The sequence below is a fragment of the Sulfuriflexus mobilis genome, assembly GCF_003967195.1.
GTDB lineage: Bacteria > Pseudomonadota > Gammaproteobacteria > AKS1 > AKS1 > Sulfuriflexus > Sulfuriflexus mobilis.
Window position 1 is genome coordinate 2,001,377 of record NZ_AP018725.1, and the last position, 115,343, is coordinate 2,116,719.

General features: G+C 53.0%; 94 protein-coding genes and 1 tRNA gene (2 of these 95 running past the window's edge). 26 read left to right on the forward strand and 69 right to left on the reverse strand.

Annotated features, from left to right (window positions below):
• The 7 genes in view from EL386_RS09825 to EL386_RS09855 are tightly spaced (at most 51 nt apart) and all read left to right on the forward strand, a layout consistent with a single transcriptional unit that may run on beyond the window.
• Nucleotides 1-144, forward strand: partial view of a chemotaxis protein CheW gene (locus EL386_RS09825; protein ID WP_126455754.1) — the final stretch only. Its footprint begins 555 nt before the window's first position; the window shows 144 of its 699 coding nt (coding positions 556-699); its start codon lies off the left edge, out of view; the stop codon is at nt 142-144.
• A 35-nt stretch (nt 145-179) separates the two neighbouring features.
• Nucleotides 180-2,768 (forward strand): hybrid sensor histidine kinase/response regulator, encoded by a 2,589-nt coding sequence (locus EL386_RS09830; protein WP_232020281.1) that lies wholly within the window; start codon nt 180-182, stop codon nt 2,766-2,768.
• Complete coding sequence (gene cheB, locus EL386_RS09835; RefSeq protein ID WP_126455758.1) at nt 2,765-3,814, forward strand: chemotaxis-specific protein-glutamate methyltransferase CheB; 1,050 nt, start codon at nt 2,765-2,767, stop codon at nt 3,812-3,814. The genes EL386_RS09830 and cheB overlap by 4 nt, the downstream gene beginning before the upstream one ends.
• A complete protein-coding gene (locus EL386_RS09840) occupies nt 3,811-4,797 on the forward strand; it encodes a diguanylate cyclase (protein WP_126455760.1) in 987 nt (328 codons plus the stop codon). The genes cheB and EL386_RS09840 overlap by 4 nt, the downstream gene beginning before the upstream one ends.
• Nucleotides 4,798-4,848: 51 nt before the next feature.
• Nucleotides 4,849-5,172, forward strand: a complete 324-nt coding sequence (fdxA, locus tag EL386_RS09845) for a ferredoxin FdxA (RefSeq protein ID WP_126455762.1) — start codon at nt 4,849-4,851, stop codon at nt 5,170-5,172.
• Between the two features lie 30 nt (nt 5,173-5,202).
• Nucleotides 5,203-8,139, forward strand: coding sequence for a PD-(D/E)XK nuclease family protein (locus EL386_RS09850; protein ID WP_126455764.1), 2,937 nt, complete (start codon nt 5,203-5,205; stop codon nt 8,137-8,139).
• Nucleotides 8,136-11,546, forward strand: coding sequence for a UvrD-helicase domain-containing protein (locus tag EL386_RS09855; protein ID WP_126455766.1), 3,411 nt, complete (start codon nt 8,136-8,138; stop codon nt 11,544-11,546). The genes EL386_RS09850 and EL386_RS09855 overlap by 4 nt, the downstream gene beginning before the upstream one ends.
• A gap of 23 nt (nt 11,547-11,569) precedes the next feature.
• Here the strand turns inward: EL386_RS09855 and EL386_RS09860 are convergent, their stop codons facing one another.
• From EL386_RS09860 to EL386_RS09905, 10 genes are all read right to left on the reverse strand, one after another.
• Nucleotides 11,570-12,295, reverse strand: a complete 726-nt coding sequence (locus EL386_RS09860; RefSeq protein ID WP_126455768.1) for a DsbC family protein — start codon at nt 12,293-12,295, stop codon at nt 11,570-11,572.
• Nucleotides 12,296-12,297: 2 nt separating this feature from the next.
• A complete protein-coding gene (locus EL386_RS09865) occupies nt 12,298-12,780 on the reverse strand; it encodes a YajQ family cyclic di-GMP-binding protein (RefSeq protein WP_126455770.1) in 483 nt (160 codons plus the stop codon).
• A gap of 60 nt (nt 12,781-12,840) precedes the next feature.
• The gene (gene xerD, locus EL386_RS09870; protein WP_197722052.1) at nt 12,841-13,749 is read right to left on the reverse strand and encodes a site-specific tyrosine recombinase XerD; all 909 of its coding nucleotides are present in this window, start codon (nt 13,747-13,749) and stop codon (nt 12,841-12,843) included.
• 126 nt (nt 13,750-13,875) lie between these two features.
• Nucleotides 13,876-15,627, reverse strand: coding sequence for a tetratricopeptide repeat protein (locus EL386_RS09875; protein ID WP_126455772.1), 1,752 nt, complete (start codon nt 15,625-15,627; stop codon nt 13,876-13,878).
• 97 nt (nt 15,628-15,724) lie between these two features.
• Nucleotides 15,725-16,069: a 50S ribosomal protein L19 gene (gene rplS, locus EL386_RS09880; protein WP_126455774.1), complete on the reverse strand. Its 345-nt coding sequence runs from the start codon at nt 16,067-16,069 to the stop codon at nt 15,725-15,727.
• Nucleotides 16,070-16,106: 37 nt separating this feature from the next.
• On the reverse strand, nt 16,107-16,859 hold the full coding sequence (gene trmD / locus EL386_RS09885) for a tRNA (guanosine(37)-N1)-methyltransferase TrmD (protein ID WP_126455776.1): 753 nt from the start codon (nt 16,857-16,859) through the stop codon (nt 16,107-16,109).
• 9 nt (nt 16,860-16,868) lie between these two features.
• Complete coding sequence (gene rimM / locus EL386_RS09890; protein WP_126455778.1) at nt 16,869-17,393, reverse strand: ribosome maturation factor RimM; 525 nt, start codon at nt 17,391-17,393, stop codon at nt 16,869-16,871.
• A 57-nt stretch (nt 17,394-17,450) separates the two neighbouring features.
• Nucleotides 17,451-17,699 (reverse strand): 30S ribosomal protein S16, encoded by a 249-nt coding sequence (rpsP, locus tag EL386_RS09895; protein WP_126455779.1) that lies wholly within the window; start codon nt 17,697-17,699, stop codon nt 17,451-17,453.
• 171 nt (nt 17,700-17,870) lie between these two features.
• The gene (gene ffh, locus EL386_RS09900; protein WP_126455782.1) at nt 17,871-19,226 is read right to left on the reverse strand and encodes a signal recognition particle protein; all 1,356 of its coding nucleotides are present in this window, start codon (nt 19,224-19,226) and stop codon (nt 17,871-17,873) included.
• A 67-nt stretch (nt 19,227-19,293) separates the two neighbouring features.
• Nucleotides 19,294-20,058 (reverse strand): 3',5'-cyclic-nucleotide phosphodiesterase, encoded by a 765-nt coding sequence (locus EL386_RS09905; RefSeq protein ID WP_126455784.1) that lies wholly within the window; start codon nt 20,056-20,058, stop codon nt 19,294-19,296.
• A gap of 240 nt (nt 20,059-20,298) precedes the next feature.
• Here EL386_RS09905 and EL386_RS09910 point away from each other — a divergent pair, with 240 nt between their 5' ends.
• The 8 genes from EL386_RS09910 (at nt 20,299) to EL386_RS09945 (ending at nt 26,437) form a co-directional block, all read left to right on the forward strand.
• The gene (locus EL386_RS09910) at nt 20,299-21,105 is read left to right on the forward strand and encodes a cytochrome C assembly family protein (protein ID WP_126455786.1); all 807 of its coding nucleotides are present in this window, start codon (nt 20,299-20,301) and stop codon (nt 21,103-21,105) included.
• Between the two features lie 60 nt (nt 21,106-21,165).
• Nucleotides 21,166-22,455 (forward strand): HlyC/CorC family transporter, encoded by a 1,290-nt coding sequence (locus EL386_RS09915; protein ID WP_126455788.1) that lies wholly within the window; start codon nt 21,166-21,168, stop codon nt 22,453-22,455.
• An 84-nt stretch (nt 22,456-22,539) separates the two neighbouring features.
• Nucleotides 22,540-23,190, forward strand: a complete 651-nt coding sequence (locus EL386_RS09920; RefSeq protein WP_172597697.1) for an FHA domain-containing protein — start codon at nt 22,540-22,542, stop codon at nt 23,188-23,190.
• 25 nt (nt 23,191-23,215) lie between these two features.
• Nucleotides 23,216-23,590, forward strand: coding sequence for a PilZ domain-containing protein (locus tag EL386_RS09925; protein ID WP_126455792.1), 375 nt, complete (start codon nt 23,216-23,218; stop codon nt 23,588-23,590).
• A 396-nt stretch (nt 23,591-23,986) separates the two neighbouring features.
• Complete coding sequence (locus EL386_RS09930) at nt 23,987-24,475, forward strand: DUF4395 domain-containing protein (protein ID WP_126455800.1); 489 nt, start codon at nt 23,987-23,989, stop codon at nt 24,473-24,475.
• A 334-nt stretch (nt 24,476-24,809) separates the two neighbouring features.
• Complete coding sequence (locus EL386_RS09935; protein WP_172597698.1) at nt 24,810-25,340, forward strand: DUF4395 domain-containing protein; 531 nt, start codon at nt 24,810-24,812, stop codon at nt 25,338-25,340.
• A gap of 21 nt (nt 25,341-25,361) precedes the next feature.
• On the forward strand, nt 25,362-25,772 hold the full coding sequence (locus EL386_RS09940; protein ID WP_126455804.1) for a thioredoxin family protein: 411 nt from the start codon (nt 25,362-25,364) through the stop codon (nt 25,770-25,772).
• Between the two features lie 188 nt (nt 25,773-25,960).
• Complete coding sequence (locus EL386_RS09945; protein WP_126455807.1) at nt 25,961-26,437, forward strand: methyltransferase family protein; 477 nt, start codon at nt 25,961-25,963, stop codon at nt 26,435-26,437.
• 473 nt (nt 26,438-26,910) lie between these two features.
• On the opposite strand, the gene EL386_RS09950 is transcribed toward EL386_RS09945, so the two are convergent.
• The 4 genes from EL386_RS09950 to EL386_RS09965 all read right to left on the reverse strand — a co-directional run bounded on the left by EL386_RS09950 (nt 26,911) and on the right by EL386_RS09965 (nt 30,996).
• Nucleotides 26,911-27,231 (reverse strand): YciI family protein, encoded by a 321-nt coding sequence (locus EL386_RS09950; protein ID WP_126455809.1) that lies wholly within the window; start codon nt 27,229-27,231, stop codon nt 26,911-26,913.
• A gap of 66 nt (nt 27,232-27,297) precedes the next feature.
• A complete protein-coding gene (locus EL386_RS09955; protein WP_126455811.1) occupies nt 27,298-27,921 on the reverse strand; it encodes a hypothetical protein in 624 nt (207 codons plus the stop codon).
• A gap of 92 nt (nt 27,922-28,013) precedes the next feature.
• On the reverse strand, nt 28,014-29,042 hold the full coding sequence (locus tag EL386_RS09960; RefSeq protein ID WP_126457316.1) for a GNAT family N-acetyltransferase: 1,029 nt from the start codon (nt 29,040-29,042) through the stop codon (nt 28,014-28,016).
• Nucleotides 29,043-29,163: 121 nt separating this feature from the next.
• Complete coding sequence (locus EL386_RS09965) at nt 29,164-30,996, reverse strand: SLC13 family permease (RefSeq protein WP_126455813.1); 1,833 nt, start codon at nt 30,994-30,996, stop codon at nt 29,164-29,166.
• A gap of 453 nt (nt 30,997-31,449) precedes the next feature.
• On the opposite strand from EL386_RS09965, the gene EL386_RS09970 reads away from it, so the two are divergent.
• Entirely contained in the window at nt 31,450-32,466 is a 1,017-nt protein-coding gene (locus tag EL386_RS09970) for a hypothetical protein (RefSeq protein ID WP_126455815.1), read from the forward strand.
• 126 nt (nt 32,467-32,592) lie between these two features.
• Here EL386_RS09970 and katG read toward each other — a convergent pair whose 3' ends face one another.
• The 15 genes from katG to rnr all read right to left on the reverse strand — a co-directional run bounded on the left by katG (nt 32,593) and on the right by rnr (nt 49,191).
• Nucleotides 32,593-34,749: a catalase/peroxidase HPI gene (gene katG / locus EL386_RS09975; protein ID WP_126455817.1), complete on the reverse strand. Its 2,157-nt coding sequence runs from the start codon at nt 34,747-34,749 to the stop codon at nt 32,593-32,595.
• Between the two features lie 328 nt (nt 34,750-35,077).
• Nucleotides 35,078-35,629, reverse strand: a complete 552-nt coding sequence (locus EL386_RS09980) for a pyridoxamine 5'-phosphate oxidase family protein (protein ID WP_126455819.1) — start codon at nt 35,627-35,629, stop codon at nt 35,078-35,080.
• A gap of 103 nt (nt 35,630-35,732) precedes the next feature.
• Nucleotides 35,733-36,071, reverse strand: a complete 339-nt coding sequence (locus EL386_RS09985; protein WP_126455821.1) for a SaoD/DsrE family protein — start codon at nt 36,069-36,071, stop codon at nt 35,733-35,735.
• A 224-nt stretch (nt 36,072-36,295) separates the two neighbouring features.
• A complete protein-coding gene (locus EL386_RS09990; RefSeq protein WP_126455823.1) occupies nt 36,296-36,676 on the reverse strand; it encodes a DUF423 domain-containing protein in 381 nt (126 codons plus the stop codon).
• Between the two features lie 250 nt (nt 36,677-36,926).
• Nucleotides 36,927-37,880, reverse strand: a complete 954-nt coding sequence (locus tag EL386_RS09995) for a restriction endonuclease (protein WP_126455825.1) — start codon at nt 37,878-37,880, stop codon at nt 36,927-36,929.
• Between the two features lie 221 nt (nt 37,881-38,101).
• Nucleotides 38,102-38,338: a hypothetical protein gene (locus EL386_RS10000; RefSeq protein WP_126455827.1), complete on the reverse strand. Its 237-nt coding sequence runs from the start codon at nt 38,336-38,338 to the stop codon at nt 38,102-38,104.
• Nucleotides 38,339-38,474: 136 nt separating this feature from the next.
• The gene (locus tag EL386_RS10005; RefSeq protein ID WP_172597699.1) at nt 38,475-40,283 is read right to left on the reverse strand and encodes an ATP-dependent nuclease; all 1,809 of its coding nucleotides are present in this window, start codon (nt 40,281-40,283) and stop codon (nt 38,475-38,477) included.
• Nucleotides 40,283-41,650, reverse strand: coding sequence for a DNA repair protein RadA (radA, locus tag EL386_RS10010; RefSeq protein ID WP_126455829.1), 1,368 nt, complete (start codon nt 41,648-41,650; stop codon nt 40,283-40,285). The genes EL386_RS10005 and radA overlap by 1 nt, the downstream gene beginning before the upstream one ends.
• 6 nt (nt 41,651-41,656) lie before the next feature.
• Nucleotides 41,657-42,727: an alanine racemase gene (gene alr / locus EL386_RS10015; RefSeq protein ID WP_126455831.1), complete on the reverse strand. Its 1,071-nt coding sequence runs from the start codon at nt 42,725-42,727 to the stop codon at nt 41,657-41,659.
• Nucleotides 42,724-44,136, reverse strand: coding sequence for a replicative DNA helicase (gene dnaB, locus EL386_RS10020; protein ID WP_126455833.1), 1,413 nt, complete (start codon nt 44,134-44,136; stop codon nt 42,724-42,726). Before dnaB ends, alr begins: the two co-directional genes overlap by 4 nt.
• A gap of 464 nt (nt 44,137-44,600) precedes the next feature.
• A complete protein-coding gene (rplI, locus tag EL386_RS10025; protein WP_126455835.1) occupies nt 44,601-45,047 on the reverse strand; it encodes a 50S ribosomal protein L9 in 447 nt (148 codons plus the stop codon).
• Between the two features lie 18 nt (nt 45,048-45,065).
• A complete protein-coding gene (gene rpsR / locus EL386_RS10030) occupies nt 45,066-45,290 on the reverse strand; it encodes a 30S ribosomal protein S18 (RefSeq protein ID WP_126455837.1) in 225 nt (74 codons plus the stop codon).
• Between the two features lie 30 nt (nt 45,291-45,320).
• The gene (rpsF, locus tag EL386_RS10035; RefSeq protein WP_126455840.1) at nt 45,321-45,755 is read right to left on the reverse strand and encodes a 30S ribosomal protein S6; all 435 of its coding nucleotides are present in this window, start codon (nt 45,753-45,755) and stop codon (nt 45,321-45,323) included.
• Between the two features lie 281 nt (nt 45,756-46,036).
• The gene (rlmB, locus tag EL386_RS10040) at nt 46,037-46,780 is read right to left on the reverse strand and encodes a 23S rRNA (guanosine(2251)-2'-O)-methyltransferase RlmB (protein WP_126455842.1); all 744 of its coding nucleotides are present in this window, start codon (nt 46,778-46,780) and stop codon (nt 46,037-46,039) included.
• An 11-nt stretch (nt 46,781-46,791) separates the two neighbouring features.
• On the reverse strand, nt 46,792-49,191 hold the full coding sequence (rnr, locus tag EL386_RS10045) for a ribonuclease R (RefSeq protein WP_126455844.1): 2,400 nt from the start codon (nt 49,189-49,191) through the stop codon (nt 46,792-46,794).
• A 108-nt stretch (nt 49,192-49,299) separates the two neighbouring features.
• Here rnr and EL386_RS10050 point away from each other — a divergent pair.
• A tRNA-Leu gene (locus EL386_RS10050) sits at nt 49,300-49,386 on the forward strand.
• A 123-nt stretch (nt 49,387-49,509) separates the two neighbouring features.
• Here EL386_RS10050 and EL386_RS10055 read toward each other — a convergent pair.
• The 6 genes from EL386_RS10055 to EL386_RS10080 all read right to left on the reverse strand — a co-directional run bounded on the left by EL386_RS10055 (nt 49,510) and on the right by EL386_RS10080 (nt 56,888).
• Entirely contained in the window at nt 49,510-50,697 is a 1,188-nt protein-coding gene (locus EL386_RS10055) for a hypothetical protein (protein ID WP_126455846.1), read from the reverse strand.
• A gap of 12 nt (nt 50,698-50,709) precedes the next feature.
• Nucleotides 50,710-51,525 carry an outer membrane lipoprotein-sorting protein gene (locus EL386_RS10060; RefSeq protein WP_126455849.1) on the reverse strand — a complete coding sequence of 272 codons (816 nt, stop codon included), beginning with the start codon at nt 51,523-51,525 and terminating at the stop codon, nt 50,710-50,712.
• Entirely contained in the window at nt 51,494-53,860 is a 2,367-nt protein-coding gene (locus EL386_RS10065) for an efflux RND transporter permease subunit (protein WP_126455851.1), read from the reverse strand. The genes EL386_RS10060 and EL386_RS10065 overlap by 32 nt, the downstream gene beginning before the upstream one ends.
• A 43-nt stretch (nt 53,861-53,903) precedes the next feature.
• Nucleotides 53,904-54,758 carry a class I SAM-dependent methyltransferase gene (locus EL386_RS10070; RefSeq protein ID WP_172597700.1) on the reverse strand — a complete coding sequence of 285 codons (855 nt, stop codon included), beginning with the start codon at nt 54,756-54,758 and terminating at the stop codon, nt 53,904-53,906.
• Nucleotides 54,759-54,771: 13 nt separating this feature from the next.
• On the reverse strand, nt 54,772-55,674 hold the full coding sequence (locus EL386_RS10075) for a sulfurtransferase (RefSeq protein ID WP_126455856.1): 903 nt from the start codon (nt 55,672-55,674) through the stop codon (nt 54,772-54,774).
• 326 nt (nt 55,675-56,000) lie between these two features.
• Nucleotides 56,001-56,888: a LysR family transcriptional regulator gene (locus tag EL386_RS10080; RefSeq protein ID WP_126455858.1), complete on the reverse strand. Its 888-nt coding sequence runs from the start codon at nt 56,886-56,888 to the stop codon at nt 56,001-56,003.
• A 108-nt stretch (nt 56,889-56,996) separates the two neighbouring features.
• Here EL386_RS10080 and EL386_RS10085 point away from each other — a divergent pair, with 108 nt between their 5' ends.
• The gene (locus EL386_RS10085) at nt 56,997-57,509 is read left to right on the forward strand and encodes a hypothetical protein (RefSeq protein ID WP_126455860.1); all 513 of its coding nucleotides are present in this window, start codon (nt 56,997-56,999) and stop codon (nt 57,507-57,509) included.
• 176 nt (nt 57,510-57,685) lie between these two features.
• Here the strand turns inward: EL386_RS10085 and EL386_RS10090 are convergent, their stop codons facing one another.
• The 17 genes from EL386_RS10090 to EL386_RS10175 form a co-directional block, all read right to left on the reverse strand.
• Nucleotides 57,686-58,540, reverse strand: coding sequence for an REP-associated tyrosine transposase (locus EL386_RS10090; RefSeq protein WP_126455863.1), 855 nt, complete (start codon nt 58,538-58,540; stop codon nt 57,686-57,688).
• Between the two features lie 128 nt (nt 58,541-58,668).
• Nucleotides 58,669-59,040, reverse strand: coding sequence for a hypothetical protein (locus tag EL386_RS10095; RefSeq protein WP_126455864.1), 372 nt, complete (start codon nt 59,038-59,040; stop codon nt 58,669-58,671).
• The gene (locus tag EL386_RS10100) at nt 59,040-67,460 is read right to left on the reverse strand and encodes an RHS repeat-associated core domain-containing protein (protein WP_172597701.1); all 8,421 of its coding nucleotides are present in this window, start codon (nt 67,458-67,460) and stop codon (nt 59,040-59,042) included. The genes EL386_RS10095 and EL386_RS10100 overlap by 1 nt, the downstream gene beginning before the upstream one ends.
• 67 nt (nt 67,461-67,527) lie before the next feature.
• Nucleotides 67,528-69,000, reverse strand: a complete 1,473-nt coding sequence (locus EL386_RS10110; protein WP_126455871.1) for a hypothetical protein — start codon at nt 68,998-69,000, stop codon at nt 67,528-67,530.
• 92 nt (nt 69,001-69,092) lie between these two features.
• Entirely contained in the window at nt 69,093-72,095 is a 3,003-nt protein-coding gene (locus EL386_RS10115) for a hypothetical protein (RefSeq protein WP_126455873.1), read from the reverse strand.
• Nucleotides 72,096-72,615: 520 nt separating this feature from the next.
• Nucleotides 72,616-73,932, reverse strand: a complete 1,317-nt coding sequence (locus tag EL386_RS10120) for an adenylosuccinate synthase (RefSeq protein ID WP_126455875.1) — start codon at nt 73,930-73,932, stop codon at nt 72,616-72,618.
• Nucleotides 73,933-73,995: 63 nt separating this feature from the next.
• Nucleotides 73,996-75,177: an ATP phosphoribosyltransferase regulatory subunit gene (locus EL386_RS10125; protein ID WP_126455878.1), complete on the reverse strand. Its 1,182-nt coding sequence runs from the start codon at nt 75,175-75,177 to the stop codon at nt 73,996-73,998.
• Between the two features lie 56 nt (nt 75,178-75,233).
• Entirely contained in the window at nt 75,234-75,419 is a 186-nt protein-coding gene (locus tag EL386_RS10130; RefSeq protein WP_126455880.1) for a DUF2065 domain-containing protein, read from the reverse strand.
• A gap of 112 nt (nt 75,420-75,531) precedes the next feature.
• A complete protein-coding gene (gene hflC, locus EL386_RS10135; protein WP_126455882.1) occupies nt 75,532-76,398 on the reverse strand; it encodes a protease modulator HflC in 867 nt (288 codons plus the stop codon).
• Nucleotides 76,398-77,558 carry an FtsH protease activity modulator HflK gene (gene hflK, locus EL386_RS10140; RefSeq protein ID WP_126455884.1) on the reverse strand — a complete coding sequence of 387 codons (1,161 nt, stop codon included), beginning with the start codon at nt 77,556-77,558 and terminating at the stop codon, nt 76,398-76,400. The genes hflC and hflK overlap by 1 nt, the downstream gene beginning before the upstream one ends.
• A 95-nt stretch (nt 77,559-77,653) precedes the next feature.
• Nucleotides 77,654-78,862 (reverse strand): ribosome rescue GTPase HflX, encoded by a 1,209-nt coding sequence (gene hflX, locus EL386_RS10145; protein ID WP_126455887.1) that lies wholly within the window; start codon nt 78,860-78,862, stop codon nt 77,654-77,656.
• Between the two features lie 65 nt (nt 78,863-78,927).
• Nucleotides 78,928-79,215 (reverse strand): RNA chaperone Hfq, encoded by a 288-nt coding sequence (hfq, locus tag EL386_RS10150; RefSeq protein ID WP_126455889.1) that lies wholly within the window; start codon nt 79,213-79,215, stop codon nt 78,928-78,930.
• A gap of 156 nt (nt 79,216-79,371) precedes the next feature.
• The gene (gene miaA / locus EL386_RS10155) at nt 79,372-80,313 is read right to left on the reverse strand and encodes a tRNA (adenosine(37)-N6)-dimethylallyltransferase MiaA (protein WP_126455891.1); all 942 of its coding nucleotides are present in this window, start codon (nt 80,311-80,313) and stop codon (nt 79,372-79,374) included.
• A 4-nt stretch (nt 80,314-80,317) separates the two neighbouring features.
• The gene (mutL, locus tag EL386_RS10160; protein ID WP_126455893.1) at nt 80,318-81,994 is read right to left on the reverse strand and encodes a DNA mismatch repair endonuclease MutL; all 1,677 of its coding nucleotides are present in this window, start codon (nt 81,992-81,994) and stop codon (nt 80,318-80,320) included.
• 57 nt (nt 81,995-82,051) lie between these two features.
• Entirely contained in the window at nt 82,052-83,359 is a 1,308-nt protein-coding gene (locus EL386_RS10165; RefSeq protein WP_126455895.1) for an N-acetylmuramoyl-L-alanine amidase, read from the reverse strand.
• A gap of 142 nt (nt 83,360-83,501) precedes the next feature.
• Complete coding sequence (gene tsaE, locus EL386_RS10170; protein ID WP_126455897.1) at nt 83,502-83,957, reverse strand: tRNA (adenosine(37)-N6)-threonylcarbamoyltransferase complex ATPase subunit type 1 TsaE; 456 nt, start codon at nt 83,955-83,957, stop codon at nt 83,502-83,504.
• Nucleotides 83,957-85,474 carry an NAD(P)H-hydrate dehydratase gene (locus tag EL386_RS10175; protein ID WP_126455899.1) on the reverse strand — a complete coding sequence of 506 codons (1,518 nt, stop codon included), beginning with the start codon at nt 85,472-85,474 and terminating at the stop codon, nt 83,957-83,959. Before EL386_RS10175 ends, tsaE begins: the two co-directional genes overlap by 1 nt.
• A 53-nt stretch (nt 85,475-85,527) precedes the next feature.
• Here EL386_RS10175 and queG point away from each other — a divergent pair, with 53 nt between their 5' ends.
• The 4 genes from queG (at nt 85,528) to EL386_RS10195 (ending at nt 89,646) form a co-directional block, all read left to right on the forward strand.
• Nucleotides 85,528-86,601, forward strand: a complete 1,074-nt coding sequence (gene queG / locus EL386_RS10180; protein WP_126455902.1) for a tRNA epoxyqueuosine(34) reductase QueG — start codon at nt 85,528-85,530, stop codon at nt 86,599-86,601.
• Between the two features lie 80 nt (nt 86,602-86,681).
• Nucleotides 86,682-87,059: a thioredoxin gene (trxA, locus tag EL386_RS10185; protein ID WP_126455904.1), complete on the forward strand. Its 378-nt coding sequence runs from the start codon at nt 86,682-86,684 to the stop codon at nt 87,057-87,059.
• Nucleotides 87,060-87,627: 568 nt separating this feature from the next.
• The gene (locus EL386_RS10190) at nt 87,628-88,629 is read left to right on the forward strand and encodes a multicopper oxidase domain-containing protein (RefSeq protein ID WP_126455906.1); all 1,002 of its coding nucleotides are present in this window, start codon (nt 87,628-87,630) and stop codon (nt 88,627-88,629) included.
• An 18-nt stretch (nt 88,630-88,647) separates the two neighbouring features.
• Nucleotides 88,648-89,646, forward strand: a complete 999-nt coding sequence (locus EL386_RS10195; protein ID WP_126455908.1) for a multicopper oxidase domain-containing protein — start codon at nt 88,648-88,650, stop codon at nt 89,644-89,646.
• Between the two features lie 68 nt (nt 89,647-89,714).
• Here the strand turns inward: EL386_RS10195 and EL386_RS10200 are convergent, their stop codons facing one another.
• From EL386_RS10200 to EL386_RS10250, 11 genes are all read right to left on the reverse strand, one after another.
• On the reverse strand, nt 89,715-92,108 hold the full coding sequence (locus EL386_RS10200) for a Lon protease family protein (RefSeq protein WP_126455911.1): 2,394 nt from the start codon (nt 92,106-92,108) through the stop codon (nt 89,715-89,717).
• A 59-nt stretch (nt 92,109-92,167) separates the two neighbouring features.
• Complete coding sequence (dnaQ, locus tag EL386_RS10205; protein ID WP_126457318.1) at nt 92,168-92,905, reverse strand: DNA polymerase III subunit epsilon; 738 nt, start codon at nt 92,903-92,905, stop codon at nt 92,168-92,170.
• 99 nt (nt 92,906-93,004) lie between these two features.
• Nucleotides 93,005-94,351, reverse strand: coding sequence for an ATP-binding protein (locus EL386_RS10210; RefSeq protein WP_126455913.1), 1,347 nt, complete (start codon nt 94,349-94,351; stop codon nt 93,005-93,007).
• Nucleotides 94,348-95,007: a response regulator gene (locus EL386_RS10215; protein WP_126455915.1), complete on the reverse strand. Its 660-nt coding sequence runs from the start codon at nt 95,005-95,007 to the stop codon at nt 94,348-94,350. The genes EL386_RS10210 and EL386_RS10215 overlap by 4 nt, the downstream gene beginning before the upstream one ends.
• A 98-nt stretch (nt 95,008-95,105) precedes the next feature.
• Nucleotides 95,106-95,795 carry a tetratricopeptide repeat protein gene (locus EL386_RS10220; RefSeq protein ID WP_197722053.1) on the reverse strand — a complete coding sequence of 230 codons (690 nt, stop codon included), beginning with the start codon at nt 95,793-95,795 and terminating at the stop codon, nt 95,106-95,108.
• 4 nt (nt 95,796-95,799) lie between these two features.
• Nucleotides 95,800-96,576: an SDR family oxidoreductase gene (locus tag EL386_RS10225; RefSeq protein ID WP_126455917.1), complete on the reverse strand. Its 777-nt coding sequence runs from the start codon at nt 96,574-96,576 to the stop codon at nt 95,800-95,802.
• Entirely contained in the window at nt 96,566-97,240 is a 675-nt protein-coding gene (locus EL386_RS10230; protein ID WP_126455919.1) for an iron-containing redox enzyme family protein, read from the reverse strand. Before EL386_RS10230 ends, EL386_RS10225 begins: the two co-directional genes overlap by 11 nt.
• Before the next feature lie 7 nt (nt 97,241-97,247).
• On the reverse strand, nt 97,248-98,699 hold the full coding sequence (locus EL386_RS10235; RefSeq protein WP_126455921.1) for an AMP-binding protein: 1,452 nt from the start codon (nt 98,697-98,699) through the stop codon (nt 97,248-97,250).
• On the reverse strand, nt 98,696-99,415 hold the full coding sequence (locus tag EL386_RS10240; RefSeq protein ID WP_172597702.1) for a thermostable hemolysin: 720 nt from the start codon (nt 99,413-99,415) through the stop codon (nt 98,696-98,698). The genes EL386_RS10235 and EL386_RS10240 overlap by 4 nt, the downstream gene beginning before the upstream one ends.
• A gap of 179 nt (nt 99,416-99,594) precedes the next feature.
• Nucleotides 99,595-100,038, reverse strand: coding sequence for a ribonuclease HI (rnhA, locus tag EL386_RS10245; protein WP_197722054.1), 444 nt, complete (start codon nt 100,036-100,038; stop codon nt 99,595-99,597).
• A complete protein-coding gene (locus EL386_RS10250) occupies nt 100,022-100,795 on the reverse strand; it encodes a class I SAM-dependent methyltransferase (protein WP_126455925.1) in 774 nt (257 codons plus the stop codon). The genes rnhA and EL386_RS10250 overlap by 17 nt, the downstream gene beginning before the upstream one ends.
• Nucleotides 100,796-100,991: 196 nt before the next feature.
• Between EL386_RS10250 and EL386_RS10255 the strand changes: the two genes are divergently transcribed.
• The 4 genes from EL386_RS10255 (at nt 100,992) to EL386_RS10270 (ending at nt 107,108) form a co-directional block, all read left to right on the forward strand.
• A complete protein-coding gene (locus EL386_RS10255; protein WP_197722055.1) occupies nt 100,992-102,644 on the forward strand; it encodes a lytic transglycosylase in 1,653 nt (550 codons plus the stop codon).
• Nucleotides 102,645-102,871: 227 nt separating this feature from the next.
• Nucleotides 102,872-103,531, forward strand: coding sequence for an ABC transporter ATP-binding protein (locus EL386_RS10260; RefSeq protein ID WP_126457322.1), 660 nt, complete (start codon nt 102,872-102,874; stop codon nt 103,529-103,531).
• 8 nt (nt 103,532-103,539) lie between these two features.
• Nucleotides 103,540-105,903 (forward strand): ABC transporter permease, encoded by a 2,364-nt coding sequence (locus EL386_RS10265; protein ID WP_126455927.1) that lies wholly within the window; start codon nt 103,540-103,542, stop codon nt 105,901-105,903.
• Between the two features lie 5 nt (nt 105,904-105,908).
• Nucleotides 105,909-107,108, forward strand: coding sequence for an efflux RND transporter periplasmic adaptor subunit (locus EL386_RS10270; protein ID WP_126455929.1), 1,200 nt, complete (start codon nt 105,909-105,911; stop codon nt 107,106-107,108).
• A gap of 119 nt (nt 107,109-107,227) precedes the next feature.
• Here the strand turns inward: EL386_RS10270 and EL386_RS10275 are convergent, their stop codons facing one another.
• The 6 genes from EL386_RS10275 to EL386_RS10300 form a co-directional block, all read right to left on the reverse strand.
• Nucleotides 107,228-110,722 (reverse strand): PAS domain S-box protein, encoded by a 3,495-nt coding sequence (locus tag EL386_RS10275; protein ID WP_126455931.1) that lies wholly within the window; start codon nt 110,720-110,722, stop codon nt 107,228-107,230.
• Nucleotides 110,723-110,749: 27 nt separating this feature from the next.
• Nucleotides 110,750-111,661 (reverse strand): phosphate/phosphite/phosphonate ABC transporter substrate-binding protein, encoded by a 912-nt coding sequence (locus EL386_RS10280; protein WP_172597703.1) that lies wholly within the window; start codon nt 111,659-111,661, stop codon nt 110,750-110,752.
• A 213-nt stretch (nt 111,662-111,874) separates the two neighbouring features.
• Nucleotides 111,875-112,576 (reverse strand): DUF1722 domain-containing protein, encoded by a 702-nt coding sequence (locus tag EL386_RS10285; RefSeq protein WP_126455936.1) that lies wholly within the window; start codon nt 112,574-112,576, stop codon nt 111,875-111,877.
• 149 nt (nt 112,577-112,725) lie between these two features.
• Entirely contained in the window at nt 112,726-113,103 is a 378-nt protein-coding gene (locus EL386_RS10290) for a hypothetical protein (protein ID WP_126455938.1), read from the reverse strand.
• Nucleotides 113,081-115,093: an ABC transporter ATP-binding protein gene (locus tag EL386_RS10295; protein WP_126455940.1), complete on the reverse strand. Its 2,013-nt coding sequence runs from the start codon at nt 115,091-115,093 to the stop codon at nt 113,081-113,083. Before EL386_RS10295 ends, EL386_RS10290 begins: the two co-directional genes overlap by 23 nt.
• A gap of 163 nt (nt 115,094-115,256) precedes the next feature.
• A protein-coding gene (locus tag EL386_RS10300; protein ID WP_126455942.1) for an ABC transporter permease crosses the window boundary here: on the reverse strand, nt 115,257-115,343 show its 3' end. It continues 1,350 nt past the right edge of the window; the window shows 87 of its 1,437 coding nt (coding positions 1,351-1,437); its start codon lies off the right edge, out of view; it ends in the stop codon at nt 115,257-115,259.

The window sequence follows — 115,343 nt, forward strand, 5'->3', positions numbered from 1 at the left end:
CCTGAAGAACTCAACAAGGCACCAGACACTATAAAAAAGACAAATCTAAGCTTTATAAAAGGCATAATAAAATGGAAGGGGAATAATGTTGGCTGCATTGATGAAACCGCACTGACCAATGAGGTTCTAAGTAACCTAAAATGAGCAACGACAATTACAATCCGTCTGCGGACCCCGTCATGCTCGATTTGTTCAGGCAGGAAGCGAGCATACATACACGAACACTGACAGACGGTCTCTTGAGTCTGGAGCGCTCGGCTGATAATGATGCCATCGAGACCCTGATGCGCGCGGCACACTCGATAAAGGGTGCGGCACGCATGGTTGGCATTGATGCTATTGTGAAAATATCTCACAGTATGGAAGACTATTTTGTCGCCGTACAAAAAGGTGAATTACGCATCACCGGAGAACACATTGACACCCTCCTTCTAGCGGTCGATACCATTGTGGATATTTCCAATAGTAATATCGACAACATCAATGATCCTGGCGTTAATGCGATATGCGACTCGATTAATGTCATCGCAGTCAACACGACACATGACTTAATACCTCCGGAGCAAGAAGGGCCTTCTGCAGTGCAGATGAACAATGGGTTTCATGATCTGTTTAAAACAGATGCCCGCGGATTATATAAAAAAATTCATGGTCTGTTGGGTGACAGGAAAGTTGAGGATATCGATACCCATGTGTTAACAGAAATACATCAGGCCCTGCACATGATAAATGGTGGCGCAAAACTCGCAGGGCAACACATACTCGCCGCACTGGGAAAATCCATTGATCAATATCTTCTGGCCTGTATTGAAGGCCGCAGCAATTTGTCAGAAGAAACATTCAATAGCCTCAAAGACCTGCTTAATACACTCTTGAAATGGATTGAAGAGGGTCAGGACGAAGACCTTTCAAAAGTTGACTCCTCTATACAGAAACTCACTCAAGAAACAGCTAATACAGTTTCCACCAGGAAAACAGCTAAAAAAACCGATCCCCAATCGGCACATCGATCAAACACCCAGCCGTTGCAGCCTGACCATTCAATACGCATCAGCACCCGGAGAATGAACAGATTGGTGGGACTGGCCAGCGAAAATGTCGTTGAGTCGCGCTGGATACGCGCGCATGCGGATGCCATGCTGATATACAAGCGTCGCCAATCTGTCATCATCAGTGCATTCGACGGATTGAGAAATCACCTTGATGAAGCCAATGTTCCTGAGCACATTTATGAGCTATTTAATGACATTCAGCGTCGCAGCAATGATGCCCGTGCCTACCTGAATACCCGCCTGACAGAACTTGAGGAGTTTGATCGTCGTGTTAGCGGGCTTGCAGAACGATTGAATCACGAAGTTCTGCAAACGCGTATGCGCCCATTTTCTGACTGCACGCAGGGTTTCAAGCGCATGGTTCGCGATCTGTCCAGGGATATGGGCAAACGAATTAACTTCCGCATTATTGGTGGCAATACACAAGTTGACCGTGAAATCCTTTCTCGCATTGAGGCCCCCCTCAATCACATCCTGAGAAATGCGATTGACCATGGGATTGAATCCCCACGAGACCGCATTCAAAACGGCAAGGATGAAGTTGCCAGCATCACCATTGAGGCCGCCCACAACATGGGCATGCTCGCCATCAGCATAGAGGACGATGGCAACGGTGTTAATATCGAGGCCCTCAGGGAGAAGATTGTCGAGCGTAGCATGCTCACAGCTGAAATGGCACTCAATCTCAACGACACCGAATTACTCGATTTTCTCTATCTGCCGGGATTTTCAACACGCACTGCGGTGACTGAAATATCAGGGCGCGGCGTCGGTCTCGATGTTGTCCATAACACCATTCAGGAAATGCGCGGCCAAATCCGAACCCGTTCCACCCCTGGCAAAGGTATGCGTATTCAGCTTATGCTGCCTCTCACCCTGTCCGTTATAAGAAGCCTGTTGCTCGAAATCGGTGAACAGGCCTATGCGATGCCACTGGTACGTATTGATTCCATTCATACTCTGCATAGTTCAGAAATTGAAACCATTGATGGAAAGCAGTTTTTCCTGTTAAACAATACGCATATTGGTCTTGTTGATGCCGCCCAGGTCCTCGAAACCCACAGTCAGCCTCACAATACGGAAATCTTTTCTGTCCTCGTTATCGGCGACCGGCAAACATGCTACGGCCTTGTCGTCGATCGTTTTTTAGGTGAGCGTGACCTCGCTGTGCATATCCTTGACCCAAGACTTGGAAAGATTCGCGATATCAGTGCTGCCACCCTGCTTGAAAATGGCTCTCCGGCACTGATTATTGATGCTGATGATATGCTTCGCTCTATTGAGCTGCTGATATCGGGCGAACGCCTGAATAAGATTGAACATGAATATGCGACGACAAACCAACGCAAGGCAATATTGGTAGTAGACGACTCGATCACCGTTCGTGAGGTTGAAAGAAAATTACTTGAGTCACGTGGTTATAAGGTTGATGTGGCAGTCGATGGTATGGATGGCTGGAACACTGTGCAAAATGCACATTATGATCTGGTCATCAGTGACATTGACATGCCACGTATGAATGGTATCGAATTTGTTACCACAATAAAAAATAATTCAACATACAAAGAGTTGCCAGTCATGATCGTTTCATACAAAGATCGACAAGAAGACAGGGACGCCGGCCTGCAAGCAGGTGCTGATTATTACCTGACCAAGGGAAGCTTTCATGATGATAGCCTCATTGAGGCCGTCATTGACCTGATAGGTGAGGCATGACTATGCGTATAGCCATTGTCAATGATAACAAGGGTCACTTGTTAATGCTTTCCAGAATACTGGAAAAGTGTTCGACGCATGAAATCATATGGATTGCCTATGATGGCAGGGAGGCCGTGGAAAAATGCCGACTGGACAAGCCTGATATTATCCTTATGGACCTGGTGATGCCAAAGATGAATGGCGTTATGGCGACACGTGAAATTATGGCACAGAGCCCCTGCGCCATCCTGCTGGTAACGGCCTCAGTCGCTGGCAACGCCTCTCTCATTTTTGAGGCCATGGGTGCCGGCGCACTCGATGTGGTCAAAACACCAATCTTTGGTGACCGTGATGAAGAACGTGATACCGATGCAATTTTGGGGAAAATCAGAATCGTCCAAAACCTCATCGCCCCCGGTAAGCCGCTCCGCAGCGATAACTCTCTTGCTGAAAATAACAATGTCCATGTTGAGACCCGCAAACCCATTTTATGCTTTGGTGCTTCCACCGGCGGTCCTGCTGCCCTTGCCACCATACTTAGTCAGTTGCCAGTGGACTTCCCGATACCTGTTGTCATCATCCAGCACGTTGATGAATATTTTTCAGCAAGTTTTGCCGACTGGTTAAATAAACAATGTCAGTTAACGGTTCAAATCGCACGCCATGGCGATCGACCCGAGGTCGGCAAGGTGCTGATAGCCGGTACAAGTAACCATATGCTCATGGACAGTCAGCAGCGCCTTGTTTATGCCGACTCGAATGAAGAGAGTAATTACAAGCCCTCAGTCAATGTTTTCTTTAACAGTCTGGTCAAACACTGGGATGATTGCATCATTGCCTGTCTGCTTACGGGCATGGGACGTGACGGCGCCACTGGCCTATTGAATATTCGTAACAAAGGTGGCTATACCATCACCCAAAGTAAAGACAGCTGTGCTGTTTACGGTATGCCTAAGGCCGCCGATGATATCGATGCCTCTATGCACTCTATAACACCGGAAGAGATGCCTTCTTTTATCATGGAATTTCTTAACCACAATAAACAGATGGCGGAACGGTTATGACTACAGACAATTCCACAAACAAGTGTGTCGTCTTGCTGGTTGATGATCAGGCCATTATCGCCGAAGGCATACGCCGCATGCTGGAAAACGAGAGTGATATTATTTTCCATTACTGTGACGACCCGACCAGGGCTATCCAGATGGCGACGGATATTGAGGCAACGATCATCCTGCAGGACCTGGTTATGCCGGATATCGATGGTATGACACTGGTGCGATTCTATCGCGCCAACCTCGAAACACGTAATATCCCCATTATTGTCTTGTCCAGTAAAGATGAAGCGCAAATCAAGAGCGACGCCTTCAATAATGGCGCGAATGATTATCTGGTAAAATTGCCCGATAAAATTGAATTACTGGCGCGCATTCGTGCACATTCACGCAGTTACCTGACCCAGCTTGAACGTGATGCCGCATTTCATGCCCTGCGTGAAATGCAAAAGCAACTGGAAGAAACCAACAATGAATTGCAGCGCCTGTCTGCACTCGATGGCCTTACGGGTTTGTCCAATCGGCGCCACTTTGATGAAGAGCTCGGCAAGGAATGGCGACGTGCCCAGCGTGGTGACCTGCCGCTCTCCCTGATCCTTATCGATATTGACTACTTCAAGCTCTATAATGATACTTATGGGCATCTGGCCGGTGATGAATGTCTGCAGGTGGTAGCCAAGGCCCTGCAGGCCAGCATTGTTCGTCCCGCCGATATCATCGCCCGTTATGGCGGTGAAGAGTTTGTCGTTATCCTCCCAGCGACAAAAGCAGAAGGGGCCGTCGTGGTCGCTGAAAACCTGCGCAATAATATCGCCGACCTGACCATTCCCCACAGCGCCTCAAGCACCTCGGAGTATGTCAGTATCAGTCTGGGTATCGCCCAGGCCGATTTTTCCACCATGCAAAACCTTGAGGCCCTCATCGAGGCTGCCGATAAGGGACTTTACGAAGCCAAGAACTCCGGGCGCAACCGTTACCGAATCGCCTCCTGAGCCCTCCACCGGGCTGGTATGCGCGGGGAAAAGCGAATATCATATTAACTTATGACCTTCGTAGTGACTGAAAACTGCATCAAGTGCAAATACACAGACTGTGTAGATGTCTGCCCGGTGGATTGCTTCCACGAAGGCCCGAATTTTCTCGTTATCGACCCCGAAGAATGCATTGACTGCACACTCTGTGAGCCGGAGTGCCCCATCGCCGCTATATTTGCCGAAGACGACCTGCCCGAGGATCAACGGCAATTCATTGCCCTGAATGCAGAACTGTCACTACTGTGGCCCGTCATTGATGAAGTCAAACCGGCGCCGGCAGATGCCGACGAATGGAAGGATAAGCCGAACAAGCTCCAATACCTTGAACGCTAAGCATTTTCCCCTACCAGGAGAGTGCAACTGATGTCGGGCCCGTCTGCTGCCGGCATTACCCTGCTCCCCTATAGCAGTGACCCACTGCAATACCTCTGTGAACAGATTGGCCTGCAGCACAGCCAGGACCTGCCCGACCTCAGCCGACTGCTGGTACTCATCCCCGGTGAACTTGCCAAGCAACGACTCGGCCAGTCGCTGCTTGCAACATCAGAAAAGGCTGCCATGCTGGCACCAAAAATGATGAGCCTCGCGCAGTTTGTTCAAGATTACGGCCACTCCGCACACCCGCGTATTGACTCACATGCCCGCGAGCTGCTCCTCGTCGAGGCCCTGCGTCAGCACCCGGACCTGTATGGCAACAGCAACCCCTGGCTACTGGCTGAAAACCTGTTGCAATTTTTTGATGAACTCAACCACCAGCAATGCACACTGCCTGATAAGTACCCGCAGTTCTCACAAACCCTGCAACAGGGCTACGGCCTCGAGGCACAGCACCGCCAGCAACTGGCGCCGTTGCTTAACCGCGAGGCCGAACTTGTGTATACCCTCTGGCAGGCATGGACTGATCAACTCCAGGCCGAGGGACTCATCGACCCGCATGCCGACTATAGTCAGCGCCTGGCAACATTAGGTCTTCCGACGGACTTTACCCACTGTTATCTGCTCGGCTATAGCCGGCTTAACCCTGCCGAGGCCGCCTGGTTCAGTAGATTGGCGCAGGCCGGCAAGGCCAGCCTGTATCTGCAGGGACAAAACGGTTACCCGCCGGAGGCCTACCACCCGGATGCGGTCATTGCGGATTTGCTTGCACAGTGTCCGGACATAGCCGTCAATAACCTCGAACACAGTCAGGCATACAGTGCCGCCCTTGACGCGGTTTATGCACAACACGGTGCCGCCCTGGCTGAACGCGCGCACAGCACGGCCGAACAGCTGCCTGACAGTCCTATACAGGGACGCCTGCAGCTATTCACTGCGGAGAGTGCCGAACAGCAGGCGCTCGGCATCGAACTCCAGGTTCGCCTCTGGTTGCAGGAGGGCATTGAACACATAGGCATTGTCAGCCAGGACCGTCGCCTGGCCCGCCGCCTGCGCGCCCTACTTGAGCGCGCCGGTATCCTCCTGCAGGACCAGTCCGGCTGGGCGTTGTCGACGACCAGTGCCGCCGCCGTACTCGAACGCTGGCTGGAATGTATCGAGCAGGACTTTGATCACCTGCCCCTGCTCGACCTGCTGAAATCCCCCTTTATGGTCGATGAGGCGGATCGCGAGGCACACTTAAAACTCGTCTATCGTTTTGAACAGGACATTGTCCTGCACGAAAATATCGCCAGTGGTCTGTGGCGTTACCGTCGTCATATCGACGCGCGTTATAAGCGCCTGCCCGAGGACTGGGGCAAGGCCACGAGCGATGCCTTGCAGGCACTCTTCAACCGCCTCGAACAGGCCGCCTCACCGCTACTGGCCCTCATCGGCAAACCCAACCTGCAACCGACCACCTTTATCCACGCCTTGCAGGAAAGCCTGCATCGGCTCGGCCTGTTTGAGACCTTCAGTCACGATGATGCCGGACAACGCCTACTCATCGAGCTCGAGGGCATGACACGGGCACTGGATGGCCGCAAACTGCTCATGCACTGGTCTGAATTGCGCAGCTGGCTGGGCCGCACCCTCGAACGCTATAACTTCTGTCCACAGACACCGGCCAGTCACGTCTCGCTCATGAACATGGATAACGCTGCGCTATCCGATTTCGATGCCTTGATCATTGCCGCCGCCGATCAGGAACACCTGCCGGGCCAGGTCGAGGCCTCGGCCTTTTTCAATGACGGGGTCCGCCAGGCACTCGGGCTCAGCATCAGTACCACGCAGCAGCGACAGCGGTTTTACCAGTTTCGTTGTCTGCTGGAATCTTCACCGCATCTGTTAATCAGTTACCATTCTGATCAGAATGGCGAGAGCCTGTCACCGAGCCCCTGGCTGTCGGCCCTGCAACACTTTCATGAACTGGCATGGGATAACACACTTGAGGCCGACCACATCCAGCAACAACTGGCCGCCGGATACCACGGCTTTCACCAGAGCCCCAAGCTGCCTGCAGTCGAGCCCCTAGCGGCACATCCCCGCACCCCGTGCCCGGCTCAGCTTCTGCCTGCTTCCGTCTCGGCCAGTAGCTACCAACAGCTCATCGACTGTCCTTATCAGTTTTTTGCCGCACGTTGCCTGAAATTAAAGGCCACGGATGAAATCCGTACCGCGCTGGAAAAAAGCGATTATGGCAACCGCATCCATGCCTGCCTGCAGGCCTTCCATAGTCAGGTGAATGGCCTGCCGCCGCCGTTTGCGCAAGACATTCATGCAAACAACCGGCAACAAGCCATAGAACACCTGCAAGCAATCTCCGAGGCCATCTTCGCCCGCGACCTGGAAGATAATTTTCAGCACCGCGGTTGGTTACGGCGCTGGCAACAACTCATACCTTTATATATAGACTGGCAACAACAACGTCAGCAGACCTGGCACTTTTCACAGGCCGAGTATGCCGGCGACAGTCATCTCAATGGTCAGGCCCTGCAGGGTCGGCTGGATCGCCTCGATGTCGCCAATGATGATGCACAGACCTATGCCATTATCGATTACAAGACCGGCTATACACCGCCACAGGCCGAGGTCGATAGCGGCGAGGCCGTGCAACTGCCGTTCTATGCCCTGCTCCTCGGTGAACATATTCAACGTGTCGAATACCTGCTGGTCGACACGGATATCAAAGGCCGCGCCCGGCTCGAGGGCGCGGCGCTCGAAGACCTGCGCACGCGTCAGCAACAACGTCTCGGCGAACTTGTTAAGGCCTTGCAGAGTGGTGCCGAACTGCCGGCCTGGGGCGATGACAAGACCTGCGGCTATTGTACTATGCAGGGTTTGTGTCGGCGCGGCGCCTGGGGCCCTGACGAGGCAACTGTATGAAATCCGCCGTGTTGGCCTGTCAGCCACAACAAAGTACCAGCGTGCATGCCTCAGCCGGTAGTGGCAAGACCTGGCTGCTCGTTTCACGCCTGCTAAGGCTGTTACTGGACGGGACAAAACCGGATGCCGTATTGGCGATTACCTTTACCCGCAAGGCCGCCGCCGAGATGCAGGAGCGCCTGTTATCGCGCCTGTATGAACTGGCCTGCATGGAGGATGCGGACCTCGGTGAGGCCTTGCAACAAATCGGCCTGGCCGCCGAACCGGAACACCTCGAGACCGCCCGGCAACTCTACGAAAAATTACTGCACAATCCGAGACGGCTTAACATCACCACCTTCCATGCCTTCTCGCAACAGATCCTGCGCCGCTTTGCCTTCGAGGCCGATGTGCCGGCCGGTTTTGAACTTATCGACAAGACCCGCCTGCTGGAGACCGAGGCCTGGGATGCCCTCTTCAGGGAGGTCACGGCACAACCCGATAGTGCAGTCGCGCAGGCACTCGACAGGTTGTTTCAGTATTGCGGCGGCATCTATAACACCCGTCAGGCACTCGACAGTTTCCTGCAACACCGTAGCGAATGGTGGGCATTAACCCAGGCACCCCAAGACCCCGACACGGCCAGCCTGGCACTGGCCGAACAACTCGCTATCGACCCGACCTCGCCACCGGATATCGACGCCTGGCTTGGACAACATCGCCAGGCACTTCACGACTACGCCACCCTCACCGGCCAACACAAGACCGCCACTCACAGTAAGCGACAACAGGCACTCTATGGCCTGCTGGAATCCGGGACGGTCGATCGGCAATGGCTGAATAACCTGCAGAAGGAATTTTTCACCGCCAACGGCACACTGCGCGCACTCAAATCTTCCAAGGCATTGGAAAAGAGTCTTGGTGATGCCGGGGTTGAACGTTTGCTGTACCTGCATACTGAACTGGCCGGCGCCATCGAAGGCCTCAATGATCAACTGGCCAGGCAACACACCTTTCATGTTAACCAGGACTGGTTTGCTGCCGGGCAGCATTATCTCGAACACTACCAGCGCATCAAGCAACAACAACGTCTGCTCGATTTTACCGACCTGGAATGGCGAGCCTGCCAGCTGCTGAATGACAGCGGCCATGCCCACTGGGTTCAGTACAAACTCGATCAGCGCATTGACCACTTGCTGGTCGATGAGTTCCAGGACACCAATCCAACCCAGTGGCGTCTGCTGCTACCGTTGCTACAGGAACTGGCCGCCGGTGAGAATGAACGACAACGTTCGGTATTTATCGTCGGTGATGCCAAACAGTCTATTTATGGTTTCCGCCGCGCCGACGCCAGTCTGTTTAGTCATGCCCGCGGCTGGCTGGAAGACAACCTGCAGGCCGCAACAATCCCGCTCGCCATGTCATGGCGCTCGGCACCGGTGATCATGGACTTTGTTAATCACGTCTTTTCAGAGGGCGAGCTTCACCAGCGCCTGGTCGATTTTAGTCCACACGGCACGCACCGTGACAAGCTATGGGGGCGTGTTGAATTTTTACCCGTAATACGCACCGCAGAGCCGGAGCTTGACGCCCTTACACTGGCGCCAACGGCATTACGCAATCCGCTGCTAAGACCACGCGAACTGCCGACGAACAGTCTTTATGAAGACGAGGCGCGCATCATCGCGGAAAAGATTGCCGGACTTGTCGAACAACGAACTCCCATCGAAGACAATGGCAGATACCGCCCGGCAGACTATGGCGATATCATGCTGCTGTTACGCAATCGTACCCATATTGCCAGTTATGAACGCGCCCTGCAGGCCGCCGGCATCCCCTATCAGGGCAGCGAACCGGGTAGCCTGCTGGAGACGGTCGAGGTCCAGGACATGCTGGCCCTGCTCGACACGCTGATCGCCCCGTATAACAACCTGTCCCTGGCACGTGTTCTGCGTTGCCCGTTGTTCGCCTGTAGTGAACAGGACCTGGTGGTCCTGGCTACCAAGGTCAGACAAACACCACAGGCCTGGTTCAGTTGCCTGGCGCAACTCGATGATGGCCATTCGGCGAACCTGCTGGCGGCAAGGGATAAGCTGACAGGCTGGCATGAACAGGCGGGGCATGTCCCCGTGCATGACCTGCTGGACCGTATCTACAGTGAGGCCGACGTGCTGAATCGTTTCCGGGCGGCCTTTCCCACACACCTGCAGGGACGTGTCACCGCCAACCTGATGCGCTTTCTCGAACTCGCCCTCGAGATCGACAGTGGCCGTTACCCGAGCCTGGCACAGTTTCGCGCCCGACTGGCGGTGTTACGCAAACAGGAACGTGATGGTCCCGACCCGGCACCGTCGCTCAATCAGGGCCAACGTGTGCAGATACTGACGATTCACTCCGCCAAGGGGCTCGAGGCACCTATCGTCTTTATCGCCGACACCGCCAGTGTGCCGAGTGACCGTGCCAGTTATCAGGCGCATGTGCACTGGCCCAGTGGTGCGGAACGTCCGCAACATATACGCTTGTTACTCAACAGTGGTCATCGTGACAGCGCCACACGAGCCTTACTTGAGGCGCAGGTCACGCGGGATGCCCGTGAAGAGGCCAACCTCCTCTATGTGGCCATGACCCGTGCACGGCAATTGCTGTATATCTCGGCGGTCGAGCCGGCGAGGAACAAAGACCAGGGCTGGCATGCCCTGATCAGTCTGCAACTGCAACGACTCAGGCTTTTGGACGCAGACGGCGCGTGCCTGCTCGAGAGCCTGCCCAGGCCCGCACTCGATGACATGGCGGAGCACGACGACCATGATGCGACTGACCAGACCCGATATTCAGGCATCACACCGCCGACAGAGATCATCGACTACCCGCTTCGACATAAGTGGATTGCTCCCAGTGAAAGCATTGATCACTCACCGGCCGGCAGTGGTGACGAGCTTCGTCAACTGGCCCGCCTGCGCGGCACCATTATTCACCGTCTGTTCGATGCGCTGACACAGGCCGGCAGCCATGCGGAGGATGTACGTGCCCGCTGTTTCCGGGAGTTCAGTCAGCAGGCTGACATGGCCTTTATTGATAGCTGTTGGCAAGAGGTCATCGGGGTCTTGCGGGCACCGCAACATACTGCCTTGTTTTCGGCACACCACTACCAGCAGGCGTGGAATGAAGTGCCGATACTTTACCAGGATGAGGATTCACAGCAGACGGTCAGTGGTATAATCGACCGGCTTATTCGCTACGATGGACGGCTGTTAATCGTGGATTACAAAACCCGGCGGCTGAACGCGCAGGAACAACCGCAACAACTTGCCCAGTCTTATCGTGCACAGCTGGATTATTATGCACGAGGCATTAAAAAATGCTGGCCGGACCTGGCGGTCGAAGCCGGCATCCTCTTCACGGCCGCTAATCAATTCGTCAAACTCTAACTGAAATCATTTTTCTGCAAATACTATTGGCGAGCCACCTGCTTATTCAGCATCTGTTCAAGTTGCGCGGCCGGAACATAACCGGGCAGGCGTTGCCCGTCTTGTGTGAAGATGGTGGGTGTGCCCGCTACACCCAGCACGGCCGCCGCATCCATATGCTTGCCAACCGGGTTGGGGCATTGTTTGTTCTCAATGGCCTTGCCCGACTTGGCCGCGTCCATTGCCGCATGCCGATCATCGGCACACCAAACGGATACCGCCTTATCAAACGATGCAGACACCCTGCCCGCCCGCGGGTAAAAGGCGTATTTCACCTCGATACCCCTTGAGGTATACGCCTTCATCTCCTGATGCAGGCGACGGCAGTAACCGCAATCGATATCGGTAAACACAGTGATCGAGTATTTCTTCCCCTTGTCGGCCGGGTAAATCAACATCTCTTCACGGCTTATCCCGGCCAGTGCCCCGAGCCTTGCCTCGGCACGTTTCTGTTCGGTCAGGTTGATGTTTTTCTGCAAATCTATAATTTCGCCTTTAATGGCATAGCGACCATCGGCACTCAGATAGATAAAACCATCACCAAAATCCACTTCATAAATACCCTTGATGGGCATGTCACTGATGCTGTATTGGGTTTCACCGGGCATGACCTCGGCCAGGCTCTTACGAATGGCTGCACGGTCATCTGCCGAGACAGGCGTGATCACTGTCATCAACATGGCCAGACTGGTAAACAAGATAAATTTCATACTTAATCTCTAAAGTTATTAAATTGTAGTGGCAGGCCGGTGTCCTTGTCCCGCAACAGGGCCATAACGGCTTGCAGTTCATCACGCTTCTTGCCGGTAACACGCAGCTGCTCACCCTGTATGGCTGCCTGCACCTTGATCTTCGAATCCTTGATCAGCTTAACAATCTTCTTCGCCTGTTCCTTGTCGATGCCATGACGTACGCTGATGACTTGCTTGGCGGATTTCAGGGCCTCCTCGATATCACCCTGGTCCAGACAGGAAATATCGATACCGCGTTTCGATAATTTCTCGTACATGACAGCACGTACCTGCTCTACGCGGAACTTGCTGTCACTCTCCAGCCGCAGTTCCAGGTCATTTTGCACGATCTTCGAGTTAGAACCCTTGAAATCGAATCGGTTCCCTATCTCACGATTGGCCTGATCCACGGCATTTTTCAGTTCATGCTTATCGACTTCAGAAACAATATCAAATGATGGCATTGCAACCTCCGGAAAAATTATTTAGCGCATTATACAGGCAATGTGACATAAATGATGGGACTAGCCGCGCGGGTGGTGTTCGGCATGCAAACTCTTTAAACGCTCACGCGCAACATGGGTATAGATCTGCGTTGTCGACAGATTGCTGTGACCGAGTAATAACTGTACCACACGCAGATCAGCACCGTGATTAATCAGGTGTGTAGCAAAGGCATGGCGCAGGGTATGTGGTGACAGAGGTTTGTTGATACCCGACTTGAGCGCATAACGCCTGAGCAGCTGCCAGAAGGCCTGGCGGGTCATCGGCCCGCCACGACGGGTAGGAAAGATCGCATCCACGGCCCGACCGTTGATGATGTCGACACGGTCATGGCGGATAAATCGCTCCAGCCAGCTCAGCGCCTCCTCACCCAGCGGCACCAGTCGTTCCTTATTTCCCTTGCCGGTGACACGTACGACACCCTGTTGCAGGTTGAGCTGTGAGAGTTCCAGCCCCACCAGTTCACTGACCCGGAGCCCGGTGGCATAGAGTAATTCAAGCATGGTGCGGTCGCGAAAGCCCAGGGCGTCCTCGGCATCCGGCGCATCCAGCAGCCTCTCCACATCCTCTTCGGTCAGTAACTTCGGCAGGGCGCGGGCGATCTTCGGTGCCTCAATGCGGGCACTTGGGTCATCCTGCAAACGGCCTTCACGGATCTGGTACTGGTAGTAACGACGCATACTCGACAACAGCCGTGCCGTTGTCCGGGCATGTGCGCCCTTGGCGGCACGCCCGGCAAGATAGGCCAACAGGTCTTCACGCCGCGCCGACTGCAGGTCGCGGTCATCGGCCTGCAGGGCCTTTGCCAGGCCCTGCAGATCACTGCGGTAGGCACTCAGGGTATTTTCACTCAGATCCCGCTCCATCCACAGGGCATCAATAAAGGCCTCGATCTCGGCCTGCCCGGGCTTAACGTCTTGCATGCTCATGTTCGAGTGGCCAAGGTTTCATCTCAACAAGTTTGCCGCCAGTGGCCCCAGCATAACCACCCAGCCCTGTTTTTACCACGTCCCGTGGCAATGACAGTCTTATGATTGCCGAATAGTCCTGCACCCTTAACCTTTATTGTCGCGCAACCAAAGTTGTTGCAGGCGTCGTTGCAGGACGGCGCGACGCGCCTCATCCTTACTCACATTCAATAACTGCGAATAGATCCTTCGTGCATCACGAATAAGCCCTGCCTCGGTCAGTGCCTCGGCTGCCTGGTAGAGCGCTGATTGTGCCCACAGGTCCGGCAAGTCCTGTCCGGGTACATCGGCTGAACGCAGATAAAGTACGGCCGCCTCGGCATACTGTTGCTGCGCCTTACGTGAATCGGCCATCCAGTAAAGTATCTCTCGCTGTAGTTGTGGATCACCCGTTTGTAACCGCAGTTTTTCAAACAAGCGAAGTGCCTGTTCATGCTCATTGAGCGTCTGCAGGTCGAAGACTACCTGCATAAAACGATCGGTTGCCGCCTTATCAAAGACCGCCTCACCCTTCAATACGGTGGCCAGCACCTCGCTACCACGTTCAACATCACCTGCCATAATAAATACACGGGCGCGACGCATTTCCCATAACAATGGTGCCACGCCCTTCGGCGCCTGCTGCAAGCCCTGTAACAGGCTCGAGGCCAGGCTCACATCGGATTCCGTCAGGGCCTGTTCCAACAGGGTATAACGGGCAATAGGCGGTAGCCTGGCGATATCGGCATAACGCGAGCCTTCAAGGTAGAGACGCCGCATGATTTCAGGACCCGCCTTTTGCTTCTGCAGTGAACGGATCAGTTCCTCATGGGCGCGCAGGCGTGCCGTCTCATCACGGGCAGTCTCACTGAGTAAGGCATAAAACGCCCTTTGCCTTACCGGTTTGGATGCATACTTACTCGCCTGGGCAAACCACTGTTTGTCGTCGCCTATCAACAGTTGTCCACGATTACCCACTGCCTGGGCATGTGCACTATAGGCCTCCCAGAGGGCATCGGCCTGCAATGTGATCAGGCCATCATCGAGTTGACTGGCACGCGTCTCGCTGAAAATATTCTCCAGGGCAACGACACGGCTGCCGGTATCAGATTCGGCAAGGCTGGCCTCGGCAACCGTCGCCCATAAACGCAGACGCACAACCTTATCCAGCCCCTTGGCCTTGATGCGTTTTTTGGCCTGCTTGATGACTGTTGTTGCCGGCAGGCTTGCGCTACGCAGTGCCGCCAGCAGGTACAGGCTTTGCGCCTCGACAGACTTGCTATTCGTCAGAATATCGGCCGCATCCTTGGCGCGACCGGCCTGTAGCAATACCGATGCGCGCAGGGTCTGTGTGGCATTGGCTTCGGCACGGTAGTCCTGGTTATGTCGCAGCATGGCGATGTGTGCGGCATTGGCCTGTTTATCGAGGAGATAACTGCGAATCAACAATTCTCGCCAGTGGATCAGACTAGCTGTTGGCGGAGATATCTCGGCTTGCCAGATCAGCCTGCGTAAAGCCTGTCGCGCCGCCTTGCCATCACCCAGCGCCAGCCATGCCGCCACTTGCTGCGTGGCAAACCAGTTACGCGCTGCGAGCGGGATGTTTTGTTGCTGCGTATCAATACGCTGGATCAAGCTTTGCCAGGCCTCGGTCCTGCTATACAGATCGATACGCAGACGTTCCCAGCGCAGCCAGTCGTCAGCACTTAACTCCGGGCGGGCCTGTTGCCGTTCGATCTTTTGCAGGGCCAATTGACCGGCACCGAGCCCGGCAATAAATTCTGCCTCAGTGAATGGGTCGGTTGCGGCAACCGCGACCAGCGAAGAGAACGACAGGATTAAAAGAATCAGACTACGCATACACAAACACGGCGCCCGAAGGCGCCGTATAAAAAAGGCAAACAATCCTGCAGACCGTGGGCAGCGCTGGCTGACAGCAGTCTGCATAATGCCTGGCTTAGAGCTTTTCCTTGATGCGCGCAGCCTTACCGGTCAGCTCGCGCAGGTAGTACAGCTTGGCCTGACGAACGTCACCGCGACGCTTGATATTGATGCTGTCGATAATCTTGCTGTGTGTCTGGAAGACACGCTCAACACCTTCACCGTTTGAAATCTTGCGCACGGTGAAAGCAGAGTGCAGACCGCGGTTACGCTTGGCGATTACTACACCTTCGTAGGCCTGGATACGCTCACGCTCACCTTCCTTGACCTTAACGTTAACCACTACGGTGTCGCCCGGACCAAATGCAGGCACGTCGTCCTTCATTTGTGCTTTTTCGATCTGTTCGATAATCTTGCTCATGATGTACTCCTGATTAACCCTTTAACCGGTCACCCGATCAATGTTCATTGTGTTCCGTAATAAATTCATCCAGCAATTTTTGCTGCTCTTTCGTTAACTCAACCTGCTCCAGCAAGTCGGGCCGTCTTAACCATGTCCTGCCGAGTGACTGTTTCAACCGCCAGCGCGCAATCGCCGCATGGTCACCACTCAGCAATACCGCCGGCACCGGTCGGCCATCAACGTCTTCCGGCCGCGTATAGTGCGGGTAGTCGAGCAGGCCATTAATAAATGAATCCTGCTCCGCAGAGGCCTCATCACCCAGCGCCCCGGGTAAAGTCCGCACCACTGCGTCGATCATGACCGCTGCGGCCAGTTCACCGCCACTCAGTACGTAGTCACCTATCGACCATTCGTCATCGACTTCGCTTTCAATCACACGCTCATCAATGCCTTCGTAACGTCCGGCGATCAAAACCAGCCGTTCCGTTTGTGCCAGCTCGGCCACACCGGCCTGATCCAGCTTGCGACCCTGTGGTGACAGGTAAATCACCCTGGCCTCACCGTCACAACTCTCGCGCGCCTCATTAATCGCCGCGCGCAGTGGCTCCACCTGCATAACCATTCCGGGGCCACCGCCGTAGGGTCTGTCATCGACCGTACGGTGTTTATCCTCTGCGTGTGCCCGCGGGTCATGCAGACTCAAACCAATAATACCGTTCTTGAGTGCACGTCCGGTCACACCATACTGCGTGACATCACGCAACATCTCCGGGAACAAGGTCACCACCGCAATGTGTTGCAATGACATCCCTGCTTCCTAAAAGTCCGGGTCCCAGTCGACACGCACACGCCTGGCGGCGGTATCGACTTCAACCACAACGTCACCCTGCACAAACGGGATTAAACGTTCCCGCTCACCGGCGACGACGATGACATCGTTGGCACCGGTCTCCATCATGCTTTCAATGTGACCCAGCTCAACACCGTCCAGAGTTTCCACCTGGCAGCCAATCAGGTCTGACCAGTAATACTCGTCTGCAGCGAGGCCGGCCCGTTGCTCAGGCTTAATGGCCACTTCCGTACCCATTAATGCGGCGGCGGCATCCCGATCATCACAACCCTGAAGGTGGACAATAATGCCCTTGCCCTGCTGGCGGCCTTCGACCACTTCCACTGCCTGCCATGCATTGTCCTTGCGGAGATACCATGGCGAATACTTGAGTATGTTGTCACGGGGTTCAGTGTGGGAAAACACCTTGCACCAACCTCGTACACCATAAAGTCCGGATATCTTGCCAACCACGATCATATTCTGCGCCACCTTACTATCCGGTTCGCTCATGACCATGACTCCAGACCCTTCATTGTCACGATACAGCGTGACAACGACAAAACTGATTTAGGCGGCAGCCTGCTGCTTGAGCAACTTGGCAACACGCTCAGAGGTCTGCGCACCGAGCTTGACCCAGTGAGCAACGCGATCGGTATCGATGCGCAGGCTGTCTTCCTTCTCGCTACGCGCAACCGGATTATAAAAACCCAGGCGCTCAAGGTAACGGCCGTCACGACGGTTACGGCTATCGGTGACAACAATGTGATAAAACGGACGCTTCTTGGCGCCGCTGCGTGATAAACGTATAGTGACCATGTGCGGGGTAAACCTCTCGCTGCAAATCGGCTAAAAGTAGCCAAAAAATAAATAACCGGGGGCGACAGTGATCGCCCCCGAAAAATCGCTGCATTTTACGCTAATTTCAGTAAAAAGAAAGACCTGTGCGGGAATTTCATGTCCTTTCCCGCCACGGCTGATCCGCAGGGCCTAGAACGGCATTTTACCCATACCCGGCAGGCCGCGCATAAGTTTTTTCATGCCCCCGCCCTTGCCCATTTTCTTCATCATCTTCTGCATCTGCTTGAATTGTTTGAGTAATTTATTCACATCCTGAACCTGCACACCCGAACCGGCGGCGATACGCTTTTTCCGCGAGCCCTTGATGATGTCCGGTCGCTGGCGTTCACCCGGGGTCATGGAGTCGATAATCGCCCCCAGGCGCAGCATATCGCGGTCATTGACCTGGTCTTTGACGTTGGCTGGCAGGTCGCCCATGCCCGGCAACTTGTCCATGAGACTCGCCATGCCGCCCATATTCTGCATCTGCCGCAGCTGCTCGCGGAAATCGGCGAGGTCAAAACCCTTGCCCTTTTTCAGCTTGTGGGCGAGTTTCTCGGCCTCCTTGTGGTCGACCTTGTGCTGGGCCTCCTCGATGAGGCTGAGCATGTCGCCCATACCGAGGATGCGTGAGGCCACACGCTCGGGGTGAAAGGCCTCCAGGGCGGTGGTTTTCTCGCCGACACCGAGGAATTTGATGGGTTTGCCGGTGATCTCACGCACCGACAGGGCGGCACCGCCGCGGGCGTCACCATCGGCCTTGGTCAGGACCACACCGGTCAGCGGCAGGGCCTCGTTAAAGGCCTGGGCGGTGTTCGCGGCATCCTGGCCGGTCATGCTATCGACCACAAACAGGGTCTCGATGGGATTGATGGCCGCATGTAAGCGCTTGATTTCATCCATCATTTCCGCGTCGACGTGGAGTCGGCCGGCGGTATCGATGATGACAACATCAAAAAACTGTTTTTTCGCCTGCTCGATGGCGCCCTGACCGATAGCGACCGGGTCCTGCTCGGTCGAGCTGGGGAAAAACCCGGCACCGATCTCGGCGGCCAGGGTCTCAAGTTGTTTGATCGCCGCCGGTCGGTAGACGTCGGCACTGGCGACCAGCACTTTTTTCTTCTCGCGCTCGGCGAGGAATCGCGCCAGCTTGGCAACACTGGTGGTCTTACCCGCACCCTGCAGGCCCGCCATGAGGATCACGGCCGGCGGTGTGGTGTGCAGGTTCAGGGCCTCGTTGGCCTCGCCCATGACATGCACCAGCTCCTCGTGCACAATCTTGATCAGGGCCTGGCCCGGGCTCAGGCTTTGCAGGACCTCCTGACCCACCGCGCGCGCCCGGACCTTGTCGATAAAGGCCTTGACCACCGGCAGGGCCACATCGGCCTCGAGCAGGGCCATGCGCACGTCACGCAGGGCCTCTTTAATATTGTCTTCGCTAAGCCGCCCCTGGCCACGCAGGTTTTTCAGGGTCTTGCCTAGTCGTTCGGTAAGGGAATCAAACATGGGGGATTTTTATCTTGCCGCTATATCCGTTGACGAAATAAGGCCTTGTGCCGCCTCGAAACGGGGATTATAACGTAAAGACCTCGCCACCCGACAGGCCTTTCAGCTTGCGGGACGGCATCTGCTCACAACACTCCTGCAGGATGCGCGTCTCTTCACCGGGTTTACGGTGGCTGATGTAGATCTCGGGGTCCAGCTGCAGTTTTTTCATGTCCTCGGCCAACAGGCTGGGGCAATAGTGCTTGGCCATCTTGCTCAGTTCGAGGTTGTGGTCGGCAAAGGCCGCCTCAACGATGAGCAGGTCCAGTTGTCCATGGGCGTTCAGGGCCGCCCAGAGGCTGTCATTCGTGCTGGTGTCACCACTGAAGGCAAAACTGCCGCTCTCGCAAGCCACCCGGTAGGCAACCGCCGGCACAATATGATTAACGGCAATCATCTCGATATCGCGGCCGTGATTCTCCCAGACCTCACCCGGCCGCATGGCCCGATAACTGAGGACGGGCGACTCGGGGCGGGGCAGTTCGGCAAAGTCCGGCCAGACCACCCAGTTAAAGATATAGGACTGCAGGGCCTGCAAGGTGCTTTCCTGACCATGAATAATGACCGGTTCCTTGACCAGGTCAAAAATGGTATCGATCAGCAGCGGGATGAAACAGACGTGGTCGAGGTGTGAATGCGTAACAAAAATATGCCGGATTCGGCCCATTTCTTCCAGGGTCAGGTCACCCAGCCCGGTGCCCGCATCGATGAGGATGTCGTCATCAATCAGCAACGAGGTACTGCGCAAGCCTGCGCCGATACCACCACTACAGCCAAGAATCCGTACTTTCATACTGATCTGATTTACCTGTGTAAATTCTTATTTATTATTGTAGTTAAATAAAGATCAGTCTGCCTTATCTGGCCGCTGATTTCCGTATCCTTGTCACAAAACCCATTATCCCGCCATGCCCCAAGGTTGGGCCATTTCAGGCCATTGGCCCTTCAACCGAGGCGGCGAATGTGCCATTATTCGGTAAAATTTGAGCCTAACAGAGTTAACAATAAACGGCTACTGCCGGCGGCCAACAACATGAAAGTACTTATAATTACCAGTTTAACCGTATTCCTCTACCTGGGGACTACCCTGCTCCTGAGCCGGCGCCTGGCCAGTGGCATGGTCGCCAGCCAGGGCGCACGACTGGGCCTGATAGCCCTCGGTCTGGGTGCCGTGATCCTGCACGGCGGTCTCGTCTATAACACCATCTTTACCGAGGCCGGCCTGAACCTCGGTTTTTATAGCGCCGCCTCGCTGATCATGAGCCTGGTCGCCCTGCTCATGCTGTTGGCTGCCATCACCCAACCCATCGAGAATCTCGGCATCGTAGTCCTGCCACTCGCGGCCATTAGCCTGTTACTCGATCAGTTTTTATCCTCACAGCACATCCTCGCGAGCAATACGACCCAGAATATCGAGATCCATATCATTCTTTCACTGCTCGCCTACAGCCTGCTAAGTATCGCCGCCGTGCAGGCCGTGTTACTCGCCGTACAGGACTACCAGTTACGCCATAAACACCCGGGGGGCTTCATGCGCGCCCTGCCACCCATGCGGGTCATGGAGTCACTGTTGTTCCAGATCATTGGCGTGGGCTTTTTCCTGCTCAGTCTGGCCCTGCTCAGTGGTATCATTTATCTCGAAGATATCTTTGCCCAGCACCTGGTACACAAGACCGTGCTGTCCATCATCGCCTGGCTGGTCTTTGCCATCTTGTTATTCGGTCGCCGGCTGGCCGGCTGGCGTGGCCGCACGGCGATTCGCTGGACACTCGCCGGTTTTGTTACCCTGCTACTGGCCTATTTTGGTAGCAAGTTGGTACTAGAAATCATTCTTGCTTAACGGCATGTTGGGCATCATTTATGCCCGCGCCAGGCAGACTCCACACGAGGCAAACTGTTCTTGAACGAATTACCTTTAGGCCTGTTGCTTGTTGCATTGGTCGTACTGATTATTATTTCAGGCTTTTTCTCCGGTTCGGAAACCGGGCTGATGGCCCTGAACAAATACCGCCTGCGTCACCTGGTGCGGGATAAACACGCGGGGGCTATGCGCGCTCACCGTTTGCTCGAACACCCGGACAGGCTGATCAGCCTGATCCTGCTCGGCAACAATGCCGTCAACATCATGATCACCCTGCTTGCCGCGATCATTATGCTGCGCATGTTTGGTGAACTGAGTGTATTTGTCTCAACAGTTATCCTGACCTTTATCATGGTGTTGTTTGCCGAGGTGACACCCAAGACACTGGCCGCGCTGCACCCGGAGCGTTTTGCCTTCCCGGCCACCTGGATCCTTAACCCCTTAATGCGGATTGGCTATCCGGTAGTCTGGTTCTTTAACAAATTGATGCATGGCATTTTCAAAATATTTCGCATCGACTCCTCGCACCAGGACTCCATGCACCTGAGCCCGGAAGAATTACGCACCGTGGTGATCGAGGCAGGCAGCATGATCCCGCGTTCTCACCAGGACATGCTGCTAAGTATCCTCGACCTTGAACAAGTCTCGGTGGATGACATCATGGTGCCGCGCGGAGAGATCGTCGGTATCGATATCGAAGATGACTGGCAGTCCATCCTCGATCAGTTATACAGCGCACAACACACACGCCTGCCCGTCTATCGTGGTGACATTAACCATGTTATCGGCATTGTGCACCTGCGCCGAACTATCAAACTGCTGACCGAAGAAAACTTTAGCCGCGAGACCTTACTCGAGGTTGTACCCGAGGCCTACTTCGTCCCGGAAAGCACGCCCCTGCACACACAGCTCATCAACTTTCAGCGTGCCCGGCGCCGTATCGCCCTGGTCGTTGACGAATACGGTGATGTGCAGGGACTGGTGACGCTCGAAGATATCCTTGAGGAAATCGTTGGTGAGTTCACCACCGACCCGGCCGCCAGTATCAAGGAAGTCCACCCGCAGGAGGATGGCACCTGGCTGGTCGATGGCAGTGCCAATATCCGTGAACTCAACAAACTCCTCAACTGGGACCTGCCCGTTGATGGGCCCAAGACCCTCAATGGGCTGATCCTCGAACACCTGGAGGCCATCCCCGAGGCCAGTACCAGCCTGAAGATCGCCGACTACCCGATTGATATCCTGCAGGTCAGCGATAATGCGGTAAAAACCGCACGGATTTACCCCTCACTCAGTAATGAAACAGTCCAGAGTCAGACAGACGGCTGATACCGTATGACGGGCGGCACATTGAGCCTGTATGCCAATCAGCTATAATTAGTTGCAGGACAAATGGTTACGGAAAATGCCTCAGTGCCAACACTAACACTGGCTTTTAAAAATAATACCCTGCAAGTCATCCCCCTGCGTGATGACATGATGACCATTGGCCGTGAACCCTCTTCTGATATTTTTATCGACAGCCTGGCCGTTGCCCCACAGCATGCACGACTGATGCGACATGACGGACAATACACGCTGCAGAATCACCATGACGAGGAGGTCTTCGTCAATCACCAGCGGGTTAAGGAACACACCCTGCAAAATAATGACCTGATCCGTATTGGTAAACATACCCTGCGTTATGCCAGTGTCGGCGAGGCATTAGCCGACACACGGCCCGCGACCCTGGAGAAACCTGTCACGGCAACGGCCCCCACCGAGGTGGCAAGCACAGCCCCGCCGTCGAACAATACCAGCAAGGATGGCTGGTTGCAGGTATTGAGCGGCAGCCACCTCGGCAAGACCATCAAGTTACGCAGCGGCATGACCGACCTCGGCAAGATAGGCATCACCCCGGCCCTGATCTCCCTGCGTCGTGACGGCTACTTTATTGCCAACCTCGGTGAGAACGACAACCTTTGTGTGGGTGAAAACAACATAGGTGACAAGACCTGGCCGCTGAATGACGGTGACCTGATACAGATAGACAAACTCAAACTTCAATTTCATTTGCAATCGTAAATGACATGGACAGAGGATTCTGGTTATGAGTGACTCACTACCCATCAATGAACATCGTCATCATCTACGCATTCTTTTTGAAGCCCCCGTCACCATCATTATCCGCGGTGAAAAATTCCAGAGCACGGCAATCGACCTGTCCCTAAAGGGCGCACTGATCAAGCGCCCGGACAACTGGTCGGCAGTGGTCGGCGACGCCGGCATTTTGCAAGTCGCCCTCAGTGACGGTGAAACGGTGATTGATATGGAAGTATCCGTGGCACATAGCGAAGGCCACAAGATCGGTTTTCACTGTGACCATATCGATATCGACAGTATTACCCACCTGCGTCGACTGGTTGAACTCAATCTCGGTAATGAAGAATTACTGGAGCGTGAGCTGTCACATTTAAACGATTGATGATTTTGTACATGGATGTACGAATGTCACGAGAGGGCAGAAAGCCCGAAGTGACCGGCCTAGAACGGCTAAATGAATCAGCTGAAACAAAAAAAGCCAGCTAATGCTGGCTTTTTTATGTCGGTCTTTACTCTTACCTCAAACACCGCAAATACTGATTCATTCTGTCCTGAAAGAACAGAATCTTCTTTGCAGCCCATTCTTCTTTTATCATACACAGTAAAGCCACTGGCATTACAACACGCAGAAACGCGGCCATGACAGAGAGGCATCCATAAGTCTTGTTATTCCGTATACGAATATATGATATTCAATTTCCGTCTGTTATGGAGAAATTTAGAATGAAGTAGCATTGCAGCTATCCGTTACTGGGCAGATATATAGCTGGAAGACACTATGAACGAAAAAATGAAGCAACAGCAGGTTGATCAAAATGAGATACGCACCCATCAGGTATTCATCCTGACCGGGTTGTTGATCGGGTTTGTCACCGATCGCTGGGAATGGGTCGCGGTTCAGGCTGTCGTATTTTTACTTACTGTCTTGCTCCCCACCCTGGGCCCTTATGTGCTGGTTTATACAAAAGTGTTAAAACCTCTGGGGCTGCTTAAGCCCGATATCAGGGTCGATGTTCCCCAGGCCCATCGTTTTGCCATGAGTATTGGATTGTTGGTTACCGGCTATTCCAGCTATCTGCTCTATAGCGGTAATACTGTGCTGGGGTGGTCTTTAGTCTGGCTGGTGTTAATTCTGGGGGCGATCGCCCTGGCAGGTTGGTGCGCAGGCTGCTTTACCTACTATATGCTTAATCGCATGGGACTCGGTGGCTTTTTCAAATATGGAGCCATCAGCGGGATCTTCCCGGGGGCTCGACCAGGCAAATAGACCATATGATTTATCCCATAGTCAAATGTTTATCGCCCGGCCCAGGGCTAATCAATTGCCTATCTTAGGCATTGCAGAATAACCTGCAGCCACCTGTTTCCTAAAGGTTTCCAGTACTGCCGTAGTGCTGAAGCTACAGGCGACTATGTATACTTCTAGTGCATAACACCTATAACCTTAAACACCATTATCAAAGTAGACAAAATAATCTAGTATTTCATACATGGTGATTATTTCCCTCTGTCGGAAACAACAATATTAATATTGCTGACTTCAGGTGCTGTCGCGCAATGACATGTCCATCTATTAGTTAAGTTATGAAGGGGTAATGCATATGAATACTAATGAAAATGCAATTAATGACGATCGTTTCAACACGGTTCCGGATGATAGATGGCTTGATGCCAGCGAAATTCGCACAGGCCAGTTTCTGGTTGTTGCGATGGTTGTTGCTGCCTATGTGTTTGACAGATGGGAGTTGGTTGCATTCCAGTGTGGCATTTTTGTGCTGGGTGTTATTTCACCTAAAACACTGGACGTCTACTCATGGATCTACAAGGGTATTTTGAAACCATTAGGCATTCTGAAACCAGACATGCGCATAGATAACATCGAAGCATACCGCTTTGCAAACATGATAGGCATGGTGGTCTCTGGAACGGCGGCTTATCTCATCTATAGTAACCATGCCACGATTGGCTGGGGTCTGGCGTGGATGATGATTGGCCTTGGTAGCCTGGCGTTTCTTGGTTGGTGTGCCGGCTGCTTTATGTATTATATGATCCAAAAAACAGGCATCAAGGGATTCTTTGGCCATATACAGGTTGGCAGTGTTTTTCCGGGTGTCAGAGCGCCTCGTCCTTGAATTGGACCCGAGGTATTTAATATGTACGAGCGTTTACTTATTGTAATTGTTGCTGCCGTTCTGGGCGCGACTGTATATCTGCTATTACGCCGGTCACAGTTGAATAGAGCTCAGAATGCGGCAGTCGAGCAAAACGGAGTTCAACTAAAAGCTGGCATACTTCATATTGTCTATTTTTGGTCAGAACATTGTTCGCAGTGCAAAAACGCCCAAAAGCCGATATTAGAAGGATTGTTAGAAAAAGTTGGTCAGGAGAATGTTGAGCTTCTTACATTACGCGTAGAAGATTTTGGCAGTATAGCCAAATCATGGGGCGTGCGAACACTTCCGACCACGTATATTGTTGACCAAAAATGTAATGTTACTCATGTAAATAACGGACTTACGTCCGAATCACACCTGCTGCTGCAGTTAAACCTGAATACGGATTAAGTAAGTTATTAAAGAGTTCACTATGAATAGTGACACCATCAAATATTTGAGTTTTCTAAGCCTGTTTGTTAGAGCACAGTTCGTCTGATCTGGACAACCCATTACCGTAAACATCAAATGCCTGTCACATGATACGACACTTTTGAAATGCAACCTTATTAGAAAGCAACTCACTACAGAGAAAGACTATGGCCTTGAATGAAGATAAAAATGGCGCATCGGTAAAATTGCCTCCTCCAGTAGTATTTATACTATTTATACTCATCGCATATGGCATACATTATTACTTTCTGGCCGTAGAAATTAGCAGTATGTCTTTTTTGTTCTACATCGGCTCATTCTTCGTAACGCTAGGCCTTACCACCTTACTTGTGGCGACAGTTTCATTTAAGCGCGCGCAAACAAATATTAAACCCTGGAAGCCAACAACTAAAATCATATCAACCGGTATATTTTCATACTCACGGAATCCTATTTATCTTGCGTTTTGCATTGTAACTATTGGCATAGGCCTCATTGTTAATAATCTCTGGATTACCTTAAGCTTTATACCTTCCATATCTGTCATATACTTCACCGCCATCAAGAAGGAAGAGTCTTATTTGGAAAAGAAATTTGGGCAAGACTATTTGGCATATAAAGAAAAAGTCAGGCGTTGGTTCTAATGAAAGCTAGCAGCATGTCAGGCCGAGTCATTACTAATGTACAAAAAAACAGGTCAGCACCCTTTTTTATTAAGGGGAATAACGACAAACAACAATGATAATAAGACTTATTTGTCACCGCCCCCTTTGATTATCATGGGGCCGGTATAGCGTTCATCGGCCACCCCCGCACGGGATAGTCCATTTGCTTAATCTGTTCGCGCTGGTTGAAAATAAATGACGCGAGCCTTTAATTTTTCGGCTCGTTTTTTCCGGTTTCATACACCGCCCGTTGCCACCTTGGCATAGACAACAAAAAACAATCCTGCAAAGACCAGCACCGTCAGCAATAGCTTCAGCCATAAGAACTTCAACTTCTTCTCCTCTTGTGAAAATACAAATATATTACTGACCACACATCGTTTTATACAAAGGATGTGCCCCCTTTTATTTTTAGTTTTTACTATAACCCCAATTATCGCTTCTTTAATGTGTTACTGAACAGGCATCTGCATCATCTCAGACACCTCAAGCGAACCGTCAATTTCAAGAAAAGGGCAGTCCTGTGCAATCGATAGTGCAGCCTCCCTCGATTCAGCTTTAATAATCGAGAACCCAGACATGGCACTACTCCCCCCTTCTCTTACAGTTCCATCAGGGCTTACTGTAACGGTATCCTTTAACGGAATGGTAGGAATGACAACCGACTCGCCGAGTGATGATAGCCATTTCATATATTTCGCAAAATGCTTATTAGCTTCCTCCGGGCTGGATGGCTGATTACCGCCCAGATAAACAAATACGAACTGTTTCATTCTAATTTCCTCACTAAATAAAATTTCGATAAATCTTGCCGCCTGCCATGCCTGCAGTTTATTTTTTTAAAAACGAACGGATTTAGATGCCAGCACTTTGAGATAAGTCGCATAGGTTAATACCGCGCCTTGATTAATACCCAGGTCGTTGAAGGCATCCATCATTTTCTGAAAGGCCGCTTCGTTTTGAGGTTCTGCCTTGAGTGTTTCAAGAGAATCGAGCAGGGGCTTGATATCTTTCTCATCCAGGTATGTTTTCAGCATGGTGATATCATTATCCAGTCTTTCTGCATTAACAGGCTGAAAGCTGATTTCATTTTGCGCATTGTCAGATTCCACGAATTCCGGTGGTTCCTCATACACATTCCTGGCAAGGGCTGATTGTGCAGTTTCCGGGGATACTGTCTCAGCACTGTCCTCCCCTGTTATTTTCTGCTTCAGCGCATCGACAAAGGCGTTAAATTTCTCTGCATTCGGGTTATTTAATAACAGAGAGAAAACCGGACGTCCCTTATGAGGGCTGTAAAATGCCAGCTCTGAACCATTTATGACAGGTTCAGGGTCAAGGGTGGACAAATCAACGGTTAATTTCTGTTCCTTAAACAAGGATTTTATGCGCACGTATACCGTATCATCGACTATCTCAAATTCCCTGCTGCCTTTTAGAAAGCGTTTTTGTACAAGTTTCATAGTGATAGCATTGTCATTATTTCAAAAATTCCAAAATATAGAGTTTATATGAAATTCAGTATAAATACCTTTTCATATAACCCCAAGTATCGTTATTGTTTTTTCAGTATACGCTTCAGCGATGCGACAAACCGTTCATACCACCCTGCGGGCTTAACACTTTTCACACAACTCAAGGCGAAACGTTCCCGGCGATCAGACATCCAGTCCTGCTTGTAAGCGTCATTACCCGTCAGAAAGTCGATCTCCTCTACCTTATCGGTATCGATCACGTACTCCATCAGGAAGCTGGTCAGTATTGAACCCGGTGAATACGGCTTCCAGGCCTTATCATACGCCAGCCTGAATATACTCGCTTTACCGTGGCCTACAAACCAGAGCTGTGCCGCGACGGGCTGCTCTTTGATATACAGAATCGCAAGCCGGCTCCAGCCCGCTTTTGAAAAGCGCGCCACCATAGTATCCACAAAGCCCGCATACTGTTCGTTTGCCTTCCAGCTGGCGCTGTAGACCGCATAGTAATCAGGCATTTTGTGCGGTACGTCATCGCCGCTAAAAAGGTGAATGTCGTAACCGTGTTCACGTTCAAGTTTACGTTTTTTACGCGAGATCGTATTGCGCAGTTTAGCAGGTCGCGCCGCCATATACTCCGCATAGGACTGCCCCTGCACGCGCAAAAACCAGTTATAAAACCGAAATAGACGATCACAGCCAAACCCGGCCGCTTGCATGCTGCCCTGCAAGCCCTCCAGATGACCATCCTTGTCGGCCACCGGCTCCAATAACAATGCCTCAAGCGGCAATTGATGCAAACCCTCAACCAGGCAAGCGAGAACCTGCTGTTGATCATCCTTAGCAAGTAGCAGGCTATAAAGTGGCGTATAGCGATGTTTAAGGGCGTAGCCGATATTCCCGGCACTCTTCATCAGCGGCAGGATGGCCATGACCTTGCTGCCAGCTACCACGCAGGCCAGGGCCATCGTTTCATCGTCATTGAGGGCGGTGGCCACATTCTCAAACCACGGGCGCGAGAAAAAGAGGCTGTCTTTCTCTGCCTGCAAAAACAGTGCATTCGCACTCTCGGGGAGTTGATTCCAGTCGGTGTAACATACGAACTTCATCACGATAAAGGGCTATGACACCTTTAATGGTATTAATGCTTGCAGCGCAGGGTTCGAGTGATAAACCGCAATGGTAATGAGACTCATTTGTCGCTGACCCCATTTTTCCATTTTTGGCGCGTTACAAAGCATACATGGCCGGTAGCAGGATAGACAGCCCGATCCAGACGATGACGGTAAGGGGCACACCGACACGAACAAAATCCATAAACCTGTAACCACCCGCACTCATCACCAGCAAGTTGGTCTTGTAGGCCATGGGTGTGGCGTAACTCATGTTGGCACCAAACAGTACCGCAATGACAAACGGTTCCGGGTCAACATTCAGTTGCTGTGCGATGCTGATCGCAATGGGTGTGCCAATCACGGCCGCGGCATTATTCGACACGACATTCGTCATAATCGCCATCAACAGCATCAATCCCGACAGGATGACCGCCGGCGTGGCGCCACTCGTGAGCGCGACAAATACCTGTGCCAGATATTCGGCCCCCCCTGTCTTTAGTAGCGCCGCACCCAGTGCCAAACTTGCCACCACGATAAGGATCACCTGCGTACTTAAGGCCATGGCGGCATGGCGCCATGTCAGGCAACGGCTAATCAGCATCAGCAAGACGCCACACACGGCACTGATCGCGATCGGTGCGAGTCCGAACGCCGAGACGACAATGACACCTAGCATAATCAATAGGGCCGTTATAGATTTTTCGGTGTGCGGCAGATCGGCCGTGGCGTCGAGCACGAGTAACTCTCCGTTACGTTTGATCTCGGCGATAGTGTCAAGGTTGCCCTGCACAAGCAGGACATCACCTGTGCGCAAATTGACCTGTTCGATCTTCTCGCGCAAGGTCTCTGGCGACTGACCTGGGCGGTGTATCGCCAGCACCATTAACTGGTAGCGATCTGAAAAGTTGATCTGTCTCAGTGTCATCCCCAGCAAGGGTGAGCCCTGCAATACGACGATCTCGGCAATCTGTTGCCCCTCATCGGACAAGGGGTGCTCTGCATCGACCTGAATGTCACCGACATAAAGAGCGGTACCCAGTGCCTTCTCGAACTCCATCAGGTGCTCAGGTGTGTCATTGACGAGTAATCTGTCGCCGGCATAGATATGGGCGTCCGGCAATGGCAGAATAAAGGTCCCGCTGTCACGCATAATGCGTGACACGGCCAGCATGCCACCGGTCTTTTCGATGAGCTCACCCAGCGTCTTGCCGGCGGCAAATTCATCTTCAACAACGGCGAGTTGTGCAGCAAAAATTCTCGGGGAGGTATCAGTAAGCGAGGCCTCCCGTGCGGGTAACAGGCGCGGCGCAATCAACCACAGATAGACAATCGCGATACAGGCGACGATGGCCGCGGGGACAAAAAAATCGAACATCTGTATACGTCGCAGGCCCATGTCTGCGGCCACCGACACCACCAGCAAGTTGGTCGAGGTGCCGATGCTGGTGCTCATACCACCAACCAGGGTTGCAAACCCCATGGGCATTAACACCCCGGAGGCCGGTGTCCCGGTCCGCAACGACACACTGACAAGGATGGGTAGCAGCAACACGACGATGGGGACGTTGTTGACAAAGGCACTGAGGAAGGCGCCAACTATCAGCGTCAATAGCATGCTCAGTGCAGGGCTCGTTCGCCACAAACGCGCCAGATTGCGGCCAAGGGGCTCGAGTGCACCGGTGCGCACCAGGCCATTGCCGGCAATCATCAATGCGCATACCGCGACCAGCGCCTCATGACCGAAGCCGCTGAAAAAGGTCAGCGCCTCGAGGTGTTCCCCATCAGCCATCGTATACGGAAAGGCAGAAAAACCGCTGGTCAGTATGGCCAGAATGAACAGGCTCGATGTCTCGATGGCAACATCATCACGAGTAAACAGATACAGGGCAAGCACGGTCAGTGCCAGAACGGCCAGAGCATGAGGATCGGGAAGCGGTGGTAGATTCATCTGACTGCGAGCGCCCCGCCAAGACCCGTTGTAGTGTCATTGAACATATGGACATCCTAACACCTGACTTGCTTATACGTCACCGTTAAAGAAGCCGCCAGTCCGTATCGGTACACCCTACACTCATTTCTGAAGGAATTATTAGGAACAGACCACGTTTGATTTTAAAACGTGGTCTGTCGCCTATTGCACAGCCATACAAAAACATTGTAAGGCCGAGATTTTAGAATTATTCGGAGTGTCCCGACGCCCCTCTTGTTTAGCGTTCACTCTCGCGATATGTGCACTGCATATTCTTATTCATCCGGCCACCCCTCACCGGTAATTCGAAAGGTTAAACAGGGTCAGAGAGGAATTAGCAGTAATATTCCAGTCTTCTTATATTAGAACAAATTGCTCTGACCCGGTTTTTAGGGATTTGACTCGACGCAATAAAGGTAGTTAATTTAGAGTATGGAGAAAATCTGGATGCAGGCGGTGCTGATTCTTGTAATCGGCGCGATTGGATTGCCCACTGTTGCTGCAGGGAATGGTATCGTCGTTAACAAGCTGGCGGTAAAGCAGATTCCGTATCATAATCCTGATCCTGCAGCCGGCCCGCTGGTCAATCTTCCATATTTCGATGTCCAAAACGGGCTCCGATGGAATAACGATTTAGTCCATACCGAAACTACGGGGGATTGCGACCGGGTTCCACGGCCGGTGAATGTCAATGGCTACCCGATTTATCCACGACGTACTCACTTGGCAAAGCCGCGTGTCGACGAACGGCACTGCCTGAAGGAAATTGACGGTAGGGTAACGAGCAAGAGCGTCCTCATCGGGGTTGATTCAACGGACGGGGTTCGTTGGCAACGGCCGATGGTCTTCCCATCCGGAAAACGTGAATTTCAAGAATATGTTATTGGCGCGACGCCTGATGGCCTGGTGTTGAATATTCTCGAGGTGCTGTCGCCCGAAACCGGTAAGACCATCTTTCCAGCGCCGGTAAAAGAAATTGCCTCGGAGAATCGCAGTGTGCCTAAATATCGATTTACAGGCGCGGGGCAGTTTCGTCCATCCACGAAACGTTTTTACGTCTATGATGCGGAGGTGACACTATTTTCGTCAACCGGCGGTTTGTACGAAATCGACCCGGTATCCGATGACAAGAAACTTATCCAGTCGGCGAAATCTACGCTCTGGCGGGGTCATATAATTATCGAAAAAATGGCGCTTAATGAAGAACTGGGGGTTTTATTGCTCGCGAAGCGACTGGAACAACGTGGCCCGGGTTGGGTTGCTTTCTCAGTGTTTGATCTTGCCACACAACGCGAAGTGTTCGAAGAGCGTTTTGGTGATAACTGCTATTGTACGGACCCCTATGTCGTATTGGGCAAGAATGGTGATGTAGGATTCTCGTACCGTAATCAGAACGATAATAATTATGGATTGGTACATTACCGCATAACGCGAAGTACAGACCGTTAACGATAGCGGCACCGGCAGTTATGGTAATGAGACTTATTTGTCACCGACCCCTTTTATCTGTTTTACTTTTATAATTATATATCCCCACGCCGCGATTATGCGCGGCGCGGGGATGTACACTGTAAATCAGACCAGATCGAAACGATCGGCATTCATCACCTTGGCCCAGGCTGCAACGAAGTCCTGCACAAACTTTTCCTTGTTGTCATCCTGCGCATAGACTTCAGCATAGGCACGAAGAATCGAATTGGACCCGAAGACGAGGTCAACTCGTGTCGCCGTCCACTTGACCTTATCCGTATTTCGATCACGTATTTCATACAGGTTATTTCCGGCCGGTTTCCATGTGTAATTCATGTCCGTCAGGTTGACGAAGAAGTCGTTCGTCAGTTCGCCTTCGCGTTCGGTAAACACTCCGTGCCTGGTGCCGTCGTGGTTGGTACCAAGCACGCGCATACCACCAACCAACACTGTCATCTCAGGGGCGGTCAGTCCCATCAATTGCGTGCGGTCGAGCATCATCTCTTCTGCACTGACGACATAGTCCTGCTTTAGCCAGTTGCGGTAGCCGTCATGGAGGGGCTCCAGCACTTCAAAGGCATCCACATCGGTCATCTCGTCGCTAGCATCCCCGCGACCAGGTGAGAAGGGAACGGAAATATCAAATCCCGCGGCCCTGGCAGCCTGTTCAACACCCACGTTACCGGCCAGCACGATCACATCCGCCACGCTGGCGCCGCTGTCGGCAGCAATCGGTTCAAGCACACCGAGTACCTTGCTCAGACGTGCAGGCTCGTTGCCTTCCCAGTCCTTCTGCGGTGCCAGGCGAATACGTGCACCGTTGGCACCACCACGCTTATCCGAACCGCGGAAGGTTCTTGCACTATCCCAGGCGGTCGACACCATTTCACTGATACTCAGGCCACTGGCGGCAATTTTATCTTTCACGGCCTGTACATCGTAGTTAACACTGCCAGCCGGTACTGGATCTTGCCAGATCAGATCTTCTTGCGGCACATCAGGACCGATATAACGGTCTTTTGGCCCCATGTCGCGGTGGGTCAGCTTGAACCAGGCACGTGCGAACGCATCCTTGAATGCATCCGGATCAGCACGGAACCTTTCCATGATCTCGCGATAGGTCGGATCCATCTTCATGGCCATGTCGGCGTCAGTCATGATTGGATTGTGACGGACCGATGAATCTTCAGTGTCAACCGGTCTGTCTTCCTCCTTGATATCCACGGGCTCCCATTGCCAGGCCCCGGCGGGACTCTTCACCGATTTCCACTCGTGATCGAGCAGCATGTCAAAGTAGCCCATGTCAAATTGCGTCGGGTTAGACGTCCAGGCGCCTTCGAGACCGCTGGTGACGGCGTCATGGCCAATGCCGCGTTTGGTTTTGTTTAGCCAGCCGAAACCTTGATCTTCAATATCGGCACCCTCGGGTTCCGGGCCTAGCAAGTCGGCATCGCCGTTGCCGTGTGCCTTGCCCACGGTATGACCTCCGGCGGTGAGCGCCACGGTTTCCTCGTCGTTCATGGCCATGCGTTCAAAGGTCACGCGTACATCATGGGCCGTCTTCAGTGGGTCCGGCTTGCCGTCCACGCCTTCGGGGTTAACATAGATCAGGCCCATCATCACCGCGGCCAGCGGGTTTTCCAGGTCGCGTTCGCCAGAGTATCGGCTACCTTCGCTACCGCTAGGGGCAAGCCACTCCTTCTCCGAGCCCCAGTAGGTGTCTTTTTCCGGATGCCAGATATCTTCACGGCCAAAACCGAATCCGAATGTTTTTAAGCCCATGGATTCATAGGCAATCGTCCCCGCATAGGCGATCAAATCGGCCCAGCTGAGTTTGTTGCCGTACTTCTTCTTGATAGGCCAGAGCAGCCGGCGTGCCTTGTCCAGGTTGCCGTTGTCCGGCCAGGAGTTGATTGGCGCAAAGCGCTGATTGCCGGTACCCGCACCACCACGGCCGTCAGCGATACGATAGGTACCGGCCGCATGCCACGACATGCGGATCATGAGACCACCATAGTGCCCCCAGTCCGCCGGCCACCATGCCTGACTGTCTGTCATCAGCGCATGCATATCTTTCTTAAGGGCGGCTATATCAAGCTTCTTGACCTCTTTCTGATAGTTGAAGCCCGCCCCCATCGGATTAGTCTTGCTATCGTGCTGATGCAGAATGTCGAGGTTCAGGGCCTTGGGCCACCATTCCATGTTCGACATGCTGCTCTCTGTGGCGCCACCGTGCATCACCGGGCATTTTTTTTCAGACATCGGCTAATCTCCTGTTTTATAAGTAAAAAAGGATTTCTTGTCAGCACAACGTAATATTGTACTCAGGCCACAATATCGATTATTTCAAACAATTTGTGAAATCGTTTATTCCTAATGTATTAATTTATTTTACCTATCAACAAAGAATAGTGGGTGACTTTTAGTGAAAATGATTCCCGCTATCTATATTTTGCATAGCAAAACATGAGTCTCCAGAGTGACTGCATCAGGTTCCGAGTTCGAAAGGTTAAATAGGGTCAGAGAGGAATTAACAGTAATATTCCAGTCTTCTTATATTAGAACAAATTGCTCACTGACCCGGTTTTTCTTAGGCATTTTTATCTTTGATATGTATAGGTTTCCCGTCAAGGCTTATCTGGTTTTTCGCTAACCAGTATTCTTTTATTCCAGCATCTCCTTTTTTGGATGCCCAATTTTTTAGTTGCTCTCTTTCTTCAACATAGTCAAAAAATGGAACAGCCATACCACAAGAAGTTTGAACAAGATCGACAGTTAGATTAAATAATTGCCTTGCGCCAGGAATAGGATTAAACAAAGAAAATAATTCATTCCATTCTGGATTATTTTTATGGATAACATTTGCATTTCCATAAAGACGTAGAATCATTGGGTTCCCCTCAAAAGCAGAAAACATTATGGTCATTCTAGGATTTTCTTGAATATGAGCAGATGTTTCATTTCCACTTCCTGTTACGTTTAGCCACACAACTCGGTTCTTACCTAAGACTCGCAAAGAGTCCATTCCCTTCGGAGATATATTTACTCTACTGTCAGCCGTAGCAGTGCCTACAAAGAATATTTTTTGATCTTCGATAAACTGTTTCAGTTTATCGGAAATTTCAGAATATCGTTGACCCATTTTGATTCTTCCTTCAATAAATGGCAATAAATGGGGTCAGAGCACAGTTATTGCTAATATTAGAGAAATCTGTGCTCTGACCCCACTTAATTCTATTACTCTTTTATAATGTAATCACCTGATCTGGCATATTTACAGACAGCGCGCCGTAAAGGTTGGGAAAACATCCTATCGTCGCACCTTCGATCAATTTCCCATCGATTTCTCTTTCATAGCAACATTGATCACAACCCATTAGTAACATTCCCGTATTCTTCGCTACCTTCGCTAAACGCTCCCCAAGCGGGTCACCCTTTACGAGAACGTAATTGTTATCTTCGAAAAAAAACATACCTACGACATCGACTCCATGCGCATTTTCTTCCAGCTGCGGAAGAATCATTTTGCCTAGTTTGTAAGATACAGTGTGCCCTTGAGATGAGAATATGTATGCTACTTTCATAAAATTTCCTTTTTAGTTAGTTTTATTTCTTGTAAACATAATAGTGATATAAAATAAATAGGGTCAGATCCCAGTATTCGCTTATATTAGAGAAAACTGGTATTAATTAAAGGAATTAAAGGGTACTGACCCCTTTATTTAGTAAATATTCTGGACATCAACAAGTATAATGACTTTTTCCATCGGTTCTCTAAATCCTTGATAAAGGGCTCTGACCTCTTTAATTATCCGTAATTCACCCAGTGAAGGGTAAAAGCTCCCCAACCGAGAATAAAAAATAGACCGCCTAGTGGTGTGATGGGGCCAAATATTTTCTTTTGTGTTAAAGCAAGAAGATAAAGTGAACCACTAAAAAAAATAATACCAACAGCAAAAAATACGAACGCCCAGGTTAAATACATACTTTGTTCAATACTCTGTGCAATCAGTGACAATCCAACCAGGGCTAACGCGAAAGAGTGGTAAAACTGGTAATCGACACCTGTTCTGAAAACAGACATCATATCGGGTGATATTTTCTTCTTTAGCCCATGAGCGGCAAATGCGCCCAGCATGACTGATAATCCGCCAGATATCCCGGCGATGAGCATAATTAATTTTGCCATAGCGTTATCTCATTATTGTTATTGGCCATATTAGGGAAAAGTGTGACCAGAACCTTTGGTTCAGGAAGTTGCCCTGACACTGGAAGTGTAGGGTACTCATAATGAACCCGATAGGGTTCTCTGAGCAATAATGGAGCGCTTTAGAGTTCCTAAGTGTGCTCTGAAGCCCCCCAGGTTTCATAGAGTCTCAGATAAGGGGATACTACCCCGAGGAGAGACCTATGAAACCTGGGGGGCTTCAGTCTGTCCCCTATTCATTTAATAATTTGTTATAAGAGCTTTTCATTTTCATAACATACTCGTTAACCTTCGATGTCCAATTAACATCAATTTTTCTCATATCACGATCCAAGTCATCCAAATTTATAAGTTCAATGCGTTTTGATTTCTTAGCCTCTATTGTTGCTGGTTTAGTGAAGAAAGAAGATGCAACGATAACGGCTTTTGTTGCATTTTTTACAACAAGAGTACCCAAGACACCCCTCACAATAATGACGCCAATGTTTTCTTCATATCTTTTGCATTCTATATGAAGTCTTTCACTTTCCCTATTATTCTCCCTTTCCGCCAACACATCATACCCACCATCGCTTACCCTTGGAGTAACTACTACATTATATCCTTTGCTTTTGTATAGGTATGCAATGAGTAATTCAAAATCTCGCGGCGTCAAATTTAGTAAAACATTCTTTACTGGTAATTCATGCTCCAAATACCTAGATCTAATTATTTTAGACGCATCAGATAAACCATCCAACCTTCCATCTGGTAGTAATTGACAATGAGCAAGAAAGTAGGCGTCAATCGAACTTATTGCCTCTTGCGGGAAATGTGGTAATAAATCAATAACCCAGCTTAGGCCTTGCCATGGACTCGAAGAACCAGAAATATCCAATAATCTTTTAAAATACGAATGTTGAGCTTTTTTTTTCTCTCGCTCTATAAGAGTCATTGATAACAACCAACTTCTCATTGTTTTATCTACACCTAAATGACCACCCGAAATCAAAAAGTTATTCAGTATAATCTGAATTTCATTTTCATCTCGATCATGAATAGAATTGATATATTCATCTAGATGTTGGTCTGTAACAAAATAACTATCCTCAATAAGACATGGTCTCATCTGCTCAGGCACTAAAACCAGCTTTAGCCACTCATCTAGAGTTAGCTCTTGTGCGTTAACAAATGGCTTCTTTGACATATTAAAGTATTTAAAAAATGGAAATAAATAGGGTCAGAGCACAGACTTCTCTAATATTAGCAACAACTGTGTTCTGACCCTATTTATTATATGATGTAGTTGTAGCGTAAGAATATTGCGACAGGTTGGATTGGCGCATTTGTATCCCGCTTCACGAAGCACTTCATCACGAACTAGAGGTGATATTTTTTTACGAGATGTAGTCATAATGGTTTTTATGGTTATGGAATTGGTTTATAAAAAATCTCTTTACAAACTTCACACTTGACTGGTTCAAAACCTCCTTTTTCAGGAAGAGGCATAAGTGATGATTTTACACCTTTTTGTGTAAAGCATAATGGGCAAGGAGATCTTTCATGTTTAGTCAAAGACTCCCAGTACTCTTCGTAACTGGATGAGTCAATTCCTTTATTTTCTAGCTCTCCTTTTAGGAAATTAAATAGATCTGCATTTTCCATATTCTATCCCCTTATATAAATGTCCGCTTCGGGTCGGTTCCTGCCTGTCGTTCTATTCTAGCCGATTCTTGCCTGGTTATGTCGCTGATTGGCCATTAACGGACTCTCGATATTCGTGGTCTGTCCCCGAATAGCACTACTCATAGAGCCCTCGTCTGTAACGGTCCAGCCCCTGAAGAAGATTGACTAAATCTTCCGGAAACTCTTCTTTTGTGAATTCAGATACTATCTTGTGGTCCGTCAGATTTACAGAATACAATCTCGTTATTTCTGTACGTAGAGATGCTAGAACTGCTTTTCCTGGTATAATGGCCATGCGACTAGAAATATGATTCCAACTTGATTCAAAGTCATTTATCGCATCAGAGGTAATAGTTGCGCTATCAATCCTTGAACCTCGAAGATACTCAACTCGTTTAGCTATATATTGCGATTGTGTTCCTGCGCGTATTGGATTAGTTATTGATTCGAGTAGCTCTTCAATTGAATGTGTGCGCTTTCGTACTTCCCCCACCCGACGCTCACGTTCACGTAAGGCCTTTTCTAAAACACGTTCCAGTACAGTTGGAACAAGTAAATAGTTTTCTACCTCTTTACGATCATGTATGTGTGAGAATTCTAAATGCCGTTCTAACTCCTCTTTAATTGCTGATATTTCTTCGTCACACCAGAAGTCTCGGTCAAATACCGCACCAACATGTAATTCGAATCCAAGAGCCTGCTCAAACCCTGAGGCTAACGCTCTAATTCTTTCCCAGGACGAAAACCCGCCCGACTCAAGCGCAGTTAAGTCTGTCCCAGCAGCAAGCTCACTCATCCCATACTTTCGAGCAAAACGCCTTATAAGACGGAAATCAGAATCTCCTTCAACGAATAGAATGCGCTTGTTTCTAGCTAAACGTGTTAGGGTAATATTTTGTATAGAGCCTATTGAATCTAGAGCAATCTGTACGCCTTCCGCATCCTTTAATCTTTCTGCTTTTTTCTTCTTTTTATCAATCATCAGTATTTCAGATGGATCTGCCTCACTCATTATTTCTGTTGAGTGTGTTGCAAGTAATACATCAGGCCCACGATCTCGGAGGATACCTAATAATTGACGTTGAACGTCAGGGTGGAGATATATTTCTGGTTCATCTACAACAATCAAAGTAGAGTTTTCTGAACGTGATATGTGTGTAAGCAATTGCAGCCATATTTGAAAACCAAACCCAGCCCAGTAAAGTTCCCTAGAAATGCGCTTCTCAAGACAAAACATTCCAACAACATCGCCCAACCGCTCTGGCATTACTATATCCATATCCGGCCAAGTACTTCTTACTAGAGCAGAAAACTCATCAAACCTATCAGGATACTGAAGCCAATAATTTCTAAAATTTCTAGATGCACGAGTTGTTTGTAGGTTTCTTTTTATTGTCTTTTCAGTAACAATCTTTTCTTTATGTTCAACGGGGCCAAGAATTGGAATAACCTGCACATTTACCGGCATTTCCCGCTTAAACTCACCAGGTGTTCGAATGATGCCACCTTCGGAATCCGCAAAAAAGTTGCATCCTCCTTCTTCAGGGAAATACAGAATGAACTTGCCTCTATTTGAAGTATGAAATACAACGGTTGTGTCTATATCTTGATAATCCTTGTGAATATTTTCAGCTGAAATAGGAAGTGCCTCGTCAGGGAGCTGCCATCCACGTCGCCTCCTTTCTGGCCCCTGGATCGTTGTTGCTCGAACTGACATCGCTCTCCGTATCGCCTGAGCCAAAACTCTAAATGCACCTAGAATTGTTGATTTACCGCAGTTATTCGGACCGACAAGAATATTCATATGGGATAGACGAATACTGTACTCGTCAAACGCCTTATAGCCTGATAGTGAGACTGAAGTAATTGAGATGTGATTGCTCATACCATAATTAAAGGACTCAGTACCCTTTTCCTCATTCATCAGTCCCAAACACTATCCAACACCTCCGACAACCGGCTCACCCCCTGCACCTCCATACCCTCTATCGGCTTCTTCGGTGCATTGGCCTTCGGCACAATCGCCCTGGTGTAACCATGCTTGGCCGCTTCCTTCAGGCGCTCCTGACCACCCTGCACCGGCCGGATCTCGCCGGCCAGGCCGACTTCACCAAAGATGATCCACTCCTTGGGTAAGGGCCGGTCACGGTGGCTGGAGAGGATGGCGAGTATTAGCGCGAGGTCGGCGCCGGTTTCGTTGATACGCACACCGCCGACGGCATTCACAAACACATCCTGGTCATACATGGCGATACCGCCATGGCGGTGTAACAGCGCCAGTAACATTGACAGGCGTTGGGCATCCAGCCCCAGCGCCACACGCCTGGGGTTCGCCAGATGACTCTCGGCGACCAGGGCCTGCACCTCCACCAGCAAGGGGCGCGTGCCCTCACGGGTCACCATGACCACACTGCCGGGCACGTCTTCGGCATGTCTTGAGAGAAAGATCGCCGAGGGGTTGGCGACTTCACGCAGGCCGTCTTCGGTCATGGCGAACACGCCGAGTTCATTGACGGCGCCGAAACGGTTCTTGACCGCCCGAATCACCCGATACGGGCTGCTGCTGTCGCCTTCAAAATACAGTACGGTATCGACCATATGCTCGAGCACACGCGGTCCGGCCAGTGTGCCCTCTTTGGTGACATGGCCGACGAGGAACAGGGCCGTGCCGGTTTGCTTGGCGAAGCGCACCAGCTGCGCGGCACTCTCGCGCACCTGTGCCACCGAACCGGGGGCAGACTGCAACATGTCGGTGTACACGGTCTGGATGGAATCAATGACCATGACCTGCGGTTTTTCTTTTTGTGCGATAGACAGGATGCGTTCAACGCGGGTCTCACTGAGCAGACCGATATCGACATGACTCAGGCCGAGGCGGTGGGCGCGCATGCTGACCTGTTGCAGGGATTCCTCGCCGGTGATGTACAGCGTCTTTAGGGTTTTACCCAGCGCGGCCATGGCCTGTTGCAGGATGGTGGACTTGCCGATGCCCGGGTCGCCGCCGATCAAGACGACCGAGCCGCGCACCAGGCCACCGCCGAGCACACGGTCGAGTTCGGAGATCCCTATCGGGCTACGGCTTTCCTGTTGCGGCTGGATATCACTTAAAGACTGCACCTTGCTTTCACCGGCGTAACCCTGAAAGCGTGCCGCCTTGTCACCGCCAATTTTGGCCTGGGCGACAGACTCTTCAATGCAGTTCCACTCACCGCAATCGCCGCACTGCCCCGCCCACTTGCTCGACTGTGCGCCGCAGGCGGTACAGGTATAAACGCGTTTCTCTTTGGCCATACCGGACTAGACCTCGACAAACGGCACACGTGCCGTGACATGACAAAACAGTTCATAGGCGATCGTGCCGGCCGATGCGGCCACTTCCTCGGCCGGTAGCCCCTGTCCCCATAAGACGACCTCGTCACCCGCGCTTGCATGCATGCCGCGCAGGTCGACGGTGATCATGTCCATGGAGACACGACCGATGAGCGGCACACGCTGGCCATTCACCAGCACCGGCGTGCCTTCTTTGGCGTGCCGTGGGTAACCGTCGCCGTAGCCACCGGCCACCACGCCCACGGGCATGGCCTCGGGGCAGACCCACTGTGCACCGTAACCGACGCTGTCGCCCTGGCTTAATTGCCTGACCGCAATTAAGCGGCTTTTTAATGTCATCACCGGTTGCAGGCCCAGGCCTGCTGCGGTCTCACCTTGCAGGGGGCTGGCGCCATACAACATGATGCCGGGGCGTACCCAGTCGGCATGGCTCCCGGCATGGGCGAGTATACCGGCCGAGTTGGCCAGCGAACGTTGCCCCGCCACGCCGTCGAGGCAATCGGCAAACTGTTGCTGTTGCCGGGCGGTTAGGGGATTGTCCGGGTCATCGGCACAGGCAAAGTGGGTCATGAAACGTATCTCACCGACGGCCGTGCAGTCGTGCAGGCGTTCATACATGGCCCTGGCCTGCTGCGGGGCGATACCTAAACGGTGCATACCCGTATCAATCTTCAGCCAGACAACCAACGGCTTGGGCACGTTGGCAGACTCCAGCCATTCGACCTGTTCGACACAGTGCACCGCCAGTTGCAGCCCATAGGCCTGCACCAGTACCAGCTCCTCGGCACTGAAGATGCCCTCGAGCAATACCACCGGCCGGGAAATGCCGCTTTCACACAGGTGAATGGCCTCTTCAATACTGGCGACGGCAAAGGCATCGGCCTCGTGCAGGGCATGGGCGACGCGGGCCATGCCATGGCCATAGGCGTTGGCCTTGATGGCCGTCATGATCTGTGAATGTGGGGCCGCCGCGCGGACGCGTTGCAGGTTATGTCGCAGTGAGGAAAGGCGGATTTCCGCGCGCAGCGGACGACTCATTCATAATCCCTGCCATAGGCATCGGGGGCGAAATTTTCAAAGCGGGTGAACTGGCCACGGAAGGTCAGGGTCACCTTGCCAATCGGACCATTACGTTGCTTGCCGATAATGATCTCGGCAGAACCCTTATACTCCGTATTCTCGTTGTAGACCTCGTCACGGTAGATAAACAGGATGACATCGGCATCCTGCTCAATAGCACCGGACTCACGCAGGTCAGACATGATCGGGCGTTTGTCGGTGCGTTGCTCGAGGCTACGATTGAGCTGCGACAGGGCGATCACGGGCACATCGAGTTCCTTGGCCAGTGACTTCAGGCCGCGGGAGATTTCTGAAATTTCGGTGGCGCGGTTTTCACCACGGCTGTTCATGCTGCCCTGCATCAGTTGCAGGTAATCGATAACGATCATGCCCAGCTTGCCATCATTATCACGCTTGATGCGGCGGGCACGCGTGCGCAGTTCGCCGACGGTCAGCGCCGGGGTGTCATCGATAAACAAGGGCGCCTCGGAGAGGATACTCACCGCCGAACTCAGCGCCGGCCAGTCATCCTTTTCCAGCGCACCGGTACGCACCTTGTTGGAATTGATGCGACCCAGTGACGACATCATACGCATGGTCAGCTGTTCACCGGGCATTTCCATACTGAAGATGGCCACCGGCTCAGCGGACTTGATGGCCGCATATTCGGCGAGGTTCATGGCAAAGGCGGTCTTGCCCATCGAGGGGCGACCGGCGACGATGATGAGGTCTGAGCGTTGCAGGCCCGAGGTCATGTCATCGAGGTCATCAAAGCCGGTGGAGATACCGGTGATCCCCCCACCCGATTTGTACAGGGTGTCGATGCGATCCAGGCTGGCATTCAGCAAGTCCTTGATATTACGGGCGCCCTTGCGGCCGCGGGCACGTTGTTCGGCGATCTCAAAGACGCTGCGCTCGGCCTCGTCGAGGATGTCGGTGCTCTGTCTGCCCTGGGTGTTAAAGGCCGCGTCACTGATATGGGTGCTGACCGAGATCAGTTGCCGTAATACCGAGCGCTCACGGACGATCTCGGCATAGGCGCGGATATTCGCCGCACTCGGGGTGTTTTGCACAATGCTGGCCAGATACCCCAGGCCGCCGACATTCTCCAGTTCCCCCAGGTCGTGCAGGTATTCAGAGACCGTCACCGCGTCGTAGGGGCTGTCCTTGCCCGCCAGGTAGGCGATGGCACGAAAGATCAGGCGGTGGTCCTGGCGATAGAAGTCGATGTCGCTGAGGATCTCGACGACCGTGTCCCAGCTCGCATTTTCAAGCATGAGCCCGCCGAGGACGGACTGCTCGGCCTCGACCGAATGCGGTGGGACCTTGAGTGCCGCCAGCGCCGAATCCGGGGCGGAGAAACTGGTGTTTTTGACGATTTCTACCATCTTTTGATAACTATCTGACTCGGTCTGTGACTTCGGTTAAGTATACCAATGTTCGGGCAGCCATAGCTGAAATCTCGGCCGCCGCGGTCACCTTCTTATGCCGGAAATACTACGCCCGCCCCTGTCGGCGGACAATGGATAAGCCTGTGGATAAGTTCTGTATAAAATAGAAGGGTTGGGAGTTAATAACGCAAAGGTCGCAAAGACGCAGAGTGCGCGAAGAAAAAGCTTAAAACAGTATATATTTAGGGAAAACCATCAAATCGTGCCTGAATAGTGGTACTTTTCGCCTGTGCTCGGCTTAGCTCCTGAACGAAAAAACTTATAGCCCTTTGCGTCCTCTGCGTCTTTGCGACCTTTGCGTTTATGACTCGAAATGAAACATGGGCATATGATACTCCATAAAAAAGCCCGGCCTGCTTTCGCAGACCGGGCCTTTTAGCCAGCCGAAACCCGTGGGGTTATTATTCGCCCGCCACAACCACCTTAACGGTGCTGTTGATGTCGGTGTGCAGGTGAACGGCGATATCGAACTCACCTATATCACGAATGGCACCTTCCGGCATGCGTACTTCGGACTTGCTGATTTCAACGCCGGCGGCCGTAATGGCATCCGCGACATCGATATTGCTCACAGAACCGAACAGCTTGCCTTCGTCTGAGGCCTTGCGGCTAATCGTAACCGTCAGATCAGCCAGCTTATCGGCGCGGGCCTGGGCGGCGGCCAGTTTCTCAGCAGCGACCTTCTCCAGCTCGGCGCGACGGGCTTCAAATGCCGCCACATTACTTTCTGTAGCTGGCACAGCCTTGCCGGTCGGGATCAGGAAGTTACGACCAAAACCTGGCTTAACATTGACCTTATCACCCAGATCGCCGAGGTTCTGTACTTTTTCAAGCAGGATAATTTGCATTATTCAGTACCCCTAACCTTAGTGTGAATCTGTGTACGGCAACAGCGCCAGGTAACGTGCGCGCTTGATGGCCGTGGCGAGCTGGCGCTGGTAGCGCGCCTTGGTACCGGTGATACGGCTAGGGACAATCTTGCCGTTCTCGGTAACGTAGTTTTTCAGGGTGGCGATATCTTTGTAATCAATGTGATCGACACCTTCTGCGGTAAACCGGCAGAATTTTTTGCGACGGAAATAACGTGACATTTTCTATTCTCCTCGAATCGTCGGCGCGCCTTACTCGGCAGCGGCCTCGGCGTCTGTGCTTGCTTCAACAGGGGCTGCGGTGGCAGGGGCTTCTTTGCCCGCTACATCAGCCGGGGCAGACCTTTCTGCAGGCTTTTCACGCTCATCCTTGGCCTTGGCCAGGGGTGAGGTTTCAGTGATGGCGGCATCACACTTGATGACCATGTTACGGATCACGGCATCGTTGAAACGGAAAGCAGACTCAAGTTCATCCAGGGCGTCCTGGCCGCACTCGATGTTCATGAGCACGTAGTGGGCCTTGTGGATTTTGTTGATAGGGTAAGCGAGCTGACGACGACCCCAGTCTTCAAAACGGTGGATTTTGCCTTCTTTGGCTTCGATGCCTGAACGGTAACGTTCAATCATCGCCGGGACCTGCTCACTCTGGTCAGGGTGGACCAGAAACACGATTTCATAGTGTCGCATAGTGCTCCTCGCGGAATTAGCCTCCCGATTCACGGTGAGGCAAGGAGTTAAACAAATTGTGGCTCGCAGTCAGACTGTGAGGTCGCGCATTGTACCCATACCCGGCAAAATAGGCAAATCCTTTGCCTTGTCAGGCGCTTAGCCACTAGACGAAGAGACCGGACCACAAGCCGGCACGGGTCGCCTTGTGCCGTCCGGGAAGTCCCGTCATGATAGCGGGAAATGGCTTTTCCCTTGTAAAAACAATGCTAAAGCCGGGGTGGCAGGCAAATTACCAGGGCTTACATGCCACGCTGGCGCAACGCCTCGAATAGACACACGGCCGTTGCCACCGAGACATTCAGGCTCTCGACACTGCCCCGCATCGGGATCTTCACCAGCACATCACAGGCCTCGCGGGTCAGACGACGCAGGCCCTTGTCTTCGGCACCCATAATGATGGCCAGCGGCCCTTTCAGTTCGGCCGCATACAGCGAGGTCTCGGTTTCACCGGCGGCCCCCACCAGCCAGATACCGCGTTCCTGTAAGCTGCGCAGGGTACGGGCTAGATTGGTCACGGTGATAAAGGGCACGGTCTCCGCGGCACCGCTGGCGACCTTGCGCACGGTTGCGTTCAGGCCCGCGGCACGGTCTTTTGGCGCGATGACCGCATGCACACCCGCGGCATCGGCGCTGCGCAGGCAGGCGCCGAGATTATGCGGGTCTTGCACGCCGTCCAGTACCAGTAATAGCGGTGGTTCGTTCAGGTCATCCAGCAACGTCTGCAAGGCATTCTCGTTCTTCGCCGAGGCGACGCGGCAGCGCACGACCACGCCCTGATGCCGATCGGCCTTGACCAGATCGGTGAGCTGATCTTTTTTGAGTAACTGGATCGCAAAACCCTGCTGGCGAATTTTATCGACAAGCTTACCAAGACGTTGGTCATGCCGGCCCTTATCAACCCAGACCTCAAGGATGGCCGACGGGTCACGGTTGAGGATCGCCTCGACCGCATGCATACCGTAAATAAATTGTGACTCCGCCATGGGCTTTCAGGTTAACGTCGTGTCCGCGTCTTGCTACGTGACTTTTTGGCCGCCTTTTTTGCTGTCTTTTTCTTTGCAGAGGACTTTTTCTTAGTGGCCTTCTTGTCTGACCCGGACGCCGATTTTTTCTCCGCAGAGGCCCTTCTGGAACCCCTCTTCCCTGAGGTTTTTTTACCCCTGGCCTTTTTGCCCTGACGCACCGAGGCAATTTTATGTTTGGCATAGGCCTCGGAGCTGCTCAATACCTCAAGCATCGCGAAGTCGATCTTGCGCGTATCGAGGTCGACACGACTGACCTTGATGCGCAGGCGATCGCCGATGCGGAAACAGGTGCCATTGTTTTCACCAATGAGGCAGTGCGAGACCGGGTCGAAGTGATAAAAGTCATTATCCAGTGCCGTCACATGCACCAGGCCTTCAACATAGATTTCGTCAAGCTCAACAAAGACCCCGAAACTGGTCACGGCAGAGATAGTGCCGTTAAAGTCATCGCCAACCTTGTCCATCATGTATTCACACTTCAGCCAGGAAACCACATCGCGTGTGGCATCGTCGGCACGGCGTTCGGTCATCGAGCACTGTTCACCAAGGCGCTGCATGGCCGCCTCGTTGTAGGTAAAGTTTTCAGGCTTACCCCCGGCGAGGATATGGCGGATGCCCCGGTGCACGAGCAGGTCCGGGTAACGGCGGATCGGCGAGGTGAAGTGGGCATAGTGTTCCAGCGCCAGACCAAAGTGCCCGGCCTGTTCCGGGCTATACACGGCCCGTTGCAGGGAACGTAGTAATATGGTTTGTATCAGGTGCGCATCGGGGCGCCCTTCGATCTGTGTTAATACTTTTGCGTAGTGCCCCGGCTCCGGGTCACTGCCACCTTCCAGGCTCAGGCCCAGTTCACGCAGGAACTCATGCAGGTCACTGAGGCGATCCGTCTCCGGGCCCTCATGGACACGATACAGGGCCGGCATCTTGTGTTTGGAGAGAAATGCCGCGGCGGCAATATTCGCCGAGATCATGCACTCTTCGATCAGCTTGTGGGCATCATTACGCACGACCGGGGTAATGCGTTCAATCTTACGCTCCTCGCCGAAGACAATACGGGTCTCGGTGGTTTCAAAATCGATCGCGCCACGCGTCTCGCGCGAGACACGCAGGACCTTATATAAGGCATACAGTGACTCCAGGTGTGGCACGAGGGTTTCATATTTCGCTCGCAACGCCCTATCACCCTCGACCAGCATGGCACCGACCTGGGTATAGGTCAGGCGCGCATGCGAGCGCATGACACCGCGCATGAAGCCATAATTCTTGATCTTGCCCTTGGCATCGAAGAACAGCTCGCAGACCATGCACAGGCGATCGACATCAGGATTGAGGGAACACAGGCCGTTCGACAACACCTCGGGCAACATCGGGATGACCTGCTCGGGGAAGTACACCGAATTACCGCGTTCCACGGCCTCTTTATCCAGTGCATTGCCCGGCTCGACATACGACGAGACATCGGCAATCGCCACCAGCAGCCGCCAGCCATTGCCGTGTGGTTCACAGTAGACGGCGTCATCGAAGTCACGCGCATCCTCACCGTCAATGGTCAGCAGCGGCAGCTCACGCAGGTCTTCACGGCCTTCCATATCGGTGGTCGGGATGCTGTCACCAAAACGTGTCGCCTCGTCCATGACCGCATCCGGCCACTCGTGCGGCAGGCCATGACTGCGGATGGCGACATCGATCTCCATGCCCGGTGCCATGTGATCGCCGAGGATCTCGCTGATGCGACCAATCGGCTGTGAACGGCGTGAGGGCTGTTCAATGATGACGGCGACGACGATCTGGCCTTCCTTGGCGTCATTACGGTGTTCAGGCGGGATGATGAGGTCCTGCAGGCGCGGGTTATCCGGGGCGACGAAACCGATACTGGCCTCCTCAAAGTAACGCCCGACCACACTCTCGTTATGGCGTTCAAGCACCTCGACCACGGAACCCTCGCGACGACCACGGCGGTCCAGGCCGGTGACCCGCACCATGGCCTTGTCGCCATGCAGCACACCGCGCATCTGGCGGGCATGCAGGAAGACGTCATCGCCACCCTCTTCCGGGATCAGGAAGCCAAAACCGTCGGCATGGGCAGAAATGCGTCCCTTTACCAGGTCCAGTCGCTCGGGCAGGCAATAACTGCCCCGGCGGTTACGGATCAACTGGCCATCGCGCTCCATGGCGTTGAGGCGGCGTTGCAGGGCAATACGGTCGTCATCCTCGAAAAGCCCCAGGCGCTGGGCGAGGAGCTTGAAATCCAGCGGGGTTTCGGTCTCACCCAACACCTCGAGGATAAACTCGCGGCTGGGGATGGGCTGGGCATATTTTTCCGACTCGCGTTCGGCGAACGGGTCGTTAACAGGTTTTTTTGAAGTCATAAGGCGTATTGTGACACTCTTCGGCGGGTGAGGGAATTGACATCGGCAGGGACTCTCGGTAAAGTGCGCCGCTTCCAGTAGTCGTGCCCCTGGCCGACGGACGGATATGCCGAGGTGGTGAAATTGGTAGACACGCTAGCTTCAGGTGCTAGTGGGGGCAACCCCGTGGAGGTTCAAGTCCTCTCCTCGGCACCATTTATTATTCTCTTTGTTAATGTTTCCCAGAATACCAGCCGTTCTCGTAAGACGTGAATTATAAAGGTCTTTTCAGGCTACCGCCAGTGATCTTAGGTTCCACCCCTCAGGCTTTCATCTAGTTCAAAAATACCGCGCCAGGCGTAATGCCACAAAACTGTCCTTGTGTAGTGCCGACAATGCACGGTTTTCCTTACTATTCAAAAACCAGCGGCTTTCCAGTTCCAGACTCCAGTGGTTATCCAGGCGCCGTTTGGCCTCAATGGAAAAGATGCTCGAGCTGTCGTGCCGGTCGATCACCACACCGGCCAGCAACTCGCTATCCTCTGGGTCATTCATAGCCAGGCGGGCGGCCAGAAAGAGGTCATTGTCAAAGACCACGGCGGGCGCCTTCGTGGCATCGTCATCCCGGCCGTCATACATAACTTCCAGCAACAGTCCTAAATCCGCATCGCTATCGGAGATTTGATAAAGCGTGTATTCAAATCCGCCCACCATGGCCCCAAAACGGTCACCATTCTGTGAACGCAGAATGCCTTCGAACTTCCATAACCAGGCATCATTGGTGTACTGGATATCGGTACCGAGCTGGTCAATCTGATCGTATTGCGCGACCAGGCGGCTGCCCGTCTCATTTAACAACAATCGTGGTTCGCGTCCGGTGCCTTTGAAATAATACGCGCCGAAATCCCATTCACCGATATAGTGTGAATAACGCAGGGCCAGATCCACGTGGCCTTGTTCGGCAGCCGATTCATACACGGCGTCTCGCGCGACTACCGGTTGGGCGCGTAGGCGTCCTTGTTCAGAGGCAAAACTGCGCTGGCGAAACCCGGGCAGGATAAACATGCTGAGGGTTCCCCAATCCTGTTCGGTCGCCAGCTTAATCATCGGCTGGCCGAATTTCTCCTCAGCATCGATGTCTTCAACCAGGTCTGTTTGGTTGATGATGTCTACCAGGTGGTTCGATTCCGCCACCCCCCAAAACACCCGATTGACACCCAGCAACAGCGTCCATTGCTCGCCGAGGTGTTGCCAGTATGCTTCACGGATATCCACATGGCTGCGCTGCGCATCACGACTGTCGAGCCGGGCAAAGGGAATGAAACTGAATTTATCCTTGCCACTTTCCGTCTGCGTGCGAAATTCAGGCTGCAGGATTAAGGAATGCTGCAAGCCATTGAACTGTCGCGCATGCCGCGCATCGGATACAAACCCCCGTAACTCACCGGCCACAAAACCGGAAAGTTTTACCTCCTCTGCTTGTGCAAGCCATGGCAGCACCGTTAATAACCAGACCAGGTATTTCATGATGTAAAAGTATCATCGCGCCCTGAGTAGGCCGGTTTTGCGAAAGTCCCGGTCTTTAAGCCCGGTCTTGAATTTATAATCCGCGTAGACCAACTCCGTACTTTTACCCGTTTGCAGGTTTTCCATGAGAAAATGATGTGCCCGCCAGATGTTACCCGGGTATTGCCGATAATCATCCATGACCTGGGTCTTTAATAATTCCCCGCGCCGCTCATAAAATTCAATTTTACGGATTTGGTGTATCTCCTGATCAATCCAGGCCACCTGGCGGGTATAACCGGAATACTCATACTCGGGGTAACGCTCGACGATGTCACATTGCATTGCCCCGCACGCCTGACTACCGACATATTTATATTTGTATTTGTTCAGCTCCGAGGCGGTAAGGTCTTCAAATGCAAACTCACTACCCACAAAAGGCCCGGATTTGTTCACGGAAGAGATGCGTTTGATGCGTTTCAGGGCTGGCAAATAAAGCCATTGATCGTCCGCATCGAGGATCTTTGCATGCGACAGCATTGCCGTACCACTGATGTCTGCCGGGCTGTCAAATATGATGATGCTTTTGTCACCCACATTCTCATCAGGGATCTCCAGCGTTTTAAGCACCAGTGTCCGCGTAGACTCACTTCCCGCGGCGTTACGCAGGGTCATTTTCAGTTTAACCTGGCTATCACCAAAACCCCGATCGCTACGATCACTGCGTGCCGAAATTTCGTAACCTTTTTGTTCCGCTGTCCCGGCAAGGCCGGCTGCAGGCAGCAACAACAGCAATGAGGTGCTGAGGATGAGTGTTTTACGCTGTTTCTGTTGCAAGTTCGTTCTCATATTGCGCTGCTCCTTTCTGGTAGCCAATCATTAACAGTGCCGGTAACAGGAAGAAATTCACTAAGAGCGCGATAAGTATTGCAATCGCGGTTAGCAGGCCCATTTCCATATTCACCCTAAAACTTGATGTGGCCAGCCAGGCAAAGCCCGTTATCAGGATGGCCGCATTGGCCGCGATGGCCCAACCGACGGTGTTAAAGGCATATTCGATTGCGGCAGGACGATTTGCGGCCATTTCCCGCCGGGCCCGCAGGTACTTGCTCAAAAAATGCACGGTATTGTCGACAATAATGCCCAACGAGGTTGCCGAGACGGTCGCCGCCCCCATACCCACCTGACCGACCAGTAACGCCCAGATACCAAAGGTCATTAGCAGCGGTATCAGGTTGGGGATCAGGCTCAAGGCACCCAAGCCGATACTGCGCAGGCTTAACATCAGAACCAGTGCAATACCGAAGACCGCCACCGCATTTCCACTTAACATGCCGTAAATATTCCGTTCAGAGATATACGAGAACATTACCGTCGGGCTGGTCGGCGTTACCCACATGTATTCCGGCACATTATTCCGCAACCAGTTCTCGGTCTTTTTAAGAAACTGGCGCACAGCGGCGGTATGCAGTTCTTTAACCGTTACCGTGACCCGACTGGCCGATTTATCCACGCTGATGCGGTCATTCAGGTCCAGGCCATAGGGTAATGACAGCTCATAGAGCAACAGATATTGTGCCGCCAGATTACGGTCATCAGGCAAACGGTACCAGGCCTGATCATCACCATGCATATTTTTATTCAGGCGTTTGATAATGTCGGCATAGCTGTAGACATGCTCGACCTCTGGCAAACCACGTAGCCAGTTGGTAAACCTTTCAACATTTTGTAGATATTCCGGTTCACTGACACCTCCCGGTGTTTGTGCCGGTAAGGAGAATTCAAGCCGGTAAAGTCCGGTCAGGTTATCCATGGCAAACTCGGCATCCTGGCGGAACTCCATTTCCTCATCGAAGTACTTGACCCACTGGTCATTGAGCTCGATCCTCGGAATCATAGACACCAACAGGATGACGGCAATGCCGCTCACTATCAGGATAGACCTGTACTGCGATGTCACAAAGTTTGCGAAACGGGTCATCAGTGGCACTGAAGATGAAGCGCTTGCTTTTGAGGTAGCAAGCAGCATCTTGAACGGTAACACCGCAATCGTGGCCGGCAGGAATGTCAGTGACAATAACCAGGCCGCAGCAATGCCCATTGCGGTAATATTTCCCAGATACCAGAACGGTGGCGAGGCGGAAAAATTCAGACTCAGAAAGCCGATAATCGTGGTAATGCTGGTCACACTCACCGGCAGGAAATTAATTCGCATACTCTCTTTCAGGCTGCTGATCTTGTCCTTGCCCTCTCGCATCAGGCCCAGCATGGTGACAAGAATATGCACACTGTCGGCAACCGCCAGCGTCAGGATCACGGTCGGCGCCGTCATCGATATCGGGTCCAGGACAATTCCAAGATGACCGGCCAGGCCAACCGCCGCCACCGTTGAAAACATAATAACCAGCACCGTCACCAGCATGCCAAAGAAACTGCGCAGCACAATCAGGGTAACCAGTATCAATAATAGATACATGACTGGCATGAGTGTCATCGCATCAGACTGGGCGACAGCAAAGAAGGCATTATTCAGCGCAGAAATCCCGGTGATTCGCACCTTCACACCGGCATAGTCACGTTCGATCTCGCTGGCGATTTGCTCTGCAACGGCCATCGCATCCGGCAATTCCGACAGGCTCTTTTCCGGGAAATTCATAATGACATTAATGCCGGTGGTGCTGGCATCCGCTGAAATCAGTTGCCCGTTCAGCAGCGGCTCACTCAGCGCGATGTGTTGTTTTTCCTTGAGCTGTGCCGGTGACAGGGACGCACCATCACGATAAAGGTCCTCAACCGTCAAGTCGTCGGCGTTTGCCCAGCTGTTCTGAAAGTTGCTCAACGAATCAACCCGCGTAGCAAAGGGTATCTGCCACGCCCTTTCAGTTAGTCTTTCGATCGCCGCGGCGGTAGATGGCGTGAAAACCGTTTTTTCAGCCGGCTGAACGACAAACAGGATATTATCTGTTTTCGAGTAGGTCTTCTGAAACGCATTGAATGCCACCAACTCCGGGTAGTCGGGACTGAAAAAAGACTGGTAACTCGTCGATAATGTCAGGTTACGCGCACCATAACCTATCAACATAACCAATATGAGGGTCACGAGTATCACCAGCCATCGCCAGCGAATAACCATATTGGCTAGCGCCTCCGCAAGACGATCCGTTTTTGGTGGGCGGTTATTCATTTTTTATACCTTTTGACCTGTCTATGCGTAGTAAGTGAGGTGTTCACTGGTTGTTTGCTGTTACCACCCAGGTTGCGGCGCCCAACTCCACCCCCCTGAGGGTCTTGTACGGGACAAGCGTCGTGCGCAGTTCAGCGAGAAAACGTGCCTTGCTGATCTCATCCATATTGGCCGCCTCTATAGCATTACTCGCCGGGCCAATGTTGCTCAGGAACGTCACGGCCTCATCAAGACTCCTGCCGACGTTAAACATCGTGTCGAACCTCTCGATTGAGATGTCGGAAAATCCCGCCTCGGCGAGAATGTGCACGATTCGATTCGCATTACCAAACGAAAATGCCCCCGGTTCCTCCTCGGCCGATGCCGCTGGCAGCGGCACATGATTTGCGGCGATATCCAGCGGCAGACTGACCCATTGATTGGAATTGATCGGCTGCCAGCATATAAACGCCAGTCGCCCGCGAGGCTGCAGTGCTCGTCGAATGTTGTCGAACGCCGCTATCGGGTTGTCAAAAAACATCACACCAAATCGTGAGAAGGCCACATCGAAGGTCATCGACTCAAAATGATGCGACTGTGCATCAGCGCACTCGAAACTAATATTGTATTGTCCTGCAGACGCGGCCCGGCTACGGCCCTGCTCGAGGATTAGCTCTGAAATATCAACACCCTGAACCTGTCCAAAGGGGCCAACATAGTGCGCCATTTCAAACGAGGTGTCGCCGCAGCCACAACCGATATCCAGCACCCGTTCACCGGCTGATATCGCCGTTGCGGCCATGACCTCCTGGCCGAAGTCGATCAGGCTCGCATCTATCCTGTCCTGAAAACGCAGCCACTTGCGACCCCCGTCACCATTCCAGAATTCACTCATATCCATGTTGACCATGTTGCTCATACGCCGCCCCCTCTCAGTCCATATCCATCGGCAAGGACGCGTCGTTGCCCCATTCGAGCATGGAACCGTCATAGACGGAGACGTTGTCATAGCCCAACAGACTGAGTGTGAAGGCGGCATTTGATGCGGCAATGCCGCCGCCACAATAGGTAATAATCCGCTCGGCCTCAGCCACATCCACCATGGCGAACTTTTCTCGCAAGCGCGCAGCAGACAAATAGCCCCCCGTGTCGTCATCATGCAGGGAGGCAAACGGCACATTGACACTGCCGGCGATGCGGCCCTTACGGCCAAAGACCACGTCACTGCTACCCGTGTGTACCGGCGATGGCAGTGCGCTGATAATGCGCACGCCATTGTCACTGATCGATGTCAGTACCTCGTCCTTGTCGACAAAGGCGCCAGAACGAACGCGCCCGCTAAACCCACCCGGCGCGTAGATACAGGCCTGATCCGAGGCCGGACGGCCCTCCGCCTTCCACCTGGCCCAGCCGCCATTCAGGACGGCGGCGTTGTCAAAACCAAACGCGTGCAGCATCCACCATACCCGCGTCGCCCAGTTCATTTCCGTTGTGCTATAGAGCACCACCCGGCTATCATTATTGATGCCGTGACGACGCATGACCTCGATAAATTGTTCCTCAGATGGACGCATCAACGGCAGCCGGGACGAGGGATCGGACAACTCGCCCGGTATGTCGATAAATCCGGCACCGGGGATGTGCGCCTGATCAAAATCGGCACGACCCGCCTGATAAACAAAGGGAAACTGTTGCGCCTGTTCCCTGTCCGGGTTTGGCAGCACATTCACACTACAATCGAATACCCGGAGCGCGTCATCATCCAGGTGCTTCTGCAACCAGTCGCTTTCGACCAGATATTCAGGGCGTTGATACGCATGTTCATGTGTCGCCACGTCGGTTTACTCCTCTCTTGCCTACAGTCGTCAATATTCATGTACCTGACGACCACAGTAAGCGATTCCAATAACCTTGATAACAGGGTCAGAATGCATATGATTTATTCGTTTTGTGAATAAATCAGGCCTTGCCCACAAAATGGGCTGCGTATTGGATAAATTGTTTGAGCAAGCAGCGTGCGATGCGAGACGTTCGGCTATGCGCAAGGGACAAGAGGAGGCATGTGAAGGCAACTGAAGGAAAGCGACTTTCGGGGATCTACCGTCTTTATCGCTGGCAACGGCTGTAGCAGAAGACGAACCGCCGCCGGATCCCGGGACGTTTAATTTGCGGCAAGTTTTTCCCGGATGTAATCGATGAATAAACGCACCTTGGCCGGCACAAAACGACGCTCTGGATAAACCGCGTGGATATCTAACAGCGTCGGGACATATTTATCCAGGATCACCTTTACCTGCCCGCTTTTAATGCAGTCACCCATAAGCCATATCGGGGTCACCGCAATACCCTGCCCGGCCAGTACGGCCTGACGAATGGTGCGGGGATTATTCACACTAAAACTGCTGTTGACCCGAATGGTCTCCTTGCCCTGCGGGCCGGCGAAATGCCATTCGTTGCGCGTCGTCAGTAAGGTATAAACAATACATTTGTGCCCTTTTAAATCCTGCAGGGTTTCAGGCTCACCATAGGCCGCGAGGTACTCCGGGCTGGCAACGGTGACACGCGGGCTGTCACCAATCTTGCGTGCAACCAGGCTCGAATCGGTCAGCGGGCCCACCCGAATGGCCATGTCGACACCCTCCTTGACCAGGTCCACATAATGGTCATCCATGATCAGGTCAATATTCAGTTCCGGATACTCGGCGAGAAATTCCCACAAATGCGGCACGATGTTGAGCTCACCAAACGTGACCGGTGTATTAATGCGCAAAATGCCCGTCGGTAATGATTGCTGGTTGTGCAGTGTTGATTCGATTTCTGATACTTCATCGAGGATATGCACACACTCGTCATAATACTGTTTACCGACATCGGTTAAACTCAATTGACGTGTGCTGCGATTAATGAGCTTCACTTGCAGGTGTTTTTCCAGCGCGGCGATATGTTTACTCACCGTGGGCTGCGATAACGCCAACTCACGCGCCACTTCTGAAAAATTTCCCGTTTCGGCAACCCGCCGGAATACCGACATCGACAAGAGTACATCCATACTAGTCTTCTCATTTATTCATTTATGGAATAAATGTAATGCGTAACGCAGGCATTATCAACCAATATCGCATAGTTTAATCTTGTACCCAGATATTTACTGCCACGAGTGAGCATTCGCACCTTTACCATCATTCATCCTCGCAGAGGCACTTATATTATTATGCATAAAGCATTCTTCACATCCTTGGCCATCCTGGTGACGCTGGTCGGCAATATTTCTCCTGTAGCGGCCCGTGCGGATATCGACATGCCAGCCAAACTGAAACTGGCGATGGCTGCTTACCAGGAAAAGGGCACAAATGCCTTCCTGCCAACCTTGTTTGGCAAACAGACATCGCCCGAAGCCAATAGCAAAATTCTCCAGGAAACAGACATCCTTAAGGAAGTTGAGAAAGGTTATGGCCGCTATATAGGTCTGGAAATGGTTGATGCCATAAAAATCTCTGACTCAACCCGTATTATATTTTTCATTATGAAATATCAGCAAGGGCCCCTCTACGGCGTGATCACCACTTACAAAATCAATGACCGTGACGAGAAGATAACCGGCTTCAAGGTACATACAGAGATGCACATGATCATACCGGTAAGCCTTTTATCCCGATATGCCGATCAATAGGTGGCTTGTCATGCGCAGGATGAGAAGACTTAAATAGCCGCGACAAAGCAGAGGAGAATTGATGATGGTTGGCTGCCGATACGCGTGCCGTCCACCGCACGGGCAACGAGCCTCTCGTCCCTGAGAAAGGCTGTTTTCGTTTTGTTGATTATTCGCCGAACGGGGAGCAAGAGGGGTCAGGTCTTGTCTTTTGCCATTTCAACATTACGTATTATTCGACTGACTCTTGAATAATGCAATCCAAAGTACTCACCCACCTCTTCCATACTATAGCCACCACTTCGATAGGCATGGGTGATCGCTGTGTTTCTATCTGGAAACTTCTTTTCATAAAAACTGAGTGGCTTTGGTGGCGTGCGCTTCTGTGCAGCCGGGATTTCACTGAGTTTTATTTCCGGAGACATTTTACACAGCATATTCTCAACAAACGCCTCATCGCCCAGAAAGATTTGATTTTTCAGTTGCTCCCATGGCGAAGGTTGATGTTTGCCTTCAGACACAAACGTCTTATATCGTGTCATCGCTGTTTTCTTTTGTTTCGCAAAGGCAGAAAGTATCCAGTCGGTATGTAGCCATTTTTGTGGTACACGTTGGCCCACGGTTGCACGGTAGCTGCTCCAGGGCCATTCTTTGGCTGCTCTTACCATTCTGGCTCGAACAGGATTCAGCACGATATAACGGGCCAACTCTAACAAGTATGCGTCTTTTTCTACCAGGATGGCTTTGTAGCGGCCCTGGAAGACATGCCCGACTCGCCCATGGGTGTGATTAAAGCGTTGCGTGTAGACACCGTTTAAGTGACGCATCCCTTTTGATAGATTCTTGTCCGGTGTTTCTATCAATAGGTGGTAGTGGTTGTCCATCAGACAATAGGCATGGATAACCCAGTTATACCTGTCGCAGACTTCACCGAGAACGGTATAGAACTGTTCCCTGTCAGCCGCATTAAGATAGATGTCCTCCTGACCATCCCCCCTTGCGGTCACGTGATAAAGGGCACCAGCATATTCGATTCTTAATGGTCTGGCCATGGTTTGAATCTAACACAACAAAGGCAAAAGGCAAGACCTGACCCCGTTGTTTCCAGGCTGTTACTTAACCTTGACTCCATGAAACCCGGGCTGCTTTAGTCTATCCCTATTTTCCTCTATTTATTTCCTTATTCATTTCTTGATCCTTTAAACCACGAACGAATTGAAAAAAACCATATTAATGAAAAAATAAGACCACCTTGCACAACTGACTTCCATATATCTGGAAAACTAATTAAAGTTATACCACCCACGACTATGGAGTAAAAACCAGCCCACAATAAACAAAAACGTTGCCCTAAAATAGAACCATTTTTTGCCAGTCTAGCGAAATACACTAATAATATACTGGACAATATTGATGCTTCGCCTATACCACTACTCCAAACATCTGACCTGGAAATAACAGTACTTTCAGAGATATGGATCTGAGGGACAAATGATAAAATAACCATAAACAATAGAACATAATAAAAAAATATAGTCTGCGATTTTTTCATCACATTGTACCTTTGCAATATTGAGCAGGAGAGGTCGAATAAAGATCTTTCAAAGCATTAGCTACTTGTTGATCATAGTGTTTATAAGCATTATAAGCAGTTTCTGCAATAGCAAGCGGTATAGCAACACGTGGTGGAAGAGGGGTAATCCAAACATTTATAGGTATATTTTTCCCAAACATAATCCATGGTGAAACCTGCCATTCTCTTGTGATATTTCCACAGTCATCAATCTCAGTACATTCTATGACACCTTCCACTTTCCCTTGAATATTCCAAACTGTTTCGATAAATGAAATACTTGGCGGAAATAATCTAGCATCAAGATCAAAGTTCACACCAACCAATAATACATCACCATACACTAGCGACGGGCTCTTTGCCCATTTTGCTATTAATCTTAACCCGCTTGGATCATAGTAATTAATAGTACTTTGGTTAGAATAACTATATGTATTTAAACCACCTGCCACCCCTATTGGATCGCTTGTAATATACCTTCCTGTCTTAGGTTCATAATATCTATTCCAATTATAATGCAACCCGGTCTCAGCATCATAATACTGCCCTGGGAAGCGCAGGTTAATCGTCACGCTCCCGACGGCCTGGGACTCACCGAATGCCTTACCCTCCCAGCGCCAAACGACATTCCCTTGCTGGTCAGTCGCAAAGCGTGGCGTTAGCAAGTGATCTGTATGAAGATAAGTGACAACATCTTGCCCAGAGACATTATCGATCTGTACGGCTGGCATATCATCTTGCCAGATATAATCACGGATTGGCGTGCCATCAGCGTTGGTTTCGGTAATCAGGTTTCCATTAATGTCATAATGATAAATCGTCGTGTGAGAGGCGGTGATCTTTCTGGCCCTTTGGCCAAGTGCGTTATAGATATAGGTAGCAACCATGCTGCCGTCCTCGATTATCTCCGACAATCGACCCACATTGTTATAACGCATAGAGCGGCTTTCCAATGGTGGTTCTATCGTATTGCTTTTCAAGGTATCGATGGCAATTAGTCGGTTACTGCCAAGGTTATATTGGTAGCCACTATCTAAGGCGCCGGCTACCTGCCTACCCAGTCGGTTATCGTTCAGGTCATAACCAAAGCCAGTTAGAGCCCCATCCACACTATCGCCAACCACTCGATCTAGTTCGTCGTAATCATAATTACTAGTCTGCGGCGTGGTAGTTCTATTTAGCAGATTACTATTTGGATCATAAGTATAAGTTCGGCTGTCGACCGTGCCTACGCTTTGACTGCGTAACCTACCCTGCAGGTCGTAACTGCGTGTATCCTGCAAGCCATTACTGAACGTACATGTAGTCATTTTATTATCAGCACGATAACTGATATTATTGACCAGAAAGGTAGTGCTACCATTAAGTACGGCGCTTATACTAGCAAGCCGCCTGACGCCGTCACGGGTATAGGTCACCTGCCTTCCACTTGGCAGTGTCATGCCAATGACGTTATCACCCTCGTCATAAGTATAGACCATAGTATAGGTCACACCCAATTCCGTGCGCGACATACTGACAGGATTACCGAATGCATCATACTCATAGGTATAACTTCCACTCTCGTCATCACGTACACAGAGTTTTCCTATGCCAAAGATACAAGCATCGTAAGAATAGATCACATTTTCAGCCGAGTTGGGGTAGGTCCTCGTCAGCGGTCGTTCAAGTTCATCGTAGGTCATCTCGGCAGAAATACCACGAGCATCGATAATGCGTACAAGATTATCAGCTAGATCATACTCATAGAGGATCGACCCTCTGTCCATACTTTTTTCGCTAACTCTTCTACCTAAAACATCGTATGTATAAGCCACCTCAACTCCATTTGGAGAAGTTAGGCGTGTAACTCTATCATTTTTATCATATTCATATGAAGTTACACCATTTAGAGGATGCGTATCTTTTATCACTCTATTTGCCGTATCGTAGTATTTTATATATTCATTATTGTTAGCATCAATAAGACTAATTAAGTTTGAGTTTTCATCTAATTCATATTTTGCAATCGAAAACATCTCTCCATCATGAGGGCTAACCACAGAAACAAGTCTGTTACGCTCATCAAAGCTTTTACTCAATGCTCTTACTAATGAGCCATCCGGATCGGATCTATTAATTTCTACTATGTTGCCACTTTCATCATAGGTATTTTCAACAATTTGCCCCAAATTATCCATAATACGAACAGGGCGGCTTCTAGCATCATTTTCAATAGTAAGAATTATACCATCTGCGGTTATTATTCTAGTCAACAAACCTGCCAAGGTATAACTATAACGAGTGACTCGGGTGTTACCGGGACCAGAGGATGGCGTTTCTGTTCTAGTTTCCAATAGACCACTAACCGAATGATAGGTATATGTTGTTACCAGACCCACTGGGTCAACAGTACGAATTACCCGGCCTCTACTGTCATATTCCATTGTCATCGTATGCCCTAAGGCATTAACGATACTTACCGGGTTACCACGAGTATCACGGGTGGTCGTGGTGGTATTATTTCTCGGGTTAGTTATCGATGTAATTAGATTGAAATCTGGGTCGTAAGTATACCTATAGGTGGCAGTATTAAATTCCTCGCGCCTGCTCAGTACATTCCCTCTATCATCATACGTTCTGGTAATGACTGATTGATTTGGTCGTATAGTTTGGGTCGGGTTGGCATCTGCATCACGCTCTGTTTGCGTAACACGGCCTACTTCATCAACCTTGCGAACTTCCTTATTAAACCTGTCTAGTTCATATGTATTTGTATTTCCTCTTCCATCCATGATTACCGCGCGTGCGCTCGATGCCCGCACCAGTGGCGCAGGCCGTGTCTGGCTGCCCATGCCATCCTCACCCGTCACCATGCCGGTTTGGTTGACATTACTGGTAACACGGGGGCTGGCATCCGGCAATACCGCGTGAATCAACTGTCCGGCGCTGTTGTACTGGTATTGGGTGGTAAAACCTCTCTCATGAGTGTGTGAGATCATGAGACTACGGTCATCGTAGGCAAAGGTTTCGAAGGTATTATCCGGATAGGTAATTTTGGTCAGATTACCTTCGGCATCATGCTCAAATCGTGACACGCGGCTAGCCGGATCCGTAACTGTGCTTAGACGACCATTCTGGTAGGAAAATATCCTTACCATACCTACAGGGTCTACAACCCGCACCAAATTACCGGCAGCATCATATTCATAGCTGGTGGTATTATTATTTCGGTCTATACGCACAAGTTGTCTACCATTGCTGTCGAAAACTGTGCGAATGCCATATTTCGTAGTGTGGGTAAAGCTACTATCTGGATTTCTAACCAATGTAGAAAAATCACCATCTGGCGTTACAAACTCAGGTGTCGATGCACCGGGACTATATACGACCTTATTTCCTGTTGCATAAATGTATTGTGCGCTACCATCGCTACTAAGTGCCAGTCTATCAAGGTTCTTTAGCATCCAACCAGCGCCGAAACTACTATTTGCCTCATTAACGATGTTTACAATACCAGTAACAACCGAGGTTATTCGTGTACTCGCATAGTTACTGGTTACTCTTATTTCATAGGGATAGGAACCTTGTGCAAAATCCTGTGCATCAAAGGCAATGGAATTTCGCAGAGTTTCATTGGAGCGCAGAGCTAATTCGCTTGTATCAATATATGTCTCACCACCTTGCGCAATACCTGCAACACTTAATTGGTATGACACCGTATCTGGGATTGCCGCCCGGAATGGGATTGTGTAATTAAAACTGATAACCGGCACAGGGAATGCGCGACTTGTTTGATATAAGAATTCTGTATTTCGGCTCGTTTCTAACGACCTGTAAACAGGTAGTTCAAAGCCTGTGCTCATCCGCCCGCTTCGTAAGCAAACTGTCGATGCGTTCTTTTTACAATTCTCTGGTTCAGTTGGGTTGGCATTAGGTATAGCCTCTGGCGGCATCGGTGCCGGTGCAAACCACGACGCCTGCGGCAGCCCACCTGAAATCGTCTGGATACTCTGGCCATTTGCCGTCACTCGCCCGACGCCGACTACGCCAAACTTGCCGGTAAACGGGTCAATGGACCAGATATCGGTTTCACTGCCCGGAGCGAGATTATCAAGATTTGGGAAGGTCACCGGCACCGGCTGGCTGAAGGTCACGCCCGCCGGTTGCAGGGTGTAGAGGGTATCCGGGTCGAGGAAATCGGGCAGTGCAGCCGGGGCAAAACCGCGCGGCACCCTGCTTAGGGATAACTCGCCGGTGAACTGGCTACCGTCGTCATTGCGGGCGCTATTCGCGGGCACGCTGATAGAAATCCCCAGTTCGGCATTACTGACCGCGGTCGTTTGCGTGGGGATGACCTGGGTCAGGCTCGCCATGGCCAGGCGCGGCATGGTGAACGGCCGTTCGTGCAGATTGTTTACATTCGGAATGACCTCGACCCGCTCACGGAAAGCGGCATAGCCAGCACCGCCCGGTGCGGCATTAGCCGTTTCTCCACTGATACTCAAGATCCTCGGCTCTGGCGGCAGACCGGTCAGGGTGAAGTAACCCTGCGCATCGGTGACGGTACTGATGGCTGTGTTCAAATACGAAATCGTCGCGCCAACAATCGGGATCACGACCCCTTCTGACATACTCGTGGCATCGAGTACACGACCACTGAACTGTGTGGGCGTCAGCGGGTCTGGCGTCGGTACATTAATCGTGACGGTTTCCCTGACCTCCTCGGTGGTAGTGCGGGCAATGAAGGTAAAGCTGTGGTTGCCGGTTTGATCGGGCGCGGGGGTGAAGGCAAAGACCCCCGTAGCAATATTAAAACTGACATGTGCCGGCAGCGGCACGGGGGTAACGCTCAGTGTCACGGCCTCACCACCCGCGGCACTGGCGGTAACGGTAAAGCGCAGGGACTGCCCGAGTATGGCGGTGTGATTACCGATGGGGTTTAACACCAGGGTGCTGGAGACGACCGGGGCCAGGGTAATGGACGGGCTGACATTACCGGCCGTATCGACCACCACCAGCAACAGGTTGTCATCGGCCTGCGCGTCCACCACGGCATTAAAGCTACCATTCGCTGCAGCCAGCACCATGTTCACCTGCGCGGTACGCGGGTTGGTAATGCGCACACTGGCATTGCCCTCAACGCTGCCGCTGGCACCGGCGACACTGACCTTGCCATTGCTGGGGCTGCCACGGCTGACAAGGTTTTGCACGGCGGCGGCCGGGGCGATGCTGTCGCGGTTCACCGTTAAGAGTGACTGGGCGACATTGCCTGCGCCGTCGCTCGCCTGCAGGGTCAGGCTGTTTGCTCCTTCAACCAGTGTCGCGGTGCCGGTAAAGCTGTTATTGGCTACCAATACGACAGGCTGGCCGTTAAGACTCAGCAGCGCCGGTTCACTTAACTGGCCGGTAACGGTAATCGAAGATTGATTAGTCAGGCTGTTATTTGCCGGGCTGGTAATAGTGATGACCGGGGCCACTGTATCCTGCACCACGCTGAACGATAACGTCACACTGTTTGTTGCCAGGTCGGTGGCTACGAGCGTAAAGCTGTTGATGCCGGGCTGTAATGAAAGCGGACCATGACTGAAGCTGTTATCGGCATTCAGGGTGACGGCCTGACCATTGATGCTCAAACTGGCCGCCTCGTTGAGACTGCCGACAATACTGATTTGTTGTTGATTGGTCTGCGCGCCATCGGCCGGTGAGACCAGGGTGATCACCGGTGCTTGCGAATCGCGGGTGATGGTTCTGGTTAGGCTGCCCTGGTTGCCGGCCGGGTCTGTCGCCACGAGGGTGAAACTGTTCTCCCCTTCCACTAGTGCTAAGGGCCCATGGCTGAAACTGTTATCAGCGACCTGGCTGACGGTCTGGCCGTTAATGCTCAGCGTGACGGGTTCATTCACACTGCCTAGCAGGGTTTGCGTGGCCTGATTGGTCACCAGACCTTCAACCGGGGTATCGAGGCTGATGAAGGGTGCGAGGGTGTCGAGGGTGACGGTAAGGGTTTGCGTGCTCTGGTTACCGGCCTCATCGGTAGCGGTAAAGACAAGGTTATTCACACCTTCCTGAAGGAGTTGTGCCGGCAGGCTAAAGGCATTCGCCGCATCCAGTGTCACTTCCACGCCATTCAGGGTCAGGGCTGCCGGTTCGCTGACGCTACCGCTGAAATCCTGCAGTGCGGTCTGCGTGACCAGGTTATCTTGCGGGCTGGTAATCGTGATCTGGGGTGGCCCGGTATCCAGCGTCAGGCTCAAGAGCAATTCCGTGATATTGCCAAATGCGTCCTCGGCAATGAGGGTGAAGCTGTTCAGGCCTTCCTGCAGGGTTAGCGGGCCGAAACTGAAACGGTTATCCGCATCCACTGCGACACTTTGACCATTAATGCTCAGGCTGGCCACGGCACTCAACTCGCCAGCAAGGGTTTGTTCCGGCTGGTTAGTGATGCGTGTCAGTTCCGGGTTATCGAGGTTTATTTGTGGTGGCACTGTATTCAAGAAGACATTTACCAGTTGTGCACTGCTATTACCGGCGGCATCGGTGGCCACCAGGGTAAAGGTGTTACGGCCTTCAAGCAGGTCGACCGGGCCATGCTCGAACTGCTGGCTTGCTGTCAGCGCGATGGGCTCGCCGTTCAGGTTGAGTGCAGCCTCCTCGCTAAGGCTGCCGATAAAGTTCAGTTGTGGCTGGTTGGTCTTCAGGCCATCGGCCGGGCTGGTGAGGGTAATTTGCGGCACGGTGCTGTCACGCGTGACCGTTATTGCCAGCTGGCCGGTATTGCCGATGCGGTCAATGGCATCCAACCGGAACAGGTTTTGGCCTTCTTCGAGCGGGAACGGGCTGGTCACAAAACGGTTGTCGATATCAAGCGCTACCGCCTCACCATTCACCGTGAGGCTGGCGGTGCGGTTCAGGGCCCCATGGATCACCTGTGTTGGCTGGTTGGTGAGGCTGCCATCTTCGGGGATGTCTATGGTAATAATCAGTGGCTCGCCCAGCACCGCGACTGTTACCTCGGCCGGTTCGGAGACATTACCGGCACGGTCTTTGATAGTGACGCTGATCGTGGTTTCGTTATAGGGCAGCGGTGTCTGAATCGTGCAGCTGGCGCTTGCTTCACTTGAATTACAGACAAAGGGAACCAGTCCGGCATTGACACTGAACTCTATGCTATCAATATCCACACCGGAACCGTTATCGGCATAGCTCAATTCAACCAGCGCGTTGTCACTTTCAATGATGTCACCATCACCCGGTGCACCGATGCTAATGGTGGGGGGCAGGATATCGGCAAACAGGGCGATATCGACAACCTGTTCATCGGTGGTAATGCGATGCCCTTGTTGGCCATCTTTGCTGAACTGGAGGATTTCACGCTTCCTGGCGATCCAGGCATCACCGTTGGCGGGATCGGCCACCAGTGCGGCAACCCCGCTGGCCGGGAATGGACTTAACTGTAGAACCGCCGGGCCATCGCTGAACACCCGCAACAATTTTTTATTCGTGGCCACCCAGACATAGTCATCATCAGCCGTGGCGAGGTGGCGCAGACCCGCTAGCGGCATCTCATAGGCAAGAAGGCCGTCAGCCGTGTAACGTTGCAGGCGGTCGGTCAGCCCAACCCATAAATCGGCGTTATGATTATCGACATCGATGTCGCGGATAACACCGTCGTCATCACTTTCGTCTTTATCTTTTTTATCTTTTTTATCTTTTTTATCTTTTTTATCTTTTTTATCTTCTTTGTCTTGTTTATCGTCCTCGCTATCGTCATCCTCCTCATCAGGCAGGGTGATACGCGCAACAACGGCATCCTCGTTGGAAAACGCGGTGAGCTGCTTTTTCTCGGCCACCCAGATACGCGCATTAACCTCGTCCAGTGCCAGGGCAGTAATTTTCTTGGATAATTTAAGGCTGGCCTGAACACGCCCATCCAGGTCAAGGCGCAGCAAACGTTTACCCTGTGCCAGCCAGGCGGCAGCGAGTTTTGAGCTGACCAGCAGATGGTTGTCATCATCACTCTTGTCAGCCAGCTTTACACTGCGTGTCAGTGAACCATCGAAGCTATAGACGCGCAGTTCATCTTCGACTACCGCCCATAACTGGCCAGATTCCTCATCGACCGCCACGGCATGCACATCGTCGACATCATCCAGTCTCAGCAGGATCTCGCCCTGTGCCGTCGAGACCTTCAATACCCCTTCAGACTCGGCTATCCACAGCGCATTGCTGTTATCCGCTGCCAAGGAAAGCGGGGAGAATAAAAGCACCGACACGCTAAGCAACAACAGGCAGGCTGTCTTCTGCGCCGCCTTTATGAAGGAGGTAAAGGCAGTCCGCCAGTCACACCCCCATCCATACAGGAACGCGCTACCATAAGCGTTAGCTTGTTGCTGTTTTTGCATGCCTACCGTCAACATTCTGCCATCACCCCTGGGTTAAGCTTTTCCTTGTTATGCGCCCGTCTCTGACGAAACCATCGTTCGTCTAATAGATAGCCGGGATACGTCCTGTGTATGTGTATTGCTTTCCCGATGTTGTGATCAGGGTCGTTTCACTCAGTGCACCCGGTACTGCGGCGAGAACAATACGCTCCACCGTCTCACCCTTGGCAAAGGTCGACAGGGCATTACCCACTGATGCGGTTACCGTGTAGCTGACCGAGGCAGAGAGGATACTCGGCCCACTCGGCAGGGTAACGCTGACATTGGCGGTGGCGTTATCAACCGTACCGGTCAGTGCCGTACTCACCACTGAGGTGTTGCTGCCCGAGGCAGGGGTCACCGAGAGTGTCACGGTATTACCGACCGGGACGCCGCTGGTGGCGAACTCCACGGTGACCGGGTTGGCCGTGGTTTGTGGCAGAGTGATATCGGCATTGCCGGTTGGCGTGGCTGGGGCCGCGACACCCGCCACCGTGGTGATGCGCAGTGCGGGCAGACCAGCGATAAAGACCTCTTGTGGCGCGGCAAAACTGAATGCCGGTGTGGTGGCCGCCGTACGGGTGTAATTATCAGCTTCGAAGCGGATACGACCACTGCCTCCTGGGCCACCATTAGATGCACCGTTTATTACAGAGATACCTTGTGCAGCGCCTGCTGCGGTCACTGCGCCATTGCCGGTGATACTCGTGGCGATAATCCGGATGGCCCCGCCACTACCGGCTCCACCGGCACCGCCACTGCCACCACCACCAATACTTGCACCATTCCCGCCGTTGGCGCGAATGGTCCCGGCAATGTTCACCGTGCCGGAGGCGGCGATCAGGATCGCACCACCACCACCGCCACCACCACCACCGCCAAAGGCGGAACCCGGGAAGCCGCCACTGCCCCCCGAACCTCCGATCAGGGGTAAGAGAGATCCCGAGCCATAAGTACTAGCCAGTATTGCCGTCCCCCCCCGGGTAGGGCCACAGGTAGAAAATCGACTAGTAGTACGTAATCCTCCTGAACTACCATAACTTCCGCCTGCTCCGCCACATGGAGTAGTACCATCTAGCCCACGGGCAGGACCCGCCCCACCCGGGCCAATACCACTACTACCCGGGGCATTGGAACCGGCGATGCCACCACGTCCGCCATCAAAACCACCGGGGCCACCCAGGCCGGGCAGGCCGTCATCACCAATATTGCCATCACCGGCGGCACCGACGTTTGCTGCCGCGGTGCCGCTCAGGTCAAGCGTACCGGCGATGGTGACATCACCACTGGCAAGGATCGTGACCGGGGTATTGGTGGTGTTTTTCTGGAAGGTCACCGTGACCCCGGAAGGGATGTTCACCGTGGTGAAATTAAAAATACCATCCGGTGGTAGTTGCAGTTGCGTATTCACCGTTGGTGAGAAGGCGCCGTCACTGCCGGTGCTGCCGCTGGTAAAGGCGAAAGCCGTATTCATGCCTGAGCTAACCAGCACCGTCATAACCAGACTACGTATCATCATTCCGTTTGAGTTTTTCATTTTCCGATTCCTCTTTCCTGACTCAATGTCTTTTACTGTTTCCGTTGTTTGTGCTTGTCTTTTCATTAACGTCTGTATTGGAATTTTTAGTCTCATGGGCTGCCCCCCAGTACCGTGAAGGTATTGGCCGGGCTCAGATCTGCCGAGGTGTTCCCGCCCGGGGTCACCACCGTGATCAGGCGTGGGCCAATCGGCGCATCAGACGCCAGGTTCATTTGCACCGTCACCTCTGTGCCCGCGGCATTGGAGACCGGGTTGGTTGAAAAGGAGATGCCCGTTGACGGTGTTGCCGTCACGGCAATGGCATTTTCCAGGCTTACGCCACGCACCAGCAGGTTAAGGGTTTGCCCCTGCAGTTCCTGAATAGGCGAAATGGATATGACTTCCGGTGTGCCGTCACTGAGCCGGAATTGGTTGGCCGATGCCTCGCTAAACACGAGGTTACCGCTGGCCGTTGCCAGCACCACGGCGCGTGAGGTAATGGCGGCATCGACGGCGACAGTGATAGGCAGTGTTAATAACTTGCCATCCGGGCTGATGGTGAAGGCAGCGGTTTGCGTAATGCCTTCCGGTGGAACAAAACTGACACCCGTTACCAGATCCAGTCCCTCTCCTGTTACGTTCAGATCAAGTGAACTGCCAATGGCCGCGGCGGAGGGTTGTACCTGTCGGGCGAAGCTGCCCTTGGCCACGCCCAATATTGGCGTACGTGCATCCAGTGGCCTTGTTGCCGGTGTGACGGCTTGTTCTATTACCACACCCAACAAATCCGACACTGCATCACGATCCACCGTAGGTGTCGTCGGTGGCTGTTCTTCAATAACAACACCCAGATTATTTGCTGTTATCGGGGTGACGACATTAAGCACCTGGTTAACCAGCATGACAGAGTTGGCCGATGTGGAGACACTCGAACTACTGCCTGCCGGGGTATCGACGACCAGCATGCGTGTACCGGCAGCACTGCCTGCGACCGCGCTGACATTAACGACCAGCGATGTGCCGTCTGCGCTCACGGCGGGGGCACTGGTAGAAATACCCTCGGCGGGCAGGATACGAACCTGTTGCGCGTCATCAAAGAAACGACCACGCAGGCTGAGTTGTGCCGGTGATGCGCCGATTACAATATGTAATGGACTGACGGATTCCAGTACGGGTATCAGGCCGGTGACGAGGAACTGGCTGGCACTGGCCGATGACGCGGGTAATGGCAGACCATTGCGTAACACCTGCACACTCCTTACCAACTGCGGGGCATCGGCGGCGATGCTGACCGGCAAGGTAATGTCCTTACCGTCTGCGGCAATAGTGGCTGCACCGGCCTCCAGACCAGTATTGGGTTGGAACGACACCGTATCACCGGCCTCAAAGCCCTGACCACTCAGGGTGAGGGTGAAGCTGGCACCAATAGGCTGCGACGAGGGCGACAGGCCGGTGACGACCGCACCGAATGCGACGCCGAGGGTATTGGAGGTAATGGGGCCGAGTGTTACCGAGGGACTAGACTGGTTGTCTTCTTTCACCACGCCCAGCGCCAGTGATGAGAGTGGCGTGATGTCTTGCCCCGGCGCATTGACGATGGTCAGGGTATTGGCCGCCGATAAGGTGCTTGCGGAGCTGCCGGCGGGTGTCGTCACCGAGACCAGGCGCGGGCCGAGTGGCACATCCTCGGGGATGCTTATGCGTGCCGTGACCATGGTACCCTCTGCGTTGACTTGAGGCGTGGCGCTGATCATGCCCGATGCCGGCGTGATATTCAGGGCCTCGACATCATGTAATTGTCGCCCTCTCACCGTTACCAGAACACTGGTCGTACCGCGAACCACCACGATCGGATCAATTGAAATGATTTCTGGGATAACGTCCGTGATCAGAAAACGGTCAGACTCCGGTGACACGGCAGGGATCGCCTCACCGGCAATCGCCAGGGTTAATTGCCGCAGGCCTGTTAAGGCACCCTCGACGACACTGATTGCCAGGGTTGCCGACTTGCCGTCTGTGGCCGGTGCATAGGCACCGATCGATATCCCGTCTGCCGGGGATATGTTCACCTCGGTGACCGCATCCAGTCCTGTTCCTGCAAGCGTTAGTACCTGAACACCACCGCCCATGCCAATGCTTTTTGGCGATATGGAGAGCAGCGCATTACCGATATTGATGCCCAGTGGCGTACTTGCCACGGGGCCAATATTTGACGTATCGGGTTCTTCTGCTACGGGATTGACGACAGCGAGTTCCGAGATAATCGGCCCACGCGGTAATAGCTCGGGCGGCTCCGGTGCCGGCGTTAAGGTCACGCCCAGTATCGAAGAGAAGAATGCATTCTCGCCAATCGGTGCAATAAATGGTTCCGTGACAAAAACCGGTACAGAGGAATTTCCCAGCGTGGCTGAACTGATCAGCACGCCGCTATTACCGATGCTTAATGGCTGCACCTCGACGGACACACTCGCCACCGTACTGCCTGCGGGTATCGTGATCGAGGTGGGGCTGATGGTGGCTATGTTTGTATTGGTAACGGAAAAGCTAATGGTGTGATCGGCAATATCCGCTGACGATAGACGAATATCCAGCGCAGTAGCTCCGCTGTTGACACTCGTCGCCAGCGGCGAGGGTGAAACGAACAACACCGGCAGCCGTGGTTGCACCGTTATAGAGGCAGTCGCGTCACCTAACGGCGTGCTGAATGTTAGTTGATGCACACCGAGTGTCGTGGCATTTGTTGCGACCAGGTTGAAGCCCACCTCTGTGCTGCTTGAGGTAACGTTCTGTATGAGAATATCACTATTATCCGGTGTGACGGTGACGCCACGCAGGTCCGTACCGACCACTGTCATCGCAACGGCCGGGCCAATACGTATTATTGCCGGCGTGATAGAGGATATTTGCGGGGGCTGGTTACTGACCTCGGACTCGATTGAGATCAGGTTGCCCGATTCATCATACTGGAAGCCGGTATAATTACGTGAGGTGACGGCACTGGCGGAATTGAGCACCAACCAGAATCCCACAATCAGGCAGAAAGTGATGAAGTGCCCAACAGGTCGGCGTGAACGTCCGATCGCGGCACTAGCCCCCCACTTGCAGAAATCCATTCTCTTCCTTGTGTTATATGCGCCCAATTCTATGAGCGCTTTTTTTATTCCATACTTGCTATGCAAAACATGAATGTTTCGATAGCCACCCTTACCCTGTGAATATCCTCACATAAAGCAATCATTCTGGTCAAGCGCATGCGGAATTTTATTATGACGGTTAAATATCAAGATATATTAAATGAAATTAATGCATTACAGGACAACTTTGATTTTATCTGTAAAGTCTTATGGGAAAATATTTACCGCATACCCATGTCACCGACCCATTCAAAATGGCTCGCACATCTAATTCATGAATGCATAGTAATACAAGAATTAATGAATCATCCATGCAGAGACCCGCTGGATAGTGAAGCACATTATTGGCAACTAAGGTTTGGCGAGTTATTCATTATGCAAATTTTTTACATAATGATTTTATAAGATGGAGATGATGGTTGGTTGCCGATACGCGTGCCGTCCACCGCACGGGCAACGAGCCTCTCGTCCCTGAGAAAGGCTGTTTTCGTTTTGTTGATTATTCGCCGAACGGGTGACGACGAACGATGGTCTCGACGCGATCCGGGCCGGTGGAAATAATATCGGCCGGGGCACCGACGATCGCCTCGATGCGTTCCAGGTAACGACGGGCATTTTCCGGCAGTGCCTCGTAGGACTTTATGCCCACGGTGGATTCCTGCCAGCCCGGTAACTCTTCATAGACCGGTTCACAGGCCTCGAAGGCCTCGGCACCGATCGGATTCACCTCACGAATCTCGCCGTTGTATTTGTAGCCGGTGCAGATACGCAGGGTCTCCATGCCGTCGAGTACGTCGAGCTTGGTGATACACATGCCGGTGATGCTGTTGATGCGGATGGCACGGCGCAGGGTTACGGCATCGAGCCAGCCACAGCGACGGGCACGGCCGGTGGTGGCACCAAACTCGGCACCCTTCTCGGCCATATGGCGACCATTCGCATCATCGAAAGCACCGGTACCGTCAAACAACTCGGTCGGGAACGGACCACCACCGACGCGCGTGGTGTAGGCCTTGACTATACCGAGGATGTAATCGAAATCCATCGGGCCGGTGCCCGTACCGCAGGCGGCACCGCCGGCGGTGGTGTTACTGGATGTTACGTATGGGTAGGTACCGTGGTCGATATCGAGCAGCGTGCCCTGGGCACCTTCATACATGATATTTTCGCCACGCTGACGGGCCTGATAAAGCAGTTCCGGGATATCATCAACCATGGCCAAAAGCCGATCACGAATCGCCAGGACGCCGTCGAGGACTTGCTGGTAATCCACGGCATCGACCTTGAAGTAATTCACCAGCGTGAAGTTGTGATACTCCATGACCTCTTCCAGCCTGGCCTTGAAATGCTCAACATTGAACAGGTCACCGACGCGAATACCACGACGGGAAACCTTGTCTTCGTAGGCGGGGCCAATACCACGACCGGTGGTACCGATGGCCTTCTTGCCACGAGCGATTTCACGTGCCTGATCCAGCGCGACATGATACGGCAGGATCAAGGGGCAGGCCTCACTGATCTTGAGGCGACTGCTGGCGGGTATACCGCCGGCTTCGAGTTCGTCGAGCTCGGTAAACAGGGCCTCGGGGGAGAGCACCACGCCGTTACCGATCATGCAGGAGACATTGTCACGCAGGATACCGGAAGGGATCAGGTGCAAGACGGTCTTTTTGCCGTCGATAACCAGAGTATGCCCGGCGTTATGCCCGCCCTGGAAACGCACCACGTGTGAGGCCTGGTCGGTCAGCAGGTCAACGACCTTGCCCTTGCCTTCATCACCCCAGTGGGCACCAATTACGATTACGTTCTTTGCCATGATATTAATCTTGCCAGTTGAAACTGCTTGTCACTCCAATCCTATCCACCCATGCGCGCGGCATTAAACGGATACGACCTCCCATTGCCCGTTGTGTTGCTCAAGTTTTCGTGAACAACCCATCTCGCTTGCCCCACCCTGTTGTCCAGGCAGTTCGCAAACAACACGTTCACCCTGCGCGCGCAGGGCAGCAATCTTTTCTTGCAGCGCGGTATCGGTATTCACCGGCGCAAAGATCCTGTCAACAACTTCAGCCTGGTTATCGGTCAACAACACCAGTTGTTTCAGGTCAGTACTGAAACCGGTAGCCGGGCGCGCACGACCGAAGATGCGGCCGATGTCATCATAACGACCACCCCAGGCAATCGCCTGGCCGTGTCCCGGCAGGTAGGCGCTGAACATGACACCGGTGTGGTAATGATAGCCACGCAATTCGGCGAGGTCGAAAAACAGCGGCATGTTGGGTAGATAATTTTTCAGGCTGGTGGCGATCTGCCTCAGGTCTTCGAGTGCGGCACGTACGGCCTCACTGGCCGGGGCCAGCACTTCGGCAGCCTCGTCGAGGACTTCATCCCCCCCGTTCAGATCAACCAGGGCACGCAACATCGTCGCCTGGGGTGCGTCCAGCGCCCACTCGTCAAAAAGGCCGTTGATCTCGGGCACGGCCTTGCGCTGCAGGGCATCGAATAACTGCGCCTCCTGCTGTGCATCCAGGCCGGCCTGCTGAACCAGGCCACGGAAGATACCGACATGCGCCAGGTCCAGGTGTACAGCCTTAATGCCGGTCTTTTCCAGTGTCGCCAGCATCAGACGAATGACCTCGATATCACTCTCGACCGTATCGGAGCCGTACAACTCGGCACCACACTGTAAGGGGCTGCGGCCACCGGCAAAACCGTCCGGGCGCGTATGCAATACTGTACCCAGATAACAGAGGCGGCTCGGGGTATCACGGCCCAGTTGGCGCGCATCGATACGCGCGACCTGCGGGGTCATGTCGGCACGAATACCCATGAGGCGACCACTGATCTGGTCGGTGAGTGTAAAGGTTTGTAATTTGAGGTCGTTGCCGGTGCCGGTCAGCAGGGACTCGAGATAATCGATAAGTGGTGGCACAACCAGTTCATAGCCCCAGCTGTGCAATTGGTCGATAAGTTCGCGGCGCAGGCGCTCAAGCCTTTCTGCCTGGGGGGGCAGCAGCTCTTCTATACCTTCCGGTAACAACCATGCGTCATTCGTGCTCATCTTGTTTCATGACCCGCGTTTGCGGCCTTCCCCACGTTATTTTGTTGTCACACACGTCAGCGCAGCAGGTATAACAGGGCGAGGCCCACCAACATGCTGCTCAATCCAGCGATACGCAGTGATTTATCGTCCATTTCAGCCATTTTACGCTGTAATTCGCGCATTGCGGCCGGGTTCAGGAAGGGCAAAATGCCTTCTATCACCAACACCAGCGCCAGCGCGACGAGTAAATCATTCCACATTGTGCCATTCCGTCCTTACACAAAAAAGCCGGGTGCTCGGCCATGTTCTGGCCTCATCTCACCCGGTCTGATATCGCGTCGCGCAGTTTACCACTGCGCGCCCCGATTTTCCCTATTTTTTGCCCTTCGGACTATTGAAATACTTGAAGAAATCCGCACCCGGCTCAATGACAAGGATGTCGTTCTTGCTCGCAAATGAGGCCTTATAGGCATTCAGGCTGCGATACAGCGAGTAGAACTCCTTGTTCTTGTTGTAGGCCTTGGCATAAATCTCGGCAGCCTTGGCATCACCCTCACCACGCAGCGTCTGCGCGTCACGGTAGGCCTCGGCGAGGATCACCGTGTACTGACGATCCGCATCGGCACGCAGACGCTCACCCTCGGCTCGACCACGGGCGCGTAACTCTTTGGCAACACGGTCACGTTCGGCACGCATACGGTCATAGACCGAGCCACTGACATCTAGCGGCAGGTCGATACGCTTGATACGCACGTCGATCACATCGATGCCGTACTTCACGGCCTGGGTCTTGGTGTTGGCGGCAAGGATACTCATGATCTCGGCACGTTCACCGGACACCACTTCACGGATAGTGCGCTTACCAAACTCACTACGCAGCTGATCGTTGACGATCGGGAATAAGGCCGCATTGGCACGATTTGGATCGCCACCCATGGTGATGTAGTACGTCTTCAGGTCACCAATGCGCCACTTCACAAAGGAATCGACGATAACGTTTTTCTTCTCTTTGGTCAGATAACGGGTCGGCTTGGCATCCAGGGTCTGGATGCGCGCATCGAACTTGCGAACGTTATTAATAAACGGCGTCTGCAAATACAGGCCTGGCTCGTAGTCGGTGCGGACAATCTCACCGAGCCGGAACTTGATGACCTTCTCACGCTCATCAACGGTAAACACGGACAGTCCAACCAGTACGAAAGCCGCCACCAGGATCGCCCCTAGGAATTTAATATTCATTAGCGACCTCCTCGGCTGCGTGGGTCAATGACCGTGCGTGGAGCCTGCGGTACATCGGTGCTGTTGCTTGATGCTGACGAAAAGGTGTTTTGCTGACTCGTACCCTGACCTTGCTGACGCATGAGCTGATCCAATGGCAGGTACATGATGTTATTACCAGCCTTTGTGTCCGTCATGATCTTGGTGCTGTTACCTAGCACGGTTTCCATGGTCTCGATATACAAACGCTCACGTGTCACTTCAGGGGCCTTTTCATACTCGATCAGCAGGTTGGCAAAGCGTGCCGCCTCACCGGTAGACGACTCGATGACCTTGCTGCGATAACCCTGTGCATCCAGTACCTCGCGCTGCGCGGCACCTACTGCCTTACCCAACAGGTCACGTGAATAGGCCTCGGCCTCGTTCTTGAAACGAACCTCATCCTCACGTGCCTTCACGGCATCGGCAAAGGCGTTCTGTACCTGCTCGGGCGGCTGGGCGTCCTGCATGTTGAATTCAGTGACTTCCAGACCGGTACCGTAGTCATCCAGGATTTGCTGCACCAGGTCGCGGGCCTGCACCGCCACGACATCACGACCCTCGGTGATGACGTAATCCATATTGGTCTTACCGACGATCTCACGCACCGCCGTTTCCGTCGCATGCAACAGCGACTCTTCCGGGTTACGGACATTAAAGACATAATCACTGGCGTTCTTGATCTTGTACTGCACGCTGAACTCGATATCGATGATGTTTTCATCACGGGTCAGCATCAACGACTCGGCCTGGGTCCCCCCCACGCTGAGCTTACGGATATTCTCCACATTAACGCGCACGAGCTTTTCAACCGGACGTGGCAGGCGCATGTTAAAGCCCGGCTGCAGGGTATCGACGTGCTTGCCGAAACGCAGTACGACGCCGCGCTCGGCAGGTTCGATGACATAACTGGCGTCATACAGGAGCCACGCCGCCAGCACGAGGATGATGATGCTGAAGGTGCCACCCGGGCTGCTACTGGAGCGGCTACCGCTGCCACCGCCGCCACCAAACAGGCCACCGACCTTGTCGCGCATCTTGCGGACGACTTCATCCAGGTCCGGTGGACCCTGGTCGCCTCGATTACCCCAAGGGTCGCGGCCGTTGCCGCCCCCAGAATTACCCGGTTCATTCCAGGCCATGAGCTACTCCAAATATGTTGGTTTTTATAAATTAAACACGAATGAGGGATTGTAGGGGCAGGCCTGACGCATCGCAACCGCTGGCGCAAAGCCTTTCAGGCAATCCGCACATCCTCTTCGTCTATTTCTGTTTCAGGTTCAATAAAATCAGTATGTTCGCTGCCAAATTCATTACTGCCCATATCATCAGCGCCGCGCGCCAGCGTCCCCGCCGTATCAAAACAAAGCTCATGCAGTACCGCACGTAGCTCATCAAGCCCCGCACCACTAACCGCCGAGACCCAGACCCGGCGGACCCGGCCCTGGGCATCGCGGTCGACACGCGGCACGGCACCCTCGATGAGGTCGATCTTGTTAAAGACCTGGATCTGTGGCACGTCCTCGGCACCGATCTCCTCGAGCACGAGGTTGACCTGCTCCATATTCTCTTCGCGCCGCTCACTGCTGGCATCGACCACGTGCAGCAACAGGCTCGCCTCGCGGGTTTCCTCGAGGGTTGACTGGAAGGCCGCCACCAGGTCATGCGGCAGGTGGCGGATAAAACCGACCGTATCCGCCAGCACGATATGTTCACCGATACCGATATCAACCCGACGCAGGGTCGGGTCGAGCGTGGCGAAGAGTTTATCCTCGGCATAGACATCGGCCCCGGAGAGCCGGTTAAACAGTGTCGACTTGCCGGCGTTGGTATAACCGACCAGCGAGACGGTAATTGCGTCCTGGCGACGGCGATGACGACGACCCTGGTCGCGTTGCTTGTGGACCTTTACCAGACGCTTGCGAATATTCTTGATGCGGTTACCTATCAAACGACGGTCCGATTCAAGCTGGGTTTCACCCGGACCACGCAGACCGATGCCGCCCTTCTGGCGTTCAAGGTGGGTCCAGCCTCGCACGAGGCGGGTCGAGAGGTGTTTTAACTGTGCCAGTTCGACCTGTAGCTTGCCTTCATGCGAATGGGCGCGCTGGGCAAAGATATCGAGGATCAGACCGGTACGGTCCAGCACCCGGCACTCAAGTAATTGTTCCAGGTTACGTTCCTGTGCCGGACTCAGGGCGTGGTTAAACAGGACGATCTCCGCCTCCATGCTTTTCACCACGTCACGGATCTCTTCAGCCTTGCCGCTGCCGACAAAGTAACGCGGATGCGGGGAACGACGACTGCCCGTGACAACCTCTACCGGTATGGCGCCGGCAGAAGCCGCCAGCTCACGGAACTCATCGAGTTCTTCGCGATTGTCATCCTGGGGGAAATCGAGGTGAACCAGTACGGCACGCTCACCGCTACGGGGGCGGTCAAACAATGCTGCCCCCGGCGGTCAACGACCCAAGTTTATCATCGGTGGAAAAAGGGATCACTTATGGCCCATTACTTATTACCCGGACCGGCGCTATCGTCTTCTTTGTCTTTTTCTTTTTCTTTTTCACTTTCACCTTCGCTACCCGGAATACGCACGTTACGCGCCGGCACGATAGTGGAAATAGCATGTTTGTAGACCATCTGGTTAACAGCATTTTTCAATAACACCACAAACTGGTCAAACGAATCGATCTGTCCCTGCAACTTGATTCCATTCACGAGGTAGATCGATACTGGCACACGTTCTTTGCGCAGTGCATTCAAAAACGGGTCCTGTAGCATTTGCCCTTTATTCATTTTCTATTCTCCTTATTCTACTTATACGGGCCTTCATGGGCGCCAGGTCCGTTTGTCTCCCAGACCTCGAGCCAGGTAGTACCTCGTACGCAGAAATTTCACGCACAGATGTAATGATACCAAAAACTTATGTCGCATTAACTCTAGTATTAGTGCTTATATTGGGCAGCCGTTAAGGCATTTCAAGACCGACTCCAATAATTTCTCCTCGCCGCTATCGAAGCCGTGTACATGGGTATCACTACGCAGCCAGGTCATTTGTCGCTTTGCCAGTTGCCGCGAGGCAATGATACCCCTTTCAACGGCCTCCTCACGGGAATATTCACCCTGAAGATACTGCCAAATTTGCCGGTAACCCACTGAACGCATTGAGGGCATATCCAGATTCAGGTCGCCACGGGCATACAGGGCCTCGACCTCCTCAATAAAACCCTGCTCGATCATCTGGTGAAAACGCAGCGCAATGCGTGCGCGTAATACCTCACGGTCACCAGGGGCAATGGCCAGCTTGCAGAGGCGATATGGCAGGGTTTCCCGCTCCTCGGCCGCGATCAGCGCGGTCAGGCTGTGACCCGTGAGCATATACACCTCCAGCGCACGCTGGATGCGTTGCGGGTCGTTGGGGTGAATCCGTGCCGCGGCAACGGGGTCCACCTCGGCCAGGCGCGCGTGCAGGCTCGCCCAGCCCTGCTCGGCGGCCTCTGCCTCAAGGCTCGCCCGCACCCCGGCATCGGCCGCAGGCAGGGGTGAGAGGCCATGTTCGAGTGCCCGGAAATACAGCATGGTGCCACCGACCAGCATCGGGATCCGACCGGCCTCGGTGATTTCGTGCATCTCGCGCAGGGCATCGTCGCGAAACTCGGCAGCGGAATAACTCTCGTTGGGCTCGCGGATATCGATCAAACGATGCGGTGCCACGCGCAGGGTCTCGGCATCGGGCTTGGCACTGCCGATATCCATGCCACGGTAGATCTGTCCGGAATCGACACCGATGATCTCCACCGGCAGGCGCCTGACCAACTCCACGGCCAGCGCGGTCTTGCCCGAGGCAGTCGGGCCCATTAAAAAAATGGCAGGGGGCAGTTCGGCGTGTTTCATGCGGCTACGGCTTTAACCACTGTTCCAGGGTTTTTGCCTCCAGCACACGTGCCCAGGGCACGGTTGCCGGCAAGACATCGAGCATATTCAACTGCACACCCAACCACTCACGCAAGGCCGGGACAGATTCCGGCAGCGGCGAGGTGATGGCCGCCGCCTCGGCAAGCCTTTGTAACACGGTCTGGTCATCGGCATGCAGGTGTGACAACACCGCCTGCAACAAGGCCTCGGCCGGCGCGGTTTGTAATAGCATCGGTGCGGTGCGCAATAACAACGTGCCATCATCGACCTGGGTCAATTCAAAACCCAGGCGGCTCATGCGTTGCGAAGCGGACATCAATTGCTCGACCTGCCCGGCTTTTAGCATGATACGTTGTGGCAATAACAACGGTCGCGACTTGATCATGCCCGTATCCACGAGGGCCTGTTGCAGACGCTTGTTGTTCATCGCCGTTAACAGGCCCTGTGTATCCAGCAACCACAGCCTCTCCTCGTCCCGGCATAAGAGGAATCGTCGATGCAATAACTGCAGGGGTTCACCAAAGGGCAAACGCCGTGAGTGGGTTTTATTCGCGGTGTCCGGCCGGGAACTCACCAGGTACAGGGCGTTACGTTCCTGTACGACGGCGCCGCTGTTCACGGCAGCAACGGCATAGCCTGCCGCCCCCTCACCTTGCAGGCTGCGGTTGATGACACTGAACAGAAAATCATGCAACAGACGCCCGTCGCGAAAACGGACCTCGTGTTTGGTCGGGTGCACGTTGACATCGACGCGCGAGGGTTCCAGGTCGATCTTCAAGATGTAGCTCGCATAACGCCCCGCTGGCAAGTTATCGGCATAGGCCTGGCGGATGGCATGATTGACCAGGCGGTCGCGGATCATGCGCCCGTTGATATACACATACTGGTGATCGGCCTGTGAACGGTGCAACGAGGCCGGGGCTACAAAACCCGTTATGTGAATGCCGTCACTCTGCCCTGAAACCGGCAAGGCCACCTCGATAAAACTCTGACCAAAGACCTGCCCAAGCCGGCGTTGATACGTGGCCTCGTCACTGGCTGCGGCCAGACGCAGGACCTGTCGTTCATTATGTCGCAGGGTGATGGCCACGGCCGGGGCACCGAGGGCGATACGCTGTACCACATCCTGCACATGGTTGAACTCGGTCTTGGCCGCACGCATAAAACGTCGCCGTGCCGGGGCATTACAAAACAGCTCCTCGACGATGACACTGGTGCCGGGTGGGTGTGCCGCCGGTTTCACGTCGCTGTGCTGACCCTGCGCATCCACCTCGAGACAATGGCCCTGTTCGCTGCCGACCTGACGGCTGATCAGCTGCAGGCGCGAGACCGAGGCAATGCTTGGCAAGGCCTCGCCACGAAAACCGAGGCTGGCGATCTGCGCCAGTTCTTCAAGACTGAGTAATTTGCTGGTGGCATGGCGCGACAGGGCCAGCGGCAGGTCCTCGGCGTGAATGCCACAACCATTATCGACTATGCGGATACGGCGCAGGCCGCCCTGTTCGATCTCGATCTCGATCTGTGTGGCCCCGGCATCGAGGCTGTTTTCGAGTAACTCTTTTACCACCGAGGCCGGGCGTTCGACCACCTCGCCGGCAGCGATCTGGTTGGCAAGCTGAACCGATAACTGGTGGATACGTCGTTGGACAAAGGCTGGCATGTGCCTAGCTTAATGCAAAGTGCCCGTTAACTATAGGCCCACGGCAGGGCCAGGGGGTTAACTATCGCTGTTTTGCGACGGAATGCGCAGGGTCTGGCCAACGCGCAGATTGTCAGACTCGAGGTTATTTGCCACACGCAAATACTGCATGCTGACCCGATAGTGCTCGGCGATGCCGGACAAGGTCTCGCCATTCTGGATCGTATGGCGGCGTGCCAGGCGCGTTCCCGGTGGTGGGAAACGCTCAAAGTAGTTACGGATCCCGTTCATCATCGCCGTGGCCAGGCGCTGCTGATAGGCAGCGGTACGTAACTTACGTTCTTCTTCCGGATTGGAGATAAAGGCGGTCTCGACCAACACCGAGGGGATATCCGGTGACTTCAGGACCAGAAAGTTGGCCGACTGCACCCTGCGTTTGTGGGTTTTGCCCAGTTGCTTGAGACCCCCAAGGATATTCCCGGCGACATCAAGGCTGGCCTCGAGACTGGCAGTCTGGGACAGGTCCAGCAGCACCGAGGCCAGCAGGTCGTCCTTGTCATCAAGGCTGACACCGCCGATGAGGTCGGCATTGTTTTCACTCGCGGCGAGGAAGCGGGCCGCCTCACTCGAGGCCCCCCGGCGCGACAGGGTATACACCGACGAGCCCTTGGCCTTCGGGTTATGGAAGGCATCTGCATGGATGGAGATGAAGATATCGGCACGCGCCGTGCGGGCCTTGTTGATGCGATCGCGCAAACGAATAAAATAATCGCCGTTGCGGATCATGACCGGACGCATGCCCGGCTCCTCTTTTACCAGGGCCTCGAGCTTACGGGCGACCGCCAGGACCACCTGCTTTTCCTGGGTACCACGATGGCCGCGGGCGCCGGGGTCTTCGCCACCGTGGCCGGCATCAATGGCGATGATCACATCGCGCAGGGTTTCTTTTTTATCCCTGGCTGGCTCACGTGAGCTTTTGGCGACGACGCGTTTTTGCTCGATGTGTTGCAGATCCAGCACCAGGCGGTGACCGTGCTCACCATAGGGCTTGAGGGCAAAACTCTTCGGTCGCAGGGCCTGGTTGGCATCCAGCACGATACGCAGGTCGGTCTGATTGCGGGTGGCACTGCGCAGGCTCTTGATCGGGTTGTCGTCACCTTCGACGGCGGGCAGGTCACCGCGCAGCCGGGCATTTTGCAGGTCGACGACGATGCGGTCCGGGTTTTTCAGGGTAAATAAGGTATGTTCCGTCGGTCCGGAGAGGTCAAAGACCAGGCGGGTATTATCCGGGGCCGGCCACATGCGCACACCCATGACATCGGCCTGCCCGGCCCAACTCGTGGACGCGGACAAGAATAGGGCAGTGGCGAGTAGTAGTCTTTTCATGTTTCACCCCCCGCGGTCGGGCCGCTGGAAGAAAGCTCCGGAAGATCACTTATATATTAACTATATACGCGATTTTCTTATAAAACAACATGAAGAGAATGGCAAGTGTGGGGTTATTCGCGAATCTTATTCCCAGACATGATTACAGCGCCGCGAGGATTGCCTCGCCATGCGGGCTGTGCGCGGAGATTTGCAGGTCCCGGGCCGGCCCGGCATGTTCCAGCGCAATGACGATATCGGCAGGTGGCAGCAATGCCCCCCCGCGTTGCGGCCACTCGATCAGACACAGGCTCTCGGCACTGAAGTAATCACGCAGGCCCATAAACTCGAGCTCTTCCGGGTCACTAAGCCGATATAAATCAAAGTGATAAATGGATACCCCGTTCACTGTATAGGGCTCAACGAGGGTAAAGGTTGGGCTTTTCACCGCCCCCTCGTGGCCCAGGCCCCGCAACAGGCCGCGCACGAGTGTGGTCTTGCCGGTGCCGAGTTCCCCTTGCAGGTAGATCACGCCATGCGACTGACAGGCCCTGGCCAGCTTGGCACCGAGGGCCTGCATGGCCGTATCGGAGGCAATGTGCAACGTATAAGGACTCATCAGAATGCTGCCGGGTTGACGACCTCACGCAGGGTCGCAATGACATCCGAGGCCAGCAGGCCACGTTCGCCGCCCTCTTTGGCAGCAAGGTCTGCGGCCCGGGCATGCACACTCACACCGAGGCGCGCGGCAACCGCCAGGGCATGGGCCGGGTCGGTCTTCAGGCTTCGGCGCTGGGCCAGCAACCCGGCGATCACACCGGTGAGGACGTCACCCATGCCGCCACTGGCCATACCGGGGTTACCGGCATCGCACAGGGCCAGGGGCGAGTCGGCCGCGGCGACGAGGCTGCCGGCACCCTTTAATACGGCCACGCCGCCAAAGCCTTGCTGCAAGGCCTTCACCGCGGCAAAGCGGTCGGCCTGGATCACCGTCGTGTCCTGGTTGAGTAAGCGCGCGGCCTCGCCCGGGTGCGGGGTCAGGATCCAGTTATCACTCTGCACGGGTTCGATGGCCAGCAGGTTCAAGGCGTCGGCATCCACCACCATCGGCAGGCCGCAGGCCAGCACGCTATCGAGCAGCGCCTGCGCCCAGTCGGACTGACCAAGGCCGGGGCCGATCGCCACCACATCCGCCTTTGCCAACAACGGTCGGAGTTCACTCGCCTTAGTTACGGCATGACACATGAGTTCCGGGCGTGCGGCACTAATCGCCGCGGCATGCACGGGCCGGGTGGCGACACTGACCAGACCGGCACCGACACGCAGTGCGGCCTCGGCGGCTAGGCGCACCGCGCCGCCCATACCGGCCTCTCCCCCGATGACGAGCACATGGCCGAAGTCGCCCTTGTGCGCATCACGCCGACGTGGCGCCAGCAGGTGAGCGACGCCCGCAAAGGTCAGGCGGGAGACGGCGGGCACCTGCGACATCAGTACCTGCGGCGGCAGGCGCAGGTCGTCGTATAGCAGCCGCCCACAATACCGCGGCCCCTCGGCGGTAAACAGGCCCTGTTTGAGGGCGATAAAGCTGATAGTAAGTTGCGCGGTAACGGCACAACCCATCGCGCAACCGGTATCGGCATGCAGGCCGGAAGGGATGTCCAGCGCCATGACGCCGGCATGACTCTCATTGATGGCACGCACCGCATCGGCCCAGTCGCCTTCGAGCTCGGTATTCAGGCCGGTGCCGAGCAGGCCATCGACGACGACATCACTGCCGCCGAGGTCGAGGCTGGTTTTATAGTCTTGCGTCTCACCACCGGCATCGCGCCAGAGCCTGGCCATGACCCGGGCATCACCCTTGAGTTTATGTGCGTCACCGACCTGCCAGAGGTGCACTGCAAACCCTGCATCGTGTGCAAGCCGTGCCACGACATAGGCATCGCCACCGTTATTGCCGATACCGGCGAGCACGGCGATGCGCCGGGCACGCGGCCAGGCCTCGCGCAAGGCATTAAAGGCGGCCTGTCCGGCTCGCTCCATGAGCTCGGCACCGGCAATGCCCTGCTCTTCGATCGCCAGGCGATCAAACTCGCGGACCTGCTCGGCACGGTATAAAGCATTCGGTAATCTGCGCATAGCGCGTATCATAGCACTGCGATTAAAACACTGGGCCAAAACACCGCAAGCCAATGCCGACACTGTCAGAACCACAACTCGTCCAGCTTGCACAACAGATCAAGACCTGGGGCAAGGCGCTGGGTTTTCAGCAAGTCGGTATCAGCGACGTGCATCTCGACAAGGCTGAACAGCATTTGCATGACTGGCTGGCAAAGGGCCTGCACGGCGAGATGGACTACATGGCCAAGCACGGTAGCAAACGCACGCGCCCGGCCGAACTCGAACCCGGCACGCAACGTGTGATCTCGGTACGCATGGATTACCTGCCCGATGCCAACGCCATGCAAGAGAATCTAAACGAGGCACAACGCGCCTATGTCTCGCGTTATGCGCTGGGGCGCGATTACCATAAGCTCATGCGCAACCGCCTGCAAAAACTCGCCACTCAAATCTCGGGGGAGATAGGTGAGTTCGGTTACCGTGCCTTTGTCGATAGTGCGCCGGTGCTGGAAAAGGCCATTGCCGCCAAGGCCGGGCTCGGCTGGGTCGGCAAGCACAGTAACCTGATTAATAGTGATGCTGGTTCGTGGTTTTTTCTCGGTGAGCTATATACTGACCTGGCCCTGCCTGTTGATGACAGCACCCCTGATCACTGTGGTACCTGCACGACGTGCATGGATGTCTGCCCCACGCAGGCGATCATCGAACCCTATGTGGTCGATGCGCGTCGCTGTATCAGTTACCTGACCATTGAACTGCATGGCCCCATCCCACCTGAACTGCGCCCACTCATCGGCAACCGCATCTATGGCTGTGACGACTGCCAGTTATATTGCCCGTGGAACCGCTTTGCCGAACTCACGCCGGAGGCGGATTTCCAGCCCCGCCATCAACTCGATGCCATCGGCCTGGTCGAGGCCTTTGGCTGGGATGAAGAGACTTTCTTGAGGCACACCGAGGGCAGTGCCATCCGCCGCATCGGTCATGAACGCTGGTTACGCAATATCGCCGTGGCACTGGGTAACGCACCGCAGGCCGCGAACATCATCGCGGCACTCAAGGGCCGCGCCGCGCACCCCTCGGCGCTGGTCCGCGAACACGTCGAATGGGCACTGCATCGCCAATCCCATGATGAAACCCTATGATTATAAAGGTTTTTGCTTGAAATCAACCCACCCTATCCCTATATTAGGAAACACTCATATTTAATCACAAGGATTTTCTCATGCCACTCGATCTGAACAAGGACAATTTCCAGTCCGCGATTGAAGACAACGATATTCTCATCCTCGACTTTTGGGCACCCTGGTGCGGCCCGTGCAAGAGCTTCGGCCCTATCTTCGAAAAGGTCGCCGGTGAAAACCCGGACATCGCCTTTGCCAAGATCAACACCGAGGAAGAACAGGAACTCGGTGCCATGTTTGCCATCCGTTCGATCCCGACGCTTATGATCTTCCGTGAGCAGATCGCCGTGTTCTCACAACCCGGTGCCCTGCCGGAAGGTTCCTTGAATGAACTCATTGGCAAGGTCAAGGAGCTCGACATGGACGAAGTCCGCAAGCAGATCGCCGAGATGGAAAAGCAAGAGGCGGAGAAGGCTTAAAGTTAAATTGTTATTGGACTGGCGGCTAATTGACAAAGGGCCAGGACAAACGGGAATTGAATATACCGCCACACTAACGCCCGGACATCAAATGCTCGTTACATTATGTAACGGGCATTTTTTTGGCCATGGGTTTAGTCATAAGTATTAACCTTGTAAACCCCTTCGAACTTTTTTCTTTACACATCACCACGCGTCTTTCGCCCATGCTATAGGTGCAAAATGAAATCCGTATGCATACCATGTGTTTTAAAAGCACCCTTCTCAGATATAGAAATTTATTCAGTAACTTACAAAGCCACTAACCAAGATACCCGAAAAGTATTATGGCAACTTGCAAACATATTGTCATAAAACTGAAATATTTTTTCTTAACCTGAAAACTAAGATTCCTTGTTAATACATTGTAAGGTAAAAAATTTCATGCGTCTTAATGCATAATAATATTCTTTATTAATTATGCAGTGTGTTTACAGAAATATTACAGCTATGCATAGTGCCACCCTGTTATTTGCAATATGCATATAACAAATATTAATTATTCACTTAAGGAAGGAGTAAAGGCACTGTGAATAGAAGAAACTTTTTAAAGTTTGGCAGTGCAGGGATAGCAAGCGCACTGATAGGGACAAGTGGGCTCATTACCTGGGCACCACGCGCGCTCGCCGCCACCATTAGTAAAACATTCTATATTACCGAAGGCTTTATCACCCAACCCGATGGGGTCGATGTATATTTTCGTGGGTTTAGTCCTGACACAAACAGCCTGACAGTGCCCGGCGCGCAAATGATTGTGCAAGAAGGCGATACGCTACAGATCACCATTGTAAACACCCTCGGAACCAGCCACAGTTTTAAAATTGATGGTGTTGTTGATAGCGGCACTATCGGCGGCGGCCAAACTAAAACTGTCGCGTTCACCGTCAACAAAGCCGGCTCGTATCTTTATTACGATGGACTGAATGCACCCTATAACCGTCTGGTTGGTCTACAGGGTGCGCTTGCCGTCATGCCCACAAGCAGCAGTAATGAACTGTATGCAGGCAGCCCGACCTTCGTACAACAATACAGCTGGGTCACCAACGATATCGACCCGGCCTGGCACGACGCCCTACGCCTCGGCAATACACCAGCAAGTGTCTTCAAGCCCTATTACTTCACCATCAATGGCCGCAGCATGCGGGTACCTGGACATCCTGACTATGCTAACCCCGATATTGATTCCGGTTATGCTACTGATACACGAATAGAAGGTAGCATTGGGGATAGAGCCCTTATTCGCATTCTTAATGCCGGCATGTGCGTTCACTCCGTTCACTTCCACGCCAACCACGTTGAATGGCTGGCCAGCAATAATCAGGCACGCACAAATGTATGGCTGAAAGATACACTTCGATTAACCGATAACAAAGGTAGTCTCGATGTTATTTATCCCTTCGCGCCTCCACCCGATGCCTGGCCTCCCGTTACAACCGGCCATTTCCCCATGCACTTCCATGATGAAATGACCCAAACTGCAGGCGGCGGACTTTATCAATTTGGCGCGGCAACCACTATCGCATTTAAATAAATAACTGGAGGATAAATAATGTTTAATCTTGATAAAGCAGTTCCTATGATGGGGATGATGGGTGGCGGTGGTGGCGGTACCTGTTATGTATATCCCGATGCACCGGCCACACCCGGAAAAGTAACGCCCGATGTGACCTTTCAACGTGGCATTTATATGAACGGTTCCATGACCATGGACGACGGCAAGTCTGTCACCATTTGGGGATTTACTGACGGTGGTGGTGGAATGATGGGTAGTGGGAGTACTTTTCCATCTCCTGCAATCCGTGTCAGCGAAGGTCAAATTGTCCATACCCAGCTAAGTGTTAATGGTATGCATTGGCTACATACCATTCACCACCACGGCATTGAACCAAGTACCGAGAATGATGGCGTTGGTCATTATTCATTTGATGTTGATGGTACCTACACTTATCAATGGAAAGCCTCACATGCAGGAACCTATTTCTATCATTGCCACACCAATACAGTATTACATGCCGAAATGGGTATGTATGGTGCATTGATTGTCGACCCACCGGAAGGGCCGGGTACAGCATTTACCGGTGGCCCAAGCTATGACCTGGAAGCAATCTGGGCAGTGGACGAAATTGACTCCAGTTGGCATAACAAAAACTGGGATGCCGGTACCTGTGGTGGCGATGAAGGCTTTAATAGTCTGAATCCTGATTATTTCATCATCACCGGCGTGGATGGTGCGCAATCGGCACTCACCGCACCGGGAATTGCCATCAACATGAATGTTGGACAACGTTTGTTGGTACGCTATATTTGTGCTGGTTATTTACCACAACAAATTCGCTTTGGTGGACTTGCGGCAGAGATTATCGCCTCCGATGGCCGACCTTTAGAAAAATCAGTAAATGTTTCTGAAATTGACGCATCATCCGCTGAACGTTATGACTGCATAATCCAGCCAACTCAAACAGGTGTGTATACTATTGAGATAGACATCAAACACTGGGTGACCAGTGAGGTACTAGGTACAGCACGCACACGTATTACGGTTAACTAGACGTCATAGTAAGATAATTAAAAAAGGCTCGCCACAAAATGTGACGAGCCTTTTATTATTACCTGGCGCTAGTGTTTGGCTTTCATGAATTTTTCAAGCGTGTGTGACAGTTCGCGCAATTTATTTTCAACACGGAAGTTAATACTACCCTCGGGATACTTGCCATTCGTATCAGCCACTCCGGCCGTTACACCTGTCAGTATTTCTATGGTTTCATCTATTGTCTCTACAGCATAGATATGAAAGTGCTTCTGCTTGACAGCATCGACAACATCTTTTCTTAACATCAGGTGTTTAATATTAGACTTTGGAATAATCACACCGTGCTTGCCATCAAGGCCACGCGCAGCACAAACATCGAAGAAACCCTCAATCTTTTCATTTACACCACCGATGGCCTGTATCTGACCCAACTGATTGACAGAGCCGGTTATCGCCAGGTGCTGGAAGATCGGTGCCTCAGCCAGTGACGAGAGTAAGGCACACAACTCGGCCGCCGAGGCACTATCGCCTTCTACAAGGCCATAAGATTGTTCAAAGGTTAGCGATGCAGACAATGACAAAGGCATGTCTTTAACATAACGCGATGACAGGAAGCCTGACAGGATCAAAACTCCCTTTGAATGGATGGCCCCGCCCAGCTCCGCTTCGCGTTCAATATCAATGACCTCGCCATCACCAAGACGGGTCGTGGCGGTAATTCGAACCGGGTGTGCAAAACGGTAATTGCTCAGATCGATGACAGCAAGGCCATTCACCGTTGCCAGTTTTTCGCCGGTCGTGTCGATCAGTACCGTATCACGCTGGATCTCGGTGTGGTAGCGCTGCCGCAGCCTGTCAGAACGGTTGATTTGCTCATCAATGGCCTTCTGTACATCATTAACACCAATAACTTTTGAGCCGGCCTTTCTGGCCCAGTGATCAGACTCCCGCATCAGGTCGACTATACTAAGCATGTGCGTAGTAAGTTTTTCTGAGTCATCTGCAAGTCGTGCACTCTGTTCTATAATCCGCGACACCGCCGCCTCATCCAAAGCCAGAAGTTCCTCTTTTCTGGCTATGGTAGCGATCATATTTACATACAGCAGGATATTATTGTCCGTCCTTTCCATATCCTCTTCGAAATCTGCGGCAACCTTAAACAGTTCCTTAAAGTCCGGATCATACTCATGCAATAGATAGAAAAATATCCGTTCCCCGAGCAAAACAACCTTCACATCCAGGGGTATCGCCTCCGGTTCGAGACTCACCGTATCAATAATACCGTACAATGAACCGAGGCTGCGTATACATGTCTCATTGGCATACAGGGCACGCTTCAGCGCATCCCAGGTATAGGGCTGGCGCAGCAATTTGACAACATCAAGTACCAGGTAGCCACCATTGGCCTTATGCAAGGCGCCCGGTTTTATCAGCGTAAAGTCGGTAAACAATGCGCCCAGTTTTGATTCATGTTCTACCCTGCCAACTACGTTCTGATAAACAGGGTTATCTTCATAGATAATCGGAGCACCTTCGGTTTTGCTATTATCAATCAGTAAGTTGACCTCATAGCGCCGGAATGACGTCTCCTCATCTTTAACCAGTCCCAGCAAACCCTGCACCTCGCCATGATCCGTAAACGCAGCAACATTTTCAGCAATATCATTCTTTACACTATTAAAATAACGACACACATCCGGCAAGTCCTGGTATTCGTCCAGAAGCACGCTAACCAGGTAATCTACGGTGGCAAGGGCCGTTTTTTGTTCCAGACTTTTAATCTCTTCACTTTCCTCCCTCGCCATCTGTGGCATACGCCGGATCAGGGCACTGAGTTTTTCCTCAAATATCTCAATAACCTCAGTTATATGTTCTTTCTGTTCTTTTGGGAGTTTTGAAAATTCACTCTCATGAATGACTTTGCCATCGATAATCGGACCGAGGATGAAGCCGTGAGGACCCTTGATCAGCGCCACATCATGTCTCTCTGCCTCTTCGGTCAGTTTTGCGATCGCCTCTTTACGACGATTTTCATATCTCTCTTCTATGTCCTGCAACTTTGCCCGATATTCGTCAGATTCAAAGGCCACTGGCATGGACGCCTTGCTATCTTCAATAAGACGATGCATGTCATTACACAATACCCGCCCCTTGCCAGCCGGCAATTCCAGGGCATAAGGCTTATGCGGCTGTTCAAAGTTATTGACGTAACACCAGTCTGACGGGGTAGGGGAAGATTCCGTCTGTTTGGAAAGGTATTGCAGGACAGTAGATTGCTTGCCAAGACCTGATGGCCCCAGCACATAGAGATTATAGCCGGATTTTTTTATTTGTATCCCGAACTGAATAGCATCGATTGCACGCGACTGGCCGATAACCTCATCAAGCCCCTCTATTTCATCAGTCGTCTTGAAAGAAAGTATCGCCGGGTCGGAACGACGATAGAGTTCATCAGGTTCCAGCTCGTAACTTGAAGACATCAGATCACTACCTATATATTCAAAAAATTGATTCGAGTTGCGAGGCAATCAAAGCCATATTAATCCGGTAAATTCTGCTTCACCATACTGCTTCTGCGCCATACCGCACCGGCATCACAGGCTTTATCCATCGAATCGAGACATGCCTCGTGTCGCTGCAATTCTTCTGCACTCGCTTCGATAACACGTAGGGCTGGCCGGTTATTGTCAACACGACGGATCTCTTCGCGCTTACGCATACCACTGGCATCCATCGAGCTATCCAGAGACAAGGCACCCTGGCCACCGGTCATGGCGAGATAGACATCGGCGAGGATCTGCGCATCGAGCAAGGCACCATGCAATTCGCGTTGCGAGTTATCAACATCGTAACGTTTGCATAGGGCATCCAGGGTATTCTTTTGTCCCGGGTGTTTCTGACGGGCCATGGCCAGGCTATCGGTAATCTGACACAGCTTACCCAGGGCGGTGGACTTCGTGTCGAGCCGCTGCCACTCACTGTTCAAGAAACCGACATCGAACGGTGCATTATGAATAATCAGCTCGGCGCCTTTCAGGTAGGCGAGCAGGTCATCGGCACACTCGGCAAAACGTGGTTTGTCGGCGAGCATCTCGTTGGTGATGCCATGCACCTCAATCGCACCGGCATCGATCTCACGGTCCGGTTGCAGGTATTGATGGTAGTCGTTGCCCGTCAGGCGGCGGTTGATCAGCTCCACACAGCCGATTTCGATAATGCGGTGGCCATCACGTGGATCGAGGCCAGTGGTTTCAGTATCAAGTACGATTTGTCTCATGGCGTAAAGATACAGGCTGACAGCAAGCACTGGCAAGTCGACATTACGCCAGACCGTCACCCCGGATAAAACCCACTGTAAAAGATAGACTTAGTGGATCTATTCGGACAAAGACTTGAAGCGAATACTGAAACAGCTGCCCTTATCGCCCATGCCCTCGCTCAACACAATCCTGGCATCATGCATATCGGCCACCCATTTGACGATGGCCAGGCCAAGGCCACAGCCTTCCGTGTCGGTACCGGCGACACGGTAAAAGCTGTCGAAGATATTGCAACGGTCTTTGTCTGTGATACCGACACCATCATCGGTAACGCGCAGCTCAACTTCCCCACCATGGCATTGCAATGAAACATGCACATGGCCACCCTCGGTGGTGTATTTAATGGCATTACTAACCAGGTTTCTGACCAGGGCCGACAACATCTCGGCATTACCTATGATCACTGCTTGCGCAGTCAGATCGCTTTCCAGATCACGATGCCCCTCTACCGCGAGCGGTGCCATGTCTTTCAAGACCTCCCGACAAACCCCGGCCAGTTCAACGTGATCCTGGTGATTATAAGTCGCCTTGACTCGTACGAAGGACAGCAGTTGCTCGACCAGGTGCTGCATGCGGTCGATAGCCGGCAGCATTTCCCTGAACATAGCCTGTGACTGTCCAGCATCCCTGGCACGCAGGGCAACCTGCAATTGCGTCTTCAGTGCGGCCAGGGGGGTGCGCAATTCATGGGCCGCGTAATTGGAAAACTGTTTCTCACGGTCAAGTACTTCGCTGACACGCTGCATAAGCTCATTGATGGCATCAACCACTGGTGCAATCTCACTGAGAACAACCGGCGCCTCGATCGTTTCCAGGTTATCCGGGTTTCGGCGTCGGATGAGATCAGACAGGCTATCCAGGGGCCGCAAGCCCTGGATCACGCCGATCCAGATGATCAATGCCAGTGACGGGAGGATCAATAACTGTGGCAGGAAGATGCCTTCCAGGATATGGTGAATCAGGTCAATGCGAATTTCGTAACGCTCAGCCACCTCAACCGTAACATTGCCCTCGCGGAGAATAAAAAACCGCCAACGTTCGCCTTGAATGATGCGTTCAAGAAAACCATTGGGGACAGATACGGGTCCGAAGGCTTCAGCATTGCTGGAATGTAAAATAATTTTATTGTCCAGCCAGACACGGTAAGCAAAATTCTTCTCATACTCATGTAGCTCGAGTTTCTCGTTGAGTACGATCCGCCTTTCTGTAACAGCATTATCCTCAATTTCGTCCTGGGTCAGTGCACGCAATACCTTGGCAAAGTGCGTTAACTGCGCATCATAGATCTCTTCGGCTTCATGATAGGAACTGTAATATGAGGCCACACCGATAATCACATAAGCAAGTACGACTGGAATCAATAATACCCGCAACAGCCTGACGCGTAGCGAACAACGTTTCATACTTCACGCACCACAATATAACCAATGCCACGCATAGTCTTGATCAGTTCCTTTCCCAACTTGCGACGAATCGCCGAAATATGCACCTCGACGGTATTACTGCCAAATTCTTCATCCCAATTGTAAATCTTTTGCTCAATCTGTTCCCTGCTCAGGCACCGGCCGGTATTCTCCAGTAGCAGCCGCAGGATCTCAAACTCTCTGGCCGACAGGGAAACCATTTGCCCATCCTTGCTCACGGTCCTGCCGGCAAGGTCCATAACAATATCTTTATAACTCAATACGCTTTCCTGATAGACACCCTTGCGACGCAACAAGGCGCGAATCCGTGCCAACAGTTCATCAAAATCGAAGGGTTTGATCAGGTAGTCATCAGCACCGGCATCCAGGCCGGCAACGCGCTGCGAGGGGGCATCTCGTGCCGTCAGAAGCAACACCGGGAGTTCAACCTTCCGGTTGCGCAGTGATTGCAGCCATTCCAGACCAGACATGCCAGGCAGGTTGATATCGAGGACGACGATATCATAGGGCGTGTTACCGATAACCGCCTCGCCCTCTTCGGCACTCTTGAACCAGTCTGCTGTGTATTCCTGTTTCAGGCCCTGGTAGAGGGCCTTGCCGAGTTGCGGGTCATCTTCGATCAGGAGTAATCGCATGTCTGCCCTTATTGGCCTGCCCGGCACCCGGCTCTGGGTATAGTGAAAAACCGGGCAGATGAAGCATTTCCCTCACCCGCCCGGTCGCTGATGATCTTTCAGTTATTGTCGAGGTTCTGTTTCGCCTTGGCAATAGCCTGCCGGATCTCGTCACGACGTCCGGCATCTGCCACAGGGCGATCCGGCCGTTGGGGGGCACGCAAGGCCTGTTCCAGCACCTTGATGGCCTTATCATACTCACCCTGATCCAGCAGGAAATCACCGTAAAAGTAATTCGAGTCTATGCCGTTAGGATTCAGCGCCCTGGCCTGTTCCAGATAGGCCCGCGCCTTACCATCGTCGCCAAAACCAATCGGCCAACCCGGCACCTGATAATACAGGGAACCCAGTGAGGTGTAGGCTGAACCGTCCAATGCTTCTGGTTTGATCTTCTCTGCCGTTTCGAGCAGGGCCTTTGAACGTTTAACCAGACTCAGCGCACCGAAGCCACCCTGGATGCCTGCCTGGCTGCTAACGATGATCGCCTCCCATATCTTTGGTTCGGCAAAGTCAGGATAACGCGCGTTGATGTCTGCAGCCTGTTTCGCCAGTGCTTCCATCCGCTTTACCTGCCTGTCTTTATCCTTCTCCCTGTATTTGATCAGGGCCCACTCCTGTTGCAGGTGACGAATATCGTTATCCAGCTCCAGGTTACCCGTGAGTGACTGCAGCATATCTGCCTGTAGTGTCGCACTCGAAAACAGGAGTACTGCAATAATGGAAAAAAGTATCGATTTTATCATTTTCATGGTCCTATGCCGTCTCTGCTTGGTTAAGTATTGTTCTGGCCTTTCTGTCGTCGGCCGCCAGCGCCTTATCAACGATGCGCGGTAACAGGGCATTGATGCGCACAAACAGGCACTCGGGGAAACCGATATAGGCCTCCTTCTTCTGGGCACTGATCGCCTGCATGATCCTGCCGACCACGTATTCGGGACTGTCCATGTTCATGTTTGTTGCCCTGGCCAGTTGCATCACTTTTTCATCATTCAGTGCAGTCTTTACCGCACGTGGTGCAACATAAGTTACCTGGATTCCCTCATTGGCCACTTCCCGGCGTAATGCCTCGCTAAAGCCCTTCATCCCGGCCTTGGAACTGGAATAGGTCACAAAGTGCGCAAAATTGATTGAGCCAAAGGTCGAACCGATATTCACAATATGCCCGTTGCCACGTGCCTTCATGGCCGGTAACACGGCCTGGGTTAACATCACGGGTGCCAGCAGGTTCACCATGTAATGCAACAACACTTGTTCCGGCGACTGATTTTCGAACAGCCCGAAATATTGCAGGCCGGCGAGATTCACCAGCACATCCACCTGCTGGTCGGCAAGTGCCTTACAAACCTTTTGTATCCCATCCATGCTGGAAAGGTCTGCCTGCAACAGACTTACCCTTTCGCCCAGGTTTATATTCTCGACACGGTCGATAACGGTAACCCTGGCGCCCTGTTCGGCAAATGCCTGGCACAACAGGCTACCGATACCGCCTGCACCGCCGGTGATCGCAATATGCTTGTTGTTAAACGACATGCTTCAGGGCCCCCTTGTGTGGAATACTCTGGAATACCTGTGCAAACAAAATAAATATCCGTTTGGCGACATGAATGATTGCCTGCTGGTCCTCGGCATCGTCGATCTGATTAACCAACTTTTCGAAAAACTTCATGTGCTCCTGATCGAGTGAACCATGCGAACTCAGGTAACTAAAACAGTTCTCTCCCAGGCCAAGTGAGGCCTGCAGGGTATTGGCCACATTCGTCGCCAGCTGGATGCTGGTGCCTTCCAGCACCAGGACCATGCCGAAAAACCCGACCGGGTTGACCCGCGATACATAGTCATAGGCATAGGCAATCATCATCTCGGTGGCCTCGTTGGGCTCACCTCGTCGCACCTGCTCGGCATTACCACCGGCATGCTTTATATCGTTCAGGATCCACTCCTGGTGCCCCACTTCTTCCTCAACATATTCCACCAGTGCCTCGCGCAGGTATTCCTTGCTCTGTGGCAGACGGGAGCCGGCCGCCATCATCAGTGGTACGGTATGTTTGACGTGGTGGTAGGCCTGTTCCAGGTAAGCGAGGTAACTGTCCAGACTGATATCACCCTGCATGGCGTCCATGATCTGCGGCACGCTGTAAAGCCGCATACGCTCTGCTTCTGTCTCTGCCATCAACCTTTCAAAAAATGTCTTCATGTCTTCCTCATGCAACGCTATACATATTATTCAACGGTGTCTGATAGGCCTCGAGGATCGCGGCCCTGCGCGGTCGTCCGGTGCCGGTTAATTGTTTATTCGCCACCGTAAAGGGTGGTGAGATTTGCCAGTACCTGACCTGTGCATACTCCGGCAGGGCCTGGTTGGCCCTGGCTATGGCCTCGTTTAACTGCACGGCATCAACGGTAGGTGCACTCGGCACCAACAGGGCAGACAAGCCCGCCTCGGCATCACCAAACACCACGGCCTGGGCTATCTGTGGCTGTGCCAGCAGTTCACTCTCCGGCCACTCGGGGGCAATATTCCTGCCCATGGCATTGATAATAATGTTCTTCTTGCGCCCCGTGATATGCAGGAAACCCTGCGCATCCAGTGCACCGATGTCGCCCGTCGGATAAACATCATCTGTCAGTGACTCACCAACATAACCGAGAAAGCCCGGGGTTCGAACCCATATCTCGCCATCTCCGGCAAGATGGATATCCACATGCGGCAGTAACTTTCCGACCGTGCCACAACGGTTCGCCGTCGGGGTGTTCACGGACATCACCGAGGCGGCCTCGCTGAGGCCGTAGCCCTGGTACACCGGCAAGCCAAGTTGTTCGGCCTGTTGCAACAAGGATGCAGAAACACGCGAACCACCGACCGCAATAAAGCGCATCTCCGCCAGCCCCTGCCCGCCCTGCGCGATGACCTGTATCAGCCCGCGCAATAATTCAGGCACGAGGATGCAACTGCGCGCCGCAGATTCACGCAAGTAATGATGTAGTTGGACAAAGTTCGGGATCATGCCCTGATTAAAACCAATCTTTGTTTGCGGTTGCACGTCATAACATCCCCCTGCCAGCAAGGTTGCATAACAACCGGCAATATTTTCAAGCAATACCGCCAGTGGTAACACCGCAGCGGTTTTCTCTGCGGCCTGAGGACCGATCACACTCATTAATGAGGCCGCTACCTGCTCCATGCCTGCCTGTGAGAGGCAGACCCCTTTCGGTTCACCTGTGGTACCGGAGGTATAGGTGATCTTGCTTGTCGCCACGGGCAGCTCAACATCGGGGTTATCCAGGATATGAATCGTTATGACATGCCCATTACCGGCCGGTACCGATGTCGGCCCACCCGGTTTGTGCGAAAACAATAAACTTGCGCCAGCGCTGCGCAAGGCATGCTGACGCTGGGCAGTGGTAAAAAAGGCCGGCAGTGGCACGGTGACGATACCTGCCTTGATGCAGGCGAGATCAAGTAACACCCAGGCAAACCCATTATCGAGTTCAATACCGGCGCATTGGCCCTGGTATGCCGTCAGGTCTGATGCCAGCGCGTCCACTTGCCGGCAAAGTCCTCGATAACTAAGCGTTGTCGCATCGGAAATTAGTGCGGGGGCATCGCCTTGTTCACGGGCATGTGCTGCAATAGCGCGCAGGACTTCGCTCATTCGCCATGTGTCTTCGCATGCAGTTGTGCATGCAGGTATGGGCATTCTTCCACCATGCTCATTTGCAGGTGTTGCTGCAACTTTTCATACGCAGGGATAATTTCCCCGGCGAGGATGCGTGGTCGGGTCTGATAGTAAGCCCCCCAGGAGGCCCCGCCATCTGGCAGGCGTGTTTGCTCGGCATGCCCAAGCAGCAACGGCTCAACCCCGATTCGCGTAAAGTAACGATGCAAAAAGTCCGTTGCCGTCACCGTTATGTAACGTTTGCGCTGTTGTGCGAGGTAGGCAGTCAGCGCGGTAAATAAGAAGATCGAGGCGCCACTGCCATGCGAGGCGAGATTGCCCACTTCGACAACATCACTACGTGCTGACGAACCGCCACAGGCCTCCGTCAAGACAGATTCGATGGGGCTGTCCAGGTACTGTTCGAGAAACAGGTCCGCCTCATTGGCATAACGAAAACCCAATGCACCGAGGATCGTGCCCTCATCATCCTGCACACTCATGAGTGTCGGGTAATGTTCAGTGATGCGCGCGTTGTAGGTCTGGCGAAACTCGCGTTCGAGGAAACGTTCAACCCGGCGGCGTTCCGGAGAATAGAGACTGGTGATCGCGATGACCTTGGGGGTCAGTGCGGTAAAGCGTTTCAGCCGCAGCTCGTTGTAAAACAGGCTGTTTTGTACACCCTTGTCATTTTTCAGCGCCACTTGCAGCATTATTACTTTCCTTGCCATCATGCCTTATCTTGACAAGGATCATAGGTAATAAAGCTGAAGCGAACCTGAAAGCCAGGATGTTTTTTGTGAAATTTACCCGCTGAAATGTAAAAACATGACCTGTTTCACACCTACCACCAGGCTTGCCGGTACGAAGGGCCAATAATCAGGCTGGTCGCTCAGGTATGCAGCATCTCCTCAATGGCCTGATTGGCCAGTTCATCGGCGCGTTCGTTCTCGACGTGACCGTTATGCCCCTTGACCCAGTGCCAGTTAATGGCATGCCTCTGGGTTGCTGCATCGAGCCGCTGCCAGAGGTCGACGTTTTTCACCGGCTGTCTCGAGGCGGTTTTCCAGTTACGTTTTTTCCAGTTCACCATCCACTCGGTGATGCCATGCATGACGTACTTTGAATCGGTGGTTAAATCCACCTTGCAGGGGCGCTTGAGGGACTCGAGCGCGCTAATCGCGGCCATAAGTTCCATGCGGTTGTTGGTGGTCTCGCGTTCGCTACCCTTGAGGGTCTTTTCCTCCTTGCCGTAACGCAGCAAGGCACCCCAGCCGCCCGGGCCGGGATTGCCGCGACAGGCCCCGTCGGTAAAAATCTCAACGTGGGTCATCATAGTGCATACCTCGTGTACTTGGCTCAGCAATCGGACGATGGCGGATCTTGTTTTCTCGCCAACGCGGGCCTATCGGGGTCAGGGTGCTGGTCCGCTTACGTGCCAGCATAATGGTCACGCCGGCAAACAGCGGTATGATGCGCTGGCCGATGCGATCCATGAATTCAAGTTTTTGCATAGTCTTCTCATGTTGAAGGGGTGGCCGGAAAAACACCTGCCGCCCATCGATGTAATCAAAACCGAGCAGCGATAACCAGTCTCGCAATCGCCTCCGTGTGTAATATTGCCCGCGCCAGGGCATTTGCTTGCGCCAGCCCAATAACAGGCGTGCCAGGCCCCAGAGGCTGAGGGGATTAAAGTTCAGGATCAGCACATGCCCTTCCGGGATGAGGATGCGATCCACTTCCCGTAAGATGGCATGCGGGTCGGGGTGAAACTCAAGAGTATGCGGCATCACCACCACGTCCACGCTCTCTGAGGCAAAGGGCAAGGCCGCATTATCCGCCAGCAAACTGGTCGCAGAATGGGCCAATTCATCCAGTACCATGCAATGCGAGATGCGGCTGGTCGCACACAGGTTCTCACCATGCCCGCCCAGTTGCACGAGGTGGTAACCGAACAGGTCTGGCAATAGCTCGTCCAGGGCCTCGCCCTCTGCCCGGGCCAACAGCCGACCCAGGTAACTGCCATACCAGGCGGGCAGGTCGGCCCCGGGGGCCGAGGTGGGCGGTGAAATATCGGTATTAAAGTCAGGCATCGCTACAGCATAGCCTTTCTGTCAGCAAAACCCTATATCCGGCCTGCCCGAATGCTGTGACACGCTACACAGAAGTCGGTTTGTCTGCCGTGGTCTACTAATGACCTAATCAGGATGATGAGGTTGACCTGCCGCCGATGCATACCTAACATAGGCGGCAAAATAAATAATGGTTTCAGTAAGGAAGAACACCTCGATGACGTTCCCCATGGCCCTGCGCCTGCTCGGTACCCTGTCCCTGTTGTGGACGGTGGTGGCCTGCACCACAACCCTGCCAACTCTCCCTCCACATGGTCAGCCACTGGCCAGTGATACCAGCGTCAGCGAGGCCGTCGCCCGAATTCAGCTGGAGACCCCCGAGCCGGGAGGCATTGAGGGCATCGCGGCCCTGCCGCAAACTGAAGCGGCGGCGCCGGCTCACGCCGACCTGTGGGCACGTCTGCGTAATGGTTATGCCCTGCCCGAGGTCTCACACAAGCGTATCGACCAGGAAACCGACTGGTACGCCCGTCACCCCAATTATCTGGACCGCGTGGCCGAACGCGCCAGACCCTATCTCCATTATATTGTCGACGAGGCCGAGCGCCGTGGTATCCCCGCCGAGATCGCCCTGTTGCCTGTGGTCGAGAGCGCCTTCAAACCCTTCGCCTATTCACATGGCCGCGCCGCCGGCATCTGGCAATTTATCCCTGGCACCGGCCGCCACTATGGTCTAAAGCAGAACTGGTGGTACGACGGCCGCCGCGATGTGTATGCCTCGACGGCCGCCGCGCTGGAGTACCTGCAACAGTTACAAAAGAACCTCGACGGCGACTGGCTACTGGCCCTGGCGGCCTATAACTCCGGTGAAGGCACCGTCCGCAAGGCCATACGCCGCAACAAAAAAAAGGGCAAACCGACCGACTTCTGGTCACTGCACCTGCCACCCGAGACCCGCGGTTACGTGCCACGCCTGCTCGCGATTGCCCGCATAATAAAGGATCCGGCCGCTTACGACCTGGAACTGACACCGATTGCCGATACCCCTTATTTCAGCAAGGTCGATATCGATGGCCAGGTCGACCTCGCCCTGGCTGCCGAGCTGGCCGATATTGAGCTCGATGAATTGTATATGCTGAATCCTGGCTTTAACCGCTGGGCTACCGCACCGAAAGGCCCGCACTACCTGCTGCTGCCGGTAGACAAGGCTGCCGGCTTTAGCGAAAGATTTGCCGTGTTACCGAAAGAACAACGCATGCGCTGGGCTCATCACAAGGTCGCCTCGGGCGAGACTCTGAGCCACATCGCCGATAAATACCGTATCAGTGTTGCCCTGCTCAAGAGCAGCAATAAACTGCGTAGCAATTTCCTGCGCACGGGACAAAATCTCGTCATCCCGATCGCCTCAAAAAGCGCGCCCACATACCGTTTGAGTGCGTCACAACGCAAGCAACGCACGCTGAATGCGCCCAAGTCCGGTCGTAACAAGATCACACATGTTGTCGTTGCCGGTGACACAATGTGGGACATTGCCCGCACATATAAGGTCGGCGTTCGTGAACTGGCAAAATGGAATGCCATGGCCCCGCGCGACACCCTTCACCGTGGCCAGAAACTGGTGGTCTGGACCAAGACTGTACAACGCACTGCACGTCATGTGTCGCCAGCGACCCCACCGAGTAGCAAACCTGTGATACAGCGCGTGAACTATACTGTGCGCCGTGGGGATTCACTGGCGCGCATCGCCGCCCGCTTCCGTGTCCGTATTACAGATTTAATGCGCTGGAACACCCTCCTCAGCAAGAGCAAGTACCTGCAACCCGGGCAGCGCCTGAAGTTATTTGTAGATGTGACTCAGCAGAGTAGTTAATACGTTTTGCCTTTCATACATGGGGCGCAAGGCAAATCTGAATCCGCTTCAGCCCGTCCCTTCAACTACCGGTATTATCTTCGTCATCCGGGCGAGAGGAGAAAATAAGAGACGATGATAACGTCTGCTATACTACTTCTGTGGATAGAGTAACCACAGAGAATGCGCATGAGCCCCTCGGCGAGGGTGTGGTATTTCACGTCCACGGGGTGAGCAAGATTTACCAGATGGGCGAGGTGCAGGTTCCGGCCCTGCGCGGGGTCGACCTGGATCTTTATAGCGGCGAATTCACAGTCTTACTGGGCGCCTCGGGCAGCGGCAAATCCACTTTATTAAATATTCTTGGCGGGCTGGATACACCGACTGACGGGCATGTTTTTTATGCGGACCGTGACCTGACTCGCGCCTCTGAGAACGAACTGACGCAATATCGTCGTTACCACGTCGGCTTTGTATTCCAGTTTTACAACCTGATCCCGAGCCTTACCGCACGTGAAAATGTCGCCGTCGTTACCGAGATTGCCCGTTCCCCCATGCAACCGGAAGAAGCTCTGCAGCTGGTTGGCCTGGGAAACCGCATGGAGCATTTCCCGGCACAGCTTTCCGGTGGTGAACAACAACGCGTAGCCATTGCCCGCGCCATTGCCAAGAACCCAGACGTGCTGTTATGTGACGAACCCACTGGCGCCCTCGATTCCCAAACCGGTATTGTCGTACTCGAGGCGCTGCAACGGGTTAACCAGGAGTTGGGCACTACCACCGTCGTCATTACCCATAATGCTGGCATTGCGCAGATGGCCGACCGCGTGATTCGGCTGGCCGATGGACGCATTGTTGACGTGCACAGCAACGAACGCAAACTCCCACCAAGCGAACTTAGCTGGTAGCCACTCAGATGAAGGCCATTGACAAAAAACTCTGGCGTGAACTGTGGGGGATGCGCATGCAGGCGCTGGCCATCGCCATGGTGATTATCGGTGGTGTGGCCATTTTCATCATGTCCTTGAGTACCCTCGACTCCCTGTATGAAACCCGGGAAAGTTATTACCGCAATAATCATTTCGCGCACGTATTTGCTCCCCTGAAACGTGCACCCCTCTCATTGCTGGAACGTATTAAGGAAATTCCCGGCATCGATAAAGTCGAGGCGCGCGTAGTCGCCTATGTCAATATTGATGTGGCCGGCTTTACCGATCCAGCGAGTGCGCACCTGATTTCTTTGCCGACTAATAGCCGTGGCGAGTTAAATCAGGCCTATCTGCGCGAGGGGCGCCTGCTTGAGGCCGATCGTGATAATGAAATCCTGGTGAGTGAAGAGTTTGCCCAGGCACATGGCCTGCAAGCAGGTGACAAACTGAAGGCCACCATTAACGGTCGACGCAAATCCCTTACCATTGTCGGGCTGGCCCTGTCACCTGAATACATTTACCAGATTGCCCCCGGTGCGGTGTTCCCGGACTTTAAACGGTATGGTGTGATGTGGATGGCACGAAAGCCCCTGGCCACGGCCTATGACCTGGATGGTGCCTTCAACGACCTGAGCCTGACCCTGAGCAATGACACGCATGTAGAAGATGTTATTGACAGACTGGATGATCTGCTAAAACCCTATGGTGGCCGAGGTGCCTATGCCCGCAAGGACCAGCTTTCCAATCGTTTTCTGACTGAAGAACTCAAGCAGCAGAGAACTATCGCCACGGTGTTCCCTGTGATCTTTTTTGCGGTGGCGGCATTTTTATTAAATGTGGTGGTCAGTCGCCTCATCAGCCTGCAGCGGGAACAGATAGCGGCCCTCAAGGCATTCGGTTACAGCAATTTCGCGGTTGGCTTGCATTACATCAAACTCGTCTTAATGATTGTGGCACTCGGTGTAATCGGCGGCATCGGCATCGGCATGTGGATGGGCAAGGGCATGAGCAACATCTATATGGAGTTCTATAGCCTGCCATTTATGATCTACGTGTTAAATCCGCAGGTCATCATCGCCGCGGTCTTTATCAGCTTCGCCGTCGCCGTACTTGGCACTCTGCATGCCGTCAGCAAAGCGGTAAAACTACCACCTGCCGAGGCCATGCGACCGGAACCACCCGCTATCTATCACCCCACCATCATCGAACGTCTCGGCCTGCAGCGTTTTTTCTCCCAGCCTTCGCGCATGATTCTTCGCCATATCGAGCGACGTCCATTCAAGTCTTTTTTAACCACCCTTGGTATTGCCATGGCCTGCAGCATCATGATGATTGGAGGCTTTCAGGAAGGAGCCATCGACCACATGGTAGATGTGCAGTTTGGCATGAGTCAGCGCCAGGACATGATGGCGACGTTTACCGAGCCGACATCAGATCGGGCCATGTATTCACTGCTGAGCCTGCAAGGTGTCGAGCAGGTAGAAGGCTTTCGCACTGCCCCGGCGCGTTTGCAATTCAGGCACCGTTACTACCGTACCGCACTAGAAGGTATTGACCCGGATACTTCCCTGGTTCGTCTGTTCGATGCAGACTTGCAGCTTCTCGGCCTGCCACAAGATGGTGTTGTGCTGACCGACTACCTGGCCGAGTTACTGCATATCAAACCTGGTGACATGTTGAGTATTGAAATATTGGAAGGCAGCCGGCCCACGCTACAGGTACCAGTGGTCGGTACGACCAAACAATACCTCGGCGTCAATGCCTATATGCAGCGCGATGCCATGAACCGTTTATTAAAAGAAGGCGACGCTATCTCCGGTACCTATCTGCGCGTCGATGCCCGTTACCTGCGCGAGGTCTATGCTGAGCTGAAGGACATTCCGCGCATCGCCGGTGTGGTAGAACAGACCTCAGCGATACAAGCCTTTTATGACACCATGGCCGAGACCATTTTGTTCTTTACCTTTATTACCACCCTGTTGGGCGGCAGCATTTCCTTTGGCGTGGTCTATAACAGTATGCGTATCGCGCTGTCGGAACGGAATCGTGAACTGGCCAGTTTGCGCGTGCTGGGTTTTACGCGCGGCGAGGTCGCCTATATCCTGCTCGGTGAACTCGGCCTGCTTACCCTGCTGGCCATTCCACTCGGCCTGTTAATTGGTTATGGGCTGTGCGCCTACCTGGCTTTTCGCTTCGATTCGGACCTTTATCGTATCCCGCTGGTACTGGGGACAGATGTCTATGCCTTTGCCGCAACAGTCGTACTTGTATCATCCATCATCTCAGGCATTATGATATGGCATAACCTGGCTCGACTCGATATGGTAGCCGTACTCAAGACCAAGGAATAATGACTATGCGTAACCCACTGCGCCAACACCCCGCTATTGTTCTCATCACGGTGTTGATCATCGCCCTGCTGGTCTGGGGTTTCTGGCCACGTCCGGTGCTGGTTGAGACAGTGAAAGCAAAACGCGCACCAATGTCCGTCACCATTGAGGAAGAAGGTCGTACCCGCGTCGTCGACCGCTACATCATTGCCGCACCGGTCGATGGGGTGACCTGCAATATCGATCTGAATGTTGGTGACAGCATTAAGCAAGACCAGACCCTGTTGTTCATCAGCCCGCTTGAGTCACAAGTACTGGACCCGCGGAGCCGTGCCGAGGCCAGGGCACGGGAAGCAATGGCCCAGTCGGCCCTGCAGGCAGCCATGGAAGATGCCCGCGCCGCTAACGCGTCAGCAAGCTTCGCCATGACCGAACTCAAGCGTCTGCGTCCGCTCGCCGACAAGGGACTGGTCTCACGCGAGGCCTTCGACAAGGCGAAAATGGAGGTACAGACCAGCAGTGCCCGGAAACGTTCGGCCGACTTCAATGTGGATGTGGCTAAATATGAACTCGAGGCGGCACGCTCGGTATTAAAATACTCCGCCGCCACCGATAGCGGTGCCCCGGCAGAGCGCGTCCCGGTTCGTTCCCCCATTAACGGCAAGATCCTCAAGCTGGCGCATGAATGTGAAGGCCCGGTGCGTACCGGTGAACCCTTGCTGGAGGTCGGTGACACCTCCATCCTCGAAGTGGAAGTCGATGTCTTGTCTGCCGATGCCGTGAAGATAAAAACGGGCATGAACGTCCTGTTTGAACGCTGGGGCGGCGAAGATTCCCTACACGGCATCGTGCGAACCGTCGAGCCGGTCGGCTTTACCAAGATCTCGGCACTCGGGGTAGAAGAACAACGCGTACTGGTGATTGTCGATTTCACCTCGGCGGCCGAACGGTGGCAGCGGCTCGGTGATGGTTACCGGGTCGAGGCACGTTTTGTCCTCTGGCAAGATGAGAACGTATTACAGGTACCGGCCAGCAGCCTGTTTCGTTACCAGGATGGCTGGGCGGTGTTTGTTGTGGAAGGCAAACGTGCCAGGCAACGCGTGGTGAAAGTTGGCCAACGCAACGGCCTGGTTGCACAAATCCTCACAGGGGTAGACGAGGGCGAGTCGGTGATCAATCACCCAAGTGATGATGTTGAGGATGGCAGACGCGTGTCGCCACGCTGAAGCCCGCCTGGGAGTATCTTGTTAGTTATCCTCAAGCAGCAGAGTCGTTGATGGCCGACGCCTGCATACTACGGCCTGTACACGAAACTTACCCGGTTCACCCACCACAAGATCAGACATCACATACCCTTCATACTGGCCGCTATCGTTTGACTGATAACATCCAGTAATTGTTGATTGTCGGTACGTGATTTGATTAATACCGCACTGACCTTATCAGCGTACTCCTGCGTAATATCGTAGGCAGAAAATACCACCACCCGCGGCGGTGCAAGGTGCTGTTCGATGGCATCCAGCAGGTCCAGACCCGAGCCATCTGGCAGGCCGATATCCAGTAACACCAGGTCAAATTCACCGGTTGCGAGCGCCTCTCTGGAAGCCGCAAGCGTCGTCGTCCAGGTGAGTTCACATTGGTCTTGCAACATAGTCTTAACAAGCCAATGTACGTCGCTCTCATCCTCTACGTGTAACACGCGGGCGGATCGAGCCGGACCTGCGGCCTGCCTGACCGCGCTGATCAGGCGTTGTTGGTCGATGGGTTTATTCAACCAGTCAACAATCCCCATTGCCCCGCCCTGCAGGTTACGTTTACTCTCATCTGCCTTCACCGAAACCACTACTACCGGAATCTCACGAGTGTTCTCACTCTTGCGTAGTTCGGTTAGCAGGCTCATACCATTTTCATCTGGCAACAGCAGGTCCAGGGTGATGGCACGATATTGCCCCGTCCGCTGTTGTGATAATAACTTTCTGGCCTCGTCGGCATTGCTGGCTATATCAGAATTAAAACCGGACTCAGCCAGCATACGTTGCAGTAACATGGCAACATCCGGATCATCCTCTATGATCAGCACGCAGGCACGGTGATCACATTTTATCTGGCGAGGGACCTGGCCATCGATATCCGGGGACATACCCATCAATACCGGCAGGTCTACGTAGAGAGTAGTACCAACTCCTTCCCTGCTGATAAAACCGATGTGACCACCATGTTTCTCAACGATGATCTTGCTGATATTCAGGCCCAGGCCTGTACCTCCCTTACGGCGACTATCCGATGAATCGGACTGGGTAAAACGTTCAAACAGCTTGTCGTGAAATTCCTCAGGGATCCCGGGGCCATGATCAGTAACCGAAATACGCAGCAGGTCATGATGACGGGCAAGGTTGATCTCTACGGTTTCACCCTCAGGTGAAAATTTGGCGGCATTTGACAACAGATTGGCCATTACCTGCATTAATCGATCACGGTCGGCAAATACCTGTGCCGCTTCTATACTGCGACTAATTTCGAAATAGATACCATGCTCTCTGCCATATGCGGCATTTTCCTCCACAGCCTGCTCCAAAAATGGTGCTAGTGCCAGGTTCTGGAACCTGAAGGCCATTTGCCCCGATTCAATCTTTTGGATATCGAGGATGTCATTAATCAGCAACAACAGGCGTTCGGTATTATTACCGGCGATCGTCAGCATTTCATGTGCGGCCTCGGACAGCTCACCTGTGACACCACCATTAATAAGTCCAAGGGAACCGCGAATGGAGGTCAGGGGTGTACGTAGTTCATGACTAACCGTGGAGATAAATTCATTCTTCATTTTATCCATTTTTTTGCGTTCGGTAATATCACGCACAATCGCTACAAAACGTGCGGGCTCGCCAGGGGGGGAAATATATTGCAGCAGTATCTCCACCGGAACAGTATGACCATCCTTGTGTGCGTGCACGGTTTCAAAATTAACCGCTGTCTGTTCACCGGCCAGCATCGGCGCGATCATCTCGCGAAACTGTTGCTCATCGAAGTCCGGTTTAATATCGAACGCCCGCATATTCATCAGCTCATCGTCACTGTAGCCGATCTGTTCTCTGGCACCGGCATTGGCATAGAAGAATTTCAAGCTGGCCGGTTCGAACATGAACACACAATCTATGGTCTCGTCCAGTGTGGTCTTGAAACGGTTTAAGGCCTGCTCGGCCTGTTTGCGCTCGCTAATGTCACGCAGGATGCCGACAAAACCACGTCGATCAGCAATTTTCATCGGTGCAACATTCAGCTCCATGGGAAAAAGTGTGCCATCCTTGCGGCGACCTTCAAGATCCCTGGCCTGATTGATAATGCGTGGCACGTTCAATTCGGATTGATCGATATAAGCCTCATGCGCCTGGCGTTCCTCTTCGGGTAACAGCACCGAAATATTCTTGCCTACAAGTTCATCGGCCGTATAACCAAACATCTTCTCTGCCGCCGGGTTCAGCCTTTCGATAAGGCCTTTATCATCTATCGTGATCAGACCATCGGCGATAGTATTGAGGATTGCTCGCTGCCGGTTTTCACTACCCTGCAACTGGGCGGTACGCTCATCGACCATGGTTTCAAGGTCACGATTCATGACTTCAAGCCGGGTCCGTGTTTCCTCCACCTCGTTGGTCATGGCCTCAAAATTCCTGGCCAACTGACCGACTTCATCCTGTCGTTCGAGAGGTAGATAGACCTCATCTTGGCGTTGATGCGTATAATCATCCATTGCCTGGCTGATCTGCCTGATAGGCCGGGTCAGACGTATTGAAAACGTTACAGCCAGTATTACACCTATTAGCAACGACACAACCAACCACCCCAGGGCATCACGCAACACCCTGGTATGCTCAGCGACGATAGAATCGTAAGATTCGCTGATACCCACAGCAATAAAACGCTCTGGCCTGGCCGGGTCAATGGGTATCTTGGTATACACGGCCACCTGCTGGGTACCCGTCTGCTTCGGCAACAGAATCTTTTTTCGCTCAAGGTTACCCGGCAAATACAACTTTGCCATTTGAGGGATATCCTCTTGTACCCGGTAGCGCTTGCCCAGGTCGAAACCATATGTCTTGCTGGCATCAGGGTGCAGAAGATAACCGCCACCATCGTTGGTTATGGTGATTTCCTGACCCGCTGCCTGAATTCTCTTTTGCATCAGACGCAGTTCCTTGCCAATATCAATCGCTGTTACAACCATGCCGATCAGTTCGTTGGTCAGTTCGTCAAATACTGGCGTGGCAATTCGCAAAACCTCCTGATGAGGAACAGTAATCTTTCCGTGTTCGCGGTTCAGGTTGATCTCGGAAAGATATATCTCACCCTGTTTCAACTTGAGGGTTTCTCGCACATAGGTGCGGCGTGCCTTGTCCTGCAATTGCTGCTGCTCCGCAACACTAATCCGCCCATTCTCACGACCAACAACGACCCTCTCTACACCATCGGCATTGATATAGCGTATTGTCAGGATATAAGGTTTACTTTCCAGTTGATATCTGAAGATAGATTGCAGTCGCTGCTGCCATTGCTGTTCATTAGATTTTCCTTCTTCATCATAACCACCCGCTTTATCGGACCGTCGCAGACCCTGTACCGGTGGGACATGCGAAAGGAACAACACATTTTCGCGTTGTGACCTGATGTGCTCCCGCAACCTATTCCCTTCAACGGTGATCGCATTGGAAAAATTATCCAGTGCCTGTTCAACCAATAACGTACTGGTTTTGCTGTAAAACAGAAAAGCCGTTATCCCGCTGCCAAGCAGGACTAAAAGGATAGAATGTAAAATGGTTTTTTTAACAATAGATAAATTCAAAATGTGGTCTCGACAATTACCTGTGGCTTAAGGCTTCTTGCCTGCAAAGGGCCCAACACGCAGCCGCTTCATAAGCTTTTCCGCCGAACTGTAATCCAGCGCGGTTATCCAGCCGACGTATTGACCCTTGCTGGCCGCCAGGCTGTCGGCCGTAATAGCCCGCAAGGTTTCCTGTACCTCTTGTGCAAGGTCGATAGGTACCCACGGCATGGCGGCAAAGGCCCACTCCGGGTAGAGGGGCGTGCTGTGGAAGAAGGGAAACCCCTTGGTATTATGGCTATTAAGGATACGGAAGTATCGCAAGTCGGCCTGGCCGGTTGCCTGCATACGTTCCAGCTGGTCGGTACGCACCACGCCCACATCGGCCCGGCCATCACGTATGGCATCCACCACCTCGGGCTGAGTCTTAGTGTCGCTGAATAACAAGGCCTTCAGGTCCTTATGCGGGTCAATACCCTGTTCGAGCATCTCCAGCCAGGCCATACGCCAACCACCAAAGGCAGGCTCGGAGACGGCCATGACGGTGACACCCTTCAGGTCCTTAAGCGTCAGGATGTGATCGTTCCTTGCATGAGTAAAGATGACTGAACCAAAACGGCTTTGTGCCGTATTGGCACGTCGGTTATTCAGGGTCACCAGTGCCCGGGCATCGTGTAATATCTTTAACTCCACGTAGGAAGACGGATTGGTCAGGACAAAATCAAATGTCCCCCGTCCTGCCGCGGCACTGATCGCATCCAGACTGACAATCGGCAATAACGTGAAACGGTGGCCAGGGATCTTTTCAGACAAGACATCCAGTGTCGCCTGCCATTGCTCGATCGCGTGCTCAACACCGTAATGCGCCCGTACGGCGACCTTGAACTCTTTTGCAGACAGGCCCGGATTTAACAATAAACCCAGCAGAATAAAAAGGAGGCAACGCCCTGTAATGTTCACTAGGTTTATTTCCTTCTTATTCACACATGCATAGCCTGTCGGGCCGCCTGACACACTAACAAAACTATATAAAGTATGATTATAGAACGATGAGACATAGATACAACATCGAATAATCAGCACAAGTCACAAGGTAATAGGCTGGTACCTTATCCCTGGCAAGGTAATAAGACCATGAAGGACAGGCCGGGGTTATAAACCTAGGTGGTAGTGTTATTTTGGCAGCCACACCCTCAACTCACTCAGCGCAGTAGATGCCAATAAATACGAACACGTGTTTTCCATGCTGCGCCGCTGTGTCTCAAGCAATAAGCGCTGTAACGACCATGACAGAACAGCATGCTTCATGCCGGAGGAATACTCAGACACATATCCCCACATATGGTGCAGGGCATTCCTTATCCCACCAGGCGAAGGGGCTACCCTCAGCTGTAATGCGAGCATATTTGCCAGATCAGAAAAATCATCGCCAGGCTTCATGCTGGCTACCTCCCGCCCAAGCCTTCTGTAGAGATTTTCGTCACGGGCCAACACGGAGTATTTATGCTGACTCCATAATTGTTGAGCCGTTGTTGGCAAGGCAATCCGCCCCGGCTCCTTATTTATATATTTGGATGCAAGGATCTGAAACTGTCTGGAAGGTTCATCGATAAAGATTTCCGGCCAAAGCCCTTTATTGCTGCGAGTAGCAACAGGCGATCTGTCCGTATAGCCCCTTAGCGTCATCTCTGCCGAAAGCAGGGCATGCCGTTGCCGTAATGCCCAGCCATAGCCAACCCAGCGAAGAGTCTCCGGATGTTGGGCATAGCCCCTCTTGCGATTAACAATGATGGACACAATACCATGGAGTTCACGATGCTCACCCAGCAGGCTTTGTCGGTTCAGGTAACCCGGATTAATATCCCATATTCGCATGTAAAACCTTTATGCACAGCATGTTATTCAATATAAGAGCGTTCAGATATTACTCTCATACGTTACCAGCTGACAAAGACAATGCTACGGATCATCATTGTTGACCCCTCCGTTTCCAGTCTGGACGGATATTCGTTCTATCATCGAATTTAATCAAGCCCTGCCAGGCGCTTATCGAGCTGCGTTATCATCGCCTCAAGTGTCTCGCAATGATTGATCTCGTCCTCACTCATAAACAATTCAGCCTCACCGTTCCTAAGCAGAAATAGTGCCGGCAGGGCCGCGTCATGCTGACCGTAGTGTTTCAGAAATTCATCACGGTGCAGGAATTCAAGTTCGGCCTTAATGGATTCGAGATATGCCTTCCATTGTTCGCGCATACCAAGGTGACCATGGGTAAGCATGCAGAGCTGGCAGTTATAGGTTTCGGGCGAAACGATCTTGTGTGCCATATCGGCCAGCAGATTAAAAAACCCGCTGTCGGCGTTGTAAACAAAGACCAGTTTATCTGTTTTCTGAAGTGGCATAGAGGTGACAGGCAACCCGGTGTGAGCCGCTAAAGTCAATAGTTTGCGGGTATTGCTCGCGGCATGCCGGCAGCACATGTGCACAACGCGGATGGAAGTGACAACCCTGAGGTGGATTTAGAGGTGAAGGCATGTCGCCCTCAAGGCGGATGACCTCGCGTTGGCTATCCTTTTCAATAACCGGCACAGCCGATAACAGTGCCTGTGTATAGGGGTGCCGGGGGTTGTGCAGGACTTCCTCAACACTGCCCTGTTCTACAATGCGACCCAGATACATGACCGCGACATCATGGGCGAGGTACTCGACCACCGAGATATTATGCGTGATAAACAGGTAAGACAGCCCCATCTCCGCTTGCAGCGCCTGCAACAAATTCAGGATCTGTGCCTGCACGGAGACATCCAGGGCACTCGTCGGTTCGTCACAGACAATCAATTTAGGTTCCACCGCCAGCGCACGCGCAATACAGATACGCTGGCGCTGACCACCGGAAAATTCGTGCGGGTAACGCTGTACACTATCGGCCGACAGGCCGACTTTATCCAGTAATGCCTTAACACGCTGCCGACGTTGCTGCCGGGTACTGCCGATACCCTGGGCAAGCATGCCTTCGGCAATGATATCCCCGACCAGCATGCGTGGGTTCATTGAGGCATAGGGGTCCTGAAAGATGATCTGCAGGTCACCACGCAGCTTACGCAGGCTCTTCGCATTTAAGTGGGCCAAATCCCTGCCCTGGTATTCAACCTGACCACCCGTGATCGGCAGTAGCCGCAACAGCCCCTTACCTGCCGTGGTCTTGCCACAACCCGACTCGCCGACGAGTGCCAGCGTATGGCCCTGTTGAATGCTCAATGACAGGCCATCAACCGCCTTCACATGGCCTTTGACCCGTCGCAACAGCCCCTTGTGTACAGGGAAATAAACCTTGAGGTCTCTGACCTCGAGTAATCGCGCATCACCGGGCAGGCTAACCGCCACCGGCGCTTGCACCGGTGGCACTAGCCGTTGTTCGTCTGACTGGACGATGCTGCTGTCATAACGATGGCAACGAATACCACTCGCCTGCCAGTGCGGAGGTGTGTTGTGACAGACCTCCCAGGCATAATCGCAACGGTCAACAAAACGGCAACCACTAAAGGTCTGAAAGAGTGGTGGCACGCTGCCGTGGATCACCGCCAGTGGCTGACCACGTTTCATATCACCCGGTAGCGAGGCAAACAGTTTTTCCGAATAAGGGTGGCGTGGCTGGGAAAAAAACGCATCGCGACTGGCCTGCTCGACTATTTGTCCTGCATACATAACTGCTACACGATCGGCCATGCCCGCCACAACACCAAGATCATGGGTGATCAGCAGGATCGACATACCGGTTTCCTGTTGCAGTCTCTTTAGTAGCTCCAGCACCTGCGCCTGGATGGTCACGTCAAGTGCCGTGGTCGGCTCATCGGCGATCAACACATCCGGCTCGGCGGCCAGGGCAATGGCAATCATGATGCGCTGTTTCATGCCGCCGGATAGCTGGTGCGGGTATTCGTCGTAACGACGCTGTGGGTCGGGGATGCCGACGGCATCAAGCAGTTCCAGCACGCGCTGCCGGGCCATGGTATTGCGCAAGGCCGTATGCTGATAAATGGTCTCACGAATCTGATCGCCGACAGTCAGCACCGGGTTCAGCGAGGTCTGCGGTTCCTGGAAGATCATGGCGATACGGCTGCCACGCACCTCGCGCATCTGCACCTCGGAGTATTGCAGCAGGTCCTTGCCATCAAGTAGGACACTGCCACCGGCAATACGACCGGCCGGCGAAGGAACGAGTTGCATGAGCGAAAATGCGGTCATCGACTTGCCACATCCAGACTCGCCGAGCAAGGCAAAGGTCTCACCACGCTTGATATCAAAGCTCACACCATCGACCGCACGCACCGTACCACGTGGGGTATCAAACCACGTTTTCAGGTCTCTTATCTGTAACAGCGTATCTGTCATCGGTTTAGCCCCGGATTTAACGCAGAGGTCGCAGAGACGCAGAGGGCGCAAAGAGAAAACGATAATGCATAATCAGAATCAATCATTATAGAAATAGAAATTTCAATTTCTGTATCCTCTGCGGTCTCTGCGTCTCTGCGACCTTTGCGTTCCATACTCATCACTAACTACTCCTCAGCCGCGGGTCGAAGGCATCGCGCACCGCATCGGCAAACAGATTCGCCGCCAGCACCAGTATGAACATAAATAC

Excerpts from the sequence above, each read along its gene's own strand:
- EL386_RS09830 (WP_232020281.1), top strand. The coding sequence starts at position 180 with ATGCTCGATTTGTTCAGGCAGGAAGCGAGCATACATACACGAACACTG.
- cheB (WP_126455758.1), top strand. The coding sequence starts at position 2,765 with ATGACTATGCGTATAGCCATTGTCAATGATAACAAGGGTCACTTGTTA.
- EL386_RS09840 (WP_126455760.1), top strand. The coding sequence starts at position 3,811 with ATGACTACAGACAATTCCACAAACAAGTGTGTCGTCTTGCTGGTTGAT.
- fdxA (WP_126455762.1), top strand. The coding sequence starts at position 4,849 with ATGACCTTCGTAGTGACTGAAAACTGCATCAAGTGCAAATACACAGAC.
- EL386_RS09850 (WP_126455764.1), top strand. The coding sequence starts at position 5,203 with ATGTCGGGCCCGTCTGCTGCCGGCATTACCCTGCTCCCCTATAGCAGT.
- EL386_RS09855 (WP_126455766.1), top strand. The coding sequence starts at position 8,136 with ATGAAATCCGCCGTGTTGGCCTGTCAGCCACAACAAAGTACCAGCGTG.
- EL386_RS09860 (WP_126455768.1), bottom strand. The coding sequence starts at position 12,295 with ATGAAATTTATCTTGTTTACCAGTCTGGCCATGTTGATGACAGTGATC.
- EL386_RS09865 (WP_126455770.1), bottom strand. The coding sequence starts at position 12,780 with ATGCCATCATTTGATATTGTTTCTGAAGTCGATAAGCATGAACTGAAA.
- xerD (WP_197722052.1), bottom strand. The coding sequence starts at position 13,749 with ATGAGCATGCAAGACGTTAAGCCCGGGCAGGCCGAGATCGAGGCCTTT.
- EL386_RS09875 (WP_126455772.1), bottom strand. The coding sequence starts at position 15,627 with ATGCGTAGTCTGATTCTTTTAATCCTGTCGTTCTCTTCGCTGGTCGCG.
- rplS (WP_126455774.1), bottom strand. The coding sequence starts at position 16,069 with ATGAGCAAGATTATCGAACAGATCGAAAAAGCACAAATGAAGGACGAC.
- trmD (WP_126455776.1), bottom strand. The coding sequence starts at position 16,859 with ATGTCATTGCAACACATTGCGGTGGTGACCTTGTTCCCGGAGATGTTG.
- rimM (WP_126455778.1), bottom strand. The coding sequence starts at position 17,393 with ATGAGCGAACCGGATAGTAAGGTGGCGCAGAATATGATCGTGGTTGGC.
- rpsP (WP_126455779.1), bottom strand. The coding sequence starts at position 17,699 with ATGGTCACTATACGTTTATCACGCAGCGGCGCCAAGAAGCGTCCGTTT.
- ffh (WP_126455782.1), bottom strand. The coding sequence starts at position 19,226 with ATGTTTGATTCCCTTACCGAACGACTAGGCAAGACCCTGAAAAACCTG.
- EL386_RS09905 (WP_126455784.1), bottom strand. The coding sequence starts at position 20,058 with ATGAAAGTACGGATTCTTGGCTGTAGTGGTGGTATCGGCGCAGGCTTG.
- EL386_RS09910 (WP_126455786.1), top strand. The coding sequence starts at position 20,299 with ATGAAAGTACTTATAATTACCAGTTTAACCGTATTCCTCTACCTGGGG.
- EL386_RS09925 (WP_126455792.1), top strand. The coding sequence starts at position 23,216 with ATGAGTGACTCACTACCCATCAATGAACATCGTCATCATCTACGCATT.
- EL386_RS09930 (WP_126455800.1), top strand. The coding sequence starts at position 23,987 with ATGAACGAAAAAATGAAGCAACAGCAGGTTGATCAAAATGAGATACGC.
- EL386_RS09935 (WP_172597698.1), top strand. The coding sequence starts at position 24,810 with ATGAATACTAATGAAAATGCAATTAATGACGATCGTTTCAACACGGTT.
- EL386_RS09940 (WP_126455804.1), top strand. The coding sequence starts at position 25,362 with ATGTACGAGCGTTTACTTATTGTAATTGTTGCTGCCGTTCTGGGCGCG.
- EL386_RS09945 (WP_126455807.1), top strand. The coding sequence starts at position 25,961 with ATGGCCTTGAATGAAGATAAAAATGGCGCATCGGTAAAATTGCCTCCT.
- EL386_RS09950 (WP_126455809.1), bottom strand. The coding sequence starts at position 27,231 with ATGAAACAGTTCGTATTTGTTTATCTGGGCGGTAATCAGCCATCCAGC.
- EL386_RS09955 (WP_126455811.1), bottom strand. The coding sequence starts at position 27,921 with ATGAAACTTGTACAAAAACGCTTTCTAAAAGGCAGCAGGGAATTTGAG.
- EL386_RS09960 (WP_126457316.1), bottom strand. The coding sequence starts at position 29,042 with ATGAAGTTCGTATGTTACACCGACTGGAATCAACTCCCCGAGAGTGCG.
- EL386_RS09965 (WP_126455813.1), bottom strand. The coding sequence starts at position 30,996 with ATGAATCTACCACCGCTTCCCGATCCTCATGCTCTGGCCGTTCTGGCA.
- EL386_RS09970 (WP_126455815.1), top strand. The coding sequence starts at position 31,450 with ATGGAGAAAATCTGGATGCAGGCGGTGCTGATTCTTGTAATCGGCGCG.
- katG (WP_126455817.1), bottom strand. The coding sequence starts at position 34,749 with ATGTCTGAAAAAAAATGCCCGGTGATGCACGGTGGCGCCACAGAGAGC.
- EL386_RS09980 (WP_126455819.1), bottom strand. The coding sequence starts at position 35,629 with ATGGGTCAACGATATTCTGAAATTTCCGATAAACTGAAACAGTTTATC.
- EL386_RS09985 (WP_126455821.1), bottom strand. The coding sequence starts at position 36,071 with ATGAAAGTAGCATACATATTCTCATCTCAAGGGCACACTGTATCTTAC.
- EL386_RS09990 (WP_126455823.1), bottom strand. The coding sequence starts at position 36,676 with ATGGCAAAATTAATTATGCTCATCGCCGGGATATCTGGCGGATTATCA.
- EL386_RS09995 (WP_126455825.1), bottom strand. The coding sequence starts at position 37,880 with ATGTCAAAGAAGCCATTTGTTAACGCACAAGAGCTAACTCTAGATGAG.
- EL386_RS10000 (WP_126455827.1), bottom strand. The coding sequence starts at position 38,338 with ATGGAAAATGCAGATCTATTTAATTTCCTAAAAGGAGAGCTAGAAAAT.
- EL386_RS10005 (WP_172597699.1), bottom strand. The coding sequence starts at position 40,283 with ATGAATGAGGAAAAGGGTACTGAGTCCTTTAATTATGGTATGAGCAAT.
- radA (WP_126455829.1), bottom strand. The coding sequence starts at position 41,650 with ATGGCCAAAGAGAAACGCGTTTATACCTGTACCGCCTGCGGCGCACAG.
- alr (WP_126455831.1), bottom strand. The coding sequence starts at position 42,727 with ATGAGTCGTCCGCTGCGCGCGGAAATCCGCCTTTCCTCACTGCGACAT.
- dnaB (WP_126455833.1), bottom strand. The coding sequence starts at position 44,136 with ATGGTAGAAATCGTCAAAAACACCAGTTTCTCCGCCCCGGATTCGGCG.
- rplI (WP_126455835.1), bottom strand. The coding sequence starts at position 45,047 with ATGCAAATTATCCTGCTTGAAAAAGTACAGAACCTCGGCGATCTGGGT.
- rpsR (WP_126455837.1), bottom strand. The coding sequence starts at position 45,290 with ATGTCACGTTATTTCCGTCGCAAAAAATTCTGCCGGTTTACCGCAGAA.
- rpsF (WP_126455840.1), bottom strand. The coding sequence starts at position 45,755 with ATGCGACACTATGAAATCGTGTTTCTGGTCCACCCTGACCAGAGTGAG.
- rlmB (WP_126455842.1), bottom strand. The coding sequence starts at position 46,780 with ATGGCGGAGTCACAATTTATTTACGGTATGCATGCGGTCGAGGCGATC.
- rnr (WP_126455844.1), bottom strand. The coding sequence starts at position 49,191 with ATGACTTCAAAAAAACCTGTTAACGACCCGTTCGCCGAACGCGAGTCG.
- EL386_RS10055 (WP_126455846.1), bottom strand. The coding sequence starts at position 50,697 with ATGAAATACCTGGTCTGGTTATTAACGGTGCTGCCATGGCTTGCACAA.
- EL386_RS10060 (WP_126455849.1), bottom strand. The coding sequence starts at position 51,525 with ATGAGAACGAACTTGCAACAGAAACAGCGTAAAACACTCATCCTCAGC.
- EL386_RS10065 (WP_126455851.1), bottom strand. The coding sequence starts at position 53,860 with ATGAATAACCGCCCACCAAAAACGGATCGTCTTGCGGAGGCGCTAGCC.
- EL386_RS10070 (WP_172597700.1), bottom strand. The coding sequence starts at position 54,758 with ATGAGCAACATGGTCAACATGGATATGAGTGAATTCTGGAATGGTGAC.
- EL386_RS10080 (WP_126455858.1), bottom strand. The coding sequence starts at position 56,888 with ATGGATGTACTCTTGTCGATGTCGGTATTCCGGCGGGTTGCCGAAACG.
- EL386_RS10090 (WP_126455863.1), bottom strand. The coding sequence starts at position 58,540 with ATGGCCAGACCATTAAGAATCGAATATGCTGGTGCCCTTTATCACGTG.
- EL386_RS10095 (WP_126455864.1), bottom strand. The coding sequence starts at position 59,040 with ATGAAAAAATCGCAGACTATATTTTTTTATTATGTTCTATTGTTTATG.
- EL386_RS10100 (WP_172597701.1), bottom strand. The coding sequence starts at position 67,460 with ATGTTGACGGTAGGCATGCAAAAACAGCAACAAGCTAACGCTTATGGT.
- EL386_RS10110 (WP_126455871.1), bottom strand. The coding sequence starts at position 69,000 with ATGAAAAACTCAAACGGAATGATGATACGTAGTCTGGTTATGACGGTG.
- EL386_RS10115 (WP_126455873.1), bottom strand. The coding sequence starts at position 72,095 with ATGGATTTCTGCAAGTGGGGGGCTAGTGCCGCGATCGGACGTTCACGC.
- EL386_RS10120 (WP_126455875.1), bottom strand. The coding sequence starts at position 73,932 with ATGGCAAAGAACGTAATCGTAATTGGTGCCCACTGGGGTGATGAAGGC.
- EL386_RS10125 (WP_126455878.1), bottom strand. The coding sequence starts at position 75,177 with ATGAGCACGAATGACGCATGGTTGTTACCGGAAGGTATAGAAGAGCTG.
- EL386_RS10130 (WP_126455880.1), bottom strand. The coding sequence starts at position 75,419 with ATGTGGAATGATTTACTCGTCGCGCTGGCGCTGGTGTTGGTGATAGAA.
- hflC (WP_126455882.1), bottom strand. The coding sequence starts at position 76,398 with ATGAATATTAAATTCCTAGGGGCGATCCTGGTGGCGGCTTTCGTACTG.
- hflK (WP_126455884.1), bottom strand. The coding sequence starts at position 77,558 with ATGGCCTGGAATGAACCGGGTAATTCTGGGGGCGGCAACGGCCGCGAC.
- hfq (WP_126455889.1), bottom strand. The coding sequence starts at position 79,215 with ATGAATAAAGGGCAAATGCTACAGGACCCGTTTTTGAATGCACTGCGC.
- miaA (WP_126455891.1), bottom strand. The coding sequence starts at position 80,313 with ATGAAACACGCCGAACTGCCCCCTGCCATTTTTTTAATGGGCCCGACT.
- mutL (WP_126455893.1), bottom strand. The coding sequence starts at position 81,994 with ATGCCAGCCTTTGTCCAACGACGTATCCACCAGTTATCGGTTCAGCTT.
- EL386_RS10165 (WP_126455895.1), bottom strand. The coding sequence starts at position 83,359 with ATGAAAAGACTACTACTCGCCACTGCCCTATTCTTGTCCGCGTCCACG.
- tsaE (WP_126455897.1), bottom strand. The coding sequence starts at position 83,957 with ATGAGTCCTTATACGTTGCACATTGCCTCCGATACGGCCATGCAGGCC.
- EL386_RS10175 (WP_126455899.1), bottom strand. The coding sequence starts at position 85,474 with ATGCGCAGATTACCGAATGCTTTATACCGTGCCGAGCAGGTCCGCGAG.
- queG (WP_126455902.1), top strand. The coding sequence starts at position 85,528 with ATGCCGACACTGTCAGAACCACAACTCGTCCAGCTTGCACAACAGATC.
- trxA (WP_126455904.1), top strand. The coding sequence starts at position 86,682 with ATGCCACTCGATCTGAACAAGGACAATTTCCAGTCCGCGATTGAAGAC.
- EL386_RS10195 (WP_126455908.1), top strand. The coding sequence starts at position 88,648 with ATGTTTAATCTTGATAAAGCAGTTCCTATGATGGGGATGATGGGTGGC.
- EL386_RS10200 (WP_126455911.1), bottom strand. The coding sequence starts at position 92,108 with ATGTCTTCAAGTTACGAGCTGGAACCTGATGAACTCTATCGTCGTTCC.
- dnaQ (WP_126457318.1), bottom strand. The coding sequence starts at position 92,905 with ATGAGACAAATCGTACTTGATACTGAAACCACTGGCCTCGATCCACGT.
- EL386_RS10210 (WP_126455913.1), bottom strand. The coding sequence starts at position 94,351 with ATGAAACGTTGTTCGCTACGCGTCAGGCTGTTGCGGGTATTATTGATT.
- EL386_RS10215 (WP_126455915.1), bottom strand. The coding sequence starts at position 95,007 with ATGCGATTACTCCTGATCGAAGATGACCCGCAACTCGGCAAGGCCCTC.
- EL386_RS10220 (WP_197722053.1), bottom strand. The coding sequence starts at position 95,795 with ATGAAAATGATAAAATCGATACTTTTTTCCATTATTGCAGTACTCCTG.
- EL386_RS10225 (WP_126455917.1), bottom strand. The coding sequence starts at position 96,576 with ATGTCGTTTAACAACAAGCATATTGCGATCACCGGCGGTGCAGGCGGT.
- EL386_RS10230 (WP_126455919.1), bottom strand. The coding sequence starts at position 97,240 with ATGAAGACATTTTTTGAAAGGTTGATGGCAGAGACAGAAGCAGAGCGT.
- EL386_RS10235 (WP_126455921.1), bottom strand. The coding sequence starts at position 98,699 with ATGAGCGAAGTCCTGCGCGCTATTGCAGCACATGCCCGTGAACAAGGC.
- EL386_RS10240 (WP_172597702.1), bottom strand. The coding sequence starts at position 99,415 with ATGCTGCAAGTGGCGCTGAAAAATGACAAGGGTGTACAAAACAGCCTG.
- rnhA (WP_197722054.1), bottom strand. The coding sequence starts at position 100,038 with ATGATGACCCACGTTGAGATTTTTACCGACGGGGCCTGTCGCGGCAAT.
- EL386_RS10250 (WP_126455925.1), bottom strand. The coding sequence starts at position 100,795 with ATGCCTGACTTTAATACCGATATTTCACCGCCCACCTCGGCCCCCGGG.
- EL386_RS10255 (WP_197722055.1), top strand. The coding sequence starts at position 100,992 with ATGACGTTCCCCATGGCCCTGCGCCTGCTCGGTACCCTGTCCCTGTTG.
- EL386_RS10260 (WP_126457322.1), top strand. The coding sequence starts at position 102,872 with ATGGGCGAGGTGCAGGTTCCGGCCCTGCGCGGGGTCGACCTGGATCTT.
- EL386_RS10265 (WP_126455927.1), top strand. The coding sequence starts at position 103,540 with ATGAAGGCCATTGACAAAAAACTCTGGCGTGAACTGTGGGGGATGCGC.
- EL386_RS10270 (WP_126455929.1), top strand. The coding sequence starts at position 105,909 with ATGCGTAACCCACTGCGCCAACACCCCGCTATTGTTCTCATCACGGTG.
- EL386_RS10285 (WP_126455936.1), bottom strand. The coding sequence starts at position 112,576 with ATGCGAATATGGGATATTAATCCGGGTTACCTGAACCGACAAAGCCTG.
- EL386_RS10290 (WP_126455938.1), bottom strand. The coding sequence starts at position 113,103 with ATGCCACTTCAGAAAACAGATAAACTGGTCTTTGTTTACAACGCCGAC.
- EL386_RS10295 (WP_126455940.1), bottom strand. The coding sequence starts at position 115,093 with ATGACAGATACGCTGTTACAGATAAGAGACCTGAAAACGTGGTTTGAT.